This window comes from Pseudomonas sp. St290, from assembly GCF_018325805.1.
Classification (GTDB): Bacteria; Pseudomonadota; Gammaproteobacteria; order Pseudomonadales; family Pseudomonadaceae; genus Aquipseudomonas; species Aquipseudomonas bijieensis.
Map to the genome: position 1 here is coordinate 4,019,028 of NZ_AP014703.1, position 115,343 is coordinate 4,134,370.

A 115,343-nucleotide genomic window follows, 5' to 3' on the forward strand; every position below is an offset into this window, starting at 1 on the left:
AGCCACGGAATGGCAGGAATACTGCGCTGTCAGCACGACACCGCCAGCCGACGCCGCGCAGTACGGTTTCCAGTGGGCCGGGCATCTGCCCGATCGGCTCGACACCTTGGGCAGCCTGGCATCGACACTCACGGTGCTGGACGCCCAAGCCATCCCAGCGGGCATGGAGCTGCTGCTGGTAGCCGAAACCATCGCTGGCGACTATCGCCTGAACCTTTGCCACCTACCGGGCCGCTACAGCGAGCAAGCCGCCCGGGTCCTGCTGGAGCAGTTCCAGTCGCTGCTGCTCGATGCCCTCGCCAACCCCGGCAAGCCCCTGGCCGAGCTGTCAGTGCAGGCGCCGAGCTTCACCGCAACGCTGGCCGCCCTGCAGGCGCCACTCGACGCTGCGGCGCTGGCGTTTGCCAGTGTGCCGGCGAGCTTCGACGCGTGTGCCGCGCAATTCCCCGAACACTTGGCCCTGCGCGACCACAACGGGCAACTGAGTTACGCCCAGTTACAGGCGCGCAGCAACCAACTGGCGCATTACCTGCGCGCCCAGGGTGTGGGTCGTGAAGATCGCGTGGCGTTGTACCTGGATCGCTCGGCACAGATGGTCCTGGCCATGCTCGCCGTGCTCAAGAGCGGCGCGGCGTTCGTCCCCCTGGACGTGCATCAGCCGGCGCAACGCACCCTGGCCATCCTGCAACAGGCACAGCCCGCCTTCGTCCTCAGCGGTTCGGCCGGCAGTGCCCCGGCGTTGCCCGACATCGGCAGCCTCGACCTGCGGGATGAGGCGACCTGGCAGCAAGCACCTGCCACGGCAATCGACGTCGAGATCCAAGCCCAGGACGCGGCCTACGTGCTGTTCACCTCCGGCAGCACCGGCACGCCCAAAGGCGTCATCGTCGAGCATCGCCAGCTCGCCAGTTATGTCACCAGCGTGTCCCGGCGCCTGGCGCTGGCCGCCGGCGAACGCAGTGCGGTGGTCACTTCGCTGGCGGCCGACCTGGGCTACACGTTGCTGTTCCCGGCACTGCTCAGCGGCGGCGAATTGCACCTGCTGGACAAGGAAACGGCCATGGACGCCCAGGCCTGGGCAGCCTGGCAGGCGCAGTACCCGATCGATCACTTGAAAATCGTGCCGTCGTTGCTCGACGCCTGGTTGATTCATGCCCAAAGCGCTGCGGTGCTGCCGCGCAAGCAATTGATCCTCGGCGGCGAAAGCTGCTCGCGGCGCCTGCTGCAAAGCATTCGCAGCCTCGCGCCGGCACTGGCGGTCTTCAACCATTACGGCCCGACCGAAACCACCGTTGGCGTGGTGATGCACAAAGCTGAGCCGGCCATGGATTATCGCCGCCTGCCCCTGAGCGATCGCCTCGACGGCATGCGCCTGTACCTGCTCGACGAGCAGCAAGCTCTGGCCGCCCCCGGGCAAAGCGCCGAGCTGTATATCGCCGGCCCACAACTGGCTCGCGGTTACCTGGACGCGCAACAAAACGCCGGGCGTTTCATCGAGCTGGCGCAACTGCCTGGCGAACGCCTCTATCGCACTGGCGACATGGCCCGCTATCGTCATGACGGCAGCCTGGAAATCACTGGGCGCGCCGACCGCCAGGTGAAAATCCGTGGGTTCCGTGTAGAGCTCGATGAGATCCAGGCACAGCTGACCGCTCTTCCCGGTGTCGCCCAGGCGGCCGTGGAATGCATTCCCCGAGGCGAACTCGGCCAGCAACTGTTCGCCTTCATGACCCTGGCACCCGGACACTCGACCACGGTCGCCAGGCTGCACGGCCAGGCCCAGGATTGCTTGCCGGACTACATGCTGCCCACCCTGCGGATCGTCGAAGCCTTGCCACTGATGGGCAATGGCAAACTCGACCGCAAGACCTTGCAGCAATGGGCCGACAAAGTCCTCGACACGGTCGGCAGTGCCCTGCCACGCACACCGCTGGAAGCGTTGCTCGCCGAGGTCTGGGCACAGGTGCTGGGCCTGGAGCGGGTGGGCATCGACGATGATTTCTTCGAACTGGGCGGGCACTCCCTGGCGGCAGTGACGCTTGCCAGTCGCTTGCAGGCCGCACTGTCGGCCCCGGTAACGGTCAACGCCGTGTTCAACGCCCCGAGCGTCTCGGCGTTTGCGGCGCTGGTGCAGGCCGAGCTCAAGCTTTCGCCGCTGGTGCGGTTGTCGGCGCCCAACGCTGTCGAAGCCGCCAACCTGTTCTGCTTCCACCCCTCCACCGGCCACGTGCAGGACTACCGCACGCTGCTGGCGCCGCTTTCGGATTGGCACCTGTGGGGCTTGCAGGCCGCCTACCTGACCGACGACAGCACAACGCTGGGCGGTGATATCGAGAGCCTCGGTGCGCTTTATGTCGAGCACCTGCGCCAGCAGCAACCGCAAGGGCCTTATCACCTGCTGGGCTTCTCCCTCGGCGGCCTGCTCGCGATTGCCGCGGCCGCGCGCCTGGAAAGCCAGGGCGAGAAAGTGGCGTTCCTCGGTATCATCGACTCGCAGTACCAGCATCAAGCGCCGCAAGACAGTGTCGAAGCACTGCTGGAATCGGCCTCCCAAGCACTCACGCCAGACAGCCAGGCCGTGTTGCGCCAGTTGCCGGCACCGATCATGGCTGCGTTGCTGGAGCGACTGGACGCCCTGCCCCCAGCGGCACGCCTGCCGGAACTGGTCCAGTGGGCCCGGCAACAAGGCCTGCAACTCGATGGCGACAGTTGGGAGCATTTGCAAACGCGGCTGCGCTACCAGCAACATACGCAGCATCTGCTGGCGACCTTCAAGCCTGCCCGGCTAAGTTGCCCGGTGCATGTCTGGTGGGCCAGCGACACCCTGGCCCAGGCCGACTTCGCCGACCCGCATTGGGAAGGCCTGAGCAGTGGGCCATTGACCCGCGAGGTCATCTCGGCGCAACACCTCACCATCCTTGAGCAACGCGCCTTGCATGAACAATTGGCGGCGCGCCTCACGGCCATTGCTATACACGGAGCGGTTTGAAATGGATCTGTTGTTACTCATGGCTAAACGCTCATGGCGGGCACTGCTGGTGGCGACCCTGACGGGGCTGACCTGCGGGCTCGCGGCGGCCGGCCTGATCGCCAACATCAACCACAGCCTGGAGGTGTTCGATAAGCTGCGCCCGGTGGATGGCCTGCTCTTCGCCGGCCTGGTGGTGTTGGTCGCGGTGTCGCGGATCATCTCCGACATCAGCCTGCTGCGCCTGGGCCAGGCCGCGGTCAACGACATGCGCCTGCACCTGAGCGCCAAGCTGATCGATACGTCCTACGCGCAATTGCAGCGCCTGGGCAAGCATCGCCTGCTGGCGATGCTCACCGACGATACGCAAACCATCAGCCAGGCGGTGGAATTGGTGCCGATCCTGCTGGTCAATGTCGGGATCATCGCCGCGTGCCTCGGCTACCTGGGCTGGCTCAGCCTGCCACTGCTGGGCCTGACGCTGCTGCTGATCGCCCTGGGCAGCCTGAGTTTTCACTGGCCGCAACGCCGGGCACTGACCTCGATCTCCCGTGCCCGCGAACTCAAGGACCAGTTGTTCAATCAATACCGCCTGCTCACCGATGGCAGCAAGGAACTGCAACTCAACCATCCACGCCGGCAACATTTCTTCACCCGCCTGCTGATACCGGTCAGCCAGCAATACCGTCGCGACTTCGTACGCGGCATGAGCATCTACGCCCTGGTGTTGAACTGGGGTAACGCGGTGTTCTACCTGCTGATCGGCGTGGTGCTGTTCGCCGCGCCGCATTTCATCGACCTGGGCGTAAGCCTGGTCACCGGTTATATCCTGGCGATCCTCTACATGATCACGCCGCTGTCGGAACTGATGCATGCCTTGCCGACTCTCGGCCGGGCCAGCGTGGCCCTGAACAAGATCCGCGCCCTGGAAGGCCAGATGCAAACCGCTGACGAGAGCATCGACACGATCTCGCCGACCCAGGTTCGCAGCCTGGTGTGCCGCCAGGTCACCCACACCTACTACCGCGAGCGCGAGGACGGGCATTTCACCCTGGGGCCCATCGACCTGACCCTCAATGCCGGCGAAGTGGTGTTCATCACCGGTGGCAATGGTAGCGGCAAGACCACCCTGGCCTTGCTGCTGACCGGGCTGTACCGGCCGGAAAGCGGCGACATCATGCTCGACGAGCAAGTGTCCTCGAGTAACGACAACCACCATTACCGGCAGCATTTCTCGGCGATCTTCACCGACTTCTGCCTGTTCGAGAACCTGTTCGATGGCGATGACCCGCACCTGGTGAAACAGGCCCAGGACTATCTGGTGCACTTGCAGTTGGACCACAAGGTAAAAATCGAGGAAGGCAAACTGACGACGCTGGCGTTGTCCACCGGGCAACGCAAGCGCCTGGCGCTGCTCAGTGCGTACCTGGATGATCGCCCCTGCTATCTGTTCGACGAATGGGCCGCCGACCAGGACCCGGTGTTCAAGCACTTTTTCTACACCCGGATCCTGCCGGACCTGCGCGAGCGCGGCAGATTACTGATCGTGATTTCCCACGACGACGCCTACTTCGGCCTGGCCGACCGGCTGATCCGCATCGAACATGGCAAGCTCAGCGAAGTCGCTCCGCAGGCTGATGCGCCGCGCCTGGCTGAAATGCTGTCCACCTGAGAATGCGCCCACAATTCCAGGGCAACCCCCAGCCCAAATGTGGGGGCGAGCTTGCTCGCAATGGCGTCGGCATATTCAGCATTGATGCCAGCTGACCCGCCGCTATCGCGAGCAGGCTCGCTCCCACAGGGACTTGCTGTGCCAGAAAAACCAAGGGGGGTAAGGATTGAACTCGCGCTCAACCCTCCTCATAGATGTAATGCAGATAGCTCACCTGCTCTGCCACCGGCAGGCGGTGCAGCTTGGGGCAGGATTCGCAAAGTACCGGCGGTTGGCCTTCGACCGGTTCGTGCAGTTGGTAATGCAGGCAACAATGCCGGCGCAAGGGCAGGCATGGGCAAATCTGCGGTGCCGGTGATTCGACCATGCGTTGCAGGCCGCGCAACTTCAAGCGTCCGTTGTTGACCGTGACCGGTTCCAGCCACTGGTGTGCCTCGGCGAAGCCGTCCCTGGACAGGTCGGGGTCCATCCTGGCGAACGCCCCGTCCCAGATGGCGACGAAGTTGCCCCACAGTATCTTCGGAGCCAGGCCACCGGCAGCGGCCAAGGTGCCGAACAGCGGCGCCAGGTGCTCATGGACCAACCGCGACCAGTACACGGCGCGGCCAACCGCGTCCAAGGCCGACAGCCCGGCGGCCAGGCCCAACGCCGAAGGTTGACCGTCGTCGTGCAACAGCACAGCGTCCTCGCCCCAGAACTCGATCGCGCAACCACGCGTCAGCACACAGGCCAAGGTGGCCGGCAGGACAATGCTCATGTAGTTCATCGACCACTGTGAAACCACGGCGGCGCGGTTCACCCCCGGGTAACGCAAGGCAAACCGGGTCAGCAAGGGTTGCAGTACCGCAGGGTCGGCAAGCTGGCTCAACGCGATGCAAGGCTGATCGCCAGGTTCCTGCCGGATGACCCGCTGTATCGGCGGCCAGGCCTGGTGAAGCCATTCTGGAAATTCGATAACGGGGCTCCCGTGGCTTTCCCTAATTAATGCAAACGATTAGCATTGGCTGATCCTATCCTCCCTCCCCTGCAAACTCAACGTCGTTAGCGACCAGGCTCACCAAGACCACATGCACACACTTCGCAATTTCTGGCGTCTCGCGCGGCCTTTCTGGGCATCCGAGGAGAAATACCCGGCCCTGTTGCTGCTGTTCGCCACCGTGGCGATGACCCTGTGCCTGGTCGGCGTCAATATCCTCACCAACTTCTGGAACCTGCATTTCTATAACGCCTTGCAGGCCCTGGACTACCACGGTTTCATCGTGGGCAGCCTGCAGTTCATCCTCCTGCAGATCGGCATGGCCGCCTTTACCGTGGGCGCGTTCCACTTCCAGCAGAAGCTGACCATCCGCTGGCGGCGCTGGGCGACCCGCAACATGCTCGATCAATGGCTGGGCAGCCAGCGCTACCAGAAGCTGAAGCTGACCGAGACCGACGTCGACAACCCCGACCAACGGATTGCCGAGGACATCGACCTGTTTATCGTCAAGTCGCTCAAGTTGAGCCTCGGGTTGTTGACGTCGGTGGTGTCGCTGTTTTCCTTCCTGCATATCCTCTGGCAGGCTTCCAGCCTCGTCAGCGTGCCGTTCAACGACCAGTCGGTGGTCATTCCGGGACTGCTGGTGTGGATCGCCCTGCTGTATGCGCTACTGGGCACCGGCCTGGCCTTCTGGCTGGGTCGCGCGCTGCCCAGCCTCAATTTCATGCAGCAGCGGCGTGAAGCGGACTTTCGTTTCTCGCTCATCCGCCTGCGGGAGAACGCTGATTCGGTGGCGCAATACCGGGGCGAAGTCGTGGAGAACGAACGCTTCAACCAACGCCTGGAGGCAGCGCTGGAGAACTTCTGGGCGCTGGTGAAGAAACAGAAGCTGATCATGGGCTACTCGACCTTCTACTTGCGCAGCGCGACGGTCATCCCGATGTTCATCATGGCGCCACAGTTCTTTGCCGGCGCCTTTCCCCTCGGCCGTCTGACACAGATAAGCGCGGCCTTTGGCGAAGTACACGCGGCCATCGCCTACCTGGTGAGCGTGTTCCCGGAGCTGTCGGAATGGAAATCGGTGATCGACCGGCTGGTTGGCTTCCAGGAGCGCCTGGACAACGTCGAGGTCAAGTCCCAGGTCAGGCTCGAACAGCAGGCCAGCGGCCTCGACATCAAGGACCTGGACATCTGGCTACCGAACGGTCGGCCATTGTTCAAAGGCTTCAACCTTTCCCTCAAGCCCGGTGACAGCCTGATGATCAGTGCGCCGTCCGGCTACGGCAAATCGACACTGATCCGCACGATTACCGGGCTTTGGCATCACGCTCGCGGCTCAAGCGGCTACGACCGTGAGCGGGCCCTGACACTTTCGCAGAAACCCTACCTGCCGTTGGGCAGCCTGCGCGAAGCACTCTGGTACCCCAACCCACCCCGCCGCGAAGAGGATGGCGCGCTGCGCCAGATCATGGAGCAAGTCGGCCTGCAACACCTGGCCGAACAGTTGGAAGAGGAACGGGACTGGGCGCAAACCCTCAGCGTCGGCGAACAGCAACGCTGTGCGTTCGTCAGGGCCCTGCTGGCCCGTCCCACAGTGCTGTTTCTCGACGAAAGCAGCTCGGCGCTGGATGCGGCAAACGAAGCGCGCTGCTATCAGTTGCTCAAGCAGACGCTGCCGGACACGATCCTGATCAGCGTCGGGCACAGCGCCTCCCTGGAGCACTTCCATTGGCAAGTCCTTGAATTGCGGGACGAGGCGCAGTGGGTACATCGAAGGGTCAAGCAAGCAGTGTGAGTCCGCCAGGACAAACGCTGAACCTCTTGTGGCGAGGGGATTTATCCCCTCGCCACAAGATCCTCCGTGCCCCAGTCAATCGAAACCCTCTTCGCACATTGGCATGCAGAGTTTGTGGTCTATAGTTGCTGACAGATCCAAGATTTCGCTCGGGCCCTCAGGAGCAACACCCCCTCGAGCCGTAACCGTGTCGGGCCCACCAGCCTTCGGTAGTGAACAATGCAGGGAGCACATCATGCCGATCCAGCGGCCTGAGACACTGAGGTTGGCCCCTGGCACTGTCCATCGCGCGCAGGCCGATGGCGCTACCGAATCCGGCGTGTTTCGGCGCGGCTTCGACCAGGCCAAGGAAGCCTACATTCTGTTCCCGTTGCTGGCTGCGCTTCTGTTGCTGGCCATCTGGATCGCGACACTGTATCTGATCAAGGTCGAACATATCCGCGCACAACAGAGCGCGGCGACGGCAAGCCTGGAGATGGGCGCCACCTACGAAGCGCAAATGTTGCGCGCCATTCACGAAATCGATCAAACCCTCAAACTGGTCAAATACACCTACGAAGCCGAGGGTGAACCTAATCCCCTGCGCCGCCTCCAGGAACGGGCCTTGCTGCCGCCGGCCTTGGTGTTTGACGTCAGCGTGGTCAATCCGGATGGCAGGCTCGTGGCAAGCAGCCGGGTCAACGACCGGGAAAACATCGCTGACCCGGATGAGCAGCAAACGCTGCGGCACAGCGACTCACTGTCCATCAGTCACCCATGGAAAAGCCCTGTCACCGGAGAATGGCGCTTGCGCTTCAGCCGGCGACTCAACGCGGCGGATGGCGGGCTTTCCGGGATCGCCAGGGTCGAGGTCGATGCCGCCTATTTCGTCAGCAGCTACGACGCCTCGAAACTCGGCGACCAGGGTGCGCTCGGACTCCTGGGCACCGACGGCATCTTCCGCGTGCGGCGCACCGGGGAAACGGTACTGGCCGGTGATACAGTCGACTACGCCGCCGTGGTGCCGGACACTGAAAACACCGAGGCGGTGCTCTCGGTCAATGGCTGGGACGGGGTGCGGCGCTACACCAGTGCCCGTCAGCTCTATGACTTGCCGCTGGCGGTGATCGTGGGGTTGTCCGAGGAGGAACAATTGGCCGCGGTGAACCAGCAAGCGCGAACCTATCTCTGGCGCGCCGCGGGCGGCAGCCTGGTACTGGTGCTGTTGGTGGGCTTGCTCGCCCGGATGAGCTGGCAACTGGCACAAAGCCGTTTGCGCGCCGCCGAAGCCCAGACTCAACTGGCCGCGGCCGCACGCCAGGCCGGCATGGCCGAAATCGCCACCAACGTCCTGCACAACGTAGGTAATGTACTCAATAGCGTGAATATCTCCGCCGACCTGGTCACCCGCAAGCTGCGCACCAGCAAGGCCTTGGGGCTTGGCAAGGCGGTACAAATGATGAACGAGCATGCCGAGGACCTTGGGGATTTCATCTCCCACGACGAAAAAGGCAAGCTTCTGCCCAGCTACCTGAACCAACTGGTGGACGCGCTGGCGCTCGAACAACAGAGCATGACCGAAGAACTCGGCCAACTGAGCAAAAGCGTTGATCACATCAAGGAGATCGTCGCCGCCCAGCAATCATATGCAGGCACCTCCAGCCTTGCCGAAACCGTGCAGATAAAGGAACTGATCGAGGATGCCCTGCGCATGAACGCCGGCATCATCGCGGCGCATCGAATCACCGTGGTGCGCAACCTGACCGAAACACCCTTGCTGCAACTGGACAAGCACCGGGTGCTGCTGATCCTGATCAACCTGATAAAGAACGCCAGCAGGGCCATGGATGACCGGCCGGAGTCTGCCCCTCAAATCATCCTCCAGAGCGAGATCCCCCAAGAAGACACCCTGGTGATCAAGGTCATCGACAACGGCGAAGGCATCGCGCCCGAGAACCTGACACGGATCTTTGCCCATGGCTTTACCACGCGCAAGGACGGCCATGGCTTTGGTCTGCACAGCTGCGCCCTGGCAGCCATGGAAATGGGCGGTTCGCTGGAGGCCCATAGCGATGGCCCGGGAACAGGGGCGACCTTTACGCTCAAATTGACGATCTAGACGCTTCGCTGCGTGGTAGTGCGCAGTTTCAGCCAACGTTTCAAGGAACAGACTAATGGTCATCCACGCAACGAGGTCACCTTGAGCCCATGGTGAACAAGCCCAACGCAATGGCCCTGGTAGTCGTGACGCTGTACGCCGGCGGCGCCAGTGCTGACGCGGCCGATATGTTCTCGCTGAGCAGTTTCGGCACGGTGGGGATCGTCCATTCCAGCGAGAAAAGAGCCGATTTCACCTCCAGTATCTTCAAGCCCAATGGCGCAGGGCATTCGCGCAACTGGAGCGCCGACGTCGACAGCCTGATCGGTGCCCAACTGACCGCCACCGTCACCCCGCAGCTTTCGGCCGTGGTGCAGGTCATTTCCGAGCAGCGTTACGACAACAGCTACCGGCCCTTCGTCGAGTGGGCCAACATCAAGTACCAGTTCACACCGGATTTCAACGCCCGCATTGGCCGTACCGTGCTGCCGACGTTCCTGGTGTCCGACACGCGCAAAGTGGGCTACACCCTGCCCTGGGTGCGGGCGCCCATGGAGGTCTACAGCTTGATGCCGATCTCCAGCAGCGACGGCATCGATGGCAGCTACCGGTTTCGTGTCGATGAAATCACCAACACCGTGCAGGCTCACTACGGCCAGACCGACAGCCGTCAGCCCGACGGGGCCGGCAAGGCGCTGACGAGAAATTTCTGGGGGATCACCAACACCACCGAGCTCGACGCCCTCACCGCGCGCATCACCTACATGAAAGCCGACTTGACCCTGGAGCAGTTCAACTCGCTCTTCGATACGTTCAGGGAGTTCGGTCCGGAAGGCATCGCCATCGCCGATCGCTACGACTCCGATGACACCCCCGTCGACTTTTTCGGCGTGGGCGCCAGCTACGATCCGGGCGACTGGTTCGTCATGAGTGAATGGGGCCGTCTCGACAGCCGCTCCGGCCTGGGCAGGACCAGCGCCTGGTACATCAGCGGCGGGTACCGCATCGAAGCGTTCACCCCCTATGTCACCTACGCGCGCTCCAAGACCGAAACAGAAGTCTCCAGCCCGGGCCTGACACTATCGGCCTTGCCACCGGTCCTGGCGGGCACTGCCGCCGAGCTCAACGGTGCCCTCAACACCGTCCTGGGCTCGAACGAAGGGCAGCAGACCCTATCCCTTGGCGTGCGCTGGGACTTCACCAAGAACATGGACGCCAAAGTGCAATTCGATCACACACGCTTCAAGGGCAACTCGGTCGGTCCGTTGATCAATCCCCAACCGGACTTCACGTCGGGGGGCTCGCTCAACGTCATCAGCCTAGCTGTTGATTTTGTCTTCTGATGGAGCAGGCCATGTGGGTTGTGAGACGCATCGGAATCGCTGTGGCGGGGCTCGCCCTGTGCGCCGCCAGCGCTGCCGTCAAGGCCGACGTGGTGGTGGTCGTCGCTACGTCGAGCCCAGTGAAGACGCTCGCGCGCAATCAGGTGGCGGATATTTTTCTGGGCAAGACCAGTCGTTTTCCCGGCGGTGGACAGGCGACTCCCATTGACCAGACAGAAGACTCGCCGACCCGCGATGAGTTCTACACAACGTTCACCGGCAAGTCCGCGTCCCAGCTCAAGGCCCATTGGTCAAAGATCATCTTTACCGGTCGGGGCCAACCGCCGCAGGCGGTTTCAAGCAGCGCAGAAGTCAAGAAACGTGTTGCCGAGAATCCCGACACCATTGGCTATATCGACACTCGGGAGGTGGACGGCAGCGTCAGGGCACTGCCGATCGAGGCGCAATGAGCATCATCGTGGCTCAAGCTGTCGAGCCTCTTGCCTATCCCGGCTGTGCTTGTAGCAACATCGTGAACTGATCGGCGGGCACCGGCCGGTTAAAGTAAAAACCCTGAAATTCGTCGCAGGCATTTTCCCGTAGGAAATCGGCCTGTTCCTTGGTTTCCACACCTTGGGCAACCACGGTCAAACTGAGGGTTCTACCCATTGCGATAATGGCCTCGGTCAAGGCTTTGTCTTCCGACACACTGGTGACATCACAGATGAATGAGCGATCGATCTTGATGGAGTCGAGCGGAAATTGCTTGAGGGCAGAGAGCGAAGAATAGCCGATACCGAAATCATCAATGGCGATCCGGATCCTCAGGTGCTTAAGTCCGGTCAACACACTCAACGCTCTTTTGACATCCTGCATGAGCAGGCTTTCGGCGATTTCGAGCTCCAGCAGACTGGCCTCCATACCGGTTTCAGCCAGTATCGCAGCGAGGTCCGTGAGTAGATTCTCATCGGCGAACTGGCGCGCAGTCAGGTTCACGGCCATCCCCAAATGCGGCAGGCCTTGTTGTTGCCAGGCAACGTTTTGCAGGCAAGCGGTCTTGAGTACCCATTTGCCGATCGGCACGATTAAACCGGTCTCTTCGGCAATCGGAATGAACTGCATCGGCGCGACGATGCCCAGGTCGGGGTGATCCCAGCGCAAGAGCGCTTCCATGCCGGTGATCTGGCCGCTGCGAATATCTCGCTTGGCCTGATAGTGCAGCTGGAACTCCTGGCGCTCCAGGGCATGGCGCAAGCTCAGTTCCAGTGTCAGTCGTTCCAGTGAATCCGCGTTCAGCTTCTCGGAATAGAATTGGAAATTGTTCTTGCCTTGTTGCTTGGCCTGATACATCGCGATATCGGCATTTTTCTTGAGTGTCTGCTCATCCAGGCCATCCTGCGGAAAGACACTGATACCGATACTGGCGGTCACACGGAACTCATGGTCCTGGAGGTTAAAAGGCCGGGCAATGGTGGACAGGACTTTCTGGGCGGTGATCGCCACGTATTTGTCCTCGGACAGCTCTGGCAGCAATATCACGAATTCGTCGCCGCCCAGTCGGGCGACGGTATCGCTGGCGCGCAGACAGGCCGTGATTCGCTGTGCGACTTCTTGCAGCAACTGGTCGCCGGCATCATGCCCAAGCGTGTCATTGATGTGCTTGAAACGGTCGAGGTCAAGGAAAAGCACCGCCAGTTGCCGATGATAACGGCTTGCCTCGCTGATACTCTGACTCAACATCTTACTGAACAGACTGCGGTTGGGCAGCGACGTCAGGCCGTCGTGATAAGCAAGATACTCAACGCGTTCGGCGTAGGCTATTTTCGCTTCGGCGGCCCGCAAACGGCTTTGCACCAGTTGCCAGCTCATCCGGCTCAACAGACTCACCAACAATACCAGCAACAGGCTTGCGCCCGCCGCCCTCCACAGATAGGTGTGTGCTTGTCGATTCACCGCCGACAGTTGCTCCTCCTCGGATAACCCGACAATGATCGCCAGCGGATAATCGTAGAGTTGGCGGGCACTGGTGTAGCGCCGTACGCCGTCCCATCCATTGATCGCGAGCACCGCCTCGGTGGTTTCATTGTCCGGCACCACTGCCGTGTAGTCGACCGCGTCACCGGCCAATACCACCTCCCCGGTGCGCCATACCCGGAAGATGCCATCGGTTCCGAGGAGCCCGAGTGTGCCCTGATTGCCGAGTTTCGAGGCATCGTAGCTACTGACGAAATAAGCCGCATCGACTTCGACCATCGCGATCCCGGAGAACGCGCCGTCCGCCGAATTGAGCCGCCGACTGAAGCGCAGCTTCCATTCCCCCGTTACAGGATTTTTCCAGGGGCGACTGATCGACAATACATTGTCACGCCTCAACGTTTGCAGCTCATCCTGAGCGACCCTGCTTCCAGCCTCGCTCGGCTGCGTACTCGCGACGACCATGCCGTCAGCATCAACCACGCTGACGTCAAACAGGAAAGGCGGCGGCAACAACGCCCGCGCCTTGAGTTTGGGCAGCGGGTTTTGTTCCCCTTCGGACTCGTAGGTGTATTTGACGAGCTTGAGGGTCTGATCGATTTCACGCACGGCCCGCAGAATTTGCGCTTCGTACGTGGCCGCGATTTCCACACTCGCCGCGGCGGCGCTCTGCTGCGCGCGCACCTGTTCGACCTTGATCAGGTACAGGGTGGCCGCCCAGATGCTCAGCAACAGGAAAACCGCCAGCAGCGGAAATAAAATGTAAATTTCTTTGGCTTGGTCAAACCCGCGCCGAAACAGGCTGTTCGTGGTAACTGAAACAGAGTTTGCAGAATGGGCAATATCAGTGGCCGACCTCAGTATATTCGACCGTTGGACCGGCATGGTGTGCTCCCTGCATCGCTTCACTGCTGACGGCTTGCGGGAATCCGACGCGGTTACGGCTCAAGGAGTCAATTGCTCCTGGTCGGCCACACGAAAGGATTCCGGGTCTGGTGAAAACTATAGACTACAAACTGCGTCTGTCAGGGCCAGGGCTTACTAGAGGGCCAGAGCGCTGATGTTGGCGGTTATCAGGCTCCCCCCAAGGAGCCCCCTGCTGCCAGGATTTTATTGTCGGGTTGAATGGCCACAGCCCATTTTTTGGTTTCGTAGCCTTGAAAGCTGAAGCATTGACACCCGCCGTGAGAATTTTTCCATCACTGAGTAATTTCGATGAGCCGCCAAAGAGGCTTTGGTCGAGCGTGAAAAATGCCCTCCCCTCATGACCAAAGCCCGGGTCAAGATCCCCAGCTACGTGAGTTGTCTTTGCGTAGCCATATCCATTTCTCTTTTAAAGTAAGGATGGGGCTACAGATATAGGGTGAAAGCCTCTCGCCTCACTACTGTCAGAGATGACAGTAGTGACAAGCGGCGTGTCCTCAGGCCGTCTCTTCCTGCACCAGCCGCTTGAGCAGGGCTTTGGCAACAGCTTCGGATGAAGCCGGATTCTGACCCGTGATCAAATGCCCATCCTCGACCACATAGCTCGCCCAGTCGGCAGCCTTGGAATACTCGCCGCCTTTGGCTTTGAGCATGTCCTCCACCAGAAACGGCACCACGTGCGTCAACCCCACGGCCTCCTCCTCGGAGTTGGTGAACCCGGTCACCTTCTTGCCTTTCACCACAGGCTGGCCATCCGGGGCTTGAACGTTCTTGAACACGCCAGGGGCATGGCAAACGGCGGCCACAGGTTTATTCGCGGCATAAAAGGCTTCGATGAGGGTCTTCGAATCCGTGTCCTCGGCCAGGTCCCAGAGCGGCCCATGACCTCCAGGGTAAAACACCGCATCGAAGTCGTAGGGGTCAATCTCACCCAGCGGCACCGTACTGGCCAGTACCGCTTGGGCCTTCGGATCGCTGCGAAAACGGCGTGTAGCCTCAGTCTGGGCGTCCTCTTCATCGCTTTTGGGGTCCAGCGGCGGCTGTCCGCCCTTGGGAGAGGCAAGCGTGACGGTTGCCTTGGCGTCGACAAACACGTAATAGGGAGCAGCGAATTCTTCCAGCCAAAACCCGGTTTTCTTGCCGGTATCGCCCAACTGATCGTGGGATGTAAGGACCATTAGAATGTTCATATGAGCCTGTCCTCCAAGTGTTGACGGGCAGCGAGATCGCCACCCTGCACTACTTTCAGAGGTCGCCCGGGAGCAGACGTTCAGTGGGCGTCGCGATGCCCCTTCCAACTGGCCGGTCCCGATGAACTTTCCGGGACTCTCGTTTTACCAGCCTCGGGAGCTTGCCGGCACGCCATCCAGTTCACCAGTTGCATGCCACCGGGGCGCAATTCGATCCGGGCAACCGGTTTCGGAAGGAGCTTTGGGACGAGTACTACGGGGCCGGGCAAACCGCGTAACAACCCATCCGGGCGGCCTGCCGGGTGTTTTTCTTGGTAAATCCTGTGCATTCGCGGGTCTTTGCTACCCTATGGTATGACGCATGCAAGCGTTTCCCTGATATCCAACTCCAAAAAGAGTGCATTTGTGTCAGTGATTCCCCTAGTGGTGTGTGACGACTCCAACATGGCCCGTAAACAGGTCCTACGTGCTCTGCCCGCGGACTGGCCGGTGTCCGTTACCGAGGCCGTCAATGGTCGCCAGGCCATGGACGCGATACGCCAGGGCCTGGGCCAGGTGGTACTGCTCGATCTGACCATGCCGGAGATGGACGGTTATCAGGTGTTGAGCGCCTTGCGCGACGAAGGGTTGAAGGCGCAAGTCATCGTGATCTCCGGTGACGTCCAGGATGAAGCGGTACGCCGCGTGCTCGAGCTAGGCGCGCTGGCGTTCCTGAAAAAGCCTTTCGACGAAAACGAACTGCGCCAGACCCTCACCCGGGTGGGACTGTTGACCCAACCCGGCAAGGTGCCGCTGCAGAATCGTTCGGCACCGGACGCGGCCATCAGTTTTCACGACGTGTTCCGCGAGACCGTCAACGTTGCCATTGGCCAGGCAGCCGCCCTGATCGCCAAGGTCTTGGGCGTCTTTGTGCAACTGCCGGTGCCCAATGTGAACATTCTCGAAGTCGGTGAGCTGCATATGGCGTTGAACGATGCCAGCAGCTCACAGCAACTCACGGCTATCTGCCAGGGTTTTATTGGCAGTGGCATCGCGGGTGAAGCCCTGCTGATGTTTCACGACTCGGAAATCGCCGACATCGCACACCTGATGCAACGCCAGAGCAGCGACTATTCCGACCTGGAAATGCTGCTGGACCTTTCCAGCGTCCTGATCGGAGCTTGCCTGACCAGCATTGCCGATCAGATCGATGTGGGATTCTCTCAAGGTCACCCACAGATTCTCGGCCAACACGCGGCGATCGATGAGCTGATCCGAGTCAACCGCAAGCGCTGGAAAAAAACCCTGGCAGTGGAAATCAGCTACAGCCTGGAAGGGCACGATATTCGTTTCGACCTATTGCTGCTGTTCACGGAGGACTCCATCGAACGGTTGACCCACAAACTCGCCTATCTGATGAACTGAGCCATGAACGATTCCATTGATCTGAACGAGTTTCACTGGTTGCTTGCCGTGGTTCAGAGCATCGATGTCGGTGTGGTGGTGCTCGACCGCGACTACCGCGTGCAGGTCTGGAACACCTTCATGGAGAACCGCTCCGGGGTGCAGCCAAAGGATGCCCACAATCAGCTTATCTTCAGCCTGTTCCCTGAAATCGATCGCCAATGGTTCAGCCGCAAAGTGGAAAGCGTCGCGACCCTCGGCACGCCAGCCTTCACCGTCTGGGAGCAGCGGCCGTATCTGGTGCGGTTCGAGAACTATCAGCCGATCACCGGCAATGAAGAATTCATGTACCAGAACACCACGCTGTTACCGCTGCGCTCGCCCGACAACAACATCAAGCATATCTGCCTGGTGATCTATGACGTCACCGATGTCGCCACCAACCGGCATCAGTTGCAAGCCGCCAATGCGCAACTGCAACAGCTCTCCAGTACCGATCGCCTGACGGGCCTGTACAACCGCGGCCATTGGGAGGAAAGCCTCAGGGCCGCCTATGCCCGGCACCAGCGCTATGGCAATGCGTTGAGCCTGGTGATGCTCGATATCGACCACTTCAAGCGGGTCAACGACACCTACGGTCACCAGGCCGGCGACAAAGTCATCGAGCAGGTCGCCAGGCTGCTGCGCGAGCACGCGCGCGACTCCGATGTGGTCGGGCGGTATGGCGGTGAAGAGTTTGGCGTGGTGCTTTCGGATACCGACAGCACCGGTGCGCAAACTTTCGCCGAACGCATGCGTCACTCCGTAGAGGCGCTGGAGGTGGTGTACAACGACCAGCGCATCCGTTTCACCATCAGCCTGGGGGTGGCCGACCTGAGCCAACCCTCGAACAGCCACGCCGACCTGATCGCCTGGGCGGACCAGGCGCTGTATACGTCGAAGAAGACCGGGCGTAACCGGGTGACGGTGTACGAGCAGGTTTAGCCTGCGGAGATTGGTTCAATGAGCACATTTAACGCAGTCTCGGATTCCGTGCAGGCCCTGATATTGGAACGCAACGGCTGGGTACCCAACAACCCGCGCCTGCCCGTGCTCGTCTACCCCGGCGCCATCGCCGTTCGGGACGGCGATGCGGCGGCGTTGATCGAAGAGACTTTTCGCGCCAATGGCTGGCCCCCGCAATGGCGTTACGGGATTTACAACTATCACCACTACCATACCGAAGGCCATGAAGTGCTGGGCGTCGCCAGTGGCCAGGCGCGCTTGATGATTGGCGGTCCGCAGGGACATGTCCTCGAGGTGAAAGCCGGTGACGTATTGCTGCTCCCCGCCGGTACAGGCCACTGCAACCTGCACGCCAGCGAGGATTTCCTGGTGGTCGGCGCCTACCCTCCCGGTCAACAGGCCGACATCTGCCGTGAAGCACCGAGCGAAGCCCAACTGGCGAAGATCGCCAGCCTGCCATTTCCCGACAGGGATCCGGTGCAAGGGCGCGAGGGAGCTGTCGTCCGGTATTGGACAAGCCGGCGATAGCACCCAGGCGGCGCTACCAGACCCTGTCCAAAAGTACCTTCGCCGCACTGAACGACCGCTAGTCCCACGGCCCGTCATCTCTCTGAACTTCCGTCCGGAATCGCCCCTCTGCCCTTTACCCACTATCGAGAGAGGCAGGACGTCATGAGAGCACTCACCTATCACGGTGCCCACAGTGTGAAAGTCGATACGGTCGCCGACCCCGTCCTGGTGGACAGCGACGACATCATTCTGCGCGTTACCGCAACGGCGATTTGCGGGTCCGACCTGCACCTCTACCGCGGGAAAATTCCCGCCGTAGAGCACGGCGATATCTTCGGACATGAGTTCATGGGCATCGTCGAGGAAACGGGTTCAGCGGTGACCGCGGTGCAACCCGGCGACCGTGTGGTGATTCCATTCGTGATCGCCTGCGGCAGCTGTTTTTTCTGCCAGATGGATCTGTTCGCCGCCTGTGAAACCACCAACACCGGGCGTGGCGCGATCCTGAACAAGAAGGCCATTGCACCGGGCGCGGCGCTTTTCGGTTTCAGCCATCTGTACGGCGGCATACCGGGCGGCCAAGCCGAGTACGTACGTGTTCCGAAGGCCAACACCGGGCCGTTCAAGGTACCGGGGACCCTGTCGGACGAAAAGGTCCTGCTCCTCTCGGACATCTTGCCGACTGCGTTTCAAGCGGTCACCAACACCGGGATCGGCAAGGGTTCGAGTATCGCGATCTACGGCGCCGGGCCCGTCGGTCTGTTGAGTGCCGCTTGCGCGCGGATGCTGGGCGCCGACCAGATCTTCATGGTCGATCATCATCCCTATCGCCTGGCCTACGCGCAGCAAACCTACGGCGTGATTCCGATCAACTTCGATGAAGACGACGACCCTGCGGACACGATCATTCGTCAGACCAGAGGCATGCGCGGCGTGGACGGTGTGGTCGATGCGGTGGGCTTCGAGGCCAAGGGCAGCACCACCGAAACGGTACTGGCCACGCTCAAGCTCGAAGGCAGCAGCGGCAAGGCGCTGCGCCAATGCATCGCGGCAGTCAGGCGTGGCGGTGTGGTGAGCGTGCCGGGGGTGTATGCCGGCTTCATCCACGGTTTCCTGTTTGGCGATGCGTTCGACAAAGGCCTGACCTTCAAGATGGGCCAGACCCACGTGCAGCGTTATCTGCCCGAACTGCTTGGCCATATCGAGACCGGTCGTTTGTCCCCTGAGGTGATCATCAGCCACCGGATGTCGCTGGAGCAGGCCGCCGAGGGCTACAAGCTTTTCGACAAGAAGCAGGAGGATTGCAGGAAGGTCATTTTGACGCCGGGCAGCCCGCACGTGGCGTTGCCGGAGGGTGATGTTCCGAATGGTGCGATGGCGCTGACTTGAGACTTGGCGAGTTCATGGTGGTGAGGGGAACTCAAGGGCTGCTGCGCCGCCCGGCGGGAGCAAGCTCCCTCGCCACGGTGTTCAGTCTACGGCCTGGTGGTTAGAGGGGTTGCGCCATACTTGCCCATCAGTTTCAGCGTCACCCCGTTGGTCCAGCCAAAGCCGTCCTGCAACTCATATTCGCCGCCTCCTCCGCCATCGCCACGCCCGGATAAATCGTATTTCTCTACCAGCTTGTTCTCCTTGCGGTAGAGGTTCTGGACCTGCTGCAAAAAACCACTGCCAATCTGCTGCGCCAGTGCCGTTTGCTGGTAGCGGTCGAGCCCCTCCACCGCCACCCATTGCAGCGGTGCCCAGCCGTTGGGCTCATCCCACTGCTGGCCATTGCTGACCTGGGTGGTGGCGATGCCGCCGGGGCGCAGCAGGCCTTCGCGTACCGCATCGGCGGTGCGATTGGCGTGCTCGGTGGACGCCAGCCCCGTGTACAGCGGGAAAAGCGTCGCGGCCGTGAGCTGTTGGCGTTGCTGGTTGCGTTGCCAGTCGTAGTCCACATAGAAGCCTTTGTCGGCATTCCACAAGTGCTTCTCGATGGCATGTTGGCGCAGCTCGGCGCGCCGACCGTAAACCTGGACGCAGGGGCTGTTCTGCACCGTCTCGCAGGCTTTGGCGATGGTTTTTTCGAGATGATAGATCAGGCTATTGAGGTCCACAGGCACGATGGCCGTGGTGCGTATGCTCGCCAGGTCCTGGCTATCGTCCAACCAGCGGGAACTGAAATCCCAACCGCTTTCGGCACCGGCACGCAGGTCACGCCAGACCTCTTCCCTGGGCCGGTGCGGCGCTCGCTCGGCGGTGCTGACATCTTGCAACCAGGACTCCTGTCGAGGCGTCGCGCTGGTATCCCAATAGCGGTTGAGCACACTGCCATCGGCGAGTTTGACCACGTGTTGCGCGGCCGCGCCCGGCTTGAGCGCCTGGGCGCCCTCCATCCAGTAGGCATACTCTTTCTGCAACTGTGGCAGGTATCGCCCATAGGCCTGATCGCCTTCGATACGTGCCTGCAACTCCACCATATAGGCAAAGAATGGCGGCTGCGACCGGCTCAGGTAGTAGGTGCGATTGCCATTGGGGATATGGCCGTAGGTGTCGATCATGTAGGCGAAATTGTCGGTCATCTGGCGAACCCGGGCTCTCTCACCGCTTTGCTCGAGCCCCAGCATGGTGAAGTAGGAATCCCAGTAGTACATCTCGCGAAAGCGCCCGCCCGGCACCACATAGGGTTGCGGCAACGGCAGCAAACTGCTGTATTGCGGCACCTGGCTGTAGCTGCGGCTCAACACCGGCCAGAGGTTGTCGATGTGTTCTTCGATCGAAGCGCCAGGTTTCGATGCCGGGCTTTGCGCCTCGCCGGATTCGATGAAATTGTCTTGCACGAAAGTTTTCAGATCAAAGCCATCGCTGCCCCGGCGAGCCAGGTAATCGGCGCGGATTTTCGCAGGATCACGCTTGGGCAGCGCATCCACGAAGTGTTTCTGGTCAGTGAAAAGCTGCCCGCGTTGCACCGCTTCGAACAGCTCAGGGTACGCCTGGTCGGGCGGCAGATTGGCTCGCCCCTGGGCATCTTCATAACTCCATGTCGCGGCCGGTTGGCTTGAGCAAGCCGCGCAGAGCAGCGCGGCGAGGGATAGGCTGGTGAAATCCATTGGTCGCATAGACAGCTCCATCATGTTGTCGATCCTGACAAACGACTGACATGAAGGAATGGCCTGGGTTCATAAAAAGCCCTCCTACTTGAAGGCCTCTGGATATAACGCTCGCGCCTGCTGCTCAGAAATAATATCGGCATAACGCTCCGACTGCTCCCAGAAGGCTGCGCACGATGAACATCGATGCAGACGGGAATGGAGAACGATGCTCATGGCAAGTTCAGGGGGATGCTGGCCGGACTCCCATAGCGCCCGGCAAACCGGGCAACCTTTTTTCTGCCATTGTGTGCTCATCAAAACTCCCCGCAGCAATCCACCCGCTATTCGGCCCCGAAACGTTTTCCGGTCCACTGTTGCCTTTTTCCCCATCAGCCTGGCGATGGTAATAGAGAAGCTGGGGCCCCCCTCGTAAATTTCATATTGGTCTGTCCAATTAGAAAAACAACAAATTGGTCTTGCCAATATTTTCCTCGGCGTGTAGTTTTTGGGCGAAGCTCGTCCGAACGGGTCACAGCCCGTCTACAACAAAAAAGAGCTCCGGTCGCGGCAACCGGGCGCTCGCAACCCTCCTGCGCGTGTAGGCACCCGTTGTCTGCGCGCCAGCCAAGGAGCATCGACATGTTGACCGTCATCTGTAACGAACCCGGCTCGCTAAGCAGCATCGAACGTGACAAACCGGCCAGGAGTCCAGGAGAGGTGCTCATCCGGGTCAAGCGCGTCGGGGTCTGCGGCACTGACCTGCATATCTTCACCGGCAACCAGCCCTACCTCGAATACCCGCGTGTCATGGGTCATGAGTTTTCCGGGGTTGTAGAAGAGCCGGACAGCGCCAGCGACCTCGCCATCGGTGATGTTGTCTACGTGATGCCCTACCTTTCCTGCGGAACCTGCATCGCCTGCCGCCAGGGCAAGACCAACTGCTGCACCCGTATTCAAGTGTTGGGGGTTCATTGCGATGGGGCTTTCACTGAGTACCTGAGTGTTCCCCACCAATTCGTGCACAAGGCCGTGGGGGTTACCCTCGATCAGGCGGCGATGATCGAGTTCCTGTCCATCGGCGCTCATGCTGTGCGGCGCTCAAATGTCCAGGCGAGTAAACGCGCACTGGTGGTCGGCACCGGGCCGATCGGCATGGCGGCGGCGATCTTCGCCAGCCTGCGCGGGGCGCAAGTCACTGTCCTGGATACCCGTGAAGATCGTCTTGCGTTTTGTAAGCAACACTTGGATATCCACGCTGCCGTGCAAATCGGCGAAGGTGACAAGCAGGCCCTGGCCGAACTGACAGAGGGCGATTTTTTCGACGTGGTGTTCGATGCCACGGGCAATGCCCGGGCCATGGAGCGCGGGTTCGAGTTCATCGCCCACGGCGGCACCTACGTGATGATTTCGGTGGTACGGGACTCCATCACCTTTTCCGACCCGGAGTTTCACAAGCGTGAAGCCACGCTGATGGGCAGTCGCAACGCCACCCAGGAAGACTTCCGGCACGTGGAAGAATGCTTGCGCAACGGATTGATCCCGGACGCCGCCCTGAACACCCATCGACTGACACTCAGCGACGTCGCCCATTCGTTCAGCACCTTGCTCGACCCCAAGCAGGGTGTCGTCAAAGCAATCATCGAGTGCTAGGAGGAAGACGCACCATGAACCCGCCGTCTTCTTTGCTTGTTTTAACCCCCGGTGATGATGTTGCCGTAGCTCGAGGCGATATTGCCGAAGGGCAACAGCTGAACGCCGACGGCGTCGCGCTGGTCGCCCGGCAGCCGATTCCGTCCGGCCACAAGATCGCCCTGCGCCGGGCGCTGGCAGGCCAACGAGTACTCAAGTATGGCCAGACCATCGGCCAGGCGACACAGGACATCGAGCCTGGCGATCATGTCCACGTGCACAACCTGGACATGCCCACGACCAATGCCGAACAGAGCGTGCAGAACGTTTATATACCCACCGTGCTCAACGGTGAGCCGGCGACGTTCGAGGGTTTCGTGCGCGATGATGGGCGCGTTGGTACCCGCAACTACATCGGGGTTGTTTCCAGCGTCAACTGCTCGGCAACCGTGTGCAAACACATCGCCAATGCCTTCTCTGCCGAGCGCCTGAAAGACTTTCCCAACGTCGATGGCGTCGTGGCAATTACCCATGGCAGCGGCTGTGGCATGGGGGCCACGGGTGAAGGCATCGATATCCTCAAGCGTACCTTGCGCGGCTATGCCGATCACCCCAACTTCGCTGGCGTGCTGTTGATCGGCTTGGGTTGCGAGGTCAACCAACTCACCCCCTTGATGGATGAACTCGGCGATCGCTCAGCGCTGCTCAAGGCCAGCCTGATCATTCAGGACGCTGGCGGTACTCGCGAAGCCGTGCAGCGTGGCATCGCCCATATCGAGCAGATGCTGCCGATCATCAACGACTTCCAACGTACTGCCGTGGCGGCCAGCCACCTGAAGGTCGGTCTGCAGTGCGGCGGCTCGGATGGTTACTCGGGGATTACCGCCAATCCGGCACTCGGCGCCGCTGTCGACCTGCTGGTGCGCAATGGCGGCACCGCCATTCTGTCGGAAACGCCGGAAATCTATGGCGCCGAACACCTGCTGACAGCCCGCGCCGCCTCCGCTGATATCTCGGCAAAATTGATGGCGCGGATCCATTGGTGGGAAGCCTACGTACGCCACAACGACGGTGACATGAACAACAATCCCTCGCCTGGCAACAAGGCCGGAGGCATCACCACCATCCTGGAGAAATCCCTGGGTGCCGTGGCGAAGGCCGGCGCCAGCGGACTGATGGGCGTTTACCAATACGCTGAAACGGTGGATGCCCGAGGCCTGGTGTTCATGGACACGCCCGGCTACGACCCGGTGTCTGCGACCGGCCAGGTGGCGGGCGGCGCGAACCTGATCTGCTTCACCACGGGCCGCGGTTCGACCTACGGGTGCAAGCCCACACCATCCTTGAAAATCGCCACCAACACCCGCCTGTTCCAACGCATGGAGCTGGACATGGATTTCAACGCCGGAGGCATTGTCGATGGCCTGGAGTCGGTGGCCGAGGCCGGTGAACGGTTGTTCCAATTGATGCTCGATACCGCTTCCGGACGCCGCACCTGCAGTGAAGAAAACGGCTTGGGCGACAATGAGTTTGTGCCTTGGCAGATTGGCGCGGTGATGTGATTGCCGCACCACCGCGCCCACATGAATGAACAGCATCAAGCGCCTATGGTAGCCTTCGCAGACTATCTGATGGACACCGTTGCCATGGTCTCACCGATCAACGCCGCTGAGCGAAAGCCGTACCAGAAAATCGCTGACCAACTGCGAAACTACATCGTCCAGGAGGACTTCAAGGCAGGCTCCAGGCTTCCTCCCGAACGCGATTTGACTCAACTGCTGGGGGTTTCCCGGCCTTCGCTGCGCGAGGCACTCATCGCCCTGGAAATCGAGGGCGACATTGAAATCAAGATGGGCTCGGGCGTGTACGTGCGCACCCGGTCCATGGACGGGAAAAACAAGGGCGAAACCTTGGGCGAGAGCCCGTCGGAATTGATGCAGGCGCGCGCCTTGATCGAAGGCGAGTCGGTGGTCCTGGCCTGTTTGCACGGCAAAAAAAGCGACTACCGCTATCTGCAGGAATGTATCGACGCCATGCGCGCCAGCATCGCCAACGGCCAGCCCCCTCTGGAGGACGACCGCAGGTTTCATCAGCGCCTGGCCAAAATGAGCGGTAACTCTGCTTTGGTCCGGATCATCACCGCGCTGTTTGATGAACGACATAACCCTATTTCGGCACACCTGAGCAAGCACTCCGAGAACGCGTTGACCTGGGAAGCCGCCGTCATCGAGCATGAGGCGATCCTGCACGCCGTCGCCAACAAGGATGTGCTCGGTGCTCAAACCTCCATGCGCCAGCATCTGAGCCGCTCGGAGAACCGTTGGTTGCAGGCGCTGGGGCCGGAAGACATGAGCGATTAGACCGGCGGTGGATGGGCGTTGATGTGGATCACTCAAACTCACTCAACTGCACACCGAACCTGTGGCGAGGGGATTTATCCCCGTTGGGCTGCGCAGCAGTCCCCAAGCCAGTCACTGCGGTGTGTCAGGCTGATCGCATTCAATCCTTGGGGCTGCTTCGCAACCCAACGGGGATAAATCCCCTCGCCACAAAAGCCCTCGGTAACTGACGCATCGCCACAGGCTTTTTGGCCTGACAGATTTCCCCTGTTTATTTTCAAGCCTCAGCCCAACTGTTTCCGCACGGCCAGTTCCACACCACGGATTTCCGCCAGGCCCTTGAGGCGACCGATCAGCGAGTAGCCGGGATTGCTTTTGCGGTGCTGGTCATCGAGCAGTTGATGCCCATGGTCCGGTCGTAGCGGCAAGCGCGGGCCACCTTCGCGCTCACGCCTGCGCTCTTCGGCCACCAAGGCACTGATGACCCCGACCATGTCGACGTCGCCACCCAGGTGATGGGCTTCGTGAAAGCTGCGTGGGTCGGCCTCCCGGCGGGTTGAGCGCAAGTGAGTGAAGTAGATGAACGGCGCAAACTGCTTGGCCATCGCCACCAGGTCGTTGTCTTCGCGCACACCATAGGAACCGGTGCAGAACGTCAGGCCATTGGCCGGACTCGGGGCGGCATCCAACAACCATTGGGCATCTTCAGCGGTGGAGAGGATGCGTGGCAGCCCCAGCAGCGCCCGAGGTGGATCGTCCGGATGGATCGCCATGCGTACCCCCACTTCCTCCGCCACCGGGATCACCGCGCGCAAGAAATACCCCAGGTGTTCACGCAATTTCACTTCGTCGATGTCGGCGTAAGTGCGCAGCAAGGCCCGGAAGTTTTCCAGGCTGTAGTGCTCCTCGGCACCGGGCAGGCCGGCGATCAAGGTGTTGACCAAGGTCTCGCTCTGGGCCGGCGTCAGTTGCTCGAAGTAGGCCTTGGCCTGCTGGATGTCCTCGGCGCTGTATTCAGCCTGCGCCCCCGGACGCTGGAGGATGAACAGGTCGAAGGCGGCAAACGCGGTTTGATCGAAACGCAGCGCCCAGCCACCATCCGCCAGCTCATAGGTCAGGTCGGTGCGAGTCCAGTCCAATACCGGCATGAAGTTGTAGCACACGATATCGATGCCGCAGCTCGCCAGGTTGCGCACGCTTTGCTGGTAGTTGGCAATGTACTCGTCACGCCGCCCGCAGCCACGCTTGATGTCCTCGTGCACCGGAATGCTTTCCACCACTGACCAGCTCAAACCGGCCGCTTCGATCATCGCTTTACGAGCCGCGATAGCCTCCACCGGCCACACCTGGCCATTAGGGATTTCGTGCAATGCGGTGACGATGCCGGTCGCACCGGTTTGGCGAACGTCCGCCAGGGAGATCGGGTCTTTGGGGCCAAACCAACGCCATGTCTGTTCCATGTTGTTCTCCTTTTTGTTAGTTGGGTGCGGCAAAGGTCTGCAAAAAACTGTCGATGCCGTCGCGAATCAGGGCGCCATAAGCACCTTGCACAGCCTCACGAAACGCCGGGCGCTCCGACAACGCGGCCGGAAAGACTTCGTCCAAATCGAGAAAGGCTTCCACCAACGATGCGCCGTCGAAGCGCCCCGCCAGATCGGCAAAAGTCGCACTCAAAGGGTCATCAATCACGTGCATCGGATGACCAGGCAAAGGTCGTGTGCAGTAATGAATCCATGCCGCGATGCCCAGCGCGGTACAGCCGATACCTCGCCCCTGGTCGAGCAATTGCCGGGCGCCGAGCAACCAGCGTTGCGGCAGCTTCTGCGAACCGTCCATGGCGATCTGGCGCAGACGATGCTGCAGGCTGTCATTGGCAAAGCGCGCCTTCAGATCGTGGGCATACGCCGAAAGATCGATGCCCGCCGGCATATCCAGGGTGGGCGCCGCTTCCTCAGCCATGTAACGCTCGAAGAGCCGTGCCAGATTCGCGTCACTGACGGCGTCGAACACCGACTCATGGCCGGCCAGCAACCCCACGTAGGCCAGCAACGAATGGCTGCCATTGAGCATGCGCAGCTTCATCGTTTCAAACGGGCGCACGTCTTCCACCATCTGCACGCCTTCCACTTCCCAGTCCGGACGGCCCAGGGGGAAGTGATCCTCGATCACCCATTGGCTGAAGCTTTCACAGACCACTGCCGCCGGGTCGTGACAGTCCAATTGTTCCAGCCGTCGAAAGGACTCGCCGTCCATCGCGGGCACAATGCGATCGACCATGCAGCTGGGAAACGCCACCTGTTGGTCGATCCACTGCGCCAGCGCCTCATCCTGCCTCGTCGCCAACGCGCTGACCGCCTGGCGGGTGCGTTGACCGTTGTCGGGCATGTTGTCGCAGCACAACACGGTGAATGGCGGGATGCCGGCGGTACGACGGCGACGCAGGGCCTCAAGGACAATGCCAGGCGCTGAGCGCGGCGCTTGCGGATGAGCGATGTCATGGGCAATCAGCGGATCTTCGCTGCGCAACTGCCCGGAGGATGGGCTCAGGCAGTAGCCTTTTTCGGTGACGGTGAGCGTGACGATCCGCGTTTGCGGCGCAGCCATCCGCTGTAATAGCAACTCCAGGTCGTGGCCGCCCTCGCCCACATACAAGGCCTGGCGCAAGACCGCGATCTCGCGCAGGGTCACCTGCTCGCGGTCGCGGTACTCGGCAACGTGGTAGCGACCGTCCTGCTCGCGCAATTGATCGACCAAGGTGCGATTGGAGCGCAGGTTGGCGCTGCACAGCCCCCAGTCGCTTTCACCATGACGGTTGAGATGGCGTTGCAGGTAGACCGCCTGGTGGGCGCGATGAAACGCGCCCAAGCCCAGGTGCACGATACCGATCTGCGCTGCTGCGCCAGTGGAAAGCACTCGTTTCACAACAGGCATCAATACGCTCCTTCTGTTCAGGGATGGCTCAGGGCCGAAGCCGGTTGCGAACCTTGTGCCGCCGAGTCGCCGGTATTAGCTAGCGCCAGGGGTTTCACATAGCGTGCCACACACACGGCACCGATCACGGTCAACAGTCCCGCCAGCAGGAACGCACTGGTGAACGAGCCGGTGAATTGCACCAGAAAGCCGGTCAAGGTTGGGCCGACAATGCCCGAGGTGTTCGCCAGAAAGTGCATGAAGCCACTGACCCCACCCACCCGCGCCGCCGGGACGGTGTCCTGGATGATCGCCCAGTAAATAGCGCCGGTGAGGTAAAGGAAGAACACTGCCAAGGCGACGAGGATGACCGCCGGATACAAGGTCTTGACCATCCCGGCACAAGCGATACAGACGGCGCAGGCCAACAGGCATGTCACCAGCACCACTTTACGCGAGAACATCATCCGCCCGGTTTTCTTGAACACGAAGTCGGAAATGAAACCGCCCAAGGCCAGGCCGAGGAAACCCAGGACCCAGGGAATGACCGTGGCGATGCTCATGTCCTTGACGTTCAGGCCGTGGGCCATGGTCAGGTAGCTGGGGAACCAGGTCAGGAAGAAGAACAGCGTGTAGTTATAGGAAAAGAACGCCAGGGACGTGAACAGCACCGTCGGTTGCTTGAGGTAGTACCGCAGCGGAAACACCGGTTGTGCCGCCAGCTCGCTTTGCCCCTCGGCCCGAAGAATCTCCTCGGCACCCTCGCCCTCTGGCCTTTCCTTGACGAACTTGAACCACACCGCCGCCCAGACCAGGCCGATCAGCATGATGATAATGAACGACATCTTCCAGCCGTAGGTGACGGCGATAAAGCCTACCACGGGACCGGAAATCGCCCCGCCCAATGGCGTGCCGGACATCGACGTGCCTATCGCCCGCGCCCTGCGCTTGGGGGTGTACCAGTTGTTCACCATTTTGCTGGTGGTAACGCTCAGCGGTCCTTCGCCCATGCCGAACAGAATCCGGATGAGCACCAGCGAAGCGAAGCCCACCGTCAGCACGGTCAGGCCGCTGAACAACGACCACAAGACCATGGCCAACAGCAGCGTGGTCTTGGCGCCATAACGGTCGGCGGCCCAGCCACCGATGAAATTGAAGGCGGCATAGCCAACGAAAAAACTGCTGAAGATCATGCCCATTTCACCCGTACTCAGACCGTAGTCCTTCTGGATGAAAGGCGCCGCCACAGACAATGCCGAGCGGTCGAGGTAATTGATGACCCCGGCCAGGAACAGCATGATGATGATTAAGCTACGTCCTTGACCAAACATGGTGGAGCCTCCCGCTTGTTGTGTTTATTCGGTGAGGGTGCCCGCACTCGGGCACGATAAGGTCGGAAGATCAGTGGTGGGCGTTCGTCAGTTCCACCAGTACCTTTCGGGTTTGCTCGGGGTGTTTTTCGATCAGGTCGATGGCACCGGGCATTTCGTCGAACGTGACGCGATGGCTGATCAGGTCCTGGACCTGCAACTGGCCGCTGGCGATCAGTTCGATCACCTTGGGGAACTTGCGGTTATTGAGCCGTGAGCCCACCAGGGTCAGTTCCTTCTTGATCATCTCCAACTGCACCAGGTCGCTGGGCGTGGCATTGAACCCCAGCAGGCCGATGCGTCCGGCCGGCGAGGCCAGGCGCACCATCTGCGGCATCAGTGCCGGGATGCAGGCGGCGTCGACAATCAACGGCACGCCTTCACCCTGGGTGAGTTCACGCATCGTGGCTTCGACATCGACTTGCTGGCCGTTGAGGGTCCGGCTCGCACCCAGTGCCCGCGCCGTCTCCAGGCGACTGTCGATGACATCGGTCACGGTGATGTCGGTCAGCCCCAGTGCCCGGGCCATCTGCACCAGGGTCAGGCCGATCACCCCGGCACCGTAGATCAGCACGCTGTCGCCCGGATGGGGCTGCATGCGATCGAGCACATTCAGGGCAATGGAATAAGGCTCCACCAGGGCACCGTGGCTGAGGGACATCGAATCGGGCAAGCGGTGGGCGTTCTCGGCCGGTACGCACACCTGCTCGCTGAAACCACCGTCACGATGCACGCCGATCACTTGCAGCCGCGTGCAGACATTCGGTCGGCCGATACGGCAGGGATAACACGTGCCGCAACTGATCACCGGATCGACGCACACCCGGTCGCCCACTTGCAGGTGTTCGACGCCTTCGCCGACTTGCCGGATCACCCCGGAAAACTCATGGCCGGTGACACGGGGGAAACGCACGAATGCGTTCTGCCCATGAATGATGTGCATGTCCGAGCCGCAGATGCCGGCGTAAGCCACATCGACCTGGACTTCACCACGAGCCACCTGCGGTCGGTCGACCTGGGCCAGCCCGAACTCGAAGGGTGCTCTTACCTGGAACGCTTTCATCGGGTCACTCCTGGCGGGGACATCCGCCCGCCGCTTGATGGGTTGGAAACGCTTCACCAGTGCCAGAGCGTGCCGTCTTCAAGACGGTTGACCGGCAGGCTGGCACGCTTGTAGGGGTATTGACGGGCGAGGTCTTCATCAATGTCGACGCCATGCCCCGGCGCATCGCCGGGCGTGAAATGACCGTCCTCGAAGCGATAGGCATGGGGGAAGACTTCATCGATGCGGTCTTCGTGGGGCATGTGTTCCTGGATGCCGAAATTGGGCACCCACGTGTCGAAATGCAGGGCCGCGCCCATGCACACCGGTGACAGGTCGGTGGCGCCATGAAAACCGGTACGCACTTGGAACAGTGCTGCGAAATCGGCAATGCGCCGCACATGGGTGATGCCGCCGGCATGCACCAGTGTCGTACGGATGTAGTCGATCAACTGTTCCTGGATCAACTCGCGGCAGTCATGGATGGAGTTGAACACCTCGCCAACCGCCAGGGGCGTGGTGGTGTGCTGGCGGATCAGGCGAAAGCTCTGCTGGTTTTCGGCTGGCGTGCAGTCTTCGAGCCAGAACAGGTTGTACGGCTCCACGGCCTTGCCCAGGCGCCCCGCTTCGATGGGCGTCAGGCGATGGTGCACGTCGTGAAGGATATGCAGGTCGTCGCCAAAGCGTTCACGCACGGCGGCAAACAGCTTGGGCACGTGGTTGAGGTATTTGGCAGTGTCCCAGACGTGTTCGGCGGGCAGGTCGCTGTCGGCCGGCTCATAGCGTTCGCCGCTGCGCTTGGCGACGCCGTAGGTGGTGGCGATACCCGGTATGCCGCATTGCACGCGCACGGCCTTGTAACCCAACTCGACATGGCGAGCGACTTCGTCCAGGCAGCCTTCGATGTCCTTGCCGGTGGCGTGGCCGTAGACCATTACCCGCTCGCGACTCTTGCCACCGAGCAACTGGTACAACGGCATGTTCGCGGCCTTGGCCTTGATGTCCCAGAGTGCCACGTCGACGGCGGCGATAGCGGTCATGGTCACCGGGCCGCGGCGCCAATACGCACCGCGATAGAGGTACTGCCAGATGTCCTCGATGCGATGGGCATCGCGGCCGATCAGCGCGGGCAGGACATGCTCCTCCAGATAGGCGACGACCGCCAGTTCGCGGCCATTCAAGGTTGCATCGCCAATGCCGTAGAGACCTTCATCGGTGACGATCTTCAACGTGACCAGGTTGCGACCCGGGCAGGTGACGATGACGCGCGCTTCAACGATTTTCATAAAGTCAGACCTGTGCAACAGAAGAAAGAGAGGACGCGCCCATGTTCGGCATCGCCGCCTGGGAAATCAGCGCCCCCCGGTACTGGACAACCTGGGCCGCCAGGCGATGGCCCCAGCGGGCGGCCTGCTCCGGGTCGCCGCCCCGCAGGCGGCAGGCCAGGTAAGCGGCGTTGAACGAATCGCCGGCGGCGGTGGTATCGATGACATGGGCAACATGCTGGGCGGGCACTTCGAAACGGCCTGCCGGGCATTGGATCAAGCAGGAGTCGGCGCCGCGCTTGAGGGCCACTTCGCCGACTCCCTCCTGCGCATAAGCACTGAACAAGGCATCGGTGTCGCGGTAGCCGAACAGGATGGCGTCATCTTCCCAGGTGATCAGGGCCAGGTCGGTCAGGCGCAATAGTTCGCGGTAGACCTGCCGGGCCGCTTCGGGATCGGGCCAGAGGTGGGGACGGTAGTTGTTGTCGAAAACAATGCGCGTGCCCCCTCGGCGCGCCAGGTGCAAGGCCTGGATCAGGCGTTGGCGCCCTTCTGGCGTAAGGATCGCCAGGCTGATGCCGCTCAGGTAGACGTAGTCGTAATCGGCCAGTCCATTGAGCAGGGTGTCGGCCTCGGGGCCGTCGAACATGCGCCGCGCCGCTGCCTCCCCGCGCCAGTAGAGGAAACGCCGCTCGCCACGCGGATCGGTCTGGATGAAATACAGCCCCGGCAGCGCGTCTTCAATCACGCGGACATGGACGTCACCGATCCCTTCATCCAGCCAGGACCGGCGCATGGCAACGCTGAACGCATCGCTGCCTACGGCCGTCATGTAGTCCAGGGCAACTGCGCCACGGGGATTCAATCGGGCCAGGTAGACCGCGGTGTTGAGCGTATCGCCACCGAAGGTCTGCATGATCGCGGCACCCGGTTCACCACGCATCTCGATCATGCATTCCCCTACCAACGCCACCTTCAGTGGACGGGCGAAGCGGATCTCCGGGCCATGGTTAAGCGTTATATCCATAATCAACGCGCCTTTCTTGTTTTTAAAACGGCGTTTCATTTTTATCTCAAGGCCCGAGTCTAGTCAGATTTCCGGTCTCGTCAAGCAAAAATGAAACAGCGTTTTGTTCTGCTTGCGTATATCCTTGGGTTTTACTTTTCACGTTGGAGCCTTCATGGACAACAGCGTCATTCCAAACAACGAGCTGGTGTCGGCAGTGGGCCGGACCATGGCCGTGCTCGAGGCACTGGCCGAGCATCCGGAAGAAAGCGGCGTCTCGGAAATCGCCACCAAACTGGACATGTCCAAGGCCACGGTTTATCGCTTTTTGCAGTCGCTCAAGGCGCGGGGGTATGTGGTGCAGGATGCCGAGGATCGCTATCGCCTCAGCGTGCGGCTCTTCGAACTGGGCGCCCAGGCCCTGCCCCACCTCGACATCGTCCGGGAAGCGGAGCCGGGCATGCGGCGGATCAACGAGCTGACGGGCGAGACCGTCCACCTGGGGATTCTCGACGAAGGCAGCATCGTCTACGTGCACAAGATCGACTCCAAGTACAACCTGCGCATGTACTCGCGGATCGGTCGGCGGGCACCGCTGTACTGCACCGGCATCGGCAAGGTGCTGATGGCCTGGCTTGAAGAAGAAGAGCTGCTGGCGCACCTTGCGCAGGAAAGCTTCGAGCGCCGCACAGCCAATACCTTGACCAGTGCCGAGGCGTATCTGCAGGAACTGGAGACCGTTCGCCAACAAGGCTACGCCGAGGATCATGAAGAGTTCGAAGACAACATGCGTTGCCTGGCGGCACCGATCCGCGACCGCTTTGGCCACGTGATCGGCGGGATGAGCGTTTCATTCCCCTGCTTTCGCTTCAGGGAAGAGTTGAAGCAGGACTACGTCAAGCAACTGATGCAAGCCACCCAACAGATCTCAGGTCAGCTGGGTTGGCATGCACGGTAATAGCCGTCGACAACCGTGGCGAGGGAGCTTGCTCCCGCTGGGCTGCGCAGCGGCCCCAAAACCTGCCGAATGCGGAGCATCAGACACACCGCAACCGCCGGTTCACGACTGCTTCGCAGCCGAGCGGGAGCAAGCTCCCTCGCCACAGAGTCCACGTTTTTCCTAAGTGGACCACATTACCTGTGGGAGCGGGCTTGCTCGCGATGACGGCGGCACATCCAACACCTGTCCAGGCTGATCCACCGCTATCGCGAGCAAGCTCGCTCCCACAGGTCTCGACTGGCGGGTCTCAGAACCAGGTTTCCATCTGCATGCCGTACTGCCAGACGCCGCCGGCGTTGAAGTCGGTCTTGCCGAAGGAATCCGTGGTGCTGTACCGGTCCAGGTCCGACGACCAGTTCATCACGCTGGCGAACAGGCGTAGCTCGGGACGCGTGAGCAGATCGCCCAGGTCTGGCTTGAAGGTCGGGGCGACCGTGAACTTCCAGAAGTTACCGTCGACCGCATTGCGTTGCAGGTAGCCCTTGGGGTCGAGCTGCATGGTTTGCCAACTCATCTCGTAGGCCATTTCGAAATTGCTGTTGATTTCGTTGGCCAACCGCACGTTCAGGGTCATCCAACGATAGTCGTCGCCCTTGACGTAGCGGTCCTTGCTTTGCTCGGCCAACAGGCTCGGGCCGATGCGCCAGTTGGGCGCCAGGGGCGTCTCGCCGTACAGCGCCACACGCAGGGCACGGGCATCGTCGATCAGTTCGCCATCAGCGCCGATGTTCTTGACCTCAGCCCCCAAACCCTGCCCATAGAGCAGCGCGGTCTTGAAGAAGCCCTCGCGGCCGAAGAAAGTTTTCTGGTGATTGGCAACCATGCTGTGCAAGCCGGAATCGGCCGGCGTCAGCCCCGCTTCATTGGTGCGCGTGCCGAAGTCGTTTTTCTTCGAACCAATGGCGTTGAACATCCACTGCCACTGCCCACCGTCAAAAAACTGGTTGGACGTCAGGATGTAGCTTTCCACATCGGCATTGACGCCGCCCTCGCTGAAATCCCCGTAGTTACGACCGATCAGCGAATAATTCGAGCGCCAGTCCTTGTTCATCTGCACGTCGTAGATACCGCCGCCGGTGCCGGCCAGGTAGACAACGTCGGAGTCCAGCCAATGGATGTCGAAGTTGTCCCTGTCGAAGCGCTTGCCTGCCCACAGGGTGGAATTTTCGAACATCGAGTTGCCCTTGAATGCCGCCAGGTGATCGAGTTCGGTAAACACCTGGCGCACGTTCAGGTTGCTTTCCTCGGCGGTCCAGTCGTTGGAACTCTCCACGCCATCGGCGATGGACACCGTGAATTTGGAGCGGGTGCCGTTCTGCGCGTACAGCTCTTTCGACAGGTCGATGCGCATGTAGGTGTCGTCCTCGTTGCCAAGTCGCCCGACGGCGCCACCGACAGAGCCCGCCGGGGTGGTGTACGGGCCGCCACGACCGCCGCCCAACCCATCATTGATCAGCAACCCGGAGCGGGCGTAGCCCTTGAAGCTGAAGCCGTCAGTGAGGTGTGGGCCACTGCCCTGCTTTTCCGTACTTTGCTGGCGGGCTTCGAGTTTGGCCAAGCGTGCATCCAGCGTGGGGGCCTCAGCGGTGGACACTGACGGTTGCATGGCGGGCGCGGCGAGTTTGATTTGCTGCAGTTCCCTGGCAAGCGCCTGGGTTTGTTGTTCGGCGGCGGCGGCACGCTTTTCCGCTGCGCTGGCACGGGCCTCGAACGCGGCCATGCGCTCTTCCAGAGTCGCGGCCTGAGAGGTGGCCGCCGAGGCGCCGAGCACGCTTGCGAGTAGCCAGCTTGATGCTTTCTGCATGTGGATTTCCCTGTTTTGTTTTTATTGTTCTGTTGCCGTGAGCGGCCTTTTTCACCCAGGTTCTGAATTGTCAAAACTCAGGAAAAAAAGGATGCCTCATCGCAAATACACTGCTACATTTGGCGATGTTAACGTTAACTTTTCTAAAAACAAAAATAAAGAGGGCTTTATGAAACAGCTCAAATCGCTCCTTCCAGCGGCGCTGCTCGGCCTTTGTGTCGGGTTTCCGTGCCTCTCCACAGCCGCCAACCTGACGATTTCCTGCGGTGCCGTGGGTGCTGAATTGCAGCTTTGCAAGGAAGCCGTCGAGGCGTGGTCGAAGCAGACCGGCAACAGCGTCGAGGTGGTTTCCACGCCTAACTCGGCGACCGAGCGGTTGTCGTTCTACCAACAGATCCTCAGCGCCCAGTCCAGCGACATCGACATCATCCAGATCGACATGGTGTGGCCGGGAATGTTGGCCAAGCATTTGATGGATCTGCGCGAGGTGCTGCCTGCCAACGCTACCCAGGGTTACTTCCAGGCCCAGGTGGACAACGCCACGGTGAACGGCCGCCTGGTGACCATGCCGTGGTTCACCGACTCAGGGCTGTTGTATTACCGCAAGGACCTGCTCGAGAAGTACAACAAGCCCGTGCCCCAGACCTGGGAGGAAATGACGGCGACCGCCAGGACTGTCCAGCAGGCCGAGCGCGATGCCGGGAACGCCAATGCCTGGGGTTATGTATTCCAGGGGCGCGCCTACGAAGGCCTGACCTGTAATGCCCTGGAGTGGATCAGCAGCCAACCCCAAGGCGGGCTGGTCAACACGCAAGGCGACATCGTGGTCAACAGCCCGGCCTCAAGGGCGGCGTTGACCCTGGCCAAGAGCTGGGTCGGGGACATCGCCCCCCGTGGCGTGCTCAATTACACCGAGGAGGAAGGGCGCGGCGTCTTCCAGTCGGGCAATGCGCTGTTCATGCGTAATTGGCCTTATGTCTGGGCCCTGGTGCAAAGCCAGGACAGCGCGGTTAAAGACAAGGTCGGCGTCGCTCCCCTGCCCCGCGGCGGCGCGATGGGTTCCCACGCATCCACCCTCGGCGGCTGGGGCCTGGCGGTATCGCGCTACAGCGCCAATCCCAAGCTCGCCGCAGAACTGGTGAGCTACCTGAGCAGCGCCCAACAGCAGAAACACCGCGCCCTGGTTGGCGCCTATAACCCAGTGATCGAATCGCTGTACCAGGACCCCGAATTGCTCGCGGCCATGCCTTACTACAGCCAACTGCGCAGCATCCTCAACGATGGGGTCATGCGCCCCGCTTCAATCACCGCCGACCGCTATCCACGGGTCTCCAATGCGTTCTTCGATCAAGTGCATGGCGTGCTGGCGGGCGAGCGGCCGGTGGATCAGGCGCTGGCCGAACTGGAAAGCGAACTCACGCGCATCAAACGCCGGAACTGGTAAGCCACAAGGAAGGAAATCACCATGTCTGTCTCCACCACACTCGCCCCCGACGACGAGTACCTGCTCACCCGGGAAACGCCGGTACAACGCCGTCGCGTTCGCGCCGCCTGGCTGTTTCTGACCCCGATGTTGCTATGCCTGGCGCTGGTGGCGGCCTGGCCACTGCTGCGCACCTTCTGGTTCAGCCTGACCGACGCCAGCCTGGCCGACACCGGCGACGCGACCTTTGTCGGCTTGAGTAATTATCTGTTTCACAGCAGTGTTGGTTGGTCAGGCCTGCTTGTCGATCCACAGTGGTGGAACGCGGTGCGCAACACCTTGCATTTCACCGTGGTGTCGGTGGGGCTGGAAATCGTCCTGGGGCTGCTGGTGGCGTTGCTGCTCAACGTCCAGTTCGGCGGACGCGCCCTGGTGCGGGCGTTGATCCTGATCCCCTGGGCGATCCCGACCATCGTCTCGGCGAAGATCTGGTCATGGATGCTCAACGATCAGTTCGGCATCATCAATCACCTGATGCTGGGCCTCGGCCTGATCGACGCGCCCCTGGCCTGGACCGCCGATGCGGATCTGTCGATGTGGGCGGTGATCATCGTCGACGTCTGGAAGACCGTGCCCTTTGTCACCCTGCTGATGCTGGCGGCCTTGCAGATGTTGCCCAGCGACTGCTACGAAGCCGCCAGGGTCGACGGCATCCACCCGGTGAAAGTGTTCTGGCGGGTCACCCTGCCGCTGCTGATGCCAGCGTTGCTGGTGGCGGCGATCTTTCGCATCCTCGATTCCTTGCGGGTATTCGACGTCATCTATGTGCTGACCTCGAACTCGTCAAGCACCATGAGCATGTCGGTCTATGCCCGCCAGCATCTGGTGGAGTTCCAGGACGTCGGTTACGGCAGCGCCGCCTCGACCTTGCTGTTCCTGGTCGTTGCGGTGATCGCCATGGTTTACCTGTACCTCGGACGCCGTCAGCTGGAGGTCCGCTCATGAGCCCGCGCCTGCTGAAAAAAGCCCTGCTGCGTCTCGGGTTCTGGTGCCTGATCGGCATCTTGCTGGTGTATGCAGTCTTCCCTTTCTACTACGCCATCGTGACGTCGCTGAAGCCGTCCAGCGCCTTGTTCCAGGTCAGCTACTGGATCGATAACCCGGATTTCTCCAACTATGCCGCCGTGCTCAACCAGGCCTCGTTCCTGCGGGCCATCGGCAACTCGCTGGTGGTGGCGCTGTGCGTGGTCACGCTGGCGCTGTTCCTCAGCCTGACCGCCGCGTATGCCTTGGGTCGGGTGAAGTTTCGCGGACGCGGTACGGTGTTGATGATGGTCCTGGGTGTCTCGATGTTTCCGCAAGTCGCGGTGCTATCGGGATTGTTCGAGGTGATCCGTGCCCTGGGCCTGTACAACACATCCTGGGCGTTGATCCTGAGCTACACGATTTTCACCCTGCCCTTCACCGTCTGGGTGCTGACCACCTTCATGGGACAACTGCCTCATGAACTGGAAGAGGCCGCCATCATGGACGGTGCATCACCCTGGGTCACGCTGACCCGCGTGCTGTTGCCATTGCTCTGGCCGGCCCTGGTCACCACTGGCCTCCTGGCCTTCATCGCCGCCTGGAACGAGTTCCTGTTTGCCCTGACCTTCACGCTGACCGACTCGCAACGCACGGTCCCGGTCGCCATCGCATTGATTTCCGGCGGCAGCCCCCATGAGCTGCCTTGGGGCCTGTTGATGGCGGCGTCGGTGCTGGTCACGGTCCCATTGGTGATTCTGGTGCTGATCTTCCAGCGCCGCATCGTTTCCGGCCTCACTGCCGGCGCGTTAAAGGGTTGAGGCCCAACACAGACAAGAAAGGAACAGCATCGTGATCAAGTTGAAGCTGGACAACGTGAACAAACAATTGGGCGGCGCACGCATTCTTCGCGACGTCAGCCTGGAAATCTCGGCGGGTGAATTCGTGGTCTTCGTCGGCCCTTCGGGCTGCGGAAAGTCGACCCTGCTGCGATTGATCGCCGGACTGGATTCGATCTGTGGCGGCGACCTGCTGATCGACGGACGCCGGGTCAACGACCTGGAACCGCGCGAGCGCGGCGTCGGCATGGTATTTCAGTCCTATGCGCTGTACCCGCACATGAGCGTCTACGACAACATCAGCTTCGGCCTCAAGCTGGCCAAGACCGAAAAGACCAGCCTGCGCGAGCGGGTGCTGAAAACCGCGCAGATCCTGCAATTGGACAAACTGTTGCAACGCAAGCCAAGGGAACTCTCGGGCGGCCAGCGCCAGCGGGTCGCCATGGGCCGGGCCATGGCACGGGAACCGGACATCCTGTTGTTCGACGAACCGCTGTCCAACCTGGACGCCTCCCTGCGCGTGCAGATGCGCAACGAAATCGCCCGACTGCATGGGCGATTGGGCTCGACCATGATCTACGTGACCCACGATCAGGTTGAAGCGATGACCCTGGCCGACAAGATTGTCGTGCTCAATGGCGGCCGTATCGAGCAGGTCGGCTCGCCACGGGAACTCTACGAGCATCCGGCCAGCCGTTTTGTCGCCGGTTTCCTCGGCTCGCCCAAGATGAACTTTCTGCCGGCACGCCTGCATACTCCCGGCGAAACCAGCCTGATCGATAGCCCCTTATTGGGGATGACGCCCCTTCCCTTCGACAGCGCCCACCTGGCAGCGGACAGCCCGCTGACCCTCGGGGTTCGCCCGGAACACGTGTCGCTCATAGCCGCGCAGGGAAACGCCGGAGTCGTCGTGGCCGGGGTCGAATACCTGGGCAGCGAGACCTACGTGCACCTGGAGACAGGCGAGGATGAACCCTTGATCTGTCGCTGCGAGGTCAACGCCGGATGGCATGTGGGCGATCGGGTTGAACTGCAACTGGCGTTCGACAATCTGCACCTGTTCGATGCCGACGGTACAGCCCTGAGACGCCATCCTGCCGTCATTGAAGTCCTTGCACAGGACATCCCCCAGCGCTCGCCAAAAGCAGGCGTTCTATGACCCTGTCTGTGAATACCATGAACGCACCAATACCAACTCCTCTCGAACGTGCGCAGCAGGCGCTGAGTGACGCCCAGTCCCGCGTCATCGACGATTATCGCCCTGACTATCATCTGGCGCCTGTCGCGGGCTGGATGAACGACCCTAACGGGGTGGTGTTTTTTCGTGGCGAATACCACGTGTTCTACCAACACCACCCCTTCGACGCCAAATGGGGTCCGATGTACTGGGGTCACGCCAAAAGCGCCGACCTGGTCCATTGGCAGCATCTGCCCCTTGCCCTGGCACCGGGGGATGACTTCGACCGCGACGGCTGTTTTTCCGGTAGTGCGGTGGTGTGTGGCGACACCCTGGCGCTGATCTACACCGGGCACACATGGTTGGGAGAAGTCGGCGACGAACGTCTGATCCGCCAGGTCCAGTGCCTGGCCACCAGTGTCGACGGCGTCCGGTTCGTCAAGCACGGCGCCGTCATAGAGGAGGCACCGCAAGCCGCGATCATGCACTTTCGCGACCCCAAGGTCTGGCAGGCGGATGGCTATTGGTACTTGATTGCCGGCGCGCGCCTGGGCGACACGCCGCTGCTGCCGTTGTACCGCTCCACCGACCTGCGCGCCTGGGAATTCCTCGACTACGTGTCCAGCGGCAACGAGGGCGATGGCTACATGTGGGAATGCCCGGACCTGTTTCGCCTGAACGGGCGTGACGTACTGCTGTACTCCCCCCAGGGCATGCGACCAGTTGGCTACGAACGACTCAACAAGTACCAGACCGGCTACCGCATTGGCCGGCTCGACAGTGAATGGCACTTCACCGGCGGGCCGTTCATCGAACTGGATAACGGCCACGATTTCTATGCCGCGCAAACGCTGGAGGCCGCCGATGGTCGGCGCCTGGTGTGGGCCTGGCTGGACATGTGGGAAAGCCCGATGCCGAGCCAGGCCCATCACTGGTGCGGCATGCTTGGCCTGCCCCGCGAACTTGAACTGCAGGGCGATCGCCTTGGCGTGTTTCCGGCGCGGGAACTGGTCGCGCTGCGCCAGGCGCCGTTACCGAGCATCGCGCCGTGGGGCGAGTCGGGCAGCCGCTGGGTACCGCAGGTGAAAGGCGACAGGCTCGAAATCCACGTGCACCTGGATCTGCTCGACTGTACCGAAGGCCACCTCGGCATCGCCTTGCGCTGCAGTGCCGATGAGCAGGAGCAAACCCTGCTTTACTACGACGCGTCACTGCAACGCCTGGTGCTCGATCGCAGCCACTCGGGCGCCCAGGTGAGCGGTCAGCGCAGCGTGTCGATAGAACGGGCACAAACGCAACTGCACCTGCGGGTGTTTCTCGATCGCTCGTCCATCGAAGTGTTTGAGGAAAACGGCCGCTTCAGCCTCAGCAGCCGCCTCTATCCGCGGCCCGACAGCCTCGGGGTGAAACTGTTGGCAAACGGCACTGGCGGGCGCGTCGCCATTCCCAAGGCGTGGCCGTTGGCCTCGGGCTGGCTGTGAGTACCGCCATTGGAGTCGCGAGAAGCCCGGGCCCTGTGTCATGATTCTGCGTCAACCTGACTGGCCGCACTTCGCATGACTTCCGTGAAAGACGTTGCACAGCTGGCCGGCGTATCCCTGATGACGGTTTCGCGCGCGCTCAACACGCCGGAAAAACTGAGCCCCGAGACCCTTCAGCGGGTACGTCGCGCCATTGATGAACTGCAATTCGTACCGAGCCTGTCGGCGCGCAGGATGCGCGGCGACAACTTGCAGGCGCGCACCATCGGTGTGTTCGCGTTGGACACTGCAACCACGCCATTCGCCGTCGAGTTGCTGTTGTCCATCGAACAGACCGCGCAGCAGGCAGGCTGGAACGTCTTCATTCTCAACCTGTTGAGCAACCCGCCCACCGACCAGAACATCGACCTGATGCTGTCGCATCGCCCTGACGGATTGATCTTCAGCGCCATGGGATTGCGCCAGGTGAGCATTCCCGAGCGACTCAAGAGCAAACCGCTGGTGCTCGCCAACTGCCTGGCGGACGACAACCAGTTGGTCAGTTATGTGCCGGATGATGAAGCTGGACAGCATCGAGCCATGGCGCATGCGTTGAGCCAAGGCTATCGGCGCCCGCTGTGCATCAATTTGCCCAGGAAGAGCGTTGCCTGGCGCCTGCGCCAACAAGGCCTGCAACGCGCCTGCCAGGCATTCGCGCTCGCGCCCGAGGCACTCCTGCAATACGACCTTTCCGATCACGACGCCTATGGTGAAACCGCCGCCATTCTTGACCGGCATATCGTCGACGGCCGTCCGCAATTCGACATCCTGGTCTGCGGCAACGATCGCATTGCCTTTTGTGCCTATCAGCTGTTGCTGGGCCGTGGCCTGAAGATTCCCGACGATGTCGCTGTGCTCGGTTATGACAACATGATCGGCATCGCCGAACTGTTCATCCCGCCACTGACGACGGTACAACTGCCGTACTACGAGATCGGTCGCCAGGCTGCCCGGCACCTGATCGAGAACCTCGAGGTATCGGGTGCCCAGCCCGTGGATTGCCCGCTGGTGGTCAGGGCGTCGCTATAAGATCAATCGGTACCCGGTGTCCTTGCATCAAGGCTGCTTCGCCGGCGACGGCGGCAGCGCCGCGATTATCCGGGCTCGGCAAACCTCGAGTATTTCATCGGCCAGCGCGGAATCGTCCGGACAGGCGCGCGACAACATGATCGCACCGACGGCATGCGCCAACGTGTCGAGCATCTTGGCCCTGATCGTCTCCTGCGGCGCGTCTTGCCCCGCCTCGTAGTGGCGTTCGAGTGCGGCCAGCGTGTTTTCCACGCCGCTGGCAAAGGTGGCCTTCAGCTCAGGCGATTGACGCGCAGCGTCCCCACACAGGGCCGACAGGGTGCAACCGTCGCCCCGGCCGTCACGGTGGTCCCTGGACACGTAAAGATTGATGAACCCAGGCACGCCGAGGCCCGAGCTGTCGGTCAGCGATTGCGCAAGGCTGCTGGCGGCCGCTTCTGCCATCAAGTCGGCCTTGGAGCCGAAATGTTTGTAGAAACCGCCATGGGTGAAGCCGGCGGCCGCCATCAGGTCCGCCACCCCTACGCCGTCAAAGCCTCGCTCGCGAAACAGGACAGAGGCCGTCTTGACGATGTGCTCCCGATTTGCCTGGGCCTGGGCCTTGGTCACTCGCATTTTTCACTCCCTCGTGCTGCTCGAAAATCATGCTCGCATCATACATAGATGTCGGGTGTAATCAAATTCGTTGACAGCTTAGATTTCGATCATCATCCTAATAACAGACCGAGCTCGACTGAGTCGATGCCTCGCCAGACTGCACGCGATCCTTTATCCAAACCTACGGAAACAAGACGCCATGACCGACCGGAATCTGTTCACACCCCATAAGCTGGGTGATCTCACGCTGTCCAACCGAGTGGTCCTGGCACCGCTGACACGTAACCGTGCGGGGCAAGGCTTTGTACCGAGCGAGTTCGCTGCCACTTACTACAGCCAGCGAGCGTCAGCAGGCCTGCTCATCTCCGAAGCGTCGCAGATTTCGCAGCAAGGGCAGGGTTATCAGGACACACCCGGGATCTACACCCAGGCGCAGATCGACGGCTGGCGTACGGTCACCGATGCCGTGCATGCCAAAGGCGGGCGAATTTTTCTGCAGTTGTGGCATGTCGGCCGCGTTTCCCACGTCGACCTGCAAGAGAACGGCGCCGCGCCAGTGGCACCCTCCGCTTTGCGTCCGGCGACCAAGGTATTCGTCAACAACCGTTTCGAGGACGTCTCGGCGCCGCGCGCGCTGGACATCAGCGAATTGCCCGGGATCGTCAATGATTTTCGCCAGGCAGCGGCGAACGCCATCGCTGCGGGATTTGACGGTGTAGAAATCCACGGCGCGAACGGCTATTTGCTGGACCAGTTCATCAAGGACGGCGCCAACGTGCGTACCGATGCCTACGGCGGCTCGATTGAAAATCGTGCTCGCCTGCTGCTGGAAGTGACCGCGGCCGTCGTGAAAGAAGTCGGCGCCAAACGCACCGGCCTGCGCATATCGCCTGTCTCGCCGGCCAACGGTGTGTCCAGCAGCGCGCCACAGCCTCAGTTCGACTACCTGGTCGACCAGCTCAACGCCCTGGATATCGTTTATCTGCATGTGGTCGAAGGTGCGACAGGCGGACCGCGCGACGTTGCACCCTTCGACTTTGGTGCTTTGCGCCAGCGCTTCAAAAACACCTACATCGCCAACAACGGCTACGACCTGGACCTGGCCACCTCACGACTCGTCGAAGACAAGGCTGATTTGATCGCCTTCGGCCGGCCGTTCATCGGCAATCCGGATCTGGTGGAGCGGCTGAAAACCGGCTCGCCTTTGTCGGCGTTCAATCCCGCTACCCTCTACGGAGGTGGTGCGACGGGCTACATCGACTACCCAACGCTCGCTGAGTCCAGCGTGCGGTAACACCGGCCAGACCCGACCGCACGCCTGAACGACAGCGCGCGCGACTCACTCATCAACCCCCTTGAAGAAGAGACTGCCCCATGGACACTCGCACAACCGTTCTCATCACTGGCGCGTCCACCGGCATCGGCGCTGTCTATGCCCAGCGCTTTGCGCAACGTGGACACGATCTGGTCCTGGTGGCCCGCGACAGCGCGCGCCTGGAAGCGCTGGCGGCCAAGCTGCGCAGCGAACACAACGTTGCCGTCGATATTCTCCAGGCCGACCTGACCCGGATCAGCGACCTGACGGCCGTCGAAGCCCGACTGCGCGATGACGCCAACATCGGCATCCTGGTCAATAACGCCGGTGCCGCCCAATCCGGATCCTTCATCGAGCAATCGACCGACAGCGTCACGCACCTCGTGTCGCTCAACACCACCGCGCTGGTCCGGCTGGCCAGCGCCATCGCCCCACGCCTGGTCAAAGCGGGTGACGGTGCGATCATCAATATCGGCTCCGTTGTTGGCCTGGCACCGGAGTTCGGGATGTCGGTCTATGGGGCGACCAAGGCCTTCGTGTTGTTTCTGTCCCAGGGACTCAGCCTGGAACTATCCCCTAAAGGCGTCTATGTTCAAGCCGTCCTGCCAGCGGCAACCCGTACCGAGATATGGGAACGCGCGGGCATCGATATCAATACCCTGAATGAGATCATGGAAGTCGGTGACCTGGTCGATGCTGCCCTGGTTGGTTTTGATCGTCGCGAGCCAGTGACCATACCGCCCTTGCATGAAGAGGCACGCTGGGATGCCTTGCAGGCAGCGCGCCAAGGGCTGCTCGGGCAAATCAGGCAGTCCCATGTTGCCGAACGCTATCAAGACCCGGCGTGATCATCGTCTAACGGACGCCGGCGCGAAGGAAAGCGCCGGTATTCCTGGATGCCTGGCGGGTGATCACTGCGCTGCATCCCTTATGAGAGCAAAGCACCATGAAGGCATTTTTAATCGACCGCTACGGCAGGAACAGTGGCCGTATGGGCGACCTACCGGCCCCTGAAGTGGGTGACCACGACGTTCTGGTCCGCGTGCATGCCGCCAGCGTCAATCCACTGGACTCCAAGATCAGCCAAGGCGAATTCAAACTGATCCTGCCCTATTCATTTCCCTTGGTGCTGGGCCATGACTTGGCCGGGGTCGTGGTGCGTGTGGGATCCCGCGTCCAGCAATTCAAGCCAGGTGATGAAGTCTATGCCCGCGCCCCGGACGGGCACATCGGCACCTTCGCCGAGCAGATTGCAGTGAACGAAAATGCCCTGGCCATGAAACCCATGAACGTCAGCATGGAAGAAGCCGCCGCCCTGCCCTTGGCCGCCCTGACGGCCTGGCAGGTACTGGTTGAAACAGCCCGATTGAAGAAAGGACAAAAGGTGTTCATCCAGGCCGGTTCAGGTGGCGTCGGCAACCTCGCCATCCAGCTTGCCAAGCACCTCGGTGCCTTCGTTGCAACCTCCACCAGCACCGGCAATGTGCCCTGGGTCAAAGCGCTGGGGGCGGACGTTGTCATCGATTACAAGCAGCAGGATTTCTCAAGCGCTCTGCAGGACTATGACGTCGTGTTGAACAGCCTGGGCGCCGATGAACTGGAGAAGTCGCTGAAGATCCTCAAACCCGGCGGCCAGCTCATTTCCATTTCGGGGCCACCCACCCCGCAGTTCGCCCAGGCCCAGGGGTTTTCCTGGCCGCTGAGACTGATCACGGGCCTGTTGAGCAGCGGTATACGCCGCAAGGCCCGCCGAAAGGGCGTGAGCTACGCCTTCGTGTTCATGCGCGCCAGTGGTCCGCAACTGCGTGAAATCGCCACGCTCGTCGAGTCCGGCAACCTCAAGCCGGTGGTCGACCGATCCTTCCCCTTCGACGCGACGGCCGAGGCCCTGGACTACGTCGAACAAGGACGGTCCAAGGGCAAGGTTGTCATCAAGGTTCACTCAGGAATGGCCGATGAGTGAAACCGCTCATCACCAAACAGCAATATGCGAATCCGCCCGAGGCTCGGTCCCGCCGCACAGCACGCCGCTGACCGGGTCACGCAGGATGATCTGGCCGCGGCCATAGTCGGTCAGGTCGCTGGCGATCTGGACCTCATGCCCCCGTCGCGCCAGGGCGTTGGCCAAGTCCCGTGACGCCCCGTGCTCGATCCCGACCTTCATGTCCCCCAGCCATTGCCAGCGCGGTGCGTCCAGGGCCGCTTGCGGGTTCAGGCCGAAATCCACCAGGTTCATGACCATCTGCACATGCCCCTGGGGCTGCATGTAGCCGCCCATTACGCCGAAGGGGCCGAGGGCCTCGCCATCGCGGGTGAGAAATCCGGGAATGATGGTATGGAAGGTCTTCTTGCTCGGGGCCAGGCAGTTGGCGTGGTTCGGATCGAGGCTGAACTCCTGCCCACGGTTCTGCAGGGCGATAGCGCTGTCGGGCAACACCACGCCGGAACCGAACCCGTGGTAATTGCTCTGGATGAACGAGACCATATTGCCCTCCCCATCCGCGGTCGCCAGGTACACCGTGCCGCTGGCGTGGGGGTCGCCGGGCACGGGCGGTTGGGCCTGTTCGCCGATTTGCCCGCGCCGGCGAGCGCTGTAGTCATCACTGAGCAGGTCAGCCACCGCCACGCGCATGTGCAGCGGGTCGGTGATGTAGTGCAGGCCGTCACTGTAGGCCAACTTCATCGCCTCCAGTTGGCGATGCCAGGTCTGTTGGCTGTCACGGTGATCGAAGTCGAAACCTTCCAGTATCTTCAGCGCCATCAGGGCCACCAGGCCCTGCCCGCTCGGCGGGATCTCCCAGACATCCACGCCTCGGTAATTGACGTGGATAGGGTCGACCCACTGGGCGCGGTAATCCCTGAGGTCCGAGGCGCGCAGGTAACCGCCACTGGCTCGGGAATGGGCGTCCAGGCGCTCGGCCAATGCACCGCGATAGAGGCTTTCGCAGTGGGTGTCGGCCAACTCCTGGAGCGTGCGGGCCTGGGCCAGGTTGCGAAAAACCTCCCCGGCCCGTGGCGCACGGCCTTCGATCAGAAAGGTATCGAACCAGGTTTCCAGGACGGTATCGCGATGGGGCGTGAACTCGTTCACCGCGATCTGCCATTGATGGGCAACCACCGGCGACAACGCAAAGCCATCCCGCGCCAGGCTGATCGCCGGTTGCAGCAGCTCGGCAAAGGGCAGCTTGCCAAAGCGTCCGGACAACTCGGCCCAGGCCGATGGGCAACCCGGGACGGTCACCGGTGTCCAGCCATAGAGCGGCATCTGTTCATGACCAGCGGCCCTGACCGCTTCGATACTCAAGGCGGCGGGTGCATGGCCGTTGCCGTTGAGGCCGTGCAACTGCCCCTTGCACCAGACCAGGGCGAAGGCGTCACCGCCGATGCCGCAACCGGTGGGTTCCACCACCGTCAGCGCCGCCGCCGTGGCGATGGCGGCGTCGATGGCATTGCCGCCTTTTTGCATGATCTCGATGCCCGCCTGGGCAGCCAGGGGCTGGGACGCGGCGACCATGCCCCGACGGGCGAAAACGCTCTGGCGTTGCGATGGATAAGGATACTCGTGGGCAGAAAATTTCAGCATGGCGAAGGCTCTTCAATACAAGAATTGATTGACCGGATCCAGGATGGACAATCGTGCACAGGTCAAAGCACCCGACTGAGAAAAGCCCGGGTACGCGGGTGAATGGGGTGACAGAAGATCTGCTCCGGCGGCCCTTGCTCGATGAGCTCGCCTTGATCCAGCACCACCACGCGGTCGGCCACTTCCCGGGCAAAACCCATTTCGTGCGTCACCACGACCATGGTCATCCCCTCCTCGGCCAACTCCTTCATCACTTGCAGCACCTCGCCGACGGTCTCCGGGTCGAGGGCGCTGGTGGGTTCGTCGAACAACATGGCCTGGGGTTTCATGGCCAGGGCCCGAGCGATCGCCACCCGCTGTTGCTGGCCGCCGGAGAGCATCGACGGGTAGTGATCTGCCTTGTCCGCCAGGCCGACCCGCTGCAGCAACCCGCGAGCCTGCTCCAACGCGGCGGCGCGAGTCACGCCGAGCACCTGGATCGGCGCCTCGATGATGTTCTCCAGGGCGGTCATGTGGGGGAACAGGTTGAAACGTTGGAAGACCATGCCGATGTCCCGGCGCTGACGGGCAATGTTGCGCTCCGACTCACGCACCAGGCTGCCGTCGGCCCGCTCGCGATACCCCATGGCCCGGCCATTGACGCGGATGCGGCCGCCCTGGATGTCCTCCAGCAGGTTGATGCAACGAATGAACGTGGTCTTGCCCGAGCCGGAGGCACCGATCAGAACCACCACTTCGCCGCGCCGTACTTGCAGGGAGATGCCCTTGAGAATCTGCAGCTCGCCGAAGGACTTGTGGACGTCCAGCGCCTCGATAATCAGCTCTTCGCTTTTGTGCGCCATGGTTAACGAGCCCTCAGCAGGTTCAGGGTGCTGCGACCGAACATCCGCGTCGACGCCGGCGGTGGCGACGAAGGCCGGTCCGACTGGCCGAAACGGGCCTCCAGCCAGCGCTGGAAAAAGCCCCACAATGTAGTCAGCAACAGGAAATAGATCGCCACCACCAGGTACAGCTCGAACACCCGGAACGTCGCCGAAGTAACCATCTGGGTACTGAGCAACAGTTCCTGGACGCCGATCACACTGACCAGCGTGGTGTTCTTGAGCATCACGTTGAACTCGTTGCCCAGCGGCGGAACGATGACCCGGAACGCCTGGGGCAAGACAATGCGGCGCATCAGTTTGGCGAAGGTCATGCCCAGGGAACGCCCGGCCTCGTATTGGCCCTTGTCCACCGCGCCAATGCCGGCGCGGATGATCTCGGCCATGTAGGCACCCTCGTTGAGGCCCAGGGCAATGATCGCGGCCTGGATATTGCCAGGAATGACCAGGCCGAACAGGTCGATGTCTTCGAAGCGGAAAATCCCGCCGGCGGCCAGCGCGGTGTAGAGAAAGACGATCTGCACCAGCAGCGGCGTACCGCGCATCAACCATACATAGAAGCGTACCGGCAGGTTCAGCAACGGGTTACGCGACAACCGCAGCAACGCCGCGGCCAGCCCCAGCACACAACCCAGCAGCATCGCCAGCACGCTGATCAGGCAGGTCAACCAGAGCCCGGTGAGGTACACCCCACTGGGCTGCAACAGGTACTGCCAGAACACATCCCAATTGAAATTCATCGATGGTTCACCTCAATCGAGTGTGTCACTGGCGACATGCCATTTACCGAGCAGTTGGCTGTAGCTGCCATCGCTGCGCATATCACTGATCACCTGCTGCACGGCGGCGGTCAGTTGCGGATCGTCCTTGCGAATGCCCAGGCCGGTGAGAATCCGGCTGAAGGCCGGCACCCCTTCCTCGAACAGGTCGGGCGCCATGGCGGCGTAGTAACCGGCGGTTTCCACGGTGGTGCCGTAGGCGTCGACCTGGCTGATGCGCAAGGCCTGGAAAGCATCGGTGTCGGTGTTGTAGACCACCAGCTTCATCGCTGGCCTGCCGGCCTTGGCCAGGGTTTCGTTCTCGGCGTCGAGCAGGGTCTTGATGGTGGAACCGTTGAGCACCGCGACCTTGTGCCCGGAGAGATCCGGCAATGTCTTGAGGCCCTTGGGATTGCCCTTGGGCACCACCACCGCCTGGCTGGAATACATGTAGTTGACGATGTCGATCACCTCGCGGCGCTCGGGCTTGTCAAACAGCTGGTCGACGATCATGTCGCACTGTCGGGCCAGCAACGCGGGGAGCAACCCGGAGAAGGGAATGACCCGCCATTCCACCTTCTTGTCGCCCAGACGCTTGGCGATTTCCAACCCCAGGTCCACGGTCAATCCCTTGGGTTTCTGCGCCTCATCGAAGGACACCAGCGGTGGCGAATCCATGCCCGAGCAGTAGACGAGTTTGTCGACCTTGAGCAAACGCTCCGGGACAACGGGCGCGGCAACCGCCCACTGCGCACAGAAACCCAAGGATATAGCGGCAACCAACAGGCGAGGCTTATGCATGACCAGACACTCCAGTTCAGTAAGTAACGGGCAGTACTCAAAGTCAAAACACGGGCAGGCTCTAAGTGTCCTGCTCTCGTTATTTTTTCGATTGCAGGAACTCGATCAATTCAGGAACGGTGCCTTCGATGTGTGCACGCACCACCGCCTCGGCCTTCTCGGCGTCGCCAGCACGCAGCGCGTCGAGGATCAGCATGTGCTCCTGGCGTGCGCTCAGGGGCTTTTCCACATGCTGCAACCACAGACGCATGGGCGCTTCGATCAGGGAATAGAGCGCGCTGATCTGCTTCAACAAACGGGGGCGACCACTGAGGCTGCACAGGTATTCATGGAAAGCGCGATGACGACTGACCCACTCGGCGCTTTCCTCGCGGTAATCGTCCATCTCGTCGAGCAAGCGCTCCAGGGCGGCCAACTGGCGTTCGCCGATTCTGGCTGTCGCGACACGGACCGCCAGGCCTTCCAGGGCGCTGCGCATTTCGAAGACTTCGTGCAACTCTTCGATGTCCAGGCCGCTGACAATCGCTCCACGATTGGGCCGCAGAGTCACCAGGCCCTGGGCATCCAGACGGCGAAAGGCCTCGCGCACCGGCATCCGGCTCATGCCGATCTCGTTGGCAATGTCCTCGGCAATCAGCCGGTCACCTTTGCGTAACCGACCGCCACAAATGGCATTGAGCAAGAAGTTGTAAGCCTCTTCTTCGGCAGTCATGGGCGGGCGTTCAGCGTAAGTCGGAGCGAACTGCATGGCAGCACCTTCTGCATTTTTGTATCCAATTATCCATGAATTCAAAAAGGCAGAATGCGTGCCAACCTCGCGCGTCATCGTGCAAGAGATTGATTTGAAGGGATTTTCCCAGGGGAAACGACGGCCAGACTCAAGCGCCACTACCGGCTGAACCGCACAGGTGTGCTACCAAACAGCTCAGCGGCTGCCTTTTATGGGTGCAAGATGGTGCTTCGGTAACACCGCAAACAGCGGCTCATCATGCCTGTGCCCTGGGCGTATCTGACGGCGACTCGCCGAACAGCGCCCGGTAATGGGCCGCAAAATGACTCAGGTGGTAAAACCCCATCGCCACGGCAATTTCACTGACGTTCAATGTAGCCGCATGGGTTGCGATCAGACGTCGGCGCACAGCGTTGAGCCGCAGGTTGCGCAGGTATTCCATCGGACGCATCCCGGTGACCGCCTGGAAACTGTTTTGCAGGGTCCTGCGACTGACCCGCAATTGCTCGCACAGATCGAGAATGCTCAAGGGCACATCTGCGCTGGCGTCGACCAGTTCCTGGCAGCGCTTGACCAGGTAGGCGCTGACGGCAAAATTGCCGCGGCGGCCACGCACCTCGTCCGAGGCGTGACTGAACAGGTCGAGGAAGGCGTTGAGCAGGACGTCCTCGAGGATTTTTTCCGAGGCGGGATTGACGGCGTCCGCCTGTTCCAAAAGGTGGCCAAACAGTGGGTGAATCCTTTGCTGCACCCTGCGCAGTACCACCTCATCCACGCTGACTTGGGACACGCTTTTCAAGCGCTTGAGTTGTTCACTCGACAGTTCATAGGCCGCCAGCTTGGCGAACCGTACCGTGTCGACATTGGCCGCGAAGAAGTGCGTACCCTCCGGGGCGTGCAGGACGAAGTCTTCGCCATCTCGCAGCAGCACGACGCTGTGGGCGCCCACCTGGTGCCCCTGGACCACTGGCGCACCGCCCAGCGACATGGCAATGCACAGGCGCCCTTTTGGCGCGCAACCACGCTGCACCACCCGTTTATCCAGCACCTCCTGGAAAATCTGGAAACGATCGGCGCACACCTGCCGCAGCTCGCTGGAGAGGCATCCACGCCCGAGCTGATCGTAGACTTGTTGCCAGCCCAGGATCGAACCGGCGTGTTGCTGAGGATCATTGAAAGTACGAACTTCGGCGAACATGATCATTGTTCCTCGGTGGCCCTGCCCTTATTGCCTGGTACGATTATGCAAGCAAGTCGGTAGCCTCGTGGCGAGGGAGCTTGCTCCCGCTGGGCTGCGCAGCAGACCCATTTTGGTGAGCGCTTCGCACTGGAGCGCCAGCCCGGTCAAGCGGGAGCAAGCTCCCTCGCCACGCGTGCATCATTTCACTTGAGTAAACAGTTCTTACTGTCGACCGTCTTCATCCGCCTGGAAAACCAAAGCCAGTTCCATGCCAAGCATGTACAACCGGTATTCGGCGGCCTTGATCTCCAAGGGCGCCAACAAAGAGCCGGAAAGCACCACCTGGCCCGCTTCAACGCACTGCCCGTCGGCCAGCAAGCGCCGTACCAGCCAGCACAGGTTTGCCTGGGGGGTGTCCTCGCGCGCCTGGGCATTGCCTTCGCCGCAGGGCACCCCGTCGCATTCCAGGCGATAGGTCACGTGGGTCAATTGCTCAGGATGAAACCTGACTCGCGAGCCAAGGCAATAAAGCCCCGCAGCGGCATTGTCGGCCAGAAACGCCCCGACGCCGAAACGCCAGCCCTCCCAGCGGCAATCGGCAATTTCGAACGCCGGCGCGACCTCGGACACAGCGGCCAGAATATCTTCGTCGCTGTAAAAACCTGGCACCAGCGTACGCCCCAGGACAAACGCCAACTCGATTTCCAGCTTGGGCTGGATCAGCCGTGCAAGCGCCAGCGTACTGCCGGGTTTCACAGCCATGACATCGGTCAGTCCGCCCAATACCGGCTCATCAATACCGAAACGGTCCTGGGCGGCGCGGCCAGCGAAGGCCACCTTCCATCCGGTCAACTGCTCACCAGCGACCTGACGTCGGCGCATTGCCTCGCGCTGCAAGGTGTAGCCCGCCGACAGGTCGAAGGCGTGAGGCTCCAACGAAGGCAAGGGGTGTACGGCCTGCGCGGCATCGTGAAGCCGGACCAGTAGATCGTCTTCGCGCCTCATGAGAGTTGCTCCGCCAGTTTGCGCAATACGCCTTCGAGCCGCTCGGGTGTGGTGATCGCCGCGACAAACCGATCCGGCCGCACCACCACGATGCAATCACGCACCTTGGCAAACCATTCGCCCAGGCGGTTATCGACGTCCTCGACGCAAATGGCGCCATTGGCAGACAAGGGCTGGTTACGCCCCACGCCACTGCGCGAACGATTGATCTGGATGAAACGTGTGTCCCAGCGCGCCCACCAGGCGGCGGTTTGCTCGCTGAGCTGTTCGCTCGGATTGACCCGATACCCTAGCACCGCATAGGAATGCCCCAACACTTCGTCCAGGCGCCGGCGCTGGCCCTGGGCATCTTCGATAGACGGTTGGATGAACAACTGCCCGACCAGATCATCCTCATGCAGCTCGGCGCGCTCGTGATACACCAGGCCTTTGGTGATGGTCGCCTTGGGTTTGAACTTGAATTCCAGCAAGTGCGAGCGAAGGTTGTCGACGCTGTTGACGGCCTGGAACAACCAGTCCCGGACACCGGCCATCAGCGGGTTGGTCAGCCCCAGGACGGCACCCATGTTGTCGGCCAACGCGATGAGGTCGGTCGCATGCCCACGGCGCTCCTGATCGTAACTGGCCAGAATCGCCGGCGATGCACGCCCCTGGAGAATCGCGGCGAGCTTCCAGGCAACGTTGGCGACATCACGCAAGCCTGAATTGAGCCCCTGCCCGGCCCAGGGCGGGGAAATATGTGCCGCGTCCCCCACTAATGCCACCCGGCCCTGGACAAAACGCGCCGCGACCCGGGAATTATGGGTGTAGGCACGGATCCGGATGATTTCCAGCTGATCGACCGCCTCGCCGATATGTCCACGGATCAAGTCCCGGATCGTCGCCTCTTCGCACATCCTGGCCTCATCTTCGCCCTCCAGGAGCATGAACTCCCAGCGCCGTTGCTGATACGGCAGGTAGATACAGACAAAGGGGCGTTGAGGGTCGGCATGCAGGGCCGTGTAGGGTGCATCCAGGGTATCGTTGGCCGTGTCGATCACCACCCATTTGCGTGGATGGGTCAACCCCAGCAGTTCGATACCGAGTTTCTTGCGCACGCTGGAACGTCCGCCATCGGCGCCGATCACGTACTGCGCCTGCAATTGATAGAGCTCGCCCCCGGCATCTCGCACCTGCAAGGTCACGCCCTCGGCATCCTGCTCCAGGTCGAGCATTTCATGGCCCTGGCGCAACTCGACGCTGGTGTGTTTGCCCAGTTGTTCGCGCAATGTCGTTTCAAGCAACTGTTGCATGAAGATGTTGCGCATCGGCCAGCCATAGTTCGCCGTGCTCGGTTTGACCTCGGCAAAACAGACGCCTCGCGCATTGTAGTAACGCAAGGGCACGTTGCAGATCATGTCGCGCGCGGCCAGCTCGGCGATGCCGATACCCTGCAACACCCGTAGCGCCTCGTCATCCATGCCCACCGCGCGCGGATACGGCAGGACGCCGTCAGCCAATTCAAGGACGATGCAGTCGATTCCGTACAGCCCCATGTAATGAGCGGCCGTGATCCCGTTCGGGCCGCCGCCCACGATGACAACCTGGGTTTTCTCCTGCTTCATCGCTATTCACCGCTTTGTTGTTGTGGTTGTAGGCATTGGTCGTGCAAGTAGTCCCTGACGACACGGTTGAAGGTGTCCTCCTGGTCGTCATGGACATAATGGCTGGCATCGGCGATTTGCGCTGTGCGCACCTGCGGGTTGGCCTCTTTCATAGCCTCCAGGGTCGCCTGGGGCAGAAAATCGGAACGCGCGCCGCGGATGAACAGCGTCGGGCAATCCAGGGCCCGAACCGCCGGCCACAGATCGGTCGGGGTGATGCTCAAGCGCGCCTCGGCAATCCCGGCCTGATCATGGCGCCAGCCGATGCCTTCCGGTGTTTGCTTCATCGAGTGGGTCAATCTGGACGTCAGCCCCTGGGCAGACAGACCCGGCCGCGATCGGCGCCAGAATTGCGCGGCGCTTTCCCAGTCGGGAAACGACAGCGGCGTCTGGCTCATCTCGCGACGGATGCGCTCTGCACCGTCGCCGCTGACCGACGAACCGGGGCCGATGTCTTCGATCACCAGGGCTTGCAGGCGTCCGGGATTGAGCCGGGCATACTCCAGCGCATTGGTGCCGCCGAGGGAATGCCCGACCAGGACGAAACGCTCCAGGCCCAGGTGCGCGACCCAATCTTCCAGATCACTGACATAGGCCTCGGTCCGGTAGCTGGAAGCTTCTGCCCAGTCACTGTCGCCACGACCGCGCTGATCCAGGGCATAGCAACAGTACTGCTCGCCCAGTGCATTGGCCAATGACGTCCAGGTCTGGGCATAGGCGCGCAACCCATGCAGCATCAGGACGGGAATGCCCGACGCATTGCCCCAGGACAGATAGTGCAGGCGCATCCCGGATCGATTGGTGAAGAACTGGCTGTTTGCAGACATTCGTTTGCTTCCCACGGTCAACGCACCTCAATACAGGCCGTCATTACCCTTCACGTCCACAGCCTGGAGGCCACCGAGACGTGCATGCAAGCGCCCGCGCGTGGCGAAGGCCCAGATGATGACCAGCTCGTCGGCCGAGGGACCATCACCGAACGAAAGCGAAATGCTGTCGTAGTGCGAGCGGACATATAGCGCGTCCTTGTGGGCCAGCGGCACATCGATGGTCACGCCAGGCCCGCCACGCTTGCCCGTGGAAGGCACCCAGGACTTGCCGCCGCCCAATGCGACGCGGATCGGATCCGCCGCCGGATTGGTCAACAATGCATTGCCATGCTCGTACTCGCCCTGGCTGCCCACCAGGCACGCCTTGCCGTAACTCACGATTTCCCGCTGGCCGGCCAGAGCCTGGATGCGCCGACCAAACTCCTGGCCCAACAACGGTGAAGGCTCGATCAGCTCGGCCAGACTTTCGCTGAAGCGTCCGGCGTAAGGGTTGGCGATCACGGCGCCAATGGCGTACTTGAACAGCGGCTCACCATCGGCCAACTGGCCGGTTTCGTTGGCCAGGGTTTCCTCGACGAAGCTGTACCATTTGCGAATGTGGTAACTGGCGAAATTTGCGGTTTTCATCAGACGTATCTCCTTAAAGTGGGTCGAGATCAAAATGGCGGCTGGGCGCCCCGGCCGCCTTGAAGCGGGCCTTGCCGCGTGCATCGTCGTGTTCGGACTCGAGGAAAAATTCCATGCGATTGCCATCGGGGTCGTTGAAATACACGCCGTTGCCGATCTCGTGGTCGGTGATCTTCACCACCTCGACGCCCTTTTTCAGCAACATGCCGTAGAGCTTGCGCAGGGTGGTCATGTCGCCCGCGATCTCCAGCCCGTAGTGCTGCAACCCCAGGCCGCCCTGGTGGGCCCCGGGTTCCGCGCGGAGCAACGCGATGTCGTGATGCTTGGCACCAAACGCCATCATGATCCAGCTTTCACCCCGGGCGCTTTCATGCATGCCCAGCACGTCGGCGTACCAACGTGCCGACACTTCAGGGTCGCTCACGAACAACGACAGGTGAGTACGAACGACTTCGACTTTCATCGCGCGATACCTCAGTTCTTCTTGATGATGGATTGATGCCCGGACTTGATTTGCGCCACGGCGGGCGTCCAGAGCACATCAGCGATTTCACTGAATTCACGCCACTGCTTCTGCCAGCCGTCACCGCCGTTCTCGGAGGTGAACAGATGCCCGTACTTGGTACCGGCGACGATCTGGCGGGGGTCGGCAGGGTTCAAGGCAATCGCCCAGACACAGGAATTGGGTTGCTGCGGCAGTGGCAACACTTCCCAACTGAGGGCGGCGTCCCGGGAGACCAGCACCTTGCTGGTCGTGCCCGGTGTGCCGTCGGAAATGCTCAGGTAAAGGGTATCTTCGCTGCCCAGCGGGGCATTCATGGCGCGCACGTAGTACAGGCCGAAAGCTTCCCGCGCGACGATGCCGGTCCAGGTCAGCCCCTCGTCGAGACTGCGGTAAACGGCGTTGACGCACACCACCACAATGACCTTTTGCCCATGGTTGGGCAAAACCAGGATGTTGTGCACGTCCGAGTTGAAGTCCCACAGCAAGCGGTCATCGACACGGGTCCAGGTGTCGCCACCGTCACGGCTGTGGAACAGCCCACCCTCCTCCAGGCCGAACCAGAGCTGGTTGCGATCCGTCGGGTCGTAGGCGAAGGCCAGCAAGCGCGGACGACTGACGCCATCGCAGAACTCCGGGATCTCCACCGGGGCACGATCCCAGCTCTGGCCGCCGTCCAGGGTGCGCCACAGCACCGCTCGCGAAGGCGCGCCAGTGCCGACGAAAATGCGCTGTGCATCCTGTGGGTCCACGGCCACTTTCCAGACAGTCTGTCCGTTGAATGGCGAATCCACCCGCTGCCAATGGCCTCCGGTATCACGGCTGACGCACAAGCCGACGTCGGTGCCGGCGTAGATCACCTCCGGTGTCCCCGGATGGACACTCAGGGATCGGGTGATCGCATCGAATTCCAGGTCCTGGCCCAGGCCCAGGCGATGCCAGGTGCGGCCATCGTCGGCGCTGCGGATTACCGCCTGCCCTACGGTGGCGACCAAAAGGGTTCCGTTACTCATCACTGCTGCTCCTCAAATGAAGATGCCACGGGTCAAGCCGCCGTCGATGCCAATGGATTCCCCGGTCACGGCACCGGCCTTGGGGGATGCGAGGAAACCGATCAGCCAGCCCATTTCGATGGGCGCCAGGGTGCGCCGGATCGGCGTCGCGTCGATGTAACCCTGCTCCACCTGCTCGGGCGTCTTGCCCTGCTTGACCCCTTCGCGCTCGTACAGCTCCTGGATGTGCGGGGTATCCACTACACCGGGGTGGATCAGGTTGACCGTGATGCCCGATGGGCCCAACTGGTCGGAGAGGGTTTTGGTCATGTGGGCAATGGCCAGGTTGCGCATGCCCGAAAGCACCTTGCTGCCGCGCCCGGTCAGGCCACCGATGTTGATGATGCGACCGAAGCCGCCGGCCTTCATGTGCGGAGTCACTGCCTTGGCGCAACGAAAATAGCCGATCACCTTGGTGTTGAGGTCCGAGAGCAATTCATCGTCACCGGCATGTTCGATGTCGTTGCGCACCACACCGGACGGTGCCGCGGCGCCGTTGACCAGGATGTCGATGCGGCCAAAGTGCTTGTGGGCCGCCTCGACCATGTCCGACACCGCCGACATCTGGTTGGTGTCACAGAACAGCGGCAGCACTTCGTTGCCGGTTTCTGCGGTGATTTCCTCGGCGGCCTGCTGGAGAAACTCCATGCGCCGCGCACAGATCACCACCTTGCAACCTTCCTGGGACAGAAAACGCGCGACTTCCTTGCCGATACCCATACCACCGCCGGTGACGATCGCCACGCGGCCTTGCAATTCCAGATCCATAGCAGTTCCTCTTGTGATTGTTCGGCTCAGGCGAGATCGACGAAGACACTTTTGGTTTCGGTGTAGGCATCGATCACGTTCTTGCCCATTTCCCGGCCCCAGCCGGATTGCTTGTAGCCGCCAAATGGCGAGGCCGGGTCGACGACGTTCCAGCAGTTGATCCACACCGAGCCGGCCTTCAACTGCGCAGCCACGCGATGGGCGGAACGCAAGTCACGGGTCCAGAGACCGGCGGCCAGGCCGTAAGGCGAGTCGTTGGCGCGTAGTACCAGCTCGTCGATTTCGGTCCAGCTCATGACGGTCAGCACCGGGCCGAAAATTTCTTCCCGGGCGACACAGGCACGCTCGGCGCGGTCGAGAAACACGCTGGGCTGAATGAAGTGCCCCTGTTCCAGGTGGGCCGGCCGGTCACCGCCGCAGATCAGTTCGGCGCCCTCTTCCTGGCCCCGTTGCAGGTAGCCACGCACCGTACCCAATTGCCGGGCCGAGACCAGCGGGCCCATGCTACTGGCCGGATCCAGGCCAGGCCCCAACACATGGGCGGCCGCATGGCGCTGGAGTTCTTCAAGCACCTGGTCGAGGACGCTGGCGTGCACGTACAGACGCGATCCGGCGGTGCAGACTTGCCCCTGGTTGTAGAAAATGCCGTCGGCGGCGCCTTTGGCGGCCCGGACGATATCGGCGTCCGGCAGGATGATGTTGGGAGACTTGCCACCCAACTCCAGCGAAACCTTCTTCATGTTGCCGGTGGCGGCCTGGGCGATCAGCCGTCCCACCTGGGTCGATCCGGTGAAGGCGATCTTGTCCACGTCCGGGTGCTGGGCCAGCGGTGCGCCGGTATGCACACCAAGACCGGTGAGCAGGTTGACCACCCCGGCCGGGAAACCGGCGGCCTCGATCAGTTGCACCAGGCGAATGGCAACCAGGGGCGTCTGCTCGGCGGGCTTGAGCACCGCGACACAACCGGTCGCCAGCACCGGGCCGAGCTTCCACACGCACATGGTCAGCGGGAAGTTCCACGGCACGATCAACGCACAGACGCCCACGGGCTCGCGCAAGGTGTAGTTGAGCATCGGCGCGCCACTGGAAGGCGATACCGGCAGCGTGCTGCCTTCGATCTTGGTCGGCCAGCCGGCAAAGTAGCGAATGATGTTGGCGGCACTCGCCGCCTCCCCGCGGGCGTTGGCAATCGGCTTGCCGTTTTCCAGGGTGATCAGTTGCGCCAACTCTTCGCGATGCTGGTCGAGCAGTTCCGCCAGGCGAAACAGCAACAACCCACGCTGGGCCGGCGACTGCTGCGCCCAGGTCCCGGTGAAGGCCGCGCGGGCGGCGGCGACGGCTGCATCCACGTCGCGTTCGCCGCCTTCGGCGACTTCAGTCAGGGTCTGCTCAGTGGCTGGGTTCTCCACGGCAAACCGACGGCCATTGGCGGCGTCCTGCCAGGTGCCGCCGATAAACAGGCGTCCCGGTTGCGACAGGAACTTCTCGACGGCAGGTAACAATTGAATCGGGTTCATATCCGCTCCTTCACAGCGCCATTTCAATCAGGCAAGGGCCGCCGTCGGCCTTGGCATTGGCCAGGGCCCGATGCAACTCACCATTGGTATGCACGGTGCTGGCCGGCAAGCCATAGCCCTTGGCGAGGGCTTTCCAATCGATGCGTGGACGGTCCAGTACGGTCAGGCTCAAGGCCTCGGGGCCCAGCTCGGTCATGCCGAAGCGGCGCAGCTCGTTCTGCAAAATGGCGTAGCGATGGTTGGCCGCGATCAGGATCACCACCGGCAGTTGCTCGCGGGCGATGCTCCACAAGGTCTGGATGGTGTACTGGGCACTGCCGTCCGATTGCAGGCAGAACACCTGGTTGCCACGCTCGGCCATGGCGGCGCCAAAGCCCACCGGAATACCCTGGCCGATGGCCCCACCGGTGTTGGTCAAGACCCGATGCCGCGCGGCGTGGGCCGAGGCGGTGAAGAATGGATAGCCGCACGTCCCGCCTTCCACCGAAACGATGCAATCGTCCGGCAGCGATGCGGCCAGCACCTGACCCACGGACTGGGGCGTCAACGTGGCATCGCCTGGTGGCAGCTCGATACCCATTGGCGTTGGCACATAAGCCGGCGCCTCGAGCGCATCGGCAAGCGCAGTGAGCGCTCCGGCGACGTCGTCCCCGACTTCCGCCAGGCAGAGCAGGCGTTCACGTTCAGCCAGGCGAGAAGCGATGCCTTCGTAGCCGAAATAACTGATCGGGTCCGGCACACCGGCGCAAACCACCGCGTCGTATTGGTCAAGGATCTCAATGGCCACTTCGGGGAAGTAAGGCAGACGATCCAGGTCAGGCAGGCCACCACCGCGATAGCTCAGGCGTGGAAAGGTTTCGGCGAACAGGCGCACACCCGGCAACTGGGCCAGGCGCCCCGCCGCTTCGAGCCCGGCGACGGACAAGCCTTGGTCGCCAACGATAAACACCAGGCGCCGGCCATCACGCAATGCCTGGGCGACCGCCTCGATCCGGTCACCGGCAAAACGCCGAACCGGGGCCCGCAATGCCGTGAAGGCTTTCTCATGCTGCACAGTGTTGGCTTGCAGATCCATTGGCAGGATCAGGCTGGCGATCTGTCCGTTGGCTTGCCAGGCGGCACGCACGGCCTCTTGGAAATCTTCGCCTACACCCGATGCGGTGCGCGATGTGCGCACCCATCCGGAAACGCTCCCGGCCAGGGCCTGGATATCACTGGCCAGCGGCGGATCGTAGTTGACGTGCCATGACGCGTGATCGCCGATGACGTTGACGATCGGGGTATTGGCGCGACGCGCGTTGTGCAGGTTGGCAATGCCATTGGCAAAGCCAGGCCCCAGGTGAGTCAGGGTCATCGCCGGCTTGCCGGCAATCCGGCCGTAGCCGTCCGCGGCACCGGTGCATACCCCCTCGAACAAGGACAATACCGGCTTGAGGGCTGGCGCACTGGCCATGGCTGCCACCAGGGGGATTTCAGTCGTTCCGGGATTGGCGAAGCAGTATTCGATACCACTCGCCACCGCCGCCTTCACTATCAGTTGCGCACCATTCATTTCCAGCCCTCTTGATCGAGCGTTTGCAGTGGCTGAGATTTATCACACAGGAGAACCGACAAAACAAGCTATTTTTCTGCATAAAAATCATATTCTGAGATTTATGCATTTTTATTGAGATAAAACCGCCGCAAATGAGCTTGTATTTCTCAGGCATTGGGTTACCGTGACAACGCGCTCCTGAGCGAGCCTGCGGGCTTTTCATCACTGCCGCGGCTACCTATAGTGCTCACCCAACGACCACCTACGCGCCATTCCCCCCTTTAGGAGCGAAATGAGCAGTCTGAGCAAAATGCTGAGTGTGCTGGACCTCTTCGGCCCGGCAACGCTGAAGATCGACCCCGAGACCATCGCCGAGCGCATGGGCCTGTCACGGGCGACCGTGTACCGCTACGTCAAGGATTTGTGTGACGCCGGCCTGCTGGTGCGGGTGGATGCCGGCAGCTATGGCCTGGGGCCGCGCATCATCGAACTCGACTGGATGATGCGCCAGTACGACCCGATCCTCGTGGCGGGCCGCGAGTTGATGCACGAGCTGTCCGAAGCCACCGGCCTGGCGGTGTTCGCCAGCGTTTTCTATGACGGACACATCATCAACACCTACATCGCCGAACCCAATGACACCTACCAGTTCGCATTCGGACGCGGCCAGCCGCTGCCGTTTTTTCGCGGTGCGCAGTCCAAGGTGTTGATCGCCTTTCAAAAGGGTCGACGCCTGCAACGCCTGTTCGAGGAACACCTGGCCAATGACCCTGACAGCACCTACGACTGGGCCAGCTTTTCCAAGGCAGCGAAAAAGATCCGCAAGGACGGCTATTGCCTGACCCACGATGAACTCAACCTGGGGCTCACCGGTATCGCGGCGCCGATCGTCAACCCAGGGCTCGACGAGGTGGTGGGCAGCCTTTCGGCGGTCGGCAGCACCCACAACTTCAAATTGCTGCGCCAGGAAACCGTGATTGAGATGGTGATGGACACCACCCGGCGGATTGCCGAACGCATGCAGAATCCGCCTGCGGCTGCCCACGGGATGTGACGGCGGTTAACGCAGATCGACGTTATCCAGCGTTCTGTTCGATCGACTTCTCAACTCGGACTCACCACCAAGAGAAACGTCACCGCCTTGCCATTGGAGGTCGCGGTCACCGTCACGAAACCCGGTGTGTGGCCAGCAATCAGCTTCGATGACACTGCGTCACCACTGCTGCTGGTCGTCACCGTCGGCGTCTGATCGACCCCGACGAATCGGGTCCCTGTCCTACCATCATCAGTGATCGTGTAGACGACCCAGGCCCCCGCCACCGGATCCCTGTCCTGATTCGAGGCTCGAACCGTGAGCGCAAGAGTGAACTCGGTACCCGCTGGTGCGATCTGTCCATTCCCACCTGCCAGGATCAGAGACTCCACATCATCCGTCGGGTCCCCCTCCTCCGACACCACCCTCAAGTAGAACCTGGCCATTCTGTCGTTAGAGGTGGCGGTCACCTGCAGCGTGCCCACCCCGGAGCCGGCGACCAGCCTCGGCGAGGTTGCATCACCATCGGCGTTCGTCTGCACGATCGGTGTCTGATCGCCCCCGTCGAAGCGCGTCCCTGTCGCCCCTTCATCGGAGACCGCGAAGGTGACATCCGCACCCACAACAATCTCGCCCAGCGGGTCTATCGCCCGCGCCGTTAACGGCTCCGCGAACCTGCTGTCCACCGGGGCCGCCTGAAGATTTCCGGCCTGTGCCTGTAGCGATGCCACGTCACCTGGGTCCAGCGACATCACGTTCAGGGTGGTGTTGGTTCCTCCGCGGGTTTGCCCTGTGTCAGACAGTAGCCGTACCCGGCCGTCGACGATTTGGCCGTCGGGGGCGGTGTCATCCACGCGGAGCGTCACCGACTGTGCTGTGGTCCAGTCTGCTGCGCTTGACAGGGTACATGACGCGGCGTCGCCGTCCTCGGCAATCCACTTGGTGGTTGCGCTCTGGCAGAACACGTCGGTGATCGTGGTGTGTGCGGGGGCGTGGTAATACAGCTGCTCACCGGACGCCCCTCCCACCGCAGATTCCCCGTCCACCTGTGTCACACGCACCGGCACCTGTACGCTAACGGCTCCCGGCTTGGCCACCGGCACGGTCGGCTGTTCCACCGGGATACTGCCCTCGGGCAACTTGCCATCAAAATACCGCGCGATGTCCGGCCAGATTTCAGCCATCTGCGTGCCCGAGTTGGCTGAGGCACTACCGCCACTGTGGAGAGCAATTGCCGTATTGGTTGACGCGTCGATCACGGGTGATCCGGAACTGCCGGACTCGGTATCGCAATTATATTTCACCCAACCGTAACGGCCGTTGTCACCCACATCGATCACCCGGCAGGGAAGACCGTCGTCGTGATCGCGAGAGACCCGCTTCGGTAAAGCACTGGGGTGTCCGGCGAGGTAGACGTCAGCACCAATATGCGGGACCTGAGTGTTCAGGCCCAGATAACCGAAGGAATCCAGCGCACCGCTGTTGACGATATCCTCGTCGAGGGCAAGCAGCGCAAAATCCTTATCCCGATCATAGGCCACGATCCGCTCGACCGGCACCCGAACCACATCCGCCGTACTGTCCGAATGGCAAGATGTTTCTTCGTAATTGAAGCTCACCACCATTTGGGTCGGGTCGCCCGCGTCCTGGTCAACAACATGCCAGTTGGTCAGCGCGAGGTTTCCAGGCCCTACCCGCCAGACAGTTCCACCTCCAAGTCTGGAATGGATCCTGCCCACCGCGCGCGCACGCCGGTACTTTGCCGGATCCGACTGCTGTACGCAGCGAGCCTTCTCGAGCTGACTCTCCCCGATGATTTCACCCGGCGTAATCGGGGTGGAAGGCGGAGGCTGCATGCCAGCGACCGCCGACCCAGCACCCAATACCAACCCAACAGAGGCCAGCATCAATCCACATACAGCCGAGCGCATGGCCGGCGACACGGGCGTTTTTTCCGGTTGGGTCGACATGGCGGGCACTCCGGTCGCGCAATGGACGATGGAGCGATTTATGACGCGGAATGTGTTCGGCGCCTACTGTCGGAGCTGACAGGTTTGAGCAGGTTACAGACGGATGGTCGGGGCTGACTGGACACTACCCCGTGGCGAGGAAGCAAGCTCGCTTGCCACGGGTTCAGGGAACCAGCCCCCCGCTTCAGAACGGAACGGCCACCGTCACCTGACTGTACACGTTGGTGCCATTGCCCGTCACTTGATTACCCCCCGTCGTTGCATCCCGATCCGGCTTGTAGAGGCCTATCAGCGGGGTGATGATCAAATGCTCGTTGACGGCCCACTCGGCATACACATCCAGCTCACGGGCATCCAGGTTCAAGGCGTTGTCTTTACGTACGGTGTTGTAATCGAAGTACAACGCACCGAGGGTCAGGCTCTCCAATGGCGTGGCCTTCAAGCCCACATGATGGATCCCCGTATTGCTGTTGAATGGCCCGGCATAGTTACCCGCGACTTCACCCTGGAACCAGGTGCCATAACCCGTGCTCTGCCCGGTGAACAGCGAGTCCCACTTCTGGGAATAGCGGGTGTAGCGGTACGTCAGCTTGGGCGCCCAGGCGATATCGGCAAAGGTGTAGCCGGCCTCGGCGTACCAGGCGTTCTGTGGGCCGGCGTTCTTGTCCTGCCAGGCGTATTCGAATGCCAGGCTGGCATTGTCGATACCCGCGTCGCCTTCCCCACGAATGCTGTAGACGTTCATGTCCTTGCGTTGCTTCTGGAAGTCGCTGGCCCACCGCTCGTTCACGTCGAGGCCATGCACCCATGTCAGGCCCAACGTACCGGCCCTGGCGGTGTAATCCAGCGTGCCGGCGGCCAATTCGGTTTCGGCCTGGGCACGGTTGTCGGACTTGAGCCATACCACACTGCCATGCAACCCATCCTGCCCGCCCAGGCGCAACACGGCGGTTTGATCGAAGGCGTGCCGGGCCGCCAGGTAATAGGCCCCACCACGATTCAAGCGACCATCGGCCGGCCCTTTGCCCAGGTTCGGCCCGTCATCGTTGATCAAGAATCCCCGGCCCAGCTTGACCACCTGGCGGCCACCGGAGATGTCGACACCGTCCTGCCCCAGCACAGGGAACAGATCGGCGGAGCGCCAACCCAGGTAAGCGTCTTCGATCTTGGTGGTGCGCTCGGACCCAAGGGAATTACCGGCCGGATCGCCATCGCCCCAAGTGGCGGAACTGATCAGGTTGAACGCACCGTAGGCAGTGCCGTGGCCGGCCAGGCCCTGGTCGCCGCTGACGCCATACTTGATGAAGCCTTCGCGCCAGGTTGAACCGCCGGGCGTGCCGTCGTAGTTCTTACGACTGTTGAAATGGCCGAACACCGCCAGCAGGTCGGCGTTGAGGTGAGTGTCTTCATCGGCATACAACTCATAGGCCTGAACCTGACTCGTGGCACAAAGCGCCAGCGTACAGGCAAGGCCACTGCCGAAAAAATCCATACGAGATAGAGACCGCATGGCTGGAGCTCCTTGTGGTGCACCTTTGAAGGCTGTCTTTATATTCAGGAGCCGGCGCAGGACACTGCGCCGGCTATCAGGCTAGCGGCAATCGGCGAGCGCGCTGTCCAACGCGCCGACCATCAGGGCGGCCTCGTCGCTGGTGAGGGTCAGCGGTGGCGACATCACGATTTTGTTGCCGATCGGGCGCATCAAAACGCCGGCCAGGCGCGCTTGCTCGGCGATGCGCGAGGCCAGGCCGTTGGCCGGGTCAAGTGGTTCGCGCGTGACTTTGTCCGCCACCAGGTCCACGGCGATCATCAAGCCCTTGCCACGCACTTCACCCACCACCGCATAACGTTCGGTCAGCGGTTGCAGTTGCTCCAGCAACTGGGCTCCGACTGTTCCCGCGTTACCCGGCAGATCCTCGGCCTCGACGATGTCCAGCACCGCCAGGGCCGCCGCACAAGCGGTCGGATGCCCGCTGTAGGTGTAGCCGTGCATGATCACGCTGCTGAAACCCGGGCCGTTCTCGATGGCATCGACGATGCGCTGGTTGAAGACCGTGGCGCCCATGGGGATGTAGCCAGCAGTGATGCCCTTGGCCAGGCACAGGACGTCGGGCGCGACACCCCAGCCGCGACTGCCGAGCATGCAGCCGGTGCGGCCGAAACCGGTGACCACTTCATCGGCGATCAACAGGATGCCGTGGCGGTCGCAGACTTCGCGCAGCCGCTTCCAGTAATGCGCGGGCGGCACGATCACGCCGCCGGCGCCTTGTACCGGTTCGGCGATCAGCGCAGCAATGGTCTGTGGGCCAAGCAGCGCGATCTGGTCTTCCAACTGACGAATACAGTGGGCAGTCAATTCTTCCGGATCGCGGCAATCCCAGGGGTTGCGGTACAGCCACGGCGTATCGAGCAGATGACAGCCGGCCAATAGCGGCCCGTGGTTGTAGTGATAGACCCCATTGCCGCCCACCGATGTACCGCCCACGTGCACGCCATGGTAGCCATTGCGCAGCGACAGAAAGCGCGTGCGCCCTGGCTCACCGCTGGCGATCCAGTATTGACGGGCCATTTTCAGGGCCGTCTCGACCGCATCGGAACCGCCGGAACTGAACAGCACCCGGGCCATGTTTTCCTGGGCGAACATCGACGTCAGCCGCTCGGCCAGGTCGAACACCCGCGGATGGGCGATGCCGTCAAAGGTCTGGTAATAGGCCAGCTCGTCCAGCTGCGCAGCGATGGCCGCCTTCACTGAAGCCCGGTTATGACCCACGTTCACGTTCCACAAACCGCCGACACCATCGAGCATGCGATGGCCCTCGATATCGGTGATGTAGTTACCGTCGCCACGGGCGATGATCAACGTCTTGGAGCGATTGGCTGGCGCCGAAGAACTCATCGGGTGCCAGAACTTCTTCTGTGCTGTCTTGTATTGCTCGTACATGGTTGCAGTCCTCATTCTGTTTCACGCTTGCGTACGTACAGCAGTTGCTGGCCGGTGAACTCCAGCAACCCTTCAAGGCCGAACTCGACGCCGAACCCGGACATCTTGCTGCCGCCAAACGGCGTATTCGGCTGGATCTGCGCATGGCAGTTGACCCAGGCCATGCCACATTCCAGGCGACTGGCCAATGCCTGTGCCTGCTCGCTGTCGCGTCCCCAGACCGATCCGCCCAAGCCCATGTCGCCGGCGTTGGCGCGGCGCAGGACATCCTCGATATCCTGATAGGCAATCAGGGGCAGCACCGGACCGAACTGTTCCTCGTCCACCAGGCGCTGCCCATCGGTGACATCGGCAACCAGGGTCGGCGGATAGAAAAAGCCCGGACGGTCCAGACGGGCACCGCCGCACAACACCCGCGCCCCATGGGCACGGGCATCGGCCACCAGTTCCTCCACCAGCGCCAACTGTTCGAGGTTCTGCACCGGGCCAAAAGTGACTCCAGGCGCCAGGCCGTCACCCACCACCTGACGCCTGGCGATTAGAGTCAGGGCCTCGGCAAAGGCCTCGTACTGGGATTGGTGAATGTACAAACGCTTCAGGGCGGCGCAGGTCTGCCCCATGTTCAGGAAGGCCGCCTGGAAAATATCTTCGGCGACCGCCTCGACCGACGTGCCTGGCAGCACGATGGCGGCATCGTTGCCGCCCAGCTCCAGGGTCAGGCGCTTGAGGTTGCTGGCAGCGCCGCGCATCACGCTTTGGCCGGTGGCGGTCGAGCCGGTGAAGACAATCTTCTGGATACCGGCATGGGCGGTGATCGCGCTGCCGAAACCTTGTTCACCAGTCACGCTACTGATCACGCCACGAGGCACATGGCGCGCGATGATGTCCACCAGGCGCAGGGTGCTCAAGGGGGTCAGGCTGGACGGTTTGCTGATCACGCAGTTACCGGCCCGCAACGCCGGCATGATGTGCCAGACGGCGATCATGAACGGCCAGTTCCAGGGCGTGATCGACGCCACAACGCCCAACGGCTTGCGGTGCAGTTCAATGCGCTGGGTCGGGGTTTCTTCCACCAGCTCTACGGGAATCTGCTGCTCGGCGGCATAACGCGTCCAGGCCACCGCGCCCATCACTTCGGAGAACGCCAGTTCCAGTGGCTTGCCCTGCTCCAGGACAATGAGCCGGGCCAACGACTCGGCTTCCTGTTCAAGATCGGCAGCGATGCTCAGCAGGCGCTGGCGGCGGTTTTCATGAGTACTGTGTCGCCACTCGACAAAGGCCGCTTGCGCCGCTTCGACGGCAAGGTCCAGTTGGGCGAGGGAACCGGCCGGGCAGCGGGCGAACACGGTACCGGTCGCCGGATTGAACACATCGAAGTGGCCGTTTTCACCGTCGACCCGCGCCCCATTGATGAGCATTTGATAATCGTGCATAGCACCTTCCTTTCACGCGCTGACGAACCGTCCGGAACGACAGCGGACTTGTTTTCTGGGTGGATTGACGTTGTCGCTTGACGCCTTAGAGCTTGTGGCTTCCCAGCGCCATGAACCGCTCGGGCGAAGCCTTGCGCAATCGAACAGCGAGGAGCACGCCGACGATCAGCGCGGCGGGAATCACGGCACAAAGGCCGTAGGACAAGAGCTGGCTGGCGCCGGTCAGCACATCGAAATGAATCACCGCAAGGGCCAGGACCGCCAGCAATGCCAGGCACGAAAAACCCGGAAGAATCCGACCGCGCCAGAGCCCCAGCTTCAGTTCCGGATGCGCGCGGAAATAGACAAATACCGCCGCCGAGGTCAGGGCCATGAGCAGAATCACGCACAGCGTGGCCAGGTTGGAGAACCAGGCGAACAGTTGGAGGATCGGATCGGCGTCCAGCGCGGCGAAAATCAGCACCACCACCGCCGCGATCAGGCTTTGCAGGACCGAACCCATGTGCGGACTCTGGTGCACACGATGGGTGGTCCCCAACCGGCTGTGCAGCAAACCGTCACGGCCGATGGCATAGAAGTAACGAGCCGCGGCATTGTGGAACGCCAGCAACCCGGCGTAGATGCTGACCATGAACAGCACGCGGATGATCTGGGTCAGGTACGGGCCGACAAAATGATCGGACATGCCGTAGATGAAGGTGGTGGGATCCTGGAGCGCCTGCAGGGTCGGCACGATCTTGTCCGCCCCGACGCCGACGATCATCGACCAGACCGACAGGGCATAGAAACCACCGATCAACAGCACCGAACTGTAGGTGGCGATAGGAATCGTACGGTGCGGGTTCCTCGCCTCTTCGCCATAGATGGTGGTGGCCTCGAAGCCAATGAAGGCAGCGAAGCAGAACAGCAAGCCGATTGACGGCGTACCACTGAACACATGGCTGCGCTCGAACGAATCGAGATTGATGCCGCTGTCGCCACCGGTCTTGAGAATGGCGAAATCCAGCGTCAGGATCGCCAAGTACTCGGCAACCACCACCACCGACAGGACCCGGGCCGACAGGTCGATCTTGCGATAGCCGAGGATCGCAATGCTCGCCATTGCCAGGAGCGAGTAAGTCCACCACGGCAAGTCCAGGCCAAAGACGCTGGCCATCGTGCCACTGACCACGCCACCGAACATGCCATACAGGCCCACTTGAAGGATGTTGTAGGCAAACATCGCCAGCACCCCCGCCGCCCCACCGGCCAGGCCACCGAGGCCACGGGAGGTGAACGCGTAGAAGCCACCGGCGTTGGTCATGTGCCGGGACATGGCGGTGTAGCCCGCCGAGAAGGCCAACAACACCAGCAGCGCCAGGAGCAGCAATGCCGGTGTGCCGGCGCCGTTGCCCAACATGATGCCAATGGGGAAACCGCCAGCGATGACACTCAAGGGGCTCGCCGCCGAAATCACAAAGAAGATGATAAAGCCGACGCCCAGGGCGCCGCGCTTCAACTCCGTCGAGCTGCTGATCGGGAAAGATACACTCATTGTTCTTGACCTTATTGTATGAGGCAGTTGTTGCTGGATCGGAGACGGCCAGCTTCGCCGACTTCCAAAAGCTTATTGTTCTGCTTGCACGCTGGATTCGATGCTAGGCCCTTGCCAAAACCCTTCGCTATCCCAAAACGGCAGCATCCGAAGCCGTGCCCCAAAACAGGTCGGCCCTTGTGGCGAGGGGATTTATCCCCGCTGGGGCGCGAAGCGGCCCCTAAGCAGTCAACTCAATCTGTCTGATACACCGGGTTGCCTGCATTTGGGGCCGCTTCGCAGCCCATCGGGGATAAATCCCCTCGCCACAGGTATGTCGTTGCCCTAAGTGAACCGCATTAGCCCAATGCCGGAGCACAACGGCTGCCGATTCGGGATAACGGGAAGGCGCTTCCTGACGCAAGATAGCCTCGCCCACCACTCACACAGCGCTGGGCCCAAAACAATAAAAGCCCCTAAGCGCAGGAAAATCTCAGCATGTTCTTCGCTCGTCTCTCTATCCAATGGCGGATCACACTCTTGAGTGGGCTGTGCCTGCTGGCCGTCGTCGGGGCATTGACCGGCGCCTCCCTGTATCAGAACCAGCAAGGCGCGACGCTGCTCAAGCAGCAAAGCGGTCAACTGTTGGGGCGCTCGGCCCTGGAAGGCCTGCAGGCTCAGGCCCTGGCTCATGGTCAGCGGGTGGAACGCTTCTTCAGCGAAACAGCGATCTATGGGGAAGGTTTCGCCCAGCAGGTCTTGCAACTGCGCGCCCAGGCACTGAACGGGCGACTGACGCCAGGACAGTTGCGCCAGGACCTGGTCAGCGCGACCCGTCAGGCACTTATGGATCGCGGGAAAGTGCTCGGCTTCTACGTCGTGCTGCTGCCCGACGCGCTGGCCGGTGACGATGCCGGTTTCGCGGGCCAGCGCAGCCTGGCCGGCAACGAAAACGGTCGCTTTGCCCTGTACTGGTCGCAGAGCCAACCCGGGCATCTGGTCCAGGAGGTGCTCAGCGAAGCCCAGATCAGTGCCAACACGGCGCCGCCGGGCAGCGAGCCGGCGAACGCCTGGTACGTCTGCCCACAGACCCAGGGGCACACCTGCGTGACGGAGCCCTACGCGATTGAAGTCGAAGGCCAGAAAACCCTGATGAGCAGCATTTCCATCCCGCTGTCGGACCAGGGCAAAATCATCGGTGTGGTGGGCATGGACATCAGTCTCGGGACCCTTCAGGAACTCGCCGCCCAACTGGCCGACGACCTGTACCCCGGCCACAGCGAGATCAACATTCTTTCCCCTTCAGGGCAAACTGCCGGCCATAGCGGCAGTGTGACCGACACCTCAGTCGACGTTCGACAAGCCGTGCAAACCGTTCCCGCCAATACCCCCTGGCAGTTGCAGATACGCGTGCCGCAAGCGCTGGTGCAAGCGCCGGCCCTGCAAATGCAGGCACAGCTGGACGACAAGCATCGCCAGGCCAACTGGTTCAACCTCGGTCTGGGCTTGCTGGCTGCCGGTTTGGGACTATTGCTTATCTGGCTCACCGCTTATGGCGTGACCCGGCCGCTGCTGAGGGTAGCGCATATGCTCGATGCGATTGTCGAAGGCGATGGCGATCTCACCCAGCGCCTGCCCAATGACCGCCACGATGAACTGGGCCAACTGGCGAATGGCTTCAACCGCTTTCTCGACAAATTGCAGCCCATTATTCGCGATATCCAGCAAGCGTCCCTGGACACCCGCAACACCGCCGATACGTCGGCGCAGGTGGCCCGGGAAGTCAGCGCGGGCATGCACACGCAGTACCGGGAAGTCGAGCTGGCAGCCACCGCCCTGCATGAAATGAGCACCAGCGCCCAGCAAGTGGCCCGCCACTCCCACCAGGCGGCCGATGCCGCTACCGTCGCCGAAAATGCCAGCCGTTCGGGGCGTGAACTGTTCGCCGATGCGGTCACCAGCATCGATCACCTCGACCGGCGCCTGGAGACCACGCTCGGGCAAGTGCAGGCGTTGGCCGGCAGCAGTCAACACATCGGCCAGGTGCTGGACGTGATCTGCGCCATTGCCCAGCAGACCAACCTGCTGGCCTTGAATGCCGCCATCGAAGCAGCCAGGGCGGGTGAACAGGGCCGCGGCTTCGCGGTGGTGGCTGACGAAGTCCGTCATCTGGCCAGCAACACCCAGAACTCGGTCGAGCAGATACGCACGGTGATCGAAGCGCTGCAGCAGTTGAGCCAGGAGGTCGTGCACAGCACCCAACTGAGCCGCGAACAGGCCAGGGACAGCGTCGCTCAAGTCGGAAAAACCCATGCGGCGCTGCAGCACATCAGCGACGCCGTGGCAGTGATCGAACACATGAACCAACAGATCGCCAGCGCGGCCCTGGAGCAAAGTGCCGTGGTAGAAGACATCAGCCATCGCGTCAGTGACATTCGCGGGATCAGCGAGACCTTGACCGGCCGAATGGAGGAAGCCTCTCAGGCAAGTCACTCGCTGCATACCATGGCCAACCGTCAACAGCAGTTGGTGGGGCATTTTCGGATTTAGTGGCCTGTGTGATTACACAATTTCACAGAGCGCCTACAAAGCTTCACCCCTGTCATGGGCCTGGATCCCTACCATGGGCGGCTCAATATTGGGGAAGCACCATGTCCAAGATTCCTGTCGTCACACTGGGCCTGTTGGTCGGGACACTGCTGCTCAGTGGCTGTGATAGCACCTCGACCCCTGAAGCCTCCGCCCCGCTGGCAAGCGTGCGTGTCGAAACCGTCCAGGCCCGGCCACTGTCGATCAGCAACGAGCTGAGCGGCCGTATCGCCGCGCCGCGAGTGGCCGAAGTCCGGGCGCGGGTGGCCGGCGTGGTCTTGCAGCGAGTGTTTCGCGAAGGCAGCGATGTGAAGAAAGGCGATGTGCTGTTTCGCATCGATCCGGCGCCGTTCAAGGCCGACCTGGACAGTGCCGAGGCGGCGTTGCGCAAGGCCGAGGCCAATGCGTTCCAGGCCCGCTTGCAGGCACAGCGTTACGCTCAGTTGATCGATGACAAGGCGATCAGTGGCCAGGATTACGACAACGCCCGGGCCAGCGTGCGTCAGACCGCAGCCGATGTCGCTGCCAGCAAGGCCGCCGTAGAGCGGGCGCGGTTGAACCTGGGGTACGCCACGGTGACCGCGCCGATTTCCGGGCGCATCGGTCGCGCCCTGGTGACGGAAGGCGCCCTGGTGGGGCAGAACGAAAGCACGCCGTTGGCGCTGATCCAGCAACTGGACCCGATCCACGCCGACCTCACGCAGTCGACTCGCGAACTCAACGACCTGCGCCGCGCCTTTCGCGCAGGGCTTTTGCAAGCGGTCGGCCAGGGCCAGGCCAAGGCTACGTTGATTCAGGACGACGGCAGCCCTTACCCGCTGCCCGGCAAGTTGCTGTTCACCGACCTCAGCGTTGACCCGAGCACCGGCCAGATAACCCTGCGCAGCGAATTCCCCAACCCCGACCTGGACCTGCTGCCCGGCAGCTTCATTCGCGTGCGCCTGGAACAGGCGGTCAACAGCCAAGGCATCACCGTGCCGCAACGGGCGATCCTGCGAGACAGCGCCGGGGTCGCCCAGGTGTTGCTGCTGGACGCCGAGCAGAAGGTCAGCCAGCAACCGGTGCAATTGGGTGCCGCGCAAAACGATCGCTGGGTCGTCACCCACGGTTTGAAACCCGGCGACCGCATCGTCATCGAAGGCCTGCAACACGCCCGGCCCGGTGACCAGGTCCAGATCGATGACACCCCACTTCCCCTCGCCCAGGTTCCCGGGCCACAGGCAGGACACTAAGCCATGCCGCAGTTTTTCATCGACCGTCCGGTATTCGCCTGGGTCGTCGCGTTGTTCATTCTGTTGGCCGGTATCTTGGCCATTCCACAACTGCCGGTGGCGCAATACCCGGTCGTGGCGCCGCCACAAATCGAGATCTACACCGTCTACCCAGGCGCTTCGGCGCAAACCGTGGACGAAAGCGTGGTCAGCCTGATCGAGGAGGAGCTCAACGGCACCGACAACCTGCTGTATTTCGAGTCCCAGAGCAGCCTGGGCAGCGCCACCATCACCGCGACCTTCCAACCAGGCACCAACCCGGAACTGGCCCAGGTCGACGTGCAGAACCGCCTCAAGGCGGTGGAGTCGCGCCTGCCGCAAGCGGTCACACAGCAGGGCTTGCAAGTGGACAAAGTCTCCGCCGGCTTCCTGCTGCTGATCACCCTCACCTCCAGCGACGGCAAGCTCGACGACGTGGCCCTCAGCGACTACCTGGCGCGCAACGTGATGAACGAGATCAAGCGCCTGGACGGTGTCGGCAAGGCCCAGTTGTATGGGGCTGAGCGCGCCATGCGGATCTGGATCGACCCGCAGAAACTGGTGGGCTTCAACCTGACCCCGGCTGACGTCAATGCCGCCATCGTGGCGCAGAACGCCCAGGTGTCGGCCGGTAGCCTGGGGGATTTGCCGAGCCGCAGCACCCAGGAAATTACCGCGACCATCGTCGTCAAAGGCCAGCTCAACACGCCGCAAGAGTTTGCCGACATTGTGCTCAAGGCCAACCCCGATGGCTCGACGGTGCGCATCGCCGACGTAGCCCGGGTGGAAATCGGCAGCCAGGAATACCAGTTTTCCACGCGCCTGAACGGCAAGCCCTCCACCGCCGTGGCGGTGCAACTGTCGCCGGGCGCCAATGCCTTGAACACCGCGACCCTGGTGCGCAACAAGATGGATGAGCTGTCGCGCTACTTCCCGGCCGGTGTGGAATACAAGATTCCCTACGACACGTCGCCGTTCGTCAAGGTCTCGATCACCAAGGTGATCTACACCCTTGGCGAGGCAATGTTGCTGGTGTTCGCCGTGATGTTCCTGTTCCTGCAGAACATCCGCTACACCCTGATCCCGACCCTGGTGGTGCCGGTGGCGCTGATGGGCACCTTCGCCACGATGCTCGCGCTGGGGTTCTCGATCAACGTGCTGACCATGTTCGGCATGGTACTGGCCATCGGCATCCTGGTGGACGATGCCATCGTGGTGGTGGAGAACGTCGAGCGGATCATGGCTCAGGAAGGGCTGTCGCCCAAAGAGGCCACGCGCAAGGCCATGGGGCAGATCACCGGCGCGATCATCGGCATCACCCTGGTGCTGGTGGCGGTATTCATTCCGATGGCCTTCATGCAGGGTTCGGTGGGGGTGATCTACCGGCAGTTCTCGCTGTCGATGGCGACGTCGATCCTGTTCTCGGCCTTCCTCGCCTTGACCTTGACCCCCGCGCTCTGCGCGACCTTGCTCAAGCCTGTCGCCAAGGGCGATCACCACAGCCAGGGCGGCTTCTTCGGCTGGTTCAACCGTGGCTTCGAACGATTCGGCGACCGCTACCAGGGTTGGGTGGCCTATGCGTTGAAACGCAGCGGCCGTTATCTGCTGATCTACGGCGTGTTGCTGGTAGGCATGGGCCTGCTGTTCAGTCGCCTGCCCTCCTCGTTCCTGCCCGTGGAAGATCAGGGCTACACCATCACCGACATTCAGCTGCCACCGGGTGCCAGCAAAAACCGGACGGTGCAGGTGGTGGAGCAGATCGAAGCCCACAACGCCGGCGAACCGGGGGTTGGCGACAGCACGATCATTCTCGGTTTCAGCTTTTCCGGCAGCGGGCAGAATGCGGCCCTGGCCTTCACCACCCTCAAGGACTGGTCGCAACGCGGCGCCGATGATTCGGCGGCGTCCATCGCCGAGCGCGCCAACCTGGCGCTGAGCCAAATCAAGGACGCCATGGCGTTCTCGGTACTGCCGCCGCCGGTAGACGGCCTGGGCACCTCCAGCGGTTTCGAGTTCCGTCTGCAGGACCGTGGTGGCCTCGGCCATGCGACGTTGATGCAGGCCCGCAGCGAATTGCTTGCCGCCGCCGAAAAAAGCCCGATGCTGATGAATGTGCGCGAAAGCGCCCTGGCCGAAGCACCGCAGGTGCAATTGGAGGTCGACCGCAAGCAGGCCAATGCCCTGGGCATTTCCTTCGCCGACGTCGGCAGTGTGTTGTCCACGGCAGTGGGTTCGGCCTACATCAACGACTTCCCCAACCAGGGGCGCATGCAGCGGGTGGTGGTCCAGGCCGAGGGCGACCAGCGCAGCCAGGTCGAGGACTTGCTGAAGATTCATGTGCGCAACAACAGCGGGAAGATGGTCCCTCTGTCCGCATTCGTCCAAGCCCGCTGGACACAGGGGCCGGCGCAATTGACCCGCTACAACGGCTATCCGGCGGTGAGTATTTCCGGCGAACCGGCACCGGGTTATAGCACCGGGCAAGCCATGGCCGAAATCGAACGACTGGTGGCCCTGGGGCCGACAGGCCTGGGCCAGGAATGGACCGGGTTATCCTTGCAGGAACGCTTGTCCGGTAGCCAGGCGCCCATCCTGTTGGGCCTGTCGCTGCTGGTGGTGTTCCTGTGCCTGGCGGCGTTGTACGAGAGCTGGTCGATCCCGACCTCGGTGTTGCTGGTGGTGCCGCTGGGTGTGCTCGGCGCGGTATTGGCCGTGTCGTTGCGCGGCATGCCCAACGATGTGTTCTTCAAGATCGGGCTGATCACCATCATCGGCCTGTCGGCAAAGAACGCGATCCTGATCATCGAGTTCGCCAAGAGCCTTTACGACGAAGGCCACGACCTGATCGATGCCACACTCCAGGCCGCACGCCTGCGCTTGCGGCCGATCATCATGACCTCCTTGGCGTTCATCCTTGGGGTGGTACCGCTGGCGATTGCCACCGGCGCCAGTTCGGCGAGCCAACAGGCCATCGGTACCGGGGTCATCGGCGGGATGATCAGCGCCACGCTGGCGGTGGTGTTCGTGCCGGTGTTTTTTGTGGTGGTGATGAAGCGTGTCAGGCGTGTTGATGCAAAGTGAGGCTAGGCCTTATAGCCGGCCTGGTTTTCCCGGTCGTACTCCGTTCCCATTGTGGGAGCTGGCTCGCGATGGCGGCCTGGCAGCCGACCTGGCTCTCCTGGTCGTACACCTGTCAGATCTGTGGGAGCAAAGCTTGCTCGCGATGGCGGCGGCACATTCAGTGTGGATGCAAGCAGCCCCACCGCCATCGCGAGCAGGCTCGCTCCCACAGTTTGATCTTCGACAGGCACAGAATTCATCTGCCCCACAGGCCCCTGTGGGAGCGAGCAGGCTCACGAAGATGGCAGCGAGCCCAGCGATCAGTCCGCCTGCACCGTGACTTGGCGCTGTTCGCCCAAGCCGTCGATCCCCAGGCGAATGGTCTGGCCCGGCCGCAGGAATACCGGGTTGGGCTTGATGCCCAAGCCGACGCCGGGCGGTGTGCCGGTGGAGATCACATCCCCCGGTTGCAGGCTCATGCAGCGGCTCAGGTAGGCAATCAGTTGCGGCACGCTGAAGATCAGCGTTCGGGTATTGCCGTTCTGATAGCGGTGTCCGTCAACCTCCAGCCACAGATCCAGCGTATGTGGGTCGAAGATTTCGTCCCGGGTCACCAGCCAGGGCCCAAGGGGGCCGAAGGTGTCGAAGCCCTTGCCCTTGTCCCAGGTGCCACCGCGCTCCAGCTGCCACTCGCGTTCAGACACATCGTTGATGACGCAGTAGCCGGCGACATGCTCCATGGCGTTCGCTTCGTCGATGTAGCGCCCGCCTTTACCGATGACCACGCCCAGCTCGACTTCCCAGTCGGTCTTGAGCGAGCCGCGGGGGATCTGGATGTCGTCGTTCGGCCCGCAGATGGCACTGGTCCACTTGTTGAAGATGATCGGTTCTTTCGGCACCTCCATATTCGACTCGGCCGCATGGTCGGCATAGTTCAGGCCGATGCAGATAAATTTGCCGACCTGACCGACGCAGGCACCGATCCGTGGCTGGCCGGTAACGAGCGGCAGGCTGCGCGGGTCGAGGGCGGCGAGCGCTGCCAGGCTGTCCGGGCCGAGGACCTGACCGGCGATGTCCGGCACGTGGCCCGAGAGGTCGCGGATTTGATTGTCATCATCCAACAACCCAGGTTTTTCCGAACCTTTTTCGCCGTAACGCAACAGTTTCATGAAGTGCTCCTGTTCAATTGAAAATTCAGAGGCTCATGCCGCCATCGATCACGTGTACCGCCCCTGTAGTGTAGGCAGACGCATCGCTGCCCAGGTACACCGCCAACTGCGCGATCTCTTCAGTACTGCCGATGCGCCCCATGGGCTGACGGTCGAGGAATTGCCGGTAGACCTCTGCTTCATCGACACCCTGCCGCGCGGCCTGGTCGGCGATGCGCTGGCGCAGCGAAGGCGAATCCACGGTGCCCGGGCATATCGCGTTGCAACGGATGCCCTGGCTGACGAAGTCGATGGCGATGGATTTGGTCAGGCCCACCACCGCCGCCTTGCTGGTCGCATAGGCGAAGCGATTGGGCACGCCTTTGATGCTGGAAGCCACCGACGACATGTTGATGATCGAGCCGCCACCACGGGCCAGCATGCCCGGCAGGAACGCACGGATCATGCGGTACATGGCCGTGACATTGAGGTCCATCGAACGCGCCCAGGCCACTTCATCGCACTCCAGGATATTGCCGCTGTGCACGAAGCCTGCGCAGTTGAACAGCACATCGAGCCCGCCGATGCGTTCGCAGGCGGCGCTGATGGCCGCGGGCGACGTGACGTCCAGGGGCATGGCGGTGATCCCTTCGATCCCCGTCAGGGCACGGATATCGATGTCAGTGGCGAACACCTCGGCACCGGCCCGGGCGAAGGCCACGGCGCTGGCCAGGCCAATGCCCTGCCCCGCGGCCGTCACCAGTACGCGCTTGTTGTGTAGATTCATGCAGCCTCCAGTTGCGCTGCCGTGGCGGCGCTCTTGGGTGTCCTGCCGAGCATCGAGGCGGGAATGGCCAGGATCAGCCCGCCACTGACCAACAGACACAGGGCCAGTACATAGGTGCCGTTGTTGATATTGCCCGTCAGGGTTTCCGCCACTGCAGTGATCATCGAACCGGTGAAGCCCGACAGGTTGCCGATGGCGTTGATCATGCCAATCCCGGCTGCGGCGGCGACGCCCGACAGCACGGTCCCCGGCAGAGTCCAGAAAATCGGCATCAGGCTGAGGATTCCGGAAGCGGAGACGCTGAGAAAGAGCACGGACAACACCAGGTTGTCAGCGAAGAAGGCACTGAGGATCAGGCCGGCACCGCCAATGAAGGCCGGAATCGCCGCGTGCAGGCGCCGCTCACCAGTGCGATTGGAGTGCCGGGCGTTGAGCAGCATCGCCACCACCGCCACCGAGTAAGGAATGGCGGTCAACAAACCGATGTGCAAACTGTTGGTAATGCCGGTGCTCTTGATGATCGACGGCATCCAGAACGCCAGGCCATAAAAGCCGGTGTTGAAGGTCAGCAGGATCAACACCAGCAACCACACCCGAGGGTTGAAGAACACTTCGCTCAAGCGAGTGGCCTTGCCCTGGTTGTCGGTTTGCAGATTGGCCTTGAGCAAGGCTTTTTCCGCGACGCTCAGCCATTTGGCTTTGTCGATGTTGTCGGCCAGGCAGACGATCACCACGAACGCCATGATGATCGACGGAATGCCTTCGATGAGCAGCATCCATTGCCAGCCGGACAGGCCATGCACCCCTTGCATGCTATTCATCAGCCAACCGGAGAGGATGCCGCCCAGGGTCAGGCTCACTGGCAACGCCAACAGGAACCCGGACATCACCCGGCTCTGCCGATGGGTTGGAAACCAGTAGTTGAGGTAGAGAATCACGCCGGGGAAAAAGCCCGCTTCGCAGATCCCCAACAGGAAGCGCAGCACGTAGAACATCGTGCTCGATTCGATGTGAAAGAAAGCCGCCAGCGGCACGGTGTAGGCCACGGCCATGGAGATCACCGCCCAACTGAGCATGATCCGGGCGATCCAGAACCGTGCGCCGAAGCGATGCAGCAACAGGTTGCTGGGGACCTCGAAAAGGAAATAGCCCCAGAAGAACATACTGGCGCCCAAGGCATAGATGGTGTTGCTGAATTGCAGCTCGTTGAGCATGTCGAGCTTGGCGAACCCGATGTTCACCCGATCGAGGTACGCCGCCATGTAGCACAACAGCAACACGGGCAGGATCCGCCAGATGACCTTGCGGTAGGTCCGGTCTTCAAAATCGAGCTCGCCAGCTTGCGCCTGGGCGGGCAACTGCTCGGAGATGGTTGGCATGAGGTAACCCCTGATTGTTTTTATTGGGTCACGTCGAATGAGCGAATCATCCGGCGATTGAACGAGGACTCTACTGTCGGGAATCGATTCTTTCCCAATGGCATTTTTGGATTAGTCGATAACGAGGCGTTATCAACTAACCCTCAAGTTCATGGAACCTGTAGCGAGTCATCTGTGGGAGCAAGGCTTGCCCGCGATGAAGACGACGCGGTCTGAGGGGAAACGAGGCGCCTGCATCGCGGGCAAGCCTTGCTCCCACAGACTCATCTTGTCCTTAAGCAGGCTGCATGGCGGCCAAGCGGGCGTTATCCTTGAGGATCTCGGCGAACTCCAGTGCCGCGCCTACCAGCGGCTCATCCTTTCGCGTGAGGATGCCGTAGTCCTGTGGTACCAGGTGCAAGGGGGTGTCGAGGGTCTTGAGCTGGCCGCTTTCGAGCAGCGGATCGACCATGGCGTTGGGCAGCATGCCGATCATGGGCCCGCGTTGCAGCACCTGGAGGAAGGTCTGCATGGAAATGGTATCGATGGTGTTGCGCGGCATCGCAACCCCGGCCTCGGCAAAGGCCAGTTCCATGCGAGCGCGGATCGGCGTGCCGACCGGGTAGAGGATCCACGGCAGGTCCACCAGTTGCTGCAGGGACGTCGGCCCGGCGTTCGCCAGCGGATGACGGTCATTGACCACGATGCAGAACGGCTCCGGAGCCAAGGGCTGGAAATCGTAGCGCTGTTGCTGGCTTTGCTCGGTAAACCGGGCCACCGCCAGATCGAGCTTTTTCTCCTCAAGCATCTTCATCAGATGGTTGCTGGTCTGCTCCACCACCTCGATAGACAGCAAGGGCCAGCGTTGCTTGATCTGCAAGATCGCCTCGGGCAAGGCCACCGCCGTCGCGGCAAAGATACCGCCGACCTTCAGGTAACCATGGCCGCCTTCGCGCAGGCTGCTGATTTGTTCGACGAACGAACGTGCGTCGTTCAAGGCGATCTGCGCGTAACGCAGCACATGTTCACCCAACGCGGTGGGCGGCATGCTTCGGGGGCGACGTTCGAACAGAGCGAAGCCGAGCAGGCTTTCGATTTCCTTGAGCATCTTGCTCACGGCCGGCTGGCTGAGGTTCATCTGCTCGGCCGCCAAATGCATGTTGCAGGTGCGCCCCAAGGTATCGATCAGCAGCAGATGGCGGAATTTGAGCCAGCCGCAGAAGCTGGAGAAAGACAGGTCGGACATGGGCAATCCTCGACGATGCAATAACCGGACGTTATCAGATACTGAATATATCTCATTGGAGTTCATCAACAGCGCGCCCTAGCTTGAAAGCTTTACGAACCAGGAAGACTGCCCATGTCGCTGATGCTTACTCCCGAGAACACCCTGCCCGTCGATGGCGTGGCCGGCACCTTGATTGGCCGCGCCTGGGTGCCTGGCCGGATCGCCGGGCCTTCGCCCATTGCGTTGCGTAGCGACGGTGTGTTCGATCTGTCGGATCGTTTTGCGACATTGAGTGATTTGCTGGAAACAGAATCGCCCTTGGCCGCCGTGAGACAGACACCCGGCACCTTCATCGCCAGTGTCGAGGCGCTGCTGGCCAACACTGGCCCCGATACCGACCCATCCAAACCGTCGCTTTTGCCCCCTCTGGATCTGCAAGTGATCAAGGCCGCCGGCGTGACCTTCGCCGCCAGCATGATCGAGCGAGTGATCGAGGAACAGGCCAGCGGTGACGCGGCAAAAGCCGAAGCCGTGCGCGCCACCGTGCACAGCGTGATCGGCGACAACTTGCGCTCGATCGTGCCGGGCTCCGAGCAGGCCATGCGCCTGAAAGCCTGGCTCATCGAACAGGGCATGTGGTCGCAGTACCTGGAAGTCGGCATCGGCCCGGATGCAGAGATCTTCACCAAAGCCCCGATTCTCTCCGCCGTCGGCAGCGGCAGCCACATTGGTATTCATCCCGGCTCGCAATGGAACAATCCGGAACCGGAGGTGGTGCTGGCGGTGAACAGCCGCGGCCAGATCCACGGCGCCAGCCTGGGTAACGACGTCAATCTGCGGGATTTCGAAGGTCGCAGTGCGCTGTTGCTGAGCAAGGCCAAGGACAACAATGCATCCTGCGCCATCGGTCCGTTCATTCGCCTGTTTGACGAGTGCTTCAGCCTCGATGATGTGCGGGCCTGCGTGGTCGATCTGGAGGTTCAAGGCGAGGACGGTTACCGCCTGCGCGGCTCGAGCTCCATGAGCCAGATCAGCCGTGACCCACAGGACCTGGCAGGCCAGACACTCAACGGCAATCACCAATATCCGGATGGCTTCCTGTTGTTTCTGGGTACTCTGTTCGCCCCCACCGCAGACCGTGATCATGCCGGCAGCGGTTTCACCCACAAACTGGGTGACCGGGTCAGTATCAGCAGCCCGTTGCTCGGCAGCCTGCATAATCAAGTGACCCACAGCTGCGATGCCACACCCTGGACCTTTGGCGTCGGTGCCTTGCTGCGCAACCTGGCCGCCCGAGGACTGCTCGCCCGCTGAACCGTTTGCCGATTCGCCTAATTACAAGAGAGAAATGAATCATGACTGACACGCCAAAACGCCGCCTGCGCAGCGAGCAATGGTTCAATGACCCTGCCCACGCTGACATGACAGCCCTGTATGTCGAACGCTACATGAACTACGGGATGACCCGCGAGGAGCTGCAATCGGGACGCCCGATCATCGGCATCGCCCAGACCGGCAGCGACCTGACCCCTTGCAACCGTCATCACCTGGAACTGGCCCAACGGGTCAAGGCCGGTATCCGTGACGCCGGTGGCATTCCCATGGAGTTCCCGGTGCACCCGATCGCCGAACAATCGCGCCGACCCACGGCGGCACTGGACCGTAACCTGGCCTACCTGGGGCTGGTGGAGATCCTTCATGGCTATCCATTGGACGGCGTGGTGCTCACCACCGGTTGCGACAAAACCACCCCGGCCTGCCTGATGGCGGCGGCGACCACCGACCTGCCGGCGATTGTCCTGTCCGGCGGGCCGATGCTCGACGGCCACCACAAGGGCGAGCTGATCGGCTCCGGCACTGTGCTCTGGCATGCGCGCAACCTGATGGCCGCCGGCGAGATCGACTACGAAGGCTTCATGGAAATGACCACCGCCGCATCGCCATCGGTGGGCCACTGCAACACCATGGGCACCGCCCTGTCGATGAACGCCCTGGCCGAAGCCCTGGGCATGTCGCTGCCTGGTTGCGCGAGCATTCCGGCGCCCTATCGCGAACGCGGGCAGATGGCCTATGCCACCGGCAAGCGCATCTGCGAACTGGTGCTGCAAGACGTCCGCCCGTCACAGATCATGACCCGCCAGGCTTTCGAGAACGCCATCGCCGTCGCCTCGGCCCTGGGCGCTTCGAGCAACTGCCCGCCGCACCTGATTGCCATCGCCCGGCACATGGGCGTCGAGCTGAGCCTGGGTGACTGGCAACGGATCGGCGAGGACGTGCCGCTGCTGGTCAATTGCATGCCGGCGGGCAAGTACCTGGGTGAAGGTTTCCATCGGGCCGGCGGCGTGCCCGCGGTGATGCATGAATTGCAAAAAGCCGGACGCCTGCATGAAGACTGCGCCACGGTCAGCGGCAAGACCATCGGCGAAATCGTGCGCAGCAGCCTGACCAGCAACGCCGATGTAATCTACCCCTTCGACACCCCGCTCAAACACCGAGCCGGGTTCATTGTGCTCAGCGGCAATTTCTTCGACAGCGCGATCATGAAGATGTCGGTGGTGGGCGAGGCGTTTCGCAAGACCTACCTGTCCGAGCCCGGCGCAGAAAACAGTTTCGAAGCCAGGGCCATCGTGTTCGAAGGACCGGAGGATTATCACGCCCGGATCGACGACCCGGCGCTGGACATCGACGAGCGCTGCATCCTGGTAATCCGCGGCGTTGGCACCGTGGGTTACCCCGGCAGCGCCGAAGTGGTGAACATGGCCCCTCCGGCATCGCTGATCAAACAAGGCATCGACTCCCTGCCTTGCCTGGGCGACGGCCGCCAGAGCGGCACATCGGCAAGCCCATCGATCCTCAATATGTCCCCTGAAGCGGCCGTGGGTGGCGGCCTGGCGTTGCTGAAAACCAATGACCGGCTGAAAGTGGACCTGAACACGCGCACCGTGAACCTGCTGATCGACGATGCCGAGATGGCCCGACGCCGACTCGAGTGGACGCCGAACATCCCACCTTCGCAAACGCCCTGGCAGGAGCTGTACCGGCAACTGGTGGGGCAACTGTCCACGGGGGGCTGCCTGGAGCCGGCCACGTTGCATCTGCGCGTGATCGCCCGTAGCGGCGAGCCGCGTCATTCGCACTGAGCCAAGGCTGCCGATTGTTCACGCATGTTGAATGCTGATGACAATCCAGAGGGATTTATTCCATGGACCTAAAGGGGAAAGATGCGCGCAAGGGGTCGTTGTCCCTACCGCATCTTTCCTACACCCACGGAGTCGATCCATGCCATTCGCCAACTACAAATTCCCCGAAGGAATCCTGGACCACGCCCGCAAAGAAGAAATCATCCATCGCACCACCGAAATGTTCGTCGAGTACTTCGGCGAAGGGGTCCGCCCCTTCACCATGGTCCTTGTCGAAGAGGTCGCAGACGGCGGATGGGGACGCGCCGATGAAACGCTGACGCTAGCGAAAATGGGCCTGCCCGCCAAAGGACAATAGCGCCTTCGGAGTATTCGCAGAGGTATCGACCCTCGCCTCGCGCCGGGGGTCGTATCGAACTCATGCGCCGGCGCTTCAAGCCACCCTGCCAGGGATTCCCCATGACAACTCAAGACTTATCGTCGCTGCGCCACGCGCAGGCCACCGTGACTGCACGGGTCGCCAGCTTCGAACCCTATTTGTACGCCTTGCTGCGGATTATCTTCGCCGTGGTCCTGTTGACCCACGGTTTACCAAAGGCTCTGCGCAGCTCTCACGGCTCGATGGCAGATCCAATGGCCGCCTCGATCAACCTTATCCAGAACGTGATGGGGCTGCCTTTCGCTGCACAGCTTGCCTTTCTGGTCATGCTTCTGGAGACGGTCGGTGCAATCATGCTGGCGATGGGGTTGGGTACGCGACTCGTCGCCCTGCTGATCGCCATTCAAATGCTTGCAATCAGCTATGCGCTGGGACCGACATGGCCTTGGATAGACCGAGGCATTGAGTTTCCGGTACTGATGGGCTTTCTCGCCCTCTACATCGTCGCGCGCGGCGGCGGAGCCTATTCATTGGACTCGCGCCAGCGGTAGACGCCGATGATGGCGGCCCCGGTGTCAGCTTGCAGCATCGTGCGCAGTCGCCGCCACTGCCTGGAGGCCACCTAGGGCATAGCTCATCATGTGGTCTATCAAGCCCTGCGGCTCGAGACTCAACCCCTGCAGTACATGCTGCTTTAGCGGCTGATGGGCTATAAGCAAGAAAAGACAGGGTGCGAAGACGCTGATGGCGCTGCGCAACGTTGTCGGGTGATCCGCCGGCAAGTTCATGATTTGTCCAAGCAAGCCACGCAGGATGTGTGCCTTGGGAAACGATTGCTCCTTGAGCACCACCTCAAACTCGGGAGAAGGCGAAAGCACTTCGCGCGTGAGCACTTTCAGCGCCCAGCCATCGGGATGATTGTGCAGGCGCTCGACCAGCACGGTAATGAGCGCACGCAACTTGTCCTGCGGTGAACCTGGCCGCTCGTTAAGCGAAACCAGCGTTTCCAGTTGCACCAACCGAGCATGGGCTTCGAGCAACACTGCGCGATACAGGCCCTCTTTATTCACGAAGTGATAGTTCACCGCCGCACTGTTGGCTTGCGAACGTTCACAAATCTGCTTGCTGGTGGTGTTGGCCAACCCCTGCTCGGCAAACAGTTCACCGGCCTTTTCCAGAATCTGCAGCCGCGTTGCCTGCCCATCGAGCCGCGAAGCACGAGGCAGGGAAGGCTTGCCAATGGCATTGTCCATGAGCTCATCTCTTTATAGTTCTAATTCAAATTTGACTTTTTATTTCAGCCTACCTATTTTGGTCCCGTCATTGTCCCTTTACAACACCGCGTGAGGACTTCGCAGCCGATGCTGCGGCTTCTCACGCACTATCAAGGAAATATCGTCATGGAAGCGCGCGTAATGACACCTTTCACCTACTTCTCATTGCCAATGCAGAAGCAGTTCCTGGCCAATCAACAGGCCATTCAAGGAAAACCCTACGCCGAATTTTTCCGCTCGAAGATCAGCGTGCCGCTCAGTGCTGTCGAAAAAATACAGCAAGGCCCCATGCCGCTGGCTGACACCTTGACGCCCAGTATTGAAGACCTCAACCGCATGCTCGCTGCTGATTTCATTAGCGAAGAGGCAGGCTACGCCTTGCTGCCAGGGCCGATGGCTTATGTGCAAAGCCGCAAGTTTTTTCCCAACTGCACAGCTGAGATGCTCAAGTGGTGGTTCATGTGGCATCCGTTGGAGGCTGAACGCTACACCTTGTGGTTTCCTTATGCCCATGTGGAAAACCCCTGCGTTCATCACGAGCGTCTCAGCGACACTACCTTGAGCTTTGAGGAAAGCTTGTATGGGAATACCTTTTGCGCCTCTGAGTACGTCGGCGACCGTCTCATGCACCTGCACATTCATTTCAGGGATCCCTGCGAGCTGGGCTTCTGTCCGGATCTGTATCGCGAATCCAAGATAGATGGCAGCGTCAGCGCCTTGATGAGCCTGGCCCACGAACCACAAGTGCCTGTGTCGTTGATGGCGCACTTGTTCAAGGAATGCCCGGAAGGTTTGTATCTGACGAGCCGTTACTGGGTCGGCAGCCACCCTGCCATGCAGCGTTTTCCAGGCGCCGAGCGAGCCGCCCAGCTCCTGGAAGAAAGCGGCCTGGGGGAAGTGGAGTTGGAAACCCTGGCTTATGAATTTGCAGTGCATGACATGTGTGAGTTCAACCACCTGGCCAGCATCCTGCCGAGCCTTCATGCGCAATTCAGTGGCGCAAAGTAAGGACAACCCCACCCGATAATCAGACTTCGGCGGCGCCCTGAACCGCTGCCGAAGTCGGGCGCAATACCCCGTTCAGCAGAAGTGTCGTGAACTCATTGATATCCGCTTCCACCTCCAACTGCTCAGTCAACAGCCGGTACCAGCAGAACCCAAAGATCATGTCCAAAAGCAGTTCACGCGACGTATCCTTGGGTAACTCGCCTTGCTGAATGGCATTTTCCACCAGCTTGCGAGGCAACTCCCTACGCCGCTCCATGAATTCATCTTTCAGTTTTGGCAGCGTACTGGGATCGAGCTGGGCCTCAGCGATGACGCACCGAAAAGCCTCCCCGCAAATCGTTTCTCGCCAGACCTTCCATAGATTGAGCAGCAAGAAATTGAGGTTCTCCTTGAAGGAGCCTTTATCAGGCTCTTTGCGAATCTGCTCGCTTTCACTCTCGTAGACCTCGGCGATCAAGGCTGCCTTGTTACCCCACCACCGATAGATGGTCGGTTTACTTGCGCCGGCACGGCGAGCCACAGCCTCGATGCTCAACCCCGAATAACCGCACTCCTTAAGGGTTTCTATGGCGGAAATAATGATCGCTTTGTGCGTGTGAGGGCTCCTCAATGAGCCAATGGAGCTCCGAGATGGTTTACGGGCCATAATTCAAAATCTCCAATATGGCGCTTGACAAAAGAGACTCAGGGTATAGGATTCTCTCGAAAAGCAATGAAACGGATCGTTTCGTTTTGTATGTTTATTTGATCTCAGCTTCTGCTTAGCAGCGGGCCTCTGGAGTGCTTATTGCCTCTATGTAAGGAAATCGGAGAAGGAAATTCATAAATTTTTAACGCGACCTTAACGATACGGCACGTTTCGTATCATACATAATAATTGGACGAGAATAAACCCATTGTTCACATGCTGACCGGTAGGTTCTGCCTGGTGAACCTGCCGATTTACGGGCATATGACCGCCAGTATCGCTTTGCGGGTACCAATAGATAGTTTCTAAATATTTCATGCGCTTGTCACGGCCCCGGCCAACAGGTGAAAGAACGGAATCTGGAGGATGTACACATGAATAAGGTAGGAATAGTGAGCTATGGCTCGGGTATCCCGGTCTGCCGGCTCAAGGTGGACGACGTGATCCAGGTGTGGAAAAACACCGATCTGAGCTTGGTAAAGGACCAATTGGGCGTTATTGAAAGGGCCGTCCTGCAACCCGACGAGGATGTCATAACCTTGGGTGTCCTCGCCGCCCAACGCGCGCTGGACAAGGCACCACCTTGTTCCCTTGAAGCGCTTTATCTTGGCACCTGCACCAATCCTTACGACTCCCGGGCCTCGGCCGCAATCATCCTGGAAATGCTCGGCTGCGGCTATGACGCCTTTTGCGCAGACGTGCAGTTTGCCGGCAAATCAGGCACCAGCGCCCTCCAGATCGCGTACGCCTTGGTAGCGTCGGGCATGGTGGGCAACGCTTTGGCGGTGGGCGCCGATACGATCAACCGCAACACCGCCCCCGGTGACTTGACGGAGTCCTATGCCGGAGCCGGAGCCGCGGCCTTGCTGTTGGGGACAGAAAATGTGATCGCGCATTTTGACGCAAGTTTTTCTTGCGCGGCGGATGTCGCTGACAACATCAGGCCTCAAGGGGACCGCTATATCCGCTCGGGAATGGGATTGGGCTCGGACAAGAACAGTATCGGCCTCGAGGACCAGACTCGCCGCGCCGCCTCGGGATTGATGGCCAAGATTCATGCGCAAGCCGATGATTTCGATTACGTCGTCTTCCAACAAAACCTGGTATCGACCCCCTACTCTCTCGGCAAGCACCTGGGATTCACCAAGGCCCAAATCGAACCTGGCATCTATGCCCAGAGTGTCGGCGACGCTGGAGCCGCGAGTCCTTTGTTGGGCTTGGTCAACGTACTCGATCAAGCGCGTCCTGGCGAAAGAATCCTGTTGGTTTCCTATGGATTTGGTGCAGGCAGCGATGCCATTGCCCTGACCGTCACCGATGCCATCGAAGCCTATCAAAAAACCAACGTTCCGCTGCGCACGCTGCTGGAGGATAAGTACTACGTGGATTACGGGACGTCGATCAAGTACGAGTTCAAATACTTGCGGCCCGACTATGCCCTGACGGCCTATCTCTGATTCCAATCATCCAGCAAGGAGCACCTTTTTATGTGCGCACGACGCGTTGCTATCGTTTCGGCTGCCTATACCCCTAAACCTGGCAGTTCCAGAGTTCGCCAGACTTTCAAGGAGATGATCGTCGAGTCCGCCTACCAGGCACTCAACGCCATCAAGATGCACCCTCGCGAACTCCAGGCAGTTGCCTACGGGTACCACGGCGAAGGCATTTCTGAATACGGAGGCCTGGGCCCCACCATCTCCGATGCCTTGGGGATCAGCCCTGCCCCCACGTTCATGAGTACGGCCAACTGCACCAGCAGTTCGGTGTCTTTCCAGATGGCTCACCAAATGGTCGCCTCAGGTGAATACGACATCGTTCTGTGTGGCGGCTTTGAAAAAATGACCGACCACTTCAACTACGCCGAGTACATCGGCTCCAGCACTGAATGTGAATACGATTATTTTCTAGGCATCTCTCACACAGACGCCTTCGCCCTGGCGACCGCCGAATATTTTGAAAAGTACGGCTATGCAGGACGCGAAGCGGATGTATTGGCTACCTTTGGGCGGCAGATGCGCATTTATGCCCATAACACTCCCACGGCTACCCGTTATGGCGTGCCGATCCCGTCCCTCGAAACACTCAAAAATAGCGAAGCATGCGGCTCCATGCTGGCCTGGGGTGAAGCCAGCGGATGCGCCATCCTGGTTGCCGAACACCTTGTGCACCGTTACACGACCCAACCGGTATTTGTCCGTGGCTGTGCCTACACCGGTGTATCGCACTATTTCGGCACGCGCTATCACAACCCGACGCTGCAATTTCCGGGTCTGCCAAAAGATGTCGGCATGGCGGTTTCCGCCAACTCGCTGGCCTGCGCCGAAATCGCCTACAAAAAAGCCGGTATCACCGCAAAGGATATCGATGTGGCGCAAGTCTACGACTTGCTGGGCGCCGGGTTGATTCAAATGGAGTCCATGGGCGTATGTGGTCCAGGCCAGGCAGGCGACTTTGTATTGGAAGGCGGCATAGCCCTTGATGGGCAACTTCCCCTGAACACTGATGGCGGCAACATCGGACGCGGCCACGCTTCCGGTTGCGATGGGATTTTGCACATTACTGAATTGTTCCGGCAGCTTCGCGGCGAGTCCAACAACCAAGTCAAAGGCGCCCGTATTGGTGTCTCGCAAAACCTGGGCGGTTACGCCGCGCACAACAGCGTCATTGTGCTTTCCAACGATTAAGGAGCCGACCATGTCCCTTTACCCTGAACAAATTCACCGCATGACCACCGCCAGCATGTTGCGCGAATGGCGCGAACACGGCGGTAAATACCGCCTCGAAGGCAGCCGGTGCCAGGATTGCGAAGAAATCTTCTTCCCTCGGCGCACAGTTTGCGGCGCGTGCAACTCGTTGAACGTAGAACCGTATCGCTGCGCACGCACCGGCACTATCCAAGTCAGCGCCCATGCCGAGAACCCCATACTTGCGGCCATGGGCTATGGCGAAACCGTGCCTCGCTACATGGCGATGGTGCGTCTGGATGACGGTCTGGTGATTGCCTCGGAAATAGTTGACGTCATCGATCCCCGACAAGTTGTCAGCGGTGCGCCCGTACGCATGGTCATTCGAAAACATGTCCGGGAAAGCAACTTGGCTTGGCAATATGCCTATAAGTTTGTATTGGTGAAATAACAAACTTAGACGTCCGCCATACCCCGCGTTATCGATAACAACAGTCAAGTTTTTGGCCTCCAAGCCCGTTGCTTTGATTCTGTTTTTCAGAGTCCAGCTTTGCTGTCATTGCCTTAAACATGTTTCTAAATTTATTGGCTTTTAGCCGAGGACTTGTCATGTCTACTCTTTGCAAACCCAGTCTGCTGTTCCCGCAATACAAGATCACCCAGCAACAAATGATCGAGCATCTAGAGCAGTTGCATGATGATCACCCGAGAATGGCTCTTGCCAAACGCATGATTCAAAACACACAGGTGAACGAGCGACACTTGGTCCTGCCCATCGATGAACTGGCAGTGCATACCGGCTTCACCCATCGCAGCATCGTTTATGAGCGCGAGGCCCGCCGCATGTCATCCATCGCGGCGCGCCAAGCCATCGAGAATGCCGGGCTGACCACAGACGACATTCGAATGGTCGCTGTGACATCGTGCACGGGTTTCATGATGCCTTCGCTGACGGCCCACTTGATCAACGACCTGGGCCTGCGAACGTCGACCGTACAACTGCCTATCGCTCAATTGGGATGCGTGGCAGGCGCTGCGGCGATCAATCGAGCCAATGACTTCGCCAGTCTCGCGCCGGACAACCATGTGCTCATCGTCTCCCTGGAGTTCTCGTCGCTCTGCTATCAACCCCAGGACACCAAGTTGCACGCGTTCATCTCAGCGGCATTATTCGGCGATGCCGTATCGGCCTGCGTAATGCGAGCCGACGACCAGGCGCCTGGTTTCAAGATCGCCAAGACGGGGTCTTACTTCCTGCCTGACAGCGAGCACTACATTAAATACGACGTCAAAGACAGTGGTTTTCACTTTACCCTGGACAAGGCGGTCATGAACTCCATTAAAGATGTCGCGCCCATGATGGAGGAATTGAACTACGAGACCTTCAATCAACATTGCGCTCAAAATGACTTTTTCATCTTCCATACCGGCGGACGGAAAATTCTTGATGAACTGGTCCTGCAACTGGACTTGGAACCCGGCAGGGTCGCGCAATCCCGCGACAGTTTGAGCGAAGCCGGGAACATCGCCAGCGTGGTGGTCTTCGATGTGCTCAAGCGCCAGTTCGACAGCGGGCCTGTCGATGGCGCGACTGGCATGTTGGCGGCCTTCGGCCCGGGTTTCACCGCTGAAATGGCCGTGGGCAAGTGGGTCGCCTGACAGACCGGATAACGCACCAGCACCCAGCCAGGGGCACCTGCCCCTGGCTACAGGCGTATTGATCGCAGGCGTTCACCTCGTTCAAGAGAGCTTCGAAAGCGCTAGGGAAAGAAGGGGAAAGAACATGGAGATGAAGTATCTGGTCGCTCGACCTTGGGGCGGCTATGAAAGACGCATGATCACGCTTTTGTCGCTGAGCTTCGGGCTGGTAGGGCTGGACAGGTTCATCATCATGCCGCTGTTCCCGGTGATCATGCGTGACTTGGCCTTGGACTATCAGGACTTGAGCATGCTGTCGGCCATCCTGGCATTCGCATGGGGAGGCTCGGCCCTGTTCATGGGTGCCGCCATCAGGGTATTGGGCACCAAGAAGTTGCTGGTGCTGTCGATCACCCTGTTATCCCTCCTGGCCGGTGCGTCCGCATTGATCACCAGCCTGGTGGGCCTGGTGCTCTTGCGTGCCTTGATGGGCGTCTGTGAAGGTGCATTCACCCCAGTCAGTATCATAGTTACCGATGAAGTCTCGCAGCCCTGTCGGCGCGGACTCAATCTGGGTATTCAACAAGCATTGTTCCCCATCATCGGCCTGTGCCTCGGACCGCTGCTGGCCGGCGTCTTGCTTGAAGTGTTCGGATCCTGGCGTGCCGTGTTCGCCATCATTTCGTTACCCGGCCTGTTAGTGGCCTGGTATCTCTATAAAACTTACCAACCAACCCGGGCGCCCAGCACGGCATCGATTGCACACACCTCCAGAAGCCAGTGGAGGACGGCCCTGTCCAGCGGCAATGTGCGGCTCAATATTGCCTTGATGCTTTGCATCCTGACGTGCCAGTTCGTGCTGTGTGCCCTGCTCCCCAGCTACCTGACAGACATTCTGCACCTGAGCAATTTCTCCATGGCCATGATCATTTCCGCCATTGGCCTGGGTGGTTTCTTTGGCCAACTGGTCATTCCCGGCTTGTCCGACCAATTGGGTCGCAAGCCCGTGGTTTCCATCTGCTTCATGATCAGCGCACTGTTAGTGGGCTTATTGATCATCAGCCCTCCACTGCCCTGGCTCCTGTTTCTTCAATTATTTTTCTTGTCCTTCATCAACTTCAGCCTGATCTGCATAATGGTCGGCCCGCTGACCAGCGAATCAGTACCGCCCAGTTTATTGGCCACCGCGACAGGGCTAGTGGTGGGCTGCGGAGAGATTCTGGGCGGAGGCGTCGCGCCTGTCGTCGCCGGCTACATCGCCATGACGTGGGGCCTCACCGCAATCCTGTTCCTGGCACTGGCCGGAAGTTTGACCGGTGGTTTGCTGTCCTTGTGGCTCAAAGAGGCCAACCCGCTCTTCAACGGGCTCAAGGACTATGCCCCCCTATCCGCACGCTTGACCCTGGAGGATAAGTAATGACCCATTATGTGATGTTGCTGGACTCTCCAGTGCCGCAAGGAGGCCTTGGTGTCTTTGACTTCAAATCCGGTCAAAGTCGGGAAGTGCGTCCTCCCCAGGGAAATCTTTATGAAGCCCTGGCCCATTGTGCTGAGCGGAATATGGACTGGGAGTCCTATCTAAATGGCCTGCCGTCCACGCCCTACCCGCTTACGCCAGCGGCGGTGAAATACCGACCGCCGCTAAAGCCCGATAACAATCTATTGGTCCAGATCAGCGAAATCACCCTCTGTACCGCCAAGACAGAACAGGCCTGGTACTACAAAGGCAACGGTCGACTGCTCAAGACCGACGGCGACCCCTTGCAGGTTCCTTATCATTCACAAAGCATCAGTAGCGAGCCGTGCATTGTCTGTCTTTACTGGGTCGACCAGTTTGGCGCGCTGCGCTTCATTGGTTTTACCTTGGGCAACGATATTCACGATCATGTATTGCACAGCCGTGACGCCATTTCTTCAACCCATGCCCACTTGCGTACCTGTGCGATTGCCCCGGCCTTGATCGTGGGGGAATTGCAGGCTGATCTGGCCATCAACGTCCAGATAGAACGCGATGGCCAACCCTTGACGGCAAGTCACCATCGGATGAGCTTGCATCGTTGGCAAAGTTTGCGTCGATACTCCCAAGAGTTCCTGGAGAAACACGAGCAGTTTCTCGAGCCCGGACTGGTTCACTACGTGTTTCACAGCTTGAGCCATCGCACTGCGAATGTGCCGCTCCAACACGGTGACTGGCTCAGCATCGACTGCCCCGAGCTGGAGTTGGCCATGAACAATCAAATCGTCGAAGAGGAGCTGGTTTCGCTGGTTCCATTGCCTGCGCGACGTACACCTGACCACGGCTGTATTGACCTGCCCCTGTCCGTGCCTAAGAAGTTCTGATCGACTTCTATGAGCATGGATTGGTCAGTTCACCATCGAGCAGCGTCGAACGATGCAGCCGCAGACAGACCACAGCCCGATCGACGATATCGTTTGAGCAAACCCGGGCCTTTCACCAAAGGCCCGGGACGCTGGGATCTACGCCACCTTGAAGCGACTGACCCACTGTTGCTGGTACTCGGCCAGGCGCGCCAGTTCCTGGCTGGTGATTGCTGTCTGCTCGGCACCGGCACTCACCTGGATCACCAGGTCATTGATCGTTCACGTTGCGATTGATGTCTTCGGACACCGCGCTCTGCTCCTCCGCCGCGGAAGCAATCTGAATGTTCCGATCGCTGATCCTCGCTACGCCTTCGGCGATCTCCACCAACAACGCCTCCACCCCCCCTAGCGCAAAGGTGCATAGAAAACTGCCCCACTGTGGTTTCGTCCCGCTCAAGGGGATCTCCCACGAAGCCCCCCTTAGATGGGAGCAGTCGGTAAAACTGGCAGTACGACACGCGCGTCACTTTGACCGCTCTCAGCTAACGCTCTGGCTACGAAGCCATCCCTCACAAGACGGCAAATAAAATTCTCGATGTATTCGGCAGCCATTTTCCGTGCCTTCGGAACAGCCATCGCCTGGCGAATTTCCGTGAAGTTATCTGCCAGCACTCTTACTCCTGGAGTGGAACGGGCGAAGCGTTCCAATGGCTGTCGAACCCCTGCCGCCGCCTCCAGTTCCTGCTCAAGAAACAGATCAACCGCGCTCGCGGAGGTGTCTGCCCTGACGAGTTCAGAGTGCTGCAAGGTGCGTGAGAGATACAGGTCATACGCGGCACCACGGCCCACGGAAATCCTGTGGCCCTGGCCATCCAGGTCCGCGGCTTTTTGGAATGAACTATCCATGCGTACGAGGTAGGTTCCATCGATACTCACATAAGGACTTGAGAAAGCGATCTTCTCTGCACGCACCGGCTCTATAGCCAAAAAAGCCAAATCCCAGAGTTCGTCCTCCAAGGCAGCAAATACTTTTCCGGCAGCATCATATGGCGTCAGCCTGGCAACGAGGCCCAACTCGTTCGCCAATGCATTGGCGAGCGCAACGGAGACACCCTCCAGGTTGCCGGTGGTTTCATCACGTTGAGCCAGGACAGGATTGCCCAAGTTGATGGCTACCCGCAGTTCACCGCTGGGGGCTAAATCACCACGTACAGCCGCAATATCTAAAATCATGACTATTCACCTCTAAGGCTCTGGCTGTCAGGTCGTTTTGAAAATCATGCAAACCGGGCTACCGGTTTTGATCACCTGGCCATTTGCAGTCAGGTCACCGGTATTTATGTCGACGTCGAAAGCGACGATATTGTCAGTTTCCTCGTTGGCAACAAACAGGCGAGCGCCATCCGGGGTCAGATTCATGAAGCGCGGCTTTCGACCTTGCGAAGGAGTGTGCCCTAGGGCCACAAACTCACCACTTTCACTGATCAGGAAGGTGGCCACACTATCGTGCCCCCGGTTCGATACGTACAGATGCCTGCCTGAGGGTGCCAGGACAATTGCCGCTGCACGACTATTGCCCGTAAACGTCCGTGGCAAGGTGGAAAGTATTTCCTTCGGCGTGAGCGTTCCGTGATCTGCCTCGTAGGCGTAGCCCGTGACACTGCTGTCGAGTTCATTAACGACATAGGCATGACGAGCGTCAGCAGCGAAGACAATATGGCGCGGTCCTGCGCCCTCTCTCGTCTTGATCAAGCTGACCTGAGTCGCCTCAAGTTTCGCGTTATTGTTTCGGACGCGGTACACGAAGATCCCATCGAGCCCCTTGTCAGGAATGACCACGTACCGCCCTGACGGATCGAAAGGAATCATGTGGGGGTGGCTGCCGCCCTGTTCGACCTTATGGGGGCCAGCTTCACCCGAAAGCGATTCGGCGTGGGACAAGTCACCCAGGCTGCCATCCTCTCGGATAGGGAATAAGGCGAAGCTGCCTGTCGCGTAATTAGCGACAGCCAGGAATTTATTGGTGGGGTCAACACTGAGATGAACAGGATTCTTACCTTGTGTGCCGACGGTATTGAGCTTGGTCAGAACACCCGATTTTGAATCGATTGCGAAAGAGCTGACCTCACTCTGATCGCCATGAACGCAGTAGAGATGGTTCTGAGAGTTGTCGAAGGCTAGAAACGACGGATTCACCAACTCATCCAGCGTTTGAACCAACACACAGGCTCCACTTTCCGGGTCGTAACGATAAACCGTTATGCCCACGCCACGTGCATTTCGCTCCTTGGTTGTCCTGGATCCAACGTATGCAAACCGAGGAGTCTGAGCGGCTTTATTGCCCGCCATTTTGTTTTCATCACTCGAGGAAGCAGCGCTTGCAGGAATGTTGAACAAGCCTGCCACGATCCCTCCTGCCGCGATGGCAGACAACTGAGCGAATCGACGGCGATACATCAGATGACCTGAGAGCTCGGAAGCATTCATGAGAGATATCTCTTTTGTTTTTATTATCGAATTCAAATGTGTGATGCCGAGCAGAACTCGGCATCCACAGCGGCAAATCAGATGACTTCAGGGATACGCACCCAGCCTTCCATCAATCGACGAGCGCTACGGCTCATGACAGCTTTTTCAACCACCCAGACACCGTCCTCCAAGACCGTTTTGGCACCCACGGCGACACTGCCTGCGGTGTGGCCCATGCGTACCTGGCGATCACCGATATCACCGACAATGCGATTGACGAGCGTGCCTTCGAGCGCCGCCGCAACAGCGACAGCCACGGCACCGGTACCAGTGATCGCGTGATGAAGCTTGCCCATCGAGAGAATCCGAGCAATCACGTCAATGTCAGCGGGCTTAACCTGTTTGCCGCCCGCTGCTGGATAGGCTTGAGGCTGGGCAATCATGCAAAGCTTCGGCGTGTGGGGACGCACTCGCGTGGCTTCTTCTGCCGTTTCAGCCAGCCCCATGGCTACCGTGCAATGCGCACGAATGGTCTCAAGCCGTGCAAGCAGCTCAGCATTACCGTTTACCTGGTCTTGAGTTTCGGTACCTTTAAGACCCACCTTATCTGCATCGATAAAGATGGTCGGGTTACCCGCATTGAGCAGGGTCACTGGCAGATGACCGAGGCCTGGAATGTCCAATTCGTCGATGGCATTCCCAGTTGGAAGAATGCTGCCATCTGAACCACCCGGGTCGAGGAACTCCAGGACAACTTCGGCACCAGGAAAAGCTACGCCATCGAGTACGAAATCCCCTTCTTCCTGGACCTCGCCATTACGCATTGGAACGTGGGCGATGATTCGCCTCTGGATATTGGCCTGCCATATGCGGACAACTGCCACGCCATCGCGAGGTGCATCCACCAGCCCCTCGGAGATGGCATATGGGCCGACCGCCGAGCTCAAGTTGCCGCAGTTGCCCGACCAGTCAATGACAGGCGTCTCGATAGCCGGAGCACCGAACAGGTAATCCACATCGCAGTCTTCCCGTGTGGATTTGCCGATGACCACAACCTTGCTGGTGCTGGAGGTTGCGCCCCCCATACCGTCTATCTGTTTGCCGTAGACATCGGGGCTCCCAATGACACGAAGCAGGATCGCATCACGCTCGGCGCCTGCCGGTGGCAGACTTTCGTCAAGAAAGAACACGCCCTTGCTTGAACCGCCACGCATGTAAACGGCAGGAATACGTCTTTGGGTCATTTCAAATTTACTCCAACGGATCAGCGTTGCATCAGTTAACGAGGGCGCTCTTCATGCTTTCGATCAGAAGCTGTGGCAGCAGACCGCCGCTGCGGAAGTAGCGAACGTCTTCGAAGGTATCCAGACGACTCACGACCGTGACGCGCTCTTTCTCACCGTTCTCACGCTCGATCACCAGCGTGATTCTGGCGCCCGGTTGGAAGTCTTCTGTGATGCCCTCGACGCTGAATGTCTCGCGTCCGTTCAAGCCCAGACTCTGGCGAGAAACACCTGCCTCAAACTGCAGCGGAAGAATGCCGAGGCCAGCCAGGTTGGTGCGGTGAATACGTTCGAAGCTTTCGGCTACGACCACACGAACACCCAGCAGACGAGGGCCTTTTGCGGCCCAGTCGCGCGAGGAGCCACTTCCGTACTCCTTGCCGGCAACGACGATCAGCGATTGCTTACGTTGTGCGTAGATCTCGGCGGCCTGGAAAATCGTGGTGACTTCTTTCTCGGGCAGAAGCAACGTCCATGGGCCTTCACGGCCATCTTCAAGCAGTTCATTTTTCAGGCGAGGGCTTGCGAAGGTTGCACGCTGCGCCGCTTCATGGTTGCCACGGCGCGTACCATAGGAGTTGAAGTCCGGCACTGCGATGCCATGGGATTGCAGGTATTGGCCCGCATCGCTTTCTGGAAGAATCGCGCCGGACGGCGAGATGTGATCGGTAGTGATGTTGTCCGAGAGCATGGCCAACACACGCATGTTGCTGAGGTCTTTGGTGGTGTCTGTCGCACTCACCGCATCGCTCCAGTACGGCGGTTTGCGGATGTAGGTACTGCTCGCTTGCCAAGCATATTGATCACTGACGCCGGCGCGCAGATCGCTGGCAATCAAGCCGGCTTCACGCGGAACATCTTCGTAGGCCTTGTCGAACAAATCCGCAGTCAGATTATCTGCTTCGATTTGAGCCAACTCCTCATCGCTTGGCCACAACTCGTGGAGATAAACAGGCACACCATCGTCGTCGAGGCCCAATGCATCTTTTTCCGGGTCGATCAGGTATGTACCCGCAATAGCGTAAGCAACGATCAGCGGCGGCGACATGATGAAGACTTCCCGTGCCAGCGGGTGAACACGGCCTTCAAAGTTACGGTTGCCGGAAGTAACGGCTACGGTTTCCAGCTTGCGGGCACGAATTTCGTCTTCGATTTCGTTGCTCAGCAACGGGCCGGACATACCATTGCAAGTGGTGCAACCGTACCCAACCAGGTTGAAACCCAAAGCGTCCAGGTCTTCATTCAGTCCGGAACGCTCAAGATAATCAGAGACCACCATGGAGCCTGGAGCAAACGAAGTTTTCACCCACGCGGCTCTCTTCAATCCACGCTTGCGTGCATTTCGCGCAACCAGGCCGGCTGCAATAACGCCGCGAGGGTTGGAAGTGTTTGTGCAACTGGTGATAGCGGCAAGCACCACTGAGCCATTATCCAGACCGCCAGGAAGATGGTCGGCAGGCGATTTCTGTCCCAACACAATGCGTTGGTGGGGTTGCTTTGGCCCGGCAATAGAGCGTGCAACAGAGCTCAAATCAAGTGTCACGACACGGTTGTATTCAGCATTGCCAAGGCTGTCATGCCAAAGGCCTTGTGCACGTGCATACGCTTGCGTCAGGTCCGAAATCTGACCACCACGTCCTGTCATACGCATGTATTGCAGGGTACGCTCATCGATGGCGAACATTGCCGCTGTTGCACCGAATTCCGGCGCCATGTTCGACAAGGTTCCACGATCCGCCAGCGACAACTGCGGTACGCCCGGGCCGAAGAACTCCAAGAACGAACCGATCACACCGACTTTGCGCAGTTGCTCAGTCAAGGCCAAAGCGATGTCTGTCGCCAAATAGCCCTGCGGCAAAGTGCCCTCCAGCCGTACGCCAACGATTTCCGGCAAGCGCAGCATGAGCGATTTGCCCAGCATTGCAGCTTCAGCCTCGATACCGCCGACACCCCAACCCAGCACGCCGATGGCGTTGATCATGGTGGTGTGGCTGTCGGTGCCTACCAGGGTATCGGGAAAAGCCCACAGCTCATCGCCCCGGCGCTGAGTACCGACAACGGTGGTGAGACGCTCAAGGTTGATTTGGTGAAGGATGCCTTTGCCCGACGGAATAATCGAAAGGTTGCTGAATGCCTTATTGCACCAGTCCAGGAACTGGAAGCGCTCGGCATTGCGTTCACGCTCGATGGCCTCGTTGTCAGCGAGTGCGCTGGCATCACCCCAGCGCTCGACGTTAAGCGAGTGATCCACCACCAGGTGAGTTGGCGTCACTGGGTTTACCAAACGTGGGTTGCCGCCTTTTGCGGCGACGGCATCACGCAGACCAGCGAGGTCGACCAATGCCGGCGTACCGAGCAGATCCTGAAGCACAACCCGAGCCGGACGGAATGGGATATCGAAGTTTTTGGAGCGGGCACAAATCACTCTCAGTGCGGCCTCGGGATCAGCCTCACCACGCAAAACGTTTTCGGCAAGGATTCGCAAGCTGTAAGGCAGCTTCGCGTAATCGCCGCCCAGGTCAGTGACAACTCCACGGATATCACTGACACGGTACTCGATTCCGCTTGCGGTAACGGTTCGACCCTTTGACATAGGCATTGGCTAATCCTCACTGGCTGCACGGGCAATGTTTTTGTGAGGGCAATATTGCACTTTGTCATGATATAGGTCAATGTTGAATCGTCCGATTCATCTCACCCACGTGACCGGACAGACCCAACCAACGATTTCTACTGTGCACACTCGCTCCTGCGCCGTAGCACCCGGTCAGGCACGGTAGAAAAAATAAACATAAGAAAATCGAGGCCCACCATGATCAAGCTCACATGCCCCAGCGACACCTTCACTCCCATTTGTATCGAGCCAGTCTCGATCTGAAAGCCATGGCGCTATCCCGGCCACATGGCTGACGAGAGCCACATACGTCTAGAAAAATGGGAGTTCGACCGTGCTAACAGTCCTTGGCTTTTCAATGGTCATCTGTTTCATGTACCTGATCATGACGAAGCGCCTTTCCGCGCTCATCGCATTGATCTTGATACCGATCATTTTCGCGTTGATTGGAGGCCACTACGCAGGTCTCGGCGCCATGATGCTCGACGGCGTCAAAACGCTTGCACCAACCGGCGTGATGCTGACCTTCTCGATTCTCTACTTCGGCATCATGATTGACGCAGGGCTGTTTGACGGCCTTGTGCGCTTCATCCTGAAAGTGGTGAAAGGCGACCCTCTTAAGGTCTCGGTGGGAACAGCCATTCTGACGATGCTTGTATCGCTCGATGGCGATAGTTCGACTACGTACATGATCGCCTGTGCTGCCTTCTTGCCGCTGTACCAGCGACTGGGAATGAGCGTATTGGGCATGACATGCCTGGTGAACATTGCCAGCGGCATCATGAATATTTCTCCGTGGGGTGGCCCGACCGCCCGCGCCGCTGCGGCACTGCACGTGGACGCGATGGAGATTTTCCTGCCAATGATTCCAGGCATGCTGCTAGGCGCTGCATGCCTGATCTTGACCGCTGTAGTCATTGGTCGCAAAGAGCGCACGCGCCTTGGCATCCTTCACCTGGATGACTTCCATCATGGTTCCATGTCGCTGGGTAACGGTTCAGCAGAAGAATGCGATGAAAATCGTCGTCCGAAGATGTTCTGGCCAAACCTGATCCTGACGCTAGGCCTGATCGCGTGCTTGATCATTGGTGCCATGCCGATCCAGATCTTGTTCATGGTCGGCTTCGCTATCGCCATCATGCTCAACTATCCAAACATCGAGCAGCAAAAAGCTCGCATTGCCGCTCACGCAATGAACGTGCTGGCAGTTACAGCTGTCATTTTCGCGGCAGGCATTTTCACAGGGATCCTTTCCGGAACCGGCATGGTGGACTCCATGGCCAAGAGCTTGCTGCATGTAATTCCACCAAGCTTCGGCCCGTTCCTGGCTGTATTCACCGCCCTCGTCAGCATGCCGTTTACATTCTTCATGTCGAACGACGCGTTCTACTTCGGCATTCTGCCGGTGATTGCGCAAACCGCAGTTCAATACGGGATAACCCCACTGGAAATCGCACGTGCTTCGGTGGTCGGTCAGCCTGTGCACCTGCTCAGCCCACTGGTCCCATCACTCTACCTGCTCGTTGCGTTGGCCAAGGTAGATCTCGGAGATCATCAACGCTTCGCTCTTAAATGGGCCATTTTTGCGAGCTTCGGCCTATTGGTAGGCGGCCTTCTGTTTGGTGCGTTCCCGTTTTATCAAGTGCGCTAAAACAGGCTTTAAAGCTGTCGAAGTCACGGCAGAGGCAAAAAACCGACCTCTGCCGTTAAGCTTATCGACGCGCTAGAATGGTGATTCCATGGCCAGCTCTATTCGGTTCTCGATCTAATGCCTCTAAGCCCTCTGCAAGCACGCATTGCGCGTGACATTGTTTCTCACGTGCGTCGTGAGCGCTTCGATATAGGACACCACCTGGTCGAGTCACAGTTGGCCACAACGCTCAATGTTTCACGTACACCGGTCAAGTTTGCCATGGCCCATCTGGTCGAAAAGGGCATGCTCATCTACGATCGCAACCGTGGCTTTTTTCTAGCCCGCTCCAGCGACGAATTAGGCGATCTCGTCTCGGAAGTCATGGAGAACAGTGACGACCCGCTTTACCTGAAATTTGCCGAACTACGTCTTAGCCGACAGCTCCCAGAGCTGTTCACCGAGATTGAGTTCATGCGTCGGTTTGATGTGTCTCGGGCAGCGCTAAGAGCGGTTCTCTCACGCATCCAGCAGGAAGGATGGATTGAACAACGTGCGGGTCAAGGATGGCGGCTTCTGCCCATGATTGACTCTGTGGAGGCGTATGAGGAAAGCTATTCGTTCCGCGCCACCATCGAACCGGCAGGCCTGCTCTCGCCCACCTTCCAGATCGACCGGGAGACGCTTGCCAGCTGCCGCAAGCAGCAGGAGTTCATTGCCAACGGCGGTTACCTGACCATGACTGCTCAAGAGCTGTTCGAGGCGAACTCACTGTTTCACGAAACCCTCGCCGCGTGTTCCGGCAATCGTTTCCTTCAACAAACTGTGCGGCGCATCGACCAATTACGTCGGCTGGTGGAGTACCGTCAAGCCAGTACACGGCCCCCCCGCAAAGGCCAGGCGGAGGAGCATCTCACTATCCTCGACTGCCTGGAACGCGGGGATCGATTGGCGGCAGCAGACCAAATGCGCAAGCATCTGGAGCAGGCCCGACGTAAAAAAGTAGATCCCGCGCTGTTCGAATAGGCTTCCCTCCTCCCTCATTCATCCCAAGCGCGGCCTGACAGGCCGTGTTCGCTTTCCCCTGCCTGGACTTTGCCAATCGACCGCATCCAGCTAGTTGTCGGATCAGTCAATCATAAAGATCACAAATTGATTTATATCCATATAAAGCTCATTTTATGATTCAAACAACACAAGCATTGGCTAACGTGTCCGCCTGACAGTGGTCACGCAACCTCACCGTCGGATACGGGAAGCGTACCGGGCTGTGAAACGCGGCTGGGCATGAAGGTCTCGGGCATCACCAGCAACAGGCCGAAGGCCAGCGCGGCAATCGCCGCCAGGGTCAGGAACGCGGCGCTATAGCCGGCCCCTTGCACCACAAAACCGGCCAAGCTGTTACTCAACGCCGCGCCGAACCCGAACACCGTCGAGAGCACTCCGAGACTGACGTTGAAACGTCCGGTGCCCTGGGTCAGGTCCTTCACCACCAGGGGAAACAATGCGCCAAACAAACCGGCACCGATACCATCGAGCAACTGCACCGCCACCAACCAATAAGGATCATCCGAGAGCACGTACAACACACCTCGGATGGGCAGGATCAGGAAGCCGGCCAGCAACAACGGCTTGCGTCCCCAGGCATCGGCCTTGACGCCGACCAGCCACGCCATGGGCACCATGACCAGCTGCGCGGCGACGATACAGGCCGACGTCAGCGGCGTGGCCAGGTGTGCATTGGCCTGGGCGAGCTTCTGGCTGACCAGCGGGAGCATCGCCGCATTCGCCAGATGGAACAGCCCGCAGCAAATGGCGAACAACAGCAGCGTGCGGTTGTCCAGCAACACGCGCAGCGCCGAGGGTGCCGGCCCCTGTACTGACTGACCGACTTCCAGGCCCCGGGCCACATCATGGTCGATGGCCTCGGCGGACACGCAACTGACCGCTACGATGCTGGCCAGTGCCATCGCGGCCATCAGGTAGAACACCGCGATAGGACCGAACAACCAGGCGAACCCACCCGCCAGCAGCGCCGCGCAGGCATTGCCCGCGTGGTTGAATGTTTCGTTGCGCCCAGTACGCCGCGTAAAGGCCCTGGCGCCAGTGATGCCCAGGGAAATCGCCGCAATTGCCGGCGCGAAGACCGACGCCGCCACGGCGCCGAGCGCCTGGGTCAACGCCACCAGGCCGAAGGAAGAAGTGAACGGTAGCACCAGGCAACCCAGCGTCACCAACAAGGCCGCCACGGCCACCACGGCGCGCTTGCTGCGCACCCGGTCGATCAGCGCTCCGGCGGGCGCCTGGGCAACGAGGCCGGCCATCGCCGCCACGGTCATCACCACGCCAATGCTGGCCGGGTCCCAGCGATGCACCGCCAGGAGGTAGATCGCCAGGTACGGACCCAACCCATCACGCACATCCGCGAGGAAGAAGTTCAGGCCATCCAGGGAAAGGTTGTTGCGTCGGTCCAGGTTTCGATCCACAGCGGCCTCGATGAGGGTTTTGCCCAAAGTTGATTGACGCCATGATGTCGCAAAGAATCGAACCGAACCACCGTGACGAACCCGAGGCCACTGAGGAAACCGTGGCCAGGGATCGCTCCCGCTGGGTCGCGAAGCGGCCCCAAACGTGCCGAACGCGTAAACAGACATACCGCACCCACCGGTTCACGGCTGCTTCGCAGCCGAGCGGGAGCAAGCTCCCTCGCCACAGGTCCATCGTTTTTCTTAGGTAAACTACATCACCTACCAAAGGGCGATGTCGTAGGTGAAGTAGATCCGGTTGCTGTCACGACCTCGTGAATAATCCGAGCGATAGACGTAGTTGCGCAACTTCACCCCCAGCCCCTTGAACGTACCCTGCTGCACCACGTAGGCAATCTCTGCGTCACGCTCCCACTCTTTGACTGTGGTGTTGGACTTGCCGTCATTACCGCTCAGGTAGCGGGTGGAAAACGTCAGGCCGGGCACACCGAGGCGAGCGAAGTCATAGCCGTAACCGAGCATCCAGGTCTTCTCGTCTTCCTCGATGAACTTGCCGATCCCGACGTTGCTGAAGGAGTACACCGTGGCACCGCTGATATAAGGCAGACCTGCCTCGCCACTGAGGGTCTGGTAGCCAGCACTCAACGTGTGGCCGACAACGGCGTAGGACAGCGATCCGCTGAGCATGTCGTTGTCGATCTTGCCGCCGTAGGCCGACCCCGAATCGACGCTGTTGAAGTAGCGCAGGTCGCTGGTCAACACCCCGGCGCCCAGGGGCAGATCATGCTGGATGCCAACAAAGTTCTGTCGATAGAAATTCTCCAGCTCGCCATAGAAGTAACTCAGGCGGATGTTCTTGCCCAGCTTGTAGTCGGCGCCGGCATAGCTGAAGTCACCGGACTTATCGCCACCATAGCCGTCGGGCACGATAGGCATGCTGTCGCTCGAATCCCGCAGCTTGAAACGCTCCAGATGCCCGCCGGTGACAGTGAGGTTGTCGATGTCACTGCTGGTGATCTGGGTGCCCTGGTAAGTCTGGGGCAACAGTCGCGCATCGTTGTAGACCAGCACCGGGGTCTTGGGCAGCAAGGTGCCGTATTTGAGCGTGGTCTTGGCCAGCCTGGCCTTGGCGGTCATGCCCGCGCTGGCAAACTCGTCGGCGGCGCGGCCGTCGTCATGCACCGGTAGCAGGCCGGTACCGCTGCGGCCACGCCCGGAGTCCAGCTTGACCCCGAGCAGGCCCAGGGCATCGACCCCGAAGCCAATGGTGCCCGGCGTAAAGCCCGACTGGTAATCCAGCAGGAAGCCTTGGGCCCATTCGGTGCGCTCACTCTTGGCGGTCCTCGCCGCCCGTGCACTCATCCCGTGCTCGTCGCGAAAATTTTCGTTGAAGTAGACGTTGCGCAATTGCAGCTTGAGCTTGCTGTCGTCGATAAAGCCTTCGGCACTGGCCGTGGCCAGGGGCAACAGCCCAAGGATTGGAAACAAAGCCCCGCGGGTAAGCAAAGTGGTCATTCGAGTTACTCGTTGTTGTTATTTGGCGTGCAGGCCGGCGCACCCCCGCTTGCGGGGGTGTGTCAGGCAAGAAGCTAAGGTTGTCGGGTGAATCAGGAAAACAGCGTCAGCGCACCGGTCAGCAGGGCCAGCGCGGTAATCACCAGGGACGTGAGTACCGCCCATTTCACGGTAGCCTTCTGGAAGTCGCCCAGGTCGCGGTCGACCATGCCCACCAGCAACAAGGTCGAGGCCACCAATGGGCTCATCAGGTGCACCGGCTGGCCAAGAATCGACGCCCGGGCAATTTCCACCGGATCAATCCCGTAGGCCGCCGCGGCATTGGCCAGGATCGGCACGACACCGAAGTAGTAGGCATCGTTGGACAATACGAAGGTCAACGGCATGCTGGTAATCGCCACCACCAGCGGGAACAGGTGGCCCCAGGAAGGCGGAATCCAGTCGACCAGGGTTTGTGCCAACGCATCGACCATTTTCGTCCCGGAAAAAATCCCGGCGAAGATGCCCGCGGCAAATACCAGCAGGACCACGGTCATGGCATTGCCCGAGTGGGCGAGAATGCGTTCCTTCTGAATATCTAGCTGCGGATAGTTGATCATCAGCGCCAGGACGAAACCGATCAGGAACAGAATCGCCGAGTGCATGATCCCCATCACCAGCGCGACCATCACCGCGACCACCAGCAGCAGGTTGACGTAGGCCAGCTTCGGACGCTTGTGCGGCGTGTCCTCCATGATCGCGTTGATGTAGCAGTCACCGCCGCCGCTTTGCAGTTGGACGTTACCGATGCGCTTGCGCTCGGCACGACCCAGCAGGAACCCCGTGAACGCCACCCACGCCGCACCACCGATCATGGTCGGCAGCAACGGCACGAAATACTCGCCGGCATCCAGGCCCAGCGCTGCGATCGCACGGGTCGCCGGGCCGCCCCAAGGGGTCATGCCGCTCATGATGCTCAAGGAGAGCATGGAAATGGTTGCCAGAATCATCGGATTCATGCCGATGCGCTTATACAGCGGCAACATCGCGGCACAGGTGATCATGTAGGTCGTCGTGCCGTCACCGTCCAGCGCCACCAACAGCGACAACAGCGCGGTGCCCACGGCGATTTTCATCGGATCGCCGTTGACCCGCTTGAGGATCTTGCGGATCAGCGGGTCGAACAAGCCGGCGTCGATCATCAGGCCGAAAAACAGGATCGCGAACAACAGCAGCGCCGCCGACGGCGCGACCATTTTCAGGCCATCCAGCATCATCTTGCCGGTGGTCCCGCCAAAGCCGCCGAGCACTGCAAAGACTATTGGCACCACCGTCAGGGCGACGATCGGCGACAGCCGTTTGGTCATTATCAGGAAGGTGAAGACCACCACCATGGCCAAGCCAAGTAAAGCGAGCATATGTCAGATCTCTTGTTGTTATGAGTAGCTTGGCAGACACCCAGGCGCACGCCCTCCCACCCGCCAGGCAACACGAAGGTGTGCCTGGCGCAGAGGGATTGAATAAGCTTACGCGGTGCTGTCGAATCAGCCGTGAACGGCTAGATGTGTTTGGCGACCTTCGCGCCGTCCCAGCTCGAGTCCGTTGCCGGGGCTTGCGTCAGGGCAGGTTTGCCATCCAGGGTCTGCAACAGGACTTCGCGGTCACAGGCATTCTCCGAGAGGGAGATCACCACGGTCGCGACGGCGTTGCTCGCCAGGCTGGTCAACGCCCGCGCTTCAGACATGAATCGGTCGATCCCGATCAACAGGGCCAGGCCCGCCAGGGGAATGTCGTGGATGACCGTCAAGGTCGAGGCCAGGGCGACAAACCCGCTGCCGGTCACACCCGCGGCCCCCTTTGACGACAGCAGCATGATCGCCAGCATGGTGATGACCTGGGTCAGCGTCAGGTCGATGTTGCAGGCCTGGGCAATGAAGATCGCCGCCAGTGACAGGTAGATCGCCGTACCGTCGAGGTTGAACGAGTAACCGGTCGGCAGCACCAGCCCTACGACGCCTTTCTTGCAACCCAGGGCCTGGAGTTTTTCCAACATCCGCGGCATCACCGGTTCGGTCGAGGACGTCCCCAATACCACCAGGAACTCCTCACGCAGATAACGCAACAGCTTCCACAGGCTGAAACCGTGCGCGCGGCAAATACCGCCCAGCACCACGAAGACGAAGAAGGCACAGGCGATATACAAGGTCATGATCAGCTTGGCCAGCGAGCCCAGCGACGTGATGCCGTACTGCCCCACCGTGAAGGCCAAGGCCCCGAAAGCGCCGATCGGAGCGAAACGCATCAGGTAGGAGAAAATCTTGAACACCATGTGCGAAGCTGACTCCAGCACCTGCAGCACAGGCTTGCCGCGCTCGCCCAGGGACGACAGGGCAAACCCGCTGAGCACCGCGATAAACAGCACCGGCAACACCTCGCCTTTATTGAAGGCGCCGATGAAGGTGTCGGGAATGATGTGCATGAAGAAGTCCACCACGCTCAGTTTCGCGGCGGAGTCGGTGTACTGCGACAGTCCTTTGGTGCTCAACTGCGTCGGATCGATGTTCATCCCCGCGCCAGGCTTGAACAGGTAGACCGATACCAGGCCGATGATCAGGCTAATCACCGTCAGCGCCAGGAACAACAGCAGGGTCTTGCTCAACAGACGCCCCAGCGAGCGCTTGTCACTCATGCCGGCGATGCCAGTGACAATGGTGCAGAACACCACCGGCGCGATCATCATCTTGATCAGCTTGATGAAGGCATCGCCCAGCGGCTTCAAGGCAATTGCCTGTTGCGACCAGAAGTGCCCGACGATCACGCCCAGCAGCACGGCGCAGATGATCTGGAAGTAGAGCGATTTTACAACTTTCATGGCATCACCCATTTTTAGAATTGTTCTGATGCAAAAGACCCTGGCGGCCTGGGGCTATCCGGCCAGCCGCTGGGCCGTCGTGGCGTAGACGTAACCTGAGAAGAGCCGGCGCGCAGTACGTACTACCGAGGCCTGAATGGTCTCACCCTTTTCACCGGTGTAGGACAGTACGACATCGATACCTCCGCTTGGATGCTCAATCCGAACCTGTTGCAAGCGCGGCTCACTGACGGTGCCGAGCAGCTGTGCGACGACGCTGCCCTCGGTCACGCATGCGGTGGCCAGGCCGATGGAACCGGTGATCGCCAGGGCGCGGTGACAGTTGTGCGGCATGAAATAACGCACCTGGACCGTCCCGCCGGACTTGGCCGGAGACACCAGTACCGGCTTGGGAATGACTTTGTCACTGACATCACCCAGGCCCATGGCCAGGCCGGCTTTCAGGCGCAAGGCCTCCAGACGCTGCAGGAAGGCTTTATCGGCGTCCAGTTCGGCGGGGCTTTCGTCGCCGCGCTTACCCAGCTGACTGGCCTGAACAATCATCATCGGCATCGCCATGTCGATGCAGGTCACCGGGATGCCGTCGATCAGGTCCTGGGTTTGCCCGGTCGGGAAGAGTTTCCCCGTCTTGCTGCCCGCGGCGTCGAGAAAGGTCAGTTGCACCGGAGCGGCGGTGCCAGGCACGCCGTCGATGGCGGTATCGCCCTCATAGCTGACCTTGCCACCTGGGGTTTGCACTTCGGAATTGACGAAGGTCCCGGTATTGAGGTTGCGGATACGCACCCGAGTCCGCTCGCCCGACGCCTTGACCAATCCCTGTTCGATGGCGAACGGGCCGACGGCGCAGAGCATGTTGCCGCAGTTGGGTGCGGTATCGACCCGACGCTGGGAAACCATGACCTGGACGAACAAATAGTCGACATCGGCGTCAGGGTGCAGCGATGGGCTGACGATCGCCACTTTGCTGGTTTGTGGACTGCCGCCGCCGATGCCATCGATTTCCAGCTCATGGCCGGAGCCCATCAGGTTGAGCAGCAGCTCGTCACGTTCGGCGATGGCGACCGGCAGATCCCAGGCGAGAAACACCGGGCCTTTGGACGTACCGCCGCGCATTAGCACACAAGGAATTCGCTGCATGAATACTAACTCTTGTTAATCAATCTGGATAATTGATGCTCTGGACACAAGAGTGGCAGGGTTTGAAAAGTGTTTCCAATGCAAAGATCGGAGCGATTATTGCGTTTCACAAATGAATTACTTTACGATGGTTGGCATCGCGCTTCGCCCTGCCAGGTTGAGAAAACATATGGAATATGAGCTTCAGGACATCCGATCTTTCGTGAAAATCGCCGAACTGGGCAGCTTCCACGAGGCCGCAGATGCGCTGCACCTGTCCCAACCGGCATTGAGTCGGCGGATGAAAAAACTCGAGGAAGGCCTGGGAACCGCTTTGCTCGATCGCACGACCCGCAAGGTCAGCCTGACGAGTGTCGGCCGTGATTTCCTGCCCAAGGCGCGGCGCTTGCTGGATGATTTCGACGACTCGATTCTCAACATTCGCGAGCTGGCAGAGCGGCAGATCGGCCGGGTGACCTTGGCATGCATCCCCACGGCGGCGTTCTATTTCCTGCCGTCGGTGATCCGTCTCTACAACGAGCGCTACCCGAAAATCCGCATCCGCCTGCTCGACCTCAGCGCCAACGAAGGACTGGAGGCGGTGCTGCGCGGCGAAGCCGATTTCGGCATCAACATGATGAGCGGCCAGCACCCGGACATTGAGTTCGTGCCCCTGGTCAACGAACCCTTTGTGCTGGCCTGCCGACGCGACCATGAGTTGGCTGGACGCAATGCGGTCACCTGGTCGGAGCTCAGTGATTACCGGCTGATCGGCGTCGGCCGCCTGAGCGGCAACCGCATGCTGCTGGACCACGCGCTGTCAGGCCTGAGCTGGCGCCCGCAATGGTTTTACGAAGTGCAGCACTTGTCTACGTCGCTGGGGCTGGTGGAAGCTGGCCTCGGCGTATCGGCGATGCCCAGCCTGGCAATGCCGGCCGGGGATCATCCAACCCTGGTCAGCGTGCCGCTGATCGAACCGGTGGTAAACCGCTCGCTGGGCCTGGTCTACCGTCGGGGCTCATCGCTCTCCCCGGCTGCGGAGAAATTCGTCTCGATCCTGCTTGAACAGTGGCCGCAATGAAGCGAGGCCGAATCCTGGATCGATGATCACCTCGAAACGTCGCCCACTCGTACCGAACGCTTGAGCGCAGTGAGGGCACGCTGCCCGTACAAGCCGACGCCAAGCCCCGCCACGATGAGCACGACGGCAATGAGTTTGTTGAGTGACAGGCGCTCATCAAAAATCAGCACCGAACCCAGCAGGCCGAATACCGGCACCAAGAGCGACAAGGGCGCGACGGTGGACACCGGATAACGTTTCAGCAGCGAGTTCCACACCCAGTAGCCGAACAGTGTATTGGGGTAGACCTGGAACAGGATCGACAGGACGGCGCGGTAGTCGAGTTGATTCACCAACGCGCTGTAACCTGTCGAACCATTCACCGCATAATCCAGCGCGAACAGCGGGATGGGCGAAAACGCGCTGGACCACACCAGGAACGCGAAGACCTGGGTGGTCTTGGCTTTTTTGCTGATGACATTGGCCACACTCCAGGCCACTGCCCCCAGCAGCGCCAGGCACAACCCGGTCGTCGTCACGGTGCCATCAGCAATCGAGAGGATGCTCAACAAGCCACAGCAAGCGATACCGATACCCGCCAGTTGGTAACGGGAAATCGCCTCCTTGAAGATCCACGAACCCAGCACAATGGTGAAAAAGGCGCTGAACTGAAGCACCAGCGACGCGATGCCGGCTGAAAGACCGGCCTTGATGCCCATGTTGACGACACCCCAGAGCCCGATACCGAAGACCAGGCCATAGCCGACGATATAGCGCCACTGCACATCGGGTTTCGGCATGAAAAGAATCGCCGGCAATGCGCAGAGCGTGAAGCGAATACCCGCCAGGATCAGCGGGTCAACGGCGATGAGGCCCAGCTTGATCACCGAGAAGTTCACGCCCCAAATGGCCGTTATCGAGATGGCGAGTAACAGGTGTCCGATTTTCATGCTGATCTTCCGGGCAGGGTCGTTGAAAAATGCATCGAGGCCATCCATAACGCCAACGCGGCGAGGCTGATCAAGGCGCCCAGCAGGCTGACCGCCATCCAGCCCCACAGCGCATAGACCTGGGTCGCGGCAACCGCGCCCAGTGCGCTGCCCACCGAGTAGAAACACATGTAGGCGCCGACCATTCGACTTTGGGCGTCGGGCCGTGCAGCGAAAATCAAACTCTGGTTGGTGACGTGCACGGCCTGTACCGCGAAGTCGAGTAGCACCACGCCGCAGACCAGCACGATCAAGGAGGTTTCGGCAAACGTGATGGGCAACCAGGAAAGCGTCAGGAGCCCCAGCGACAAGCCGGTAACACGTTGCCCAAAGCCTTGATCGGCCCAACGACCGGCTCTTCTGGCCGCCAGGGCCCCGGCGACGCCAGCCAGGCCAAACAAGCCGATGACCGTATGCGAAAGCGACAGCGGCGCGGCGCTCAACGGCAGCACCATGGCCGTCCATAACACCGAAAAAGCGGCAAAGATCAGTAAGGCCAGCAGCCCCCTGCTCCGTAGCATCGGCTCGGTCGCGAACAGCCTGAACAGCGAGCGGATCAGCGCCAGGTAGGGTTGCCGGTGACGGGGCGACACGGCAGCAGGCACCACGGCCCAGAACACCGCCGCGATGGCCAGCATCAAGCCCGAGGACACGAAATAAACCCCGCGCCAACCCGCCAGATCGGCGATCACCCCGGAAGTAAACCGCGCCAGGAGAATCCCCAGGACAACGCCACTGGTGACGGCTCCCACGGCCTGCCCCCGCTGGGAGGGCGAGGACAGCGCGGCGGCATAGGCCACCAGCACTTGGACGACTACCGCCAGCAGCCCCATCACGATCATGGCGCCCAGCAAAGCCAACCAATGCTGGGCTGAGCCAACGGCCGCCAGCGCGATGGCAGACAACACCAGTTGGGCGAAAACCAGCCGTTTACGGTTGATCTTGTCTCCCAACGGAACGATGAACAGCAACCCCAGCGCGTAACCCACCTGGGTCGCCGTCACCACAACCCCGATCAACCCAGAAGCGACGCCCAGGCTCTCGGCCATCGAGGCGAGCAAGGGCTGGGCAAAGTAGACATTGGCGACGGCCAGTGCGCAGGTCACGGAAAACAATAACGTGAGCGATGGCGAAAGCCCTGGGCACAGCTGTTCATTCAACGAACCCGTGGCGAGGGAGCTTGCTCCCGCTGGGCTGCGAAGCGGCCCCTCCCGTGAGCGCTCCGCACTCAAGCGGGAGCAAGCCCCCTCACCCCCCTGATTTCCCGAAGGCTGTCGGGTGAAACAGTCGGCCTCTGCTGTCATGGACGTCTCCTTGGCGCTAAACTGGTTTCAATTAAAAACCTGTCTGGATTGTTGCTTGATCAGGTTTCAATTTGCAACCACAAAAATGCCGACCAACTTGGCAATGCTTTTCCAGAGGCTCAATCAAATGGAAACTGCTTCATCGCAAAACAACGAATGCCCGGTAGCCAGGACACTGGACGTGATTGGCGATCGCTGGTCGCTGATGATCATTCGCGATGCATTCGACGACATTCGCCGCTTCAGCGAATTTCAAAAAAGCCTGGGCGTAGCCAAGAACATTCTGGCTTCGCGACTCAAAGCCTTGGTCGAGGTCGGGGTGTTCGACGTTCGTCCCGCCTCGGATGGGAGTGCCTACAAGGAGTACGTCCTGACGGAGAAAGGCCGGGAGATCTTTCCGGTGGTGGTCAGTCTGCGGCAGTGGGGCGAACGTTTCCTGTTCGAGCCGGGAGAAACGCGTTCCGTGCTGTTGGACAACGCCTCCGGCCAGACACTCATGCCGATGGAGGTGCGCTCCTCAAGCGGTCAGAAACTCGGGCCGGCCGATTGCCACAGGGTGAGGCTCGTGACCGACGACCTGACGTGAACGTTTTTATCCCTGCAAGACCAGGGACATGTCCGGGTACCTGGCACACATGAAATCGACAAATGCCCGCACCTTCGGCGCAGCAAGCCGTCGGGAGGTGTGCAAGACCCAGAGTTCGGCTTCTTTCCCCGATACCGTGCCCCACTGGACCAACTCGCCATTGGCCAGTTGGCTCCACGCCATCGATTGCGGGATGAGAGCCGCCCCGCCACCGGCGATGGCCGCATCGCGGATCATCAGGAACGAAGAGAACCTCAGCCTGGGGATCGGTTCCAGGACCAAGTGACCGCCATCGAGTGTCCAATGGGTGGGCTCGAAACTGGAGACCACAATGCCGGGAACCGAGCGGATGGCGCCGGGTGCGGGCATCGGCAGTCCAGGCGCGGCCACCACCACCAGCCGGTCCTTGGCGAAGCAGCGACCGACCA

Annotated in this window: 91 protein-coding genes and 3 pseudogenes (2 of these 94 cut by a window edge); 43 read left to right on the top strand and 51 right to left on the bottom strand. The window is 60.7% G+C overall.

The window, feature by feature from the left end:
* A protein-coding gene (locus PBDP_RS17425; protein WP_212801050.1) for a non-ribosomal peptide synthetase crosses the window boundary here: on the top strand, positions 1 to 2,989 show its 3' portion. 848 nt of this gene lie to the left of the window's left edge; only the last 2,989 of its 3,837 coding nucleotides appear in the window; its start codon lies beyond the left edge, outside the window; its stop codon occupies positions 2,987 to 2,989.
* Position 2,990: 1 nt separating this feature from the next.
* The gene (locus tag PBDP_RS17430; RefSeq protein ID WP_212801051.1) at positions 2,991 to 4,640 is read left to right on the top strand and encodes a cyclic peptide export ABC transporter; all 1,650 of its coding nucleotides are present in this window, start codon (positions 2,991 to 2,993) and stop codon (positions 4,638 to 4,640) included.
* A 178-nt stretch (positions 4,641 to 4,818) separates the two neighbouring features.
* Here the strand turns inward: PBDP_RS17430 and fhuF are convergent, their stop codons facing one another.
* Positions 4,819 to 5,508 carry a siderophore-iron reductase FhuF gene (gene fhuF, locus PBDP_RS17435; protein ID WP_212801052.1) on the bottom strand — a complete coding sequence of 230 codons (690 nt, stop codon included), beginning with the start codon at positions 5,506 to 5,508 and terminating at the stop codon, positions 4,819 to 4,821.
* A gap of 199 nt (positions 5,509 to 5,707) precedes the next feature.
* Here fhuF and PBDP_RS17440 point away from each other — a divergent pair, with 199 nt between their 5' ends.
* The 4 genes from PBDP_RS17440 to PBDP_RS17455 all read left to right on the top strand — a co-directional run bounded on the left by PBDP_RS17440 (position 5,708) and on the right by PBDP_RS17455 (position 11,280).
* Positions 5,708 to 7,411, top strand: coding sequence for an ABC transporter ATP-binding protein/permease (locus PBDP_RS17440; RefSeq protein ID WP_116832675.1), 1,704 nt, complete (start codon positions 5,708 to 5,710; stop codon positions 7,409 to 7,411).
* 235 nt (positions 7,412 to 7,646) lie between these two features.
* On the top strand, positions 7,647 to 9,509 hold the full coding sequence (locus PBDP_RS17445; protein ID WP_176687634.1) for an ATP-binding protein: 1,863 nt from the start codon (positions 7,647 to 7,649) through the stop codon (positions 9,507 to 9,509).
* Positions 9,510 to 9,598: 89 nt separating this feature from the next.
* The gene (locus PBDP_RS17450; RefSeq protein ID WP_116832677.1) at positions 9,599 to 10,831 is read left to right on the top strand and encodes a porin; all 1,233 of its coding nucleotides are present in this window, start codon (positions 9,599 to 9,601) and stop codon (positions 10,829 to 10,831) included.
* 11 nt (positions 10,832 to 10,842) lie between these two features.
* On the top strand, positions 10,843 to 11,280 hold the full coding sequence (locus PBDP_RS17455) for a type 2 periplasmic-binding domain-containing protein (protein WP_212801053.1): 438 nt from the start codon (positions 10,843 to 10,845) through the stop codon (positions 11,278 to 11,280).
* 34 nt (positions 11,281 to 11,314) lie between these two features.
* Here PBDP_RS17455 and PBDP_RS17460 read toward each other — a convergent pair whose 3' ends face one another.
* Positions 11,315 to 13,669 (bottom strand): putative bifunctional diguanylate cyclase/phosphodiesterase, encoded by a 2,355-nt coding sequence (locus PBDP_RS17460; RefSeq protein ID WP_109753176.1) that lies wholly within the window; start codon positions 13,667 to 13,669, stop codon positions 11,315 to 11,317.
* Positions 13,670 to 14,205: 536 nt separating this feature from the next.
* Positions 14,206 to 14,898, bottom strand: coding sequence for a type 1 glutamine amidotransferase domain-containing protein (locus PBDP_RS17465; RefSeq protein ID WP_212801054.1), 693 nt, complete (start codon positions 14,896 to 14,898; stop codon positions 14,206 to 14,208).
* 405 nt (positions 14,899 to 15,303) lie between these two features.
* On the opposite strand from PBDP_RS17465, the gene PBDP_RS17470 reads away from it, so the two are divergent.
* The 4 genes from PBDP_RS17470 to PBDP_RS17485 all read left to right on the top strand — a co-directional run bounded on the left by PBDP_RS17470 (position 15,304) and on the right by PBDP_RS17485 (position 19,185).
* Positions 15,304 to 16,302 carry a response regulator gene (locus tag PBDP_RS17470; protein WP_256594249.1) on the top strand — a complete coding sequence of 333 codons (999 nt, stop codon included), beginning with the start codon at positions 15,304 to 15,306 and terminating at the stop codon, positions 16,300 to 16,302.
* A 3-nt stretch (positions 16,303 to 16,305) separates the two neighbouring features.
* Positions 16,306 to 17,265 carry a sensor domain-containing diguanylate cyclase gene (locus PBDP_RS17475; protein ID WP_109753179.1) on the top strand — a complete coding sequence of 320 codons (960 nt, stop codon included), beginning with the start codon at positions 16,306 to 16,308 and terminating at the stop codon, positions 17,263 to 17,265.
* Positions 17,266 to 17,283: 18 nt separating this feature from the next.
* Positions 17,284 to 17,814, top strand: coding sequence for a cupin domain-containing protein (locus PBDP_RS17480; RefSeq protein ID WP_109753180.1), 531 nt, complete (start codon positions 17,284 to 17,286; stop codon positions 17,812 to 17,814).
* 144 nt (positions 17,815 to 17,958) lie between these two features.
* Entirely contained in the window at positions 17,959 to 19,185 is a 1,227-nt protein-coding gene (locus tag PBDP_RS17485; protein WP_212801055.1) for a zinc-dependent alcohol dehydrogenase, read from the top strand.
* Positions 19,186 to 19,271: 86 nt separating this feature from the next.
* Here the strand turns inward: PBDP_RS17485 and treA are convergent, their stop codons facing one another.
* Positions 19,272 to 20,897 (bottom strand): alpha,alpha-trehalase TreA, encoded by a 1,626-nt coding sequence (gene treA / locus PBDP_RS17490; protein WP_212801056.1) that lies wholly within the window; start codon positions 20,895 to 20,897, stop codon positions 19,272 to 19,274.
* A gap of 612 nt (positions 20,898 to 21,509) precedes the next feature.
* Here treA and PBDP_RS17495 point away from each other — a divergent pair.
* From PBDP_RS17495 to PBDP_RS17505, 3 genes are all read left to right on the top strand, one after another.
* Positions 21,510 to 22,520, top strand: a complete 1,011-nt coding sequence (locus PBDP_RS17495) for a zinc-binding alcohol dehydrogenase family protein (protein ID WP_163858201.1) — start codon at positions 21,510 to 21,512, stop codon at positions 22,518 to 22,520.
* 14 nt (positions 22,521 to 22,534) lie between these two features.
* Positions 22,535 to 24,061, top strand: a complete 1,527-nt coding sequence (locus PBDP_RS17500; RefSeq protein WP_109753184.1) for a UxaA family hydrolase — start codon at positions 22,535 to 22,537, stop codon at positions 24,059 to 24,061.
* A gap of 84 nt (positions 24,062 to 24,145) precedes the next feature.
* Positions 24,146 to 24,859, top strand: a complete 714-nt coding sequence (locus PBDP_RS17505) for a FadR/GntR family transcriptional regulator (RefSeq protein ID WP_109753384.1) — start codon at positions 24,146 to 24,148, stop codon at positions 24,857 to 24,859.
* Positions 24,860 to 25,122: 263 nt separating this feature from the next.
* Here PBDP_RS17505 and uxuA read toward each other — a convergent pair whose 3' ends face one another.
* From uxuA to PBDP_RS17535, 6 genes are all read right to left on the bottom strand, one after another.
* Positions 25,123 to 26,298 carry a mannonate dehydratase gene (uxuA, locus tag PBDP_RS17510; protein WP_212801057.1) on the bottom strand — a complete coding sequence of 392 codons (1,176 nt, stop codon included), beginning with the start codon at positions 26,296 to 26,298 and terminating at the stop codon, positions 25,123 to 25,125.
* Positions 26,299 to 26,314: 16 nt separating this feature from the next.
* Positions 26,315 to 27,769 (bottom strand): mannitol dehydrogenase family protein, encoded by a 1,455-nt coding sequence (locus PBDP_RS17515; RefSeq protein ID WP_212801058.1) that lies wholly within the window; start codon positions 27,767 to 27,769, stop codon positions 26,315 to 26,317.
* A 17-nt stretch (positions 27,770 to 27,786) separates the two neighbouring features.
* Positions 27,787 to 29,079 (bottom strand): MFS transporter, encoded by a 1,293-nt coding sequence (locus tag PBDP_RS17520; protein WP_109753187.1) that lies wholly within the window; start codon positions 29,077 to 29,079, stop codon positions 27,787 to 27,789.
* A gap of 70 nt (positions 29,080 to 29,149) precedes the next feature.
* Positions 29,150 to 30,181, bottom strand: a complete 1,032-nt coding sequence (locus PBDP_RS17525; RefSeq protein ID WP_212801059.1) for a Zn-dependent oxidoreductase — start codon at positions 30,179 to 30,181, stop codon at positions 29,150 to 29,152.
* 53 nt (positions 30,182 to 30,234) lie between these two features.
* Complete coding sequence (gene manD / locus PBDP_RS17530) at positions 30,235 to 31,446, bottom strand: D-mannonate dehydratase ManD (protein ID WP_212801060.1); 1,212 nt, start codon at positions 31,444 to 31,446, stop codon at positions 30,235 to 30,237.
* 4 nt (positions 31,447 to 31,450) lie between these two features.
* Positions 31,451 to 32,452 (bottom strand): sugar kinase, encoded by a 1,002-nt coding sequence (locus PBDP_RS17535; RefSeq protein ID WP_212801061.1) that lies wholly within the window; start codon positions 32,450 to 32,452, stop codon positions 31,451 to 31,453.
* A gap of 154 nt (positions 32,453 to 32,606) precedes the next feature.
* Between PBDP_RS17535 and kdgR the strand changes: the two genes are divergently transcribed.
* A complete protein-coding gene (gene kdgR / locus PBDP_RS17540; RefSeq protein WP_109753190.1) occupies positions 32,607 to 33,389 on the top strand; it encodes a DNA-binding transcriptional regulator KdgR in 783 nt (260 codons plus the stop codon).
* Between the two features lie 289 nt (positions 33,390 to 33,678).
* Here kdgR and PBDP_RS17545 read toward each other — a convergent pair whose 3' ends face one another.
* Complete coding sequence (locus tag PBDP_RS17545; protein ID WP_163858187.1) at positions 33,679 to 35,235, bottom strand: carbohydrate porin; 1,557 nt, start codon at positions 35,233 to 35,235, stop codon at positions 33,679 to 33,681.
* A gap of 169 nt (positions 35,236 to 35,404) precedes the next feature.
* Between PBDP_RS17545 and PBDP_RS17550 the strand changes: the two genes are divergently transcribed.
* The 6 genes from PBDP_RS17550 to PBDP_RS17575 all read left to right on the top strand — a co-directional run bounded on the left by PBDP_RS17550 (position 35,405) and on the right by PBDP_RS17575 (position 42,246).
* Positions 35,405 to 36,679, top strand: a complete 1,275-nt coding sequence (locus PBDP_RS17550) for an ABC transporter substrate-binding protein (RefSeq protein WP_212801062.1) — start codon at positions 35,405 to 35,407, stop codon at positions 36,677 to 36,679.
* Between the two features lie 21 nt (positions 36,680 to 36,700).
* A complete protein-coding gene (locus PBDP_RS17555) occupies positions 36,701 to 37,663 on the top strand; it encodes a carbohydrate ABC transporter permease (protein WP_212801063.1) in 963 nt (320 codons plus the stop codon).
* Positions 37,660 to 38,502, top strand: a complete 843-nt coding sequence (locus tag PBDP_RS17560; RefSeq protein WP_212801064.1) for a carbohydrate ABC transporter permease — start codon at positions 37,660 to 37,662, stop codon at positions 38,500 to 38,502. The genes PBDP_RS17555 and PBDP_RS17560 overlap by 4 nt, the downstream gene beginning before the upstream one ends.
* A 31-nt stretch (positions 38,503 to 38,533) precedes the next feature.
* A complete protein-coding gene (locus tag PBDP_RS17565; RefSeq protein WP_212801065.1) occupies positions 38,534 to 39,679 on the top strand; it encodes an ABC transporter ATP-binding protein in 1,146 nt (381 codons plus the stop codon).
* On the top strand, positions 39,676 to 41,178 hold the full coding sequence (locus PBDP_RS17570; RefSeq protein WP_212801066.1) for a glycoside hydrolase family 32 protein: 1,503 nt from the start codon (positions 39,676 to 39,678) through the stop codon (positions 41,176 to 41,178). The genes PBDP_RS17565 and PBDP_RS17570 overlap by 4 nt, the downstream gene beginning before the upstream one ends.
* A 75-nt stretch (positions 41,179 to 41,253) precedes the next feature.
* A complete protein-coding gene (locus PBDP_RS17575; protein WP_109753197.1) occupies positions 41,254 to 42,246 on the top strand; it encodes a LacI family DNA-binding transcriptional regulator in 993 nt (330 codons plus the stop codon).
* Positions 42,247 to 42,273: 27 nt separating this feature from the next.
* Here the strand turns inward: PBDP_RS17575 and PBDP_RS17580 are convergent, their stop codons facing one another.
* Entirely contained in the window at positions 42,274 to 42,861 is a 588-nt protein-coding gene (locus PBDP_RS17580; protein ID WP_109753198.1) for a TetR/AcrR family transcriptional regulator, read from the bottom strand.
* Positions 42,862 to 43,042: 181 nt separating this feature from the next.
* On the opposite strand from PBDP_RS17580, the gene PBDP_RS17585 reads away from it, so the two are divergent.
* From PBDP_RS17585 to PBDP_RS17595, 3 genes are all read left to right on the top strand, one after another.
* Positions 43,043 to 44,137, top strand: coding sequence for an alkene reductase (locus PBDP_RS17585; protein WP_109753199.1), 1,095 nt, complete (start codon positions 43,043 to 43,045; stop codon positions 44,135 to 44,137).
* A gap of 80 nt (positions 44,138 to 44,217) precedes the next feature.
* Positions 44,218 to 45,006, top strand: a complete 789-nt coding sequence (locus tag PBDP_RS17590; RefSeq protein ID WP_212801067.1) for an SDR family NAD(P)-dependent oxidoreductase — start codon at positions 44,218 to 44,220, stop codon at positions 45,004 to 45,006.
* Positions 45,007 to 45,104: 98 nt separating this feature from the next.
* Entirely contained in the window at positions 45,105 to 46,121 is a 1,017-nt protein-coding gene (locus tag PBDP_RS17595; RefSeq protein WP_109753201.1) for an NADP-dependent oxidoreductase, read from the top strand.
* Positions 46,122 to 46,130: 9 nt separating this feature from the next.
* Here the strand turns inward: PBDP_RS17595 and PBDP_RS17600 are convergent, their stop codons facing one another.
* The 15 genes from PBDP_RS17600 to PBDP_RS17670 form a co-directional block, all read right to left on the bottom strand.
* The gene (locus tag PBDP_RS17600; RefSeq protein WP_212801068.1) at positions 46,131 to 47,741 is read right to left on the bottom strand and encodes a gamma-glutamyltransferase family protein; all 1,611 of its coding nucleotides are present in this window, start codon (positions 47,739 to 47,741) and stop codon (positions 46,131 to 46,133) included.
* A gap of 62 nt (positions 47,742 to 47,803) precedes the next feature.
* Entirely contained in the window at positions 47,804 to 48,583 is a 780-nt protein-coding gene (locus PBDP_RS17605; protein WP_109753203.1) for an amino acid ABC transporter ATP-binding protein, read from the bottom strand.
* Between the two features lie 2 nt (positions 48,584 to 48,585).
* On the bottom strand, positions 48,586 to 49,362 hold the full coding sequence (locus tag PBDP_RS17610) for an amino acid ABC transporter permease (protein ID WP_109753204.1): 777 nt from the start codon (positions 49,360 to 49,362) through the stop codon (positions 48,586 to 48,588).
* 12 nt (positions 49,363 to 49,374) lie between these two features.
* Complete coding sequence (locus PBDP_RS17615; RefSeq protein WP_116832701.1) at positions 49,375 to 50,181, bottom strand: ABC transporter substrate-binding protein; 807 nt, start codon at positions 50,179 to 50,181, stop codon at positions 49,375 to 49,377.
* 79 nt (positions 50,182 to 50,260) lie between these two features.
* Positions 50,261 to 50,929 carry a GntR family transcriptional regulator gene (locus tag PBDP_RS17620; RefSeq protein ID WP_109753206.1) on the bottom strand — a complete coding sequence of 223 codons (669 nt, stop codon included), beginning with the start codon at positions 50,927 to 50,929 and terminating at the stop codon, positions 50,261 to 50,263.
* A gap of 238 nt (positions 50,930 to 51,167) precedes the next feature.
* Entirely contained in the window at positions 51,168 to 52,109 is a 942-nt protein-coding gene (locus PBDP_RS17625; RefSeq protein WP_109753386.1) for a helix-turn-helix domain-containing protein, read from the bottom strand.
* A 204-nt stretch (positions 52,110 to 52,313) separates the two neighbouring features.
* A complete protein-coding gene (locus PBDP_RS17630) occupies positions 52,314 to 53,096 on the bottom strand; it encodes a 2-keto-4-pentenoate hydratase (RefSeq protein WP_212801069.1) in 783 nt (260 codons plus the stop codon).
* Positions 53,093 to 54,700, bottom strand: coding sequence for a bifunctional 3-(3-hydroxy-phenyl)propionate/3-hydroxycinnamic acid hydroxylase (locus tag PBDP_RS17635; protein WP_212801070.1), 1,608 nt, complete (start codon positions 54,698 to 54,700; stop codon positions 53,093 to 53,095). The genes PBDP_RS17630 and PBDP_RS17635 overlap by 4 nt, the downstream gene beginning before the upstream one ends.
* Before the next feature lie 2 nt (positions 54,701 to 54,702).
* Complete coding sequence (locus PBDP_RS17640) at positions 54,703 to 55,566, bottom strand: alpha/beta fold hydrolase (protein WP_109753209.1); 864 nt, start codon at positions 55,564 to 55,566, stop codon at positions 54,703 to 54,705.
* A 27-nt stretch (positions 55,567 to 55,593) separates the two neighbouring features.
* Positions 55,594 to 56,196, bottom strand: coding sequence for an amino acid synthesis family protein (locus PBDP_RS17645; protein WP_212801071.1), 603 nt, complete (start codon positions 56,194 to 56,196; stop codon positions 55,594 to 55,596).
* A gap of 13 nt (positions 56,197 to 56,209) precedes the next feature.
* A complete protein-coding gene (locus tag PBDP_RS17650) occupies positions 56,210 to 56,659 on the bottom strand; it encodes a VOC family protein (RefSeq protein ID WP_109753211.1) in 450 nt (149 codons plus the stop codon).
* An 11-nt stretch (positions 56,660 to 56,670) separates the two neighbouring features.
* Positions 56,671 to 57,711: a VPS10 domain-containing protein gene (locus PBDP_RS17655; protein WP_212801072.1), complete on the bottom strand. Its 1,041-nt coding sequence runs from the start codon at positions 57,709 to 57,711 to the stop codon at positions 56,671 to 56,673.
* 12 nt (positions 57,712 to 57,723) lie between these two features.
* The gene (locus tag PBDP_RS17660) at positions 57,724 to 58,518 is read right to left on the bottom strand and encodes an SDR family NAD(P)-dependent oxidoreductase (RefSeq protein WP_092445563.1); all 795 of its coding nucleotides are present in this window, start codon (positions 58,516 to 58,518) and stop codon (positions 57,724 to 57,726) included.
* 26 nt (positions 58,519 to 58,544) lie between these two features.
* On the bottom strand, positions 58,545 to 60,035 hold the full coding sequence (locus tag PBDP_RS17665) for an aldehyde dehydrogenase family protein (RefSeq protein ID WP_109753213.1): 1,491 nt from the start codon (positions 60,033 to 60,035) through the stop codon (positions 58,545 to 58,547).
* A 10-nt stretch (positions 60,036 to 60,045) separates the two neighbouring features.
* Complete coding sequence (locus tag PBDP_RS17670) at positions 60,046 to 61,587, bottom strand: acetolactate synthase large subunit (RefSeq protein WP_109753214.1); 1,542 nt, start codon at positions 61,585 to 61,587, stop codon at positions 60,046 to 60,048.
* A 274-nt stretch (positions 61,588 to 61,861) separates the two neighbouring features.
* Between PBDP_RS17670 and PBDP_RS17675 the strand changes: the two genes are divergently transcribed.
* Positions 61,862 to 62,623: an IclR family transcriptional regulator gene (locus PBDP_RS17675; protein WP_109753215.1), complete on the top strand. Its 762-nt coding sequence runs from the start codon at positions 61,862 to 61,864 to the stop codon at positions 62,621 to 62,623.
* A 50-nt stretch (positions 62,624 to 62,673) separates the two neighbouring features.
* Here the strand turns inward: PBDP_RS17675 and PBDP_RS17680 are convergent, their stop codons facing one another.
* The 5 genes from PBDP_RS17680 to PBDP_RS17700 all read right to left on the bottom strand — a co-directional run bounded on the left by PBDP_RS17680 (position 62,674) and on the right by PBDP_RS17700 (position 70,480).
* Positions 62,674 to 64,572 (bottom strand): trypsin-like serine peptidase, encoded by a 1,899-nt coding sequence (locus PBDP_RS17680; protein ID WP_212801073.1) that lies wholly within the window; start codon positions 64,570 to 64,572, stop codon positions 62,674 to 62,676.
* A 184-nt stretch (positions 64,573 to 64,756) separates the two neighbouring features.
* Positions 64,757 to 66,082, bottom strand: coding sequence for an alginate export family protein (locus PBDP_RS17685; protein WP_109753217.1), 1,326 nt, complete (start codon positions 66,080 to 66,082; stop codon positions 64,757 to 64,759).
* Between the two features lie 81 nt (positions 66,083 to 66,163).
* The gene (locus PBDP_RS17690; RefSeq protein ID WP_109753218.1) at positions 66,164 to 67,513 is read right to left on the bottom strand and encodes an aminotransferase class III-fold pyridoxal phosphate-dependent enzyme; all 1,350 of its coding nucleotides are present in this window, start codon (positions 67,511 to 67,513) and stop codon (positions 66,164 to 66,166) included.
* A gap of 11 nt (positions 67,514 to 67,524) precedes the next feature.
* On the bottom strand, positions 67,525 to 68,946 hold the full coding sequence (locus tag PBDP_RS17695; RefSeq protein ID WP_163858156.1) for an aldehyde dehydrogenase family protein: 1,422 nt from the start codon (positions 68,944 to 68,946) through the stop codon (positions 67,525 to 67,527).
* An 85-nt stretch (positions 68,947 to 69,031) separates the two neighbouring features.
* Entirely contained in the window at positions 69,032 to 70,480 is a 1,449-nt protein-coding gene (locus PBDP_RS17700) for an APC family permease (protein WP_109753220.1), read from the bottom strand.
* Positions 70,481 to 71,305: 825 nt separating this feature from the next.
* Between PBDP_RS17700 and PBDP_RS30350 the strand changes: the two are divergent.
* From PBDP_RS30350 to PBDP_RS17715, 4 genes and pseudogenes are all read left to right on the top strand, one after another.
* A pseudogene (locus PBDP_RS30350) lies at positions 71,306 to 72,151 on the top strand (PDC sensor domain-containing protein); the annotation flags it as partial.
* A gap of 327 nt (positions 72,152 to 72,478) precedes the next feature.
* Positions 72,479 to 73,009 (top strand): annotated as a pseudogene (locus PBDP_RS30355) (methyl-accepting chemotaxis protein); the annotation flags it as partial.
* A gap of 101 nt (positions 73,010 to 73,110) precedes the next feature.
* The gene (locus PBDP_RS17710) at positions 73,111 to 74,280 is read left to right on the top strand and encodes an efflux RND transporter periplasmic adaptor subunit (RefSeq protein WP_109753222.1); all 1,170 of its coding nucleotides are present in this window, start codon (positions 73,111 to 73,113) and stop codon (positions 74,278 to 74,280) included.
* Positions 74,281 to 74,283: 3 nt separating this feature from the next.
* Positions 74,284 to 77,379 (top strand): multidrug efflux RND transporter permease subunit, encoded by a 3,096-nt coding sequence (locus PBDP_RS17715; protein WP_212801074.1) that lies wholly within the window; start codon positions 74,284 to 74,286, stop codon positions 77,377 to 77,379.
* 299 nt (positions 77,380 to 77,678) lie between these two features.
* Here the strand turns inward: PBDP_RS17715 and PBDP_RS17720 are convergent, their stop codons facing one another.
* The 4 genes from PBDP_RS17720 to PBDP_RS17735 form a co-directional block, all read right to left on the bottom strand.
* Positions 77,679 to 78,527, bottom strand: a complete 849-nt coding sequence (locus PBDP_RS17720) for an ureidoglycolate lyase (protein WP_109753225.1) — start codon at positions 78,525 to 78,527, stop codon at positions 77,679 to 77,681.
* 25 nt (positions 78,528 to 78,552) lie between these two features.
* Positions 78,553 to 79,293 (bottom strand): SDR family oxidoreductase, encoded by a 741-nt coding sequence (locus tag PBDP_RS17725; RefSeq protein WP_116832714.1) that lies wholly within the window; start codon positions 79,291 to 79,293, stop codon positions 78,553 to 78,555.
* Positions 79,290 to 80,672 (bottom strand): MFS transporter, encoded by a 1,383-nt coding sequence (locus PBDP_RS17730; RefSeq protein WP_212801075.1) that lies wholly within the window; start codon positions 80,670 to 80,672, stop codon positions 79,290 to 79,292. The genes PBDP_RS17725 and PBDP_RS17730 overlap by 4 nt, the downstream gene beginning before the upstream one ends.
* 274 nt (positions 80,673 to 80,946) lie before the next feature.
* Entirely contained in the window at positions 80,947 to 81,897 is a 951-nt protein-coding gene (locus PBDP_RS17735; protein WP_109753228.1) for a LysR family transcriptional regulator, read from the bottom strand.
* Positions 81,898 to 82,011: 114 nt separating this feature from the next.
* Here PBDP_RS17735 and PBDP_RS17740 point away from each other — a divergent pair, with 114 nt between their 5' ends.
* The 4 genes from PBDP_RS17740 (at position 82,012) to PBDP_RS17755 (ending at position 85,949) form a co-directional block, all read left to right on the top strand.
* Positions 82,012 to 83,193: a fumarylacetoacetate hydrolase family protein gene (locus PBDP_RS17740; protein ID WP_212801076.1), complete on the top strand. Its 1,182-nt coding sequence runs from the start codon at positions 82,012 to 82,014 to the stop codon at positions 83,191 to 83,193.
* 41 nt (positions 83,194 to 83,234) lie between these two features.
* Positions 83,235 to 85,019, top strand: coding sequence for an IlvD/Edd family dehydratase (locus PBDP_RS17745; protein ID WP_109753230.1), 1,785 nt, complete (start codon positions 83,235 to 83,237; stop codon positions 85,017 to 85,019).
* 139 nt (positions 85,020 to 85,158) lie between these two features.
* On the top strand, positions 85,159 to 85,377 hold the full coding sequence (locus PBDP_RS17750) for a tautomerase family protein (protein ID WP_003200762.1): 219 nt from the start codon (positions 85,159 to 85,161) through the stop codon (positions 85,375 to 85,377).
* Positions 85,378 to 85,478: 101 nt separating this feature from the next.
* Positions 85,479 to 85,949, top strand: a complete 471-nt coding sequence (locus PBDP_RS17755; RefSeq protein WP_109753231.1) for a DoxX family protein — start codon at positions 85,479 to 85,481, stop codon at positions 85,947 to 85,949.
* A gap of 24 nt (positions 85,950 to 85,973) precedes the next feature.
* On the opposite strand, the gene PBDP_RS17760 is transcribed toward PBDP_RS17755, so the two are convergent.
* On the bottom strand, positions 85,974 to 86,651 hold the full coding sequence (locus PBDP_RS17760; RefSeq protein ID WP_109753232.1) for a TetR/AcrR family transcriptional regulator: 678 nt from the start codon (positions 86,649 to 86,651) through the stop codon (positions 85,974 to 85,976).
* A gap of 147 nt (positions 86,652 to 86,798) precedes the next feature.
* Here PBDP_RS17760 and phlG point away from each other — a divergent pair, with 147 nt between their 5' ends.
* A complete protein-coding gene (gene phlG / locus PBDP_RS17765) occupies positions 86,799 to 87,680 on the top strand; it encodes a 2,4-diacetylphloroglucinol hydrolase (protein ID WP_163858143.1) in 882 nt (293 codons plus the stop codon).
* A 19-nt stretch (positions 87,681 to 87,699) separates the two neighbouring features.
* Here the strand turns inward: phlG and PBDP_RS17770 are convergent, their stop codons facing one another.
* The gene (locus PBDP_RS17770) at positions 87,700 to 88,326 is read right to left on the bottom strand and encodes a TetR/AcrR family transcriptional regulator (RefSeq protein WP_212801077.1); all 627 of its coding nucleotides are present in this window, start codon (positions 88,324 to 88,326) and stop codon (positions 87,700 to 87,702) included.
* A gap of 416 nt (positions 88,327 to 88,742) precedes the next feature.
* Between PBDP_RS17770 and PBDP_RS17775 the strand changes: the two genes are divergently transcribed.
* From PBDP_RS17775 to PBDP_RS17800, 6 genes are all read left to right on the top strand, one after another.
* Entirely contained in the window at positions 88,743 to 89,825 is a 1,083-nt protein-coding gene (locus PBDP_RS17775) for a hydroxymethylglutaryl-CoA synthase (protein WP_109753235.1), read from the top strand.
* Positions 89,826 to 89,855: 30 nt separating this feature from the next.
* A complete protein-coding gene (locus PBDP_RS17780; RefSeq protein WP_109753236.1) occupies positions 89,856 to 91,052 on the top strand; it encodes a thiolase family protein in 1,197 nt (398 codons plus the stop codon).
* A 10-nt stretch (positions 91,053 to 91,062) separates the two neighbouring features.
* A complete protein-coding gene (locus PBDP_RS17785) occupies positions 91,063 to 91,503 on the top strand; it encodes a Zn-ribbon domain-containing OB-fold protein (RefSeq protein WP_109753237.1) in 441 nt (146 codons plus the stop codon).
* A 158-nt stretch (positions 91,504 to 91,661) separates the two neighbouring features.
* Positions 91,662 to 92,711, top strand: a complete 1,050-nt coding sequence (locus PBDP_RS17790) for a type III polyketide synthase (RefSeq protein ID WP_109753238.1) — start codon at positions 91,662 to 91,664, stop codon at positions 92,709 to 92,711.
* A 130-nt stretch (positions 92,712 to 92,841) separates the two neighbouring features.
* The gene (locus PBDP_RS17795; protein ID WP_212802516.1) at positions 92,842 to 94,107 is read left to right on the top strand and encodes an MFS transporter; all 1,266 of its coding nucleotides are present in this window, start codon (positions 92,842 to 92,844) and stop codon (positions 94,105 to 94,107) included.
* Entirely contained in the window at positions 94,107 to 95,030 is a 924-nt protein-coding gene (locus PBDP_RS17800; RefSeq protein ID WP_109753240.1) for a fumarylacetoacetate hydrolase, read from the top strand. Before PBDP_RS17795 ends, PBDP_RS17800 begins: the two co-directional genes overlap by 1 nt.
* A 138-nt stretch (positions 95,031 to 95,168) precedes the next feature.
* Here PBDP_RS17800 and PBDP_RS17805 read toward each other — a convergent pair.
* The 5 genes and pseudogenes from PBDP_RS17805 to PBDP_RS17825 form a co-directional block, all read right to left on the bottom strand.
* A pseudogene (locus tag PBDP_RS17805) lies at positions 95,169 to 95,403 on the bottom strand (chemotaxis protein); the annotation flags it as partial.
* An 89-nt stretch (positions 95,404 to 95,492) separates the two neighbouring features.
* Entirely contained in the window at positions 95,493 to 96,245 is a 753-nt protein-coding gene (locus tag PBDP_RS17810) for a transporter substrate-binding domain-containing protein (protein WP_212801078.1), read from the bottom strand.
* 27 nt (positions 96,246 to 96,272) lie between these two features.
* Positions 96,273 to 97,499, bottom strand: a complete 1,227-nt coding sequence (locus tag PBDP_RS17815; RefSeq protein ID WP_249411802.1) for a lactonase family protein — start codon at positions 97,497 to 97,499, stop codon at positions 96,273 to 96,275.
* Positions 97,500 to 97,576: 77 nt separating this feature from the next.
* On the bottom strand, positions 97,577 to 98,725 hold the full coding sequence (prpF, locus tag PBDP_RS17820) for a 2-methylaconitate cis-trans isomerase PrpF (RefSeq protein WP_212801079.1): 1,149 nt from the start codon (positions 98,723 to 98,725) through the stop codon (positions 97,577 to 97,579).
* 31 nt (positions 98,726 to 98,756) lie between these two features.
* Entirely contained in the window at positions 98,757 to 101,363 is a 2,607-nt protein-coding gene (locus tag PBDP_RS17825) for an aconitate hydratase (RefSeq protein WP_212801080.1), read from the bottom strand.
* A 349-nt stretch (positions 101,364 to 101,712) separates the two neighbouring features.
* Here PBDP_RS17825 and PBDP_RS17830 point away from each other — a divergent pair, with 349 nt between their 5' ends.
* A complete protein-coding gene (locus PBDP_RS17830; protein WP_176687607.1) occupies positions 101,713 to 103,029 on the top strand; it encodes a CitMHS family transporter in 1,317 nt (438 codons plus the stop codon).
* Between the two features lie 117 nt (positions 103,030 to 103,146).
* Positions 103,147 to 104,034, top strand: coding sequence for a GntR family transcriptional regulator (locus PBDP_RS17835; protein ID WP_212801081.1), 888 nt, complete (start codon positions 103,147 to 103,149; stop codon positions 104,032 to 104,034).
* Between the two features lie 203 nt (positions 104,035 to 104,237).
* Here PBDP_RS17835 and PBDP_RS17840 read toward each other — a convergent pair whose 3' ends face one another.
* The 5 genes from PBDP_RS17840 to PBDP_RS17860 form a co-directional block, all read right to left on the bottom strand.
* Complete coding sequence (locus tag PBDP_RS17840; RefSeq protein WP_212801082.1) at positions 104,238 to 105,494, bottom strand: MFS transporter; 1,257 nt, start codon at positions 105,492 to 105,494, stop codon at positions 104,238 to 104,240.
* Between the two features lie 261 nt (positions 105,495 to 105,755).
* Positions 105,756 to 107,009 (bottom strand): OprD family porin, encoded by a 1,254-nt coding sequence (locus PBDP_RS17845; protein WP_212801083.1) that lies wholly within the window; start codon positions 107,007 to 107,009, stop codon positions 105,756 to 105,758.
* A gap of 92 nt (positions 107,010 to 107,101) precedes the next feature.
* The gene (locus tag PBDP_RS17850) at positions 107,102 to 108,406 is read right to left on the bottom strand and encodes a CitMHS family transporter (protein ID WP_109753247.1); all 1,305 of its coding nucleotides are present in this window, start codon (positions 108,404 to 108,406) and stop codon (positions 107,102 to 107,104) included.
* 140 nt (positions 108,407 to 108,546) lie between these two features.
* Positions 108,547 to 109,872: a C4-dicarboxylate transporter DctA gene (gene dctA, locus PBDP_RS17855; RefSeq protein ID WP_109753248.1), complete on the bottom strand. Its 1,326-nt coding sequence runs from the start codon at positions 109,870 to 109,872 to the stop codon at positions 108,547 to 108,549.
* A 42-nt stretch (positions 109,873 to 109,914) separates the two neighbouring features.
* The gene (locus PBDP_RS17860) at positions 109,915 to 110,997 is read right to left on the bottom strand and encodes a 4-oxalomesaconate tautomerase (protein ID WP_116832724.1); all 1,083 of its coding nucleotides are present in this window, start codon (positions 110,995 to 110,997) and stop codon (positions 109,915 to 109,917) included.
* Between the two features lie 169 nt (positions 110,998 to 111,166).
* On the opposite strand from PBDP_RS17860, the gene PBDP_RS17865 reads away from it, so the two are divergent.
* Positions 111,167 to 112,057, top strand: a complete 891-nt coding sequence (locus PBDP_RS17865) for a LysR family transcriptional regulator (RefSeq protein ID WP_109753250.1) — start codon at positions 111,167 to 111,169, stop codon at positions 112,055 to 112,057.
* Between the two features lie 26 nt (positions 112,058 to 112,083).
* Here PBDP_RS17865 and PBDP_RS17870 read toward each other — a convergent pair whose 3' ends face one another.
* Together PBDP_RS17870 and PBDP_RS17875 are read right to left on the bottom strand one after the other, a co-directional pair.
* Positions 112,084 to 112,986 (bottom strand): EamA family transporter, encoded by a 903-nt coding sequence (locus PBDP_RS17870; protein ID WP_212801084.1) that lies wholly within the window; start codon positions 112,984 to 112,986, stop codon positions 112,084 to 112,086.
* Positions 112,983 to 114,185 carry an MFS transporter gene (locus tag PBDP_RS17875; RefSeq protein WP_249411803.1) on the bottom strand — a complete coding sequence of 401 codons (1,203 nt, stop codon included), beginning with the start codon at positions 114,183 to 114,185 and terminating at the stop codon, positions 112,983 to 112,985. Before PBDP_RS17875 ends, PBDP_RS17870 begins: the two co-directional genes overlap by 4 nt.
* Positions 114,186 to 114,456: 271 nt before the next feature.
* On the opposite strand from PBDP_RS17875, the gene PBDP_RS17880 reads away from it, so the two are divergent.
* The gene (locus PBDP_RS17880) at positions 114,457 to 114,915 is read left to right on the top strand and encodes a winged helix-turn-helix transcriptional regulator (protein ID WP_109753253.1); all 459 of its coding nucleotides are present in this window, start codon (positions 114,457 to 114,459) and stop codon (positions 114,913 to 114,915) included.
* A gap of 6 nt (positions 114,916 to 114,921) precedes the next feature.
* On the opposite strand, the gene PBDP_RS17885 is transcribed toward PBDP_RS17880, so the two are convergent.
* On the bottom strand, positions 114,922 to 115,343 hold the 3' end of the coding sequence (locus PBDP_RS17885) for a LysR family transcriptional regulator (protein ID WP_109753254.1). 454 nt of this gene lie beyond the right edge of the window; 422 of the gene's 876 nt are visible here — the last part of the coding sequence; its start codon lies beyond the right edge, outside the window; its stop codon occupies positions 114,922 to 114,924.

Coding starts and splice junctions, on each gene's coding strand:
- PBDP_RS17430 (WP_212801051.1), top strand. CDS start 2,991: ATGGATCTGTTGTTACTCATGGCTAAACGCTCATGGCGGGCACTGCTG.
- PBDP_RS17440 (WP_116832675.1), top strand. CDS start 5,708: ATGCACACACTTCGCAATTTCTGGCGTCTCGCGCGGCCTTTCTGGGCA.
- PBDP_RS17445 (WP_176687634.1), top strand. CDS start 7,647: ATGCCGATCCAGCGGCCTGAGACACTGAGGTTGGCCCCTGGCACTGTC.
- PBDP_RS17450 (WP_116832677.1), top strand. CDS start 9,599: ATGGTGAACAAGCCCAACGCAATGGCCCTGGTAGTCGTGACGCTGTAC.
- PBDP_RS17455 (WP_212801053.1), top strand. CDS start 10,843: ATGTGGGTTGTGAGACGCATCGGAATCGCTGTGGCGGGGCTCGCCCTG.
- PBDP_RS17460 (WP_109753176.1), bottom strand. CDS start 13,669: ATGCCGGTCCAACGGTCGAATATACTGAGGTCGGCCACTGATATTGCC.
- PBDP_RS17465 (WP_212801054.1), bottom strand. CDS start 14,898: ATGAACATTCTAATGGTCCTTACATCCCACGATCAGTTGGGCGATACC.
- PBDP_RS17475 (WP_109753179.1), top strand. CDS start 16,306: ATGAACGATTCCATTGATCTGAACGAGTTTCACTGGTTGCTTGCCGTG.
- PBDP_RS17480 (WP_109753180.1), top strand. CDS start 17,284: ATGAGCACATTTAACGCAGTCTCGGATTCCGTGCAGGCCCTGATATTG.
- PBDP_RS17485 (WP_212801055.1), top strand. CDS start 17,959: ATGAGAGCACTCACCTATCACGGTGCCCACAGTGTGAAAGTCGATACG.
- treA (WP_212801056.1), bottom strand. CDS start 20,897: ATGCGACCAATGGATTTCACCAGCCTATCCCTCGCCGCGCTGCTCTGC.
- PBDP_RS17495 (WP_163858201.1), top strand. CDS start 21,510: ATGTTGACCGTCATCTGTAACGAACCCGGCTCGCTAAGCAGCATCGAA.
- PBDP_RS17500 (WP_109753184.1), top strand. CDS start 22,535: ATGAACCCGCCGTCTTCTTTGCTTGTTTTAACCCCCGGTGATGATGTT.
- PBDP_RS17505 (WP_109753384.1), top strand. CDS start 24,146: ATGGTCTCACCGATCAACGCCGCTGAGCGAAAGCCGTACCAGAAAATC.
- uxuA (WP_212801057.1), bottom strand. CDS start 26,298: ATGGAACAGACATGGCGTTGGTTTGGCCCCAAAGACCCGATCTCCCTG.
- PBDP_RS17515 (WP_212801058.1), bottom strand. CDS start 27,769: ATGCCTGTTGTGAAACGAGTGCTTTCCACTGGCGCAGCAGCGCAGATC.
- PBDP_RS17520 (WP_109753187.1), bottom strand. CDS start 29,079: ATGTTTGGTCAAGGACGTAGCTTAATCATCATCATGCTGTTCCTGGCC.
- PBDP_RS17525 (WP_212801059.1), bottom strand. CDS start 30,181: ATGAAAGCGTTCCAGGTAAGAGCACCCTTCGAGTTCGGGCTGGCCCAG.
- manD (WP_212801060.1), bottom strand. CDS start 31,446: ATGAAAATCGTTGAAGCGCGCGTCATCGTCACCTGCCCGGGTCGCAAC.
- PBDP_RS17535 (WP_212801061.1), bottom strand. CDS start 32,452: ATGGATATAACGCTTAACCATGGCCCGGAGATCCGCTTCGCCCGTCCA.
- kdgR (WP_109753190.1), top strand. CDS start 32,607: ATGGACAACAGCGTCATTCCAAACAACGAGCTGGTGTCGGCAGTGGGC.
- PBDP_RS17545 (WP_163858187.1), bottom strand. CDS start 35,235: ATGCAGAAAGCATCAAGCTGGCTACTCGCAAGCGTGCTCGGCGCCTCG.
- PBDP_RS17550 (WP_212801062.1), top strand. CDS start 35,405: ATGAAACAGCTCAAATCGCTCCTTCCAGCGGCGCTGCTCGGCCTTTGT.
- PBDP_RS17555 (WP_212801063.1), top strand. CDS start 36,701: ATGTCTGTCTCCACCACACTCGCCCCCGACGACGAGTACCTGCTCACC.
- PBDP_RS17560 (WP_212801064.1), top strand. CDS start 37,660: ATGAGCCCGCGCCTGCTGAAAAAAGCCCTGCTGCGTCTCGGGTTCTGG.
- PBDP_RS17570 (WP_212801066.1), top strand. CDS start 39,676: ATGACCCTGTCTGTGAATACCATGAACGCACCAATACCAACTCCTCTC.
- PBDP_RS17575 (WP_109753197.1), top strand. CDS start 41,254: ATGACTTCCGTGAAAGACGTTGCACAGCTGGCCGGCGTATCCCTGATG.
- PBDP_RS17580 (WP_109753198.1), bottom strand. CDS start 42,861: ATGCGAGTGACCAAGGCCCAGGCCCAGGCAAATCGGGAGCACATCGTC.
- PBDP_RS17585 (WP_109753199.1), top strand. CDS start 43,043: ATGACCGACCGGAATCTGTTCACACCCCATAAGCTGGGTGATCTCACG.
- PBDP_RS17590 (WP_212801067.1), top strand. CDS start 44,218: ATGGACACTCGCACAACCGTTCTCATCACTGGCGCGTCCACCGGCATC.
- PBDP_RS17595 (WP_109753201.1), top strand. CDS start 45,105: ATGAAGGCATTTTTAATCGACCGCTACGGCAGGAACAGTGGCCGTATG.
- PBDP_RS17600 (WP_212801068.1), bottom strand. CDS start 47,741: ATGCTGAAATTTTCTGCCCACGAGTATCCTTATCCATCGCAACGCCAG.
- PBDP_RS17605 (WP_109753203.1), bottom strand. CDS start 48,583: ATGGCGCACAAAAGCGAAGAGCTGATTATCGAGGCGCTGGACGTCCAC.
- PBDP_RS17610 (WP_109753204.1), bottom strand. CDS start 49,362: ATGAATTTCAATTGGGATGTGTTCTGGCAGTACCTGTTGCAGCCCAGT.
- PBDP_RS17615 (WP_116832701.1), bottom strand. CDS start 50,181: ATGCATAAGCCTCGCCTGTTGGTTGCCGCTATATCCTTGGGTTTCTGT.
- PBDP_RS17620 (WP_109753206.1), bottom strand. CDS start 50,929: ATGCAGTTCGCTCCGACTTACGCTGAACGCCCGCCCATGACTGCCGAA.
- PBDP_RS17625 (WP_109753386.1), bottom strand. CDS start 52,109: ATGTTCGCCGAAGTTCGTACTTTCAATGATCCTCAGCAACACGCCGGT.
- PBDP_RS17630 (WP_212801069.1), bottom strand. CDS start 53,096: ATGAGGCGCGAAGACGATCTACTGGTCCGGCTTCACGATGCCGCGCAG.
- PBDP_RS17635 (WP_212801070.1), bottom strand. CDS start 54,700: ATGAAGCAGGAGAAAACCCAGGTTGTCATCGTGGGCGGCGGCCCGAAC.
- PBDP_RS17640 (WP_109753209.1), bottom strand. CDS start 55,566: ATGTCTGCAAACAGCCAGTTCTTCACCAATCGATCCGGGATGCGCCTG.
- PBDP_RS17645 (WP_212801071.1), bottom strand. CDS start 56,196: ATGAAAACCGCAAATTTCGCCAGTTACCACATTCGCAAATGGTACAGC.
- PBDP_RS17650 (WP_109753211.1), bottom strand. CDS start 56,659: ATGAAAGTCGAAGTCGTTCGTACTCACCTGTCGTTGTTCGTGAGCGAC.
- PBDP_RS17655 (WP_212801072.1), bottom strand. CDS start 57,711: ATGAGTAACGGAACCCTTTTGGTCGCCACCGTAGGGCAGGCGGTAATC.
- PBDP_RS17660 (WP_092445563.1), bottom strand. CDS start 58,518: ATGGATCTGGAATTGCAAGGCCGCGTGGCGATCGTCACCGGCGGTGGT.
- PBDP_RS17665 (WP_109753213.1), bottom strand. CDS start 60,035: ATGAACCCGATTCAATTGTTACCTGCCGTCGAGAAGTTCCTGTCGCAA.
- PBDP_RS17670 (WP_109753214.1), bottom strand. CDS start 61,587: ATGAATGGTGCGCAACTGATAGTGAAGGCGGCGGTGGCGAGTGGTATC.
- PBDP_RS17675 (WP_109753215.1), top strand. CDS start 61,862: ATGAGCAGTCTGAGCAAAATGCTGAGTGTGCTGGACCTCTTCGGCCCG.
- PBDP_RS17680 (WP_212801073.1), bottom strand. CDS start 64,572: ATGTCGACCCAACCGGAAAAAACGCCCGTGTCGCCGGCCATGCGCTCG.
- PBDP_RS17685 (WP_109753217.1), bottom strand. CDS start 66,082: ATGCGGTCTCTATCTCGTATGGATTTTTTCGGCAGTGGCCTTGCCTGT.
- PBDP_RS17690 (WP_109753218.1), bottom strand. CDS start 67,513: ATGTACGAGCAATACAAGACAGCACAGAAGAAGTTCTGGCACCCGATG.
- PBDP_RS17695 (WP_163858156.1), bottom strand. CDS start 68,946: ATGCACGATTATCAAATGCTCATCAATGGGGCGCGGGTCGACGGTGAA.
- PBDP_RS17700 (WP_109753220.1), bottom strand. CDS start 70,480: ATGAGTGTATCTTTCCCGATCAGCAGCTCGACGGAGTTGAAGCGCGGC.
- PBDP_RS17710 (WP_109753222.1), top strand. CDS start 73,111: ATGTCCAAGATTCCTGTCGTCACACTGGGCCTGTTGGTCGGGACACTG.
- PBDP_RS17715 (WP_212801074.1), top strand. CDS start 74,284: ATGCCGCAGTTTTTCATCGACCGTCCGGTATTCGCCTGGGTCGTCGCG.
- PBDP_RS17720 (WP_109753225.1), bottom strand. CDS start 78,527: ATGAAACTGTTGCGTTACGGCGAAAAAGGTTCGGAAAAACCTGGGTTG.
- PBDP_RS17725 (WP_116832714.1), bottom strand. CDS start 79,293: ATGAATCTACACAACAAGCGCGTACTGGTGACGGCCGCGGGGCAGGGC.
- PBDP_RS17730 (WP_212801075.1), bottom strand. CDS start 80,672: ATGCCAACCATCTCCGAGCAGTTGCCCGCCCAGGCGCAAGCTGGCGAG.
- PBDP_RS17735 (WP_109753228.1), bottom strand. CDS start 81,897: ATGTCCGACCTGTCTTTCTCCAGCTTCTGCGGCTGGCTCAAATTCCGC.
- PBDP_RS17740 (WP_212801076.1), top strand. CDS start 82,012: ATGTCGCTGATGCTTACTCCCGAGAACACCCTGCCCGTCGATGGCGTG.
- PBDP_RS17745 (WP_109753230.1), top strand. CDS start 83,235: ATGACTGACACGCCAAAACGCCGCCTGCGCAGCGAGCAATGGTTCAAT.
- PBDP_RS17750 (WP_003200762.1), top strand. CDS start 85,159: ATGCCATTCGCCAACTACAAATTCCCCGAAGGAATCCTGGACCACGCC.
- PBDP_RS17755 (WP_109753231.1), top strand. CDS start 85,479: ATGACAACTCAAGACTTATCGTCGCTGCGCCACGCGCAGGCCACCGTG.
- PBDP_RS17760 (WP_109753232.1), bottom strand. CDS start 86,651: ATGGACAATGCCATTGGCAAGCCTTCCCTGCCTCGTGCTTCGCGGCTC.
- phlG (WP_163858143.1), top strand. CDS start 86,799: ATGGAAGCGCGCGTAATGACACCTTTCACCTACTTCTCATTGCCAATG.
- PBDP_RS17770 (WP_212801077.1), bottom strand. CDS start 88,326: ATGGCCCGTAAACCATCTCGGAGCTCCATTGGCTCATTGAGGAGCCCT.
- PBDP_RS17775 (WP_109753235.1), top strand. CDS start 88,743: ATGAATAAGGTAGGAATAGTGAGCTATGGCTCGGGTATCCCGGTCTGC.
- PBDP_RS17780 (WP_109753236.1), top strand. CDS start 89,856: ATGTGCGCACGACGCGTTGCTATCGTTTCGGCTGCCTATACCCCTAAA.
- PBDP_RS17785 (WP_109753237.1), top strand. CDS start 91,063: ATGTCCCTTTACCCTGAACAAATTCACCGCATGACCACCGCCAGCATG.
- PBDP_RS17790 (WP_109753238.1), top strand. CDS start 91,662: ATGTCTACTCTTTGCAAACCCAGTCTGCTGTTCCCGCAATACAAGATC.
- PBDP_RS17795 (WP_212802516.1), top strand. CDS start 92,842: ATGAAGTATCTGGTCGCTCGACCTTGGGGCGGCTATGAAAGACGCATG.
- PBDP_RS17800 (WP_109753240.1), top strand. CDS start 94,107: ATGACCCATTATGTGATGTTGCTGGACTCTCCAGTGCCGCAAGGAGGC.
- PBDP_RS17810 (WP_212801078.1), bottom strand. CDS start 96,245: ATGATTTTAGATATTGCGGCTGTACGTGGTGATTTAGCCCCCAGCGGT.
- PBDP_RS17815 (WP_249411802.1), bottom strand. CDS start 97,499: ATGAATGCTTCCGAGCTCTCAGGTCATCTGATGTATCGCCGTCGATTC.
- prpF (WP_212801079.1), bottom strand. CDS start 98,725: ATGACCCAAAGACGTATTCCTGCCGTTTACATGCGTGGCGGTTCAAGC.
- PBDP_RS17825 (WP_212801080.1), bottom strand. CDS start 101,363: ATGCCTATGTCAAAGGGTCGAACCGTTACCGCAAGCGGAATCGAGTAC.
- PBDP_RS17835 (WP_212801081.1), top strand. CDS start 103,147: ATGCCTCTAAGCCCTCTGCAAGCACGCATTGCGCGTGACATTGTTTCT.
- PBDP_RS17845 (WP_212801083.1), bottom strand. CDS start 107,009: ATGACCACTTTGCTTACCCGCGGGGCTTTGTTTCCAATCCTTGGGCTG.
- PBDP_RS17850 (WP_109753247.1), bottom strand. CDS start 108,406: ATGCTCGCTTTACTTGGCTTGGCCATGGTGGTGGTCTTCACCTTCCTG.
- dctA (WP_109753248.1), bottom strand. CDS start 109,872: ATGGGTGATGCCATGAAAGTTGTAAAATCGCTCTACTTCCAGATCATC.
- PBDP_RS17860 (WP_116832724.1), bottom strand. CDS start 110,997: ATGCAGCGAATTCCTTGTGTGCTAATGCGCGGCGGTACGTCCAAAGGC.
- PBDP_RS17865 (WP_109753250.1), top strand. CDS start 111,167: ATGGAATATGAGCTTCAGGACATCCGATCTTTCGTGAAAATCGCCGAA.
- PBDP_RS17870 (WP_212801084.1), bottom strand. CDS start 112,986: ATGAAAATCGGACACCTGTTACTCGCCATCTCGATAACGGCCATTTGG.
- PBDP_RS17880 (WP_109753253.1), top strand. CDS start 114,457: ATGGAAACTGCTTCATCGCAAAACAACGAATGCCCGGTAGCCAGGACA.